This window comes from Pseudomonas sp. HMWF032, from assembly GCF_003060885.1.
GTDB lineage: Bacteria > Pseudomonadota > Gammaproteobacteria > Pseudomonadales > Pseudomonadaceae > Aquipseudomonas.
This window is the reverse complement of the sequence record NZ_QAIG01000005.1, coordinates 787,982-887,765: the sequence shown is the minus strand read 5'-3', so window position 1 is coordinate 887,765 and position 99,784 is coordinate 787,982. Positions and strand designations below refer to the sequence as shown.

102 protein-coding genes, 1 other RNA gene and 3 pseudogenes are annotated in these 99,784 nt (G+C 60.3%); 55 read left to right on the top strand and 51 right to left on the bottom strand.

Annotated elements, in window-relative coordinates; all coding sequences use genetic code 11:
- From DBR00_RS20945 to DBR00_RS06875, 9 genes and pseudogenes are all read left to right on the top strand, one after another.
- A pseudogene (locus DBR00_RS20945) lies at nucleotides 1-341 on the top strand (hypothetical protein); the annotation flags it as partial.
- Nucleotides 342-350: 9 nt separating this feature from the next.
- A complete protein-coding gene (locus DBR00_RS06905) occupies nucleotides 351-974 on the top strand; it encodes a lysis protein (protein ID WP_108486153.1) in 624 nt (207 codons plus the stop codon).
- Complete coding sequence (locus tag DBR00_RS06900) at nucleotides 974-1,309, top strand: DUF2730 family protein (RefSeq protein ID WP_108486154.1); 336 nt, start codon at nucleotides 974-976, stop codon at nucleotides 1,307-1,309. The genes DBR00_RS06905 and DBR00_RS06900 overlap by 1 nt, the downstream gene beginning before the upstream one ends.
- 7 nt (nucleotides 1,310-1,316) lie before the next feature.
- Entirely contained in the window at nucleotides 1,317-1,613 is a 297-nt protein-coding gene (locus tag DBR00_RS06895) for a hypothetical protein (RefSeq protein ID WP_108486155.1), read from the top strand.
- A 3-nt stretch (nucleotides 1,614-1,616) separates the two neighbouring features.
- The gene (locus DBR00_RS06890) at nucleotides 1,617-2,165 is read left to right on the top strand and encodes a phage protein Gp27 family protein (RefSeq protein ID WP_108486156.1); all 549 of its coding nucleotides are present in this window, start codon (nucleotides 1,617-1,619) and stop codon (nucleotides 2,163-2,165) included.
- Nucleotides 2,165-2,326 (top strand): hypothetical protein, encoded by a 162-nt coding sequence (locus tag DBR00_RS20650; protein WP_158271551.1) that lies wholly within the window; start codon nucleotides 2,165-2,167, stop codon nucleotides 2,324-2,326. The genes DBR00_RS06890 and DBR00_RS20650 overlap by 1 nt, the downstream gene beginning before the upstream one ends.
- Entirely contained in the window at nucleotides 2,326-4,002 is a 1,677-nt protein-coding gene (locus DBR00_RS06885; protein ID WP_108486157.1) for a hypothetical protein, read from the top strand. The genes DBR00_RS20650 and DBR00_RS06885 overlap by 1 nt, the downstream gene beginning before the upstream one ends.
- Complete coding sequence (locus tag DBR00_RS06880; protein WP_108486158.1) at nucleotides 3,996-5,567, top strand: DUF935 domain-containing protein; 1,572 nt, start codon at nucleotides 3,996-3,998, stop codon at nucleotides 5,565-5,567. Before DBR00_RS06885 ends, DBR00_RS06880 begins: the two co-directional genes overlap by 7 nt.
- Entirely contained in the window at nucleotides 5,557-6,807 is a 1,251-nt protein-coding gene (locus tag DBR00_RS06875) for a PBECR2 nuclease fold domain-containing protein (RefSeq protein ID WP_108486159.1), read from the top strand. Before DBR00_RS06880 ends, DBR00_RS06875 begins: the two co-directional genes overlap by 11 nt.
- On the opposite strand, the gene DBR00_RS06870 is transcribed toward DBR00_RS06875, so the two are convergent.
- Entirely contained in the window at nucleotides 6,804-7,130 is a 327-nt protein-coding gene (locus DBR00_RS06870) for a hypothetical protein (protein ID WP_146180673.1), read from the bottom strand. The two genes, DBR00_RS06875 and DBR00_RS06870, sit on opposite strands and share 4 nt — an antisense overlap.
- A gap of 127 nt (nucleotides 7,131-7,257) precedes the next feature.
- Between DBR00_RS06870 and DBR00_RS06865 the strand changes: the two genes are divergently transcribed.
- The 21 genes from DBR00_RS06865 (at nucleotide 7,258) to DBR00_RS06770 (ending at nucleotide 25,911) form a co-directional block, all read left to right on the top strand.
- Nucleotides 7,258-7,827 carry a phage virion morphogenesis protein gene (locus tag DBR00_RS06865; protein ID WP_108486161.1) on the top strand — a complete coding sequence of 190 codons (570 nt, stop codon included), beginning with the start codon at nucleotides 7,258-7,260 and terminating at the stop codon, nucleotides 7,825-7,827.
- 211 nt (nucleotides 7,828-8,038) lie between these two features.
- Nucleotides 8,039-9,142 (top strand): phage protease, encoded by a 1,104-nt coding sequence (locus DBR00_RS06860; RefSeq protein ID WP_108486162.1) that lies wholly within the window; start codon nucleotides 8,039-8,041, stop codon nucleotides 9,140-9,142.
- A 3-nt stretch (nucleotides 9,143-9,145) separates the two neighbouring features.
- Entirely contained in the window at nucleotides 9,146-9,553 is a 408-nt protein-coding gene (locus tag DBR00_RS06855) for a hypothetical protein (protein ID WP_108486163.1), read from the top strand.
- Between the two features lie 14 nt (nucleotides 9,554-9,567).
- A complete protein-coding gene (locus DBR00_RS06850; protein WP_108486164.1) occupies nucleotides 9,568-10,455 on the top strand; it encodes a Mu-like prophage major head subunit gpT family protein in 888 nt (295 codons plus the stop codon).
- A 9-nt stretch (nucleotides 10,456-10,464) separates the two neighbouring features.
- Nucleotides 10,465-11,256, top strand: coding sequence for an HI1506-related protein (locus DBR00_RS20645; protein WP_158271550.1), 792 nt, complete (start codon nucleotides 10,465-10,467; stop codon nucleotides 11,254-11,256).
- 3 nt (nucleotides 11,257-11,259) lie between these two features.
- Nucleotides 11,260-11,775, top strand: a complete 516-nt coding sequence (locus tag DBR00_RS06840) for a gp436 family protein (RefSeq protein ID WP_108486165.1) — start codon at nucleotides 11,260-11,262, stop codon at nucleotides 11,773-11,775.
- Nucleotides 11,775-12,215: a hypothetical protein gene (locus DBR00_RS06835; RefSeq protein WP_108486166.1), complete on the top strand. Its 441-nt coding sequence runs from the start codon at nucleotides 11,775-11,777 to the stop codon at nucleotides 12,213-12,215. Before DBR00_RS06840 ends, DBR00_RS06835 begins: the two co-directional genes overlap by 1 nt.
- Nucleotides 12,212-12,400, top strand: coding sequence for a hypothetical protein (locus DBR00_RS06830; protein ID WP_108486167.1), 189 nt, complete (start codon nucleotides 12,212-12,214; stop codon nucleotides 12,398-12,400). The genes DBR00_RS06835 and DBR00_RS06830 overlap by 4 nt, the downstream gene beginning before the upstream one ends.
- 8 nt (nucleotides 12,401-12,408) lie before the next feature.
- Nucleotides 12,409-13,185 carry a hypothetical protein gene (locus DBR00_RS06825; protein ID WP_108486168.1) on the top strand — a complete coding sequence of 259 codons (777 nt, stop codon included), beginning with the start codon at nucleotides 12,409-12,411 and terminating at the stop codon, nucleotides 13,183-13,185.
- The gene (locus DBR00_RS20640; RefSeq protein WP_158271549.1) at nucleotides 13,186-13,698 is read left to right on the top strand and encodes a DUF6631 family protein; all 513 of its coding nucleotides are present in this window, start codon (nucleotides 13,186-13,188) and stop codon (nucleotides 13,696-13,698) included.
- A 209-nt stretch (nucleotides 13,699-13,907) separates the two neighbouring features.
- Complete coding sequence (locus tag DBR00_RS20720) at nucleotides 13,908-14,081, top strand: hypothetical protein (RefSeq protein WP_177479923.1); 174 nt, start codon at nucleotides 13,908-13,910, stop codon at nucleotides 14,079-14,081.
- A gap of 117 nt (nucleotides 14,082-14,198) precedes the next feature.
- Nucleotides 14,199-14,405, top strand: coding sequence for a Com family DNA-binding transcriptional regulator (locus tag DBR00_RS06815; protein ID WP_108486170.1), 207 nt, complete (start codon nucleotides 14,199-14,201; stop codon nucleotides 14,403-14,405).
- Nucleotides 14,375-15,169: a DNA adenine methylase gene (locus DBR00_RS06810; RefSeq protein WP_108486171.1), complete on the top strand. Its 795-nt coding sequence runs from the start codon at nucleotides 14,375-14,377 to the stop codon at nucleotides 15,167-15,169. The genes DBR00_RS06815 and DBR00_RS06810 overlap by 31 nt, the downstream gene beginning before the upstream one ends.
- 80 nt (nucleotides 15,170-15,249) lie before the next feature.
- A complete protein-coding gene (locus DBR00_RS06805) occupies nucleotides 15,250-18,630 on the top strand; it encodes a phage tail length tape measure family protein (protein ID WP_108486172.1) in 3,381 nt (1,126 codons plus the stop codon).
- A 2-nt stretch (nucleotides 18,631-18,632) separates the two neighbouring features.
- The gene (locus DBR00_RS06800; RefSeq protein ID WP_256582941.1) at nucleotides 18,633-19,772 is read left to right on the top strand and encodes a hypothetical protein; all 1,140 of its coding nucleotides are present in this window, start codon (nucleotides 18,633-18,635) and stop codon (nucleotides 19,770-19,772) included.
- Entirely contained in the window at nucleotides 19,772-20,635 is an 864-nt protein-coding gene (locus tag DBR00_RS06795) for a hypothetical protein (protein WP_108486173.1), read from the top strand. The genes DBR00_RS06800 and DBR00_RS06795 overlap by 1 nt, the downstream gene beginning before the upstream one ends.
- Nucleotides 20,635-22,338 (top strand): hypothetical protein, encoded by a 1,704-nt coding sequence (locus DBR00_RS06790; RefSeq protein ID WP_108486174.1) that lies wholly within the window; start codon nucleotides 20,635-20,637, stop codon nucleotides 22,336-22,338. The genes DBR00_RS06795 and DBR00_RS06790 overlap by 1 nt, the downstream gene beginning before the upstream one ends.
- Complete coding sequence (locus tag DBR00_RS06785; RefSeq protein ID WP_108486175.1) at nucleotides 22,328-23,149, top strand: phage BR0599 family protein; 822 nt, start codon at nucleotides 22,328-22,330, stop codon at nucleotides 23,147-23,149. The genes DBR00_RS06790 and DBR00_RS06785 overlap by 11 nt, the downstream gene beginning before the upstream one ends.
- A complete protein-coding gene (locus DBR00_RS20715; RefSeq protein WP_177479921.1) occupies nucleotides 23,149-23,556 on the top strand; it encodes a hypothetical protein in 408 nt (135 codons plus the stop codon). Before DBR00_RS06785 ends, DBR00_RS20715 begins: the two co-directional genes overlap by 1 nt.
- Nucleotides 23,541-23,765 carry a hypothetical protein gene (locus tag DBR00_RS06775; protein WP_108486176.1) on the top strand — a complete coding sequence of 75 codons (225 nt, stop codon included), beginning with the start codon at nucleotides 23,541-23,543 and terminating at the stop codon, nucleotides 23,763-23,765. Before DBR00_RS20715 ends, DBR00_RS06775 begins: the two co-directional genes overlap by 16 nt.
- The gene (locus tag DBR00_RS06770) at nucleotides 23,755-25,911 is read left to right on the top strand and encodes a phage tail protein (RefSeq protein ID WP_108486177.1); all 2,157 of its coding nucleotides are present in this window, start codon (nucleotides 23,755-23,757) and stop codon (nucleotides 25,909-25,911) included. Before DBR00_RS06775 ends, DBR00_RS06770 begins: the two co-directional genes overlap by 11 nt.
- Before the next feature lie 364 nt (nucleotides 25,912-26,275).
- Here DBR00_RS06770 and DBR00_RS06760 read toward each other — a convergent pair whose 3' ends face one another.
- The 5 genes from DBR00_RS06760 to DBR00_RS06740 form a co-directional block, all read right to left on the bottom strand.
- The gene (locus DBR00_RS06760) at nucleotides 26,276-26,503 is read right to left on the bottom strand and encodes a hypothetical protein (protein ID WP_108486179.1); all 228 of its coding nucleotides are present in this window, start codon (nucleotides 26,501-26,503) and stop codon (nucleotides 26,276-26,278) included.
- Nucleotides 26,504-27,063: 560 nt separating this feature from the next.
- Nucleotides 27,064-28,707 carry a chaperonin GroEL gene (groL, locus tag DBR00_RS06755; RefSeq protein WP_108486180.1) on the bottom strand — a complete coding sequence of 548 codons (1,644 nt, stop codon included), beginning with the start codon at nucleotides 28,705-28,707 and terminating at the stop codon, nucleotides 27,064-27,066.
- A gap of 59 nt (nucleotides 28,708-28,766) precedes the next feature.
- Nucleotides 28,767-29,060, bottom strand: a complete 294-nt coding sequence (locus DBR00_RS06750; RefSeq protein ID WP_108486181.1) for a co-chaperone GroES — start codon at nucleotides 29,058-29,060, stop codon at nucleotides 28,767-28,769.
- Between the two features lie 224 nt (nucleotides 29,061-29,284).
- Entirely contained in the window at nucleotides 29,285-29,734 is a 450-nt protein-coding gene (locus DBR00_RS06745; RefSeq protein WP_108486182.1) for an FxsA family protein, read from the bottom strand.
- A gap of 64 nt (nucleotides 29,735-29,798) precedes the next feature.
- Complete coding sequence (locus tag DBR00_RS06740; protein ID WP_108486183.1) at nucleotides 29,799-30,530, bottom strand: HugZ family protein; 732 nt, start codon at nucleotides 30,528-30,530, stop codon at nucleotides 29,799-29,801.
- A 94-nt stretch (nucleotides 30,531-30,624) separates the two neighbouring features.
- On the opposite strand from DBR00_RS06740, the gene DBR00_RS06735 reads away from it, so the two are divergent.
- Nucleotides 30,625-31,383 (top strand): SDR family oxidoreductase, encoded by a 759-nt coding sequence (locus DBR00_RS06735; RefSeq protein ID WP_108538029.1) that lies wholly within the window; start codon nucleotides 30,625-30,627, stop codon nucleotides 31,381-31,383.
- A 66-nt stretch (nucleotides 31,384-31,449) separates the two neighbouring features.
- On the opposite strand, the gene DBR00_RS06730 is transcribed toward DBR00_RS06735, so the two are convergent.
- Nucleotides 31,450-32,454, bottom strand: coding sequence for a DUF481 domain-containing protein (locus tag DBR00_RS06730; RefSeq protein WP_108486200.1), 1,005 nt, complete (start codon nucleotides 32,452-32,454; stop codon nucleotides 31,450-31,452).
- 116 nt (nucleotides 32,455-32,570) lie between these two features.
- Nucleotides 32,571-33,569 carry a DUF481 domain-containing protein gene (locus DBR00_RS06725; protein WP_108486201.1) on the bottom strand — a complete coding sequence of 333 codons (999 nt, stop codon included), beginning with the start codon at nucleotides 33,567-33,569 and terminating at the stop codon, nucleotides 32,571-32,573.
- On the opposite strand from DBR00_RS06725, the gene DBR00_RS06720 reads away from it, so the two are divergent.
- Nucleotides 33,568-33,960 carry an MGMT family protein gene (locus DBR00_RS06720; RefSeq protein WP_108486202.1) on the top strand — a complete coding sequence of 131 codons (393 nt, stop codon included), beginning with the start codon at nucleotides 33,568-33,570 and terminating at the stop codon, nucleotides 33,958-33,960. The two genes, DBR00_RS06725 and DBR00_RS06720, sit on opposite strands and share 2 nt — an antisense overlap.
- Nucleotides 33,961-34,093: 133 nt before the next feature.
- On the top strand, nucleotides 34,094-35,638 hold the full coding sequence (locus tag DBR00_RS06715) for an AmpG family muropeptide MFS transporter (RefSeq protein WP_108486203.1): 1,545 nt from the start codon (nucleotides 34,094-34,096) through the stop codon (nucleotides 35,636-35,638).
- Between the two features lie 37 nt (nucleotides 35,639-35,675).
- Here DBR00_RS06715 and DBR00_RS06710 read toward each other — a convergent pair whose 3' ends face one another.
- Together DBR00_RS06710 and DBR00_RS06705 are read right to left on the bottom strand one after the other, a co-directional pair.
- Complete coding sequence (locus DBR00_RS06710; RefSeq protein ID WP_108486204.1) at nucleotides 35,676-36,506, bottom strand: mechanosensitive ion channel family protein; 831 nt, start codon at nucleotides 36,504-36,506, stop codon at nucleotides 35,676-35,678.
- Nucleotides 36,507-36,604: 98 nt separating this feature from the next.
- Complete coding sequence (locus tag DBR00_RS06705; RefSeq protein WP_108486205.1) at nucleotides 36,605-37,084, bottom strand: YajQ family cyclic di-GMP-binding protein; 480 nt, start codon at nucleotides 37,082-37,084, stop codon at nucleotides 36,605-36,607.
- 138 nt (nucleotides 37,085-37,222) lie between these two features.
- Between DBR00_RS06705 and DBR00_RS06700 the strand changes: the two are divergent.
- The 4 genes and pseudogenes from DBR00_RS06700 to DBR00_RS06685 all read left to right on the top strand — a co-directional run.
- A pseudogene (locus DBR00_RS06700) lies at nucleotides 37,223-38,102 on the top strand (response regulator); the annotation flags it as partial.
- A 110-nt stretch (nucleotides 38,103-38,212) separates the two neighbouring features.
- Nucleotides 38,213-39,121 carry a putative 2-dehydropantoate 2-reductase gene (locus DBR00_RS06695; RefSeq protein ID WP_108486207.1) on the top strand — a complete coding sequence of 303 codons (909 nt, stop codon included), beginning with the start codon at nucleotides 38,213-38,215 and terminating at the stop codon, nucleotides 39,119-39,121.
- A gap of 83 nt (nucleotides 39,122-39,204) precedes the next feature.
- Complete coding sequence (locus DBR00_RS06690; protein WP_108486208.1) at nucleotides 39,205-41,223, top strand: ATP-binding protein; 2,019 nt, start codon at nucleotides 39,205-39,207, stop codon at nucleotides 41,221-41,223.
- 2 nt (nucleotides 41,224-41,225) lie between these two features.
- The gene (locus tag DBR00_RS06685; protein WP_108486209.1) at nucleotides 41,226-41,810 is read left to right on the top strand and encodes a cob(I)yrinic acid a,c-diamide adenosyltransferase; all 585 of its coding nucleotides are present in this window, start codon (nucleotides 41,226-41,228) and stop codon (nucleotides 41,808-41,810) included.
- A 74-nt stretch (nucleotides 41,811-41,884) separates the two neighbouring features.
- Here DBR00_RS06685 and DBR00_RS06680 read toward each other — a convergent pair whose 3' ends face one another.
- From DBR00_RS06680 to DBR00_RS06655, 6 genes are all read right to left on the bottom strand, one after another.
- A complete protein-coding gene (locus DBR00_RS06680; protein WP_108486210.1) occupies nucleotides 41,885-42,778 on the bottom strand; it encodes an RluA family pseudouridine synthase in 894 nt (297 codons plus the stop codon).
- 34 nt (nucleotides 42,779-42,812) lie between these two features.
- Nucleotides 42,813-43,754 (bottom strand): Nudix family hydrolase, encoded by a 942-nt coding sequence (locus DBR00_RS06675; RefSeq protein WP_108486211.1) that lies wholly within the window; start codon nucleotides 43,752-43,754, stop codon nucleotides 42,813-42,815.
- Nucleotides 43,751-44,383, bottom strand: coding sequence for a glutathione S-transferase family protein (locus DBR00_RS06670; protein ID WP_108486212.1), 633 nt, complete (start codon nucleotides 44,381-44,383; stop codon nucleotides 43,751-43,753). Before DBR00_RS06670 ends, DBR00_RS06675 begins: the two co-directional genes overlap by 4 nt.
- A 125-nt stretch (nucleotides 44,384-44,508) precedes the next feature.
- Nucleotides 44,509-45,726, bottom strand: a complete 1,218-nt coding sequence (gene argJ / locus DBR00_RS06665; RefSeq protein WP_108486213.1) for a bifunctional glutamate N-acetyltransferase/amino-acid acetyltransferase ArgJ — start codon at nucleotides 45,724-45,726, stop codon at nucleotides 44,509-44,511.
- A 140-nt stretch (nucleotides 45,727-45,866) separates the two neighbouring features.
- Nucleotides 45,867-48,599 carry a preprotein translocase subunit SecA gene (gene secA, locus DBR00_RS06660; RefSeq protein WP_108486214.1) on the bottom strand — a complete coding sequence of 911 codons (2,733 nt, stop codon included), beginning with the start codon at nucleotides 48,597-48,599 and terminating at the stop codon, nucleotides 45,867-45,869.
- Nucleotides 48,600-48,717: 118 nt separating this feature from the next.
- Complete coding sequence (locus DBR00_RS06655; protein WP_108538028.1) at nucleotides 48,718-49,644, bottom strand: M23 family metallopeptidase; 927 nt, start codon at nucleotides 49,642-49,644, stop codon at nucleotides 48,718-48,720.
- A gap of 81 nt (nucleotides 49,645-49,725) precedes the next feature.
- Between DBR00_RS06655 and DBR00_RS06650 the strand changes: the two genes are divergently transcribed.
- Entirely contained in the window at nucleotides 49,726-50,181 is a 456-nt protein-coding gene (locus DBR00_RS06650) for a DUF721 domain-containing protein (RefSeq protein ID WP_108488768.1), read from the top strand.
- Between the two features lie 81 nt (nucleotides 50,182-50,262).
- Here DBR00_RS06650 and lpxC read toward each other — a convergent pair whose 3' ends face one another.
- From lpxC to rsmI, 18 genes are all read right to left on the bottom strand, one after another.
- Nucleotides 50,263-51,174, bottom strand: coding sequence for a UDP-3-O-acyl-N-acetylglucosamine deacetylase (gene lpxC, locus DBR00_RS06645; RefSeq protein ID WP_108488769.1), 912 nt, complete (start codon nucleotides 51,172-51,174; stop codon nucleotides 50,263-50,265).
- Nucleotides 51,175-51,286: 112 nt separating this feature from the next.
- Nucleotides 51,287-52,474, bottom strand: coding sequence for a cell division protein FtsZ (gene ftsZ, locus DBR00_RS06640; RefSeq protein WP_108488770.1), 1,188 nt, complete (start codon nucleotides 52,472-52,474; stop codon nucleotides 51,287-51,289).
- 45 nt (nucleotides 52,475-52,519) lie between these two features.
- Entirely contained in the window at nucleotides 52,520-53,767 is a 1,248-nt protein-coding gene (gene ftsA, locus DBR00_RS06635) for a cell division protein FtsA (RefSeq protein WP_090251236.1), read from the bottom strand.
- Between the two features lie 20 nt (nucleotides 53,768-53,787).
- A complete protein-coding gene (locus tag DBR00_RS06630) occupies nucleotides 53,788-54,663 on the bottom strand; it encodes a cell division protein FtsQ/DivIB (RefSeq protein WP_108488771.1) in 876 nt (291 codons plus the stop codon).
- A gap of 3 nt (nucleotides 54,664-54,666) precedes the next feature.
- On the bottom strand, nucleotides 54,667-55,617 hold the full coding sequence (locus DBR00_RS06625; RefSeq protein WP_108488772.1) for a D-alanine--D-alanine ligase: 951 nt from the start codon (nucleotides 55,615-55,617) through the stop codon (nucleotides 54,667-54,669).
- A complete protein-coding gene (gene murC, locus DBR00_RS06620) occupies nucleotides 55,614-57,023 on the bottom strand; it encodes a UDP-N-acetylmuramate--L-alanine ligase (protein WP_218276610.1) in 1,410 nt (469 codons plus the stop codon). The genes DBR00_RS06625 and murC overlap by 4 nt, the downstream gene beginning before the upstream one ends.
- A 34-nt stretch (nucleotides 57,024-57,057) precedes the next feature.
- Complete coding sequence (murG, locus tag DBR00_RS06615; RefSeq protein WP_108488774.1) at nucleotides 57,058-58,128, bottom strand: undecaprenyldiphospho-muramoylpentapeptide beta-N-acetylglucosaminyltransferase; 1,071 nt, start codon at nucleotides 58,126-58,128, stop codon at nucleotides 57,058-57,060.
- Nucleotides 58,118-59,344: a putative lipid II flippase FtsW gene (gene ftsW, locus DBR00_RS06610; RefSeq protein ID WP_108538049.1), complete on the bottom strand. Its 1,227-nt coding sequence runs from the start codon at nucleotides 59,342-59,344 to the stop codon at nucleotides 58,118-58,120. The genes murG and ftsW overlap by 11 nt, the downstream gene beginning before the upstream one ends.
- Nucleotides 59,344-60,690, bottom strand: a complete 1,347-nt coding sequence (gene murD, locus DBR00_RS06605) for a UDP-N-acetylmuramoyl-L-alanine--D-glutamate ligase (RefSeq protein WP_108489638.1) — start codon at nucleotides 60,688-60,690, stop codon at nucleotides 59,344-59,346. The genes ftsW and murD overlap by 1 nt, the downstream gene beginning before the upstream one ends.
- A gap of 7 nt (nucleotides 60,691-60,697) precedes the next feature.
- On the bottom strand, nucleotides 60,698-61,780 hold the full coding sequence (mraY, locus tag DBR00_RS06600; RefSeq protein ID WP_108489637.1) for a phospho-N-acetylmuramoyl-pentapeptide-transferase: 1,083 nt from the start codon (nucleotides 61,778-61,780) through the stop codon (nucleotides 60,698-60,700).
- A complete protein-coding gene (murF, locus tag DBR00_RS06595) occupies nucleotides 61,780-63,150 on the bottom strand; it encodes a UDP-N-acetylmuramoyl-tripeptide--D-alanyl-D-alanine ligase (protein WP_108489636.1) in 1,371 nt (456 codons plus the stop codon). The genes mraY and murF overlap by 1 nt, the downstream gene beginning before the upstream one ends.
- Nucleotides 63,143-64,606 (bottom strand): UDP-N-acetylmuramoyl-L-alanyl-D-glutamate--2,6-diaminopimelate ligase, encoded by a 1,464-nt coding sequence (locus DBR00_RS06590; RefSeq protein ID WP_108489635.1) that lies wholly within the window; start codon nucleotides 64,604-64,606, stop codon nucleotides 63,143-63,145. The genes murF and DBR00_RS06590 overlap by 8 nt, the downstream gene beginning before the upstream one ends.
- Entirely contained in the window at nucleotides 64,606-66,345 is a 1,740-nt protein-coding gene (locus DBR00_RS06585; protein ID WP_371920621.1) for a peptidoglycan D,D-transpeptidase FtsI family protein, read from the bottom strand. The genes DBR00_RS06590 and DBR00_RS06585 overlap by 1 nt, the downstream gene beginning before the upstream one ends.
- The gene (gene ftsL, locus DBR00_RS06580) at nucleotides 66,342-66,635 is read right to left on the bottom strand and encodes a cell division protein FtsL (RefSeq protein ID WP_108489633.1); all 294 of its coding nucleotides are present in this window, start codon (nucleotides 66,633-66,635) and stop codon (nucleotides 66,342-66,344) included. The genes DBR00_RS06585 and ftsL overlap by 4 nt, the downstream gene beginning before the upstream one ends.
- Nucleotides 66,632-67,573 carry a 16S rRNA (cytosine(1402)-N(4))-methyltransferase RsmH gene (gene rsmH / locus DBR00_RS06575; protein WP_177479919.1) on the bottom strand — a complete coding sequence of 314 codons (942 nt, stop codon included), beginning with the start codon at nucleotides 67,571-67,573 and terminating at the stop codon, nucleotides 66,632-66,634. The genes ftsL and rsmH overlap by 4 nt, the downstream gene beginning before the upstream one ends.
- Before the next feature lie 2 nt (nucleotides 67,574-67,575).
- Complete coding sequence (mraZ, locus tag DBR00_RS06570; RefSeq protein WP_108489631.1) at nucleotides 67,576-68,031, bottom strand: division/cell wall cluster transcriptional repressor MraZ; 456 nt, start codon at nucleotides 68,029-68,031, stop codon at nucleotides 67,576-67,578.
- 309 nt (nucleotides 68,032-68,340) lie between these two features.
- Nucleotides 68,341-68,699: RNase P RNA component class A (gene rnpB, locus DBR00_RS06565), an RNA gene on the bottom strand.
- A gap of 41 nt (nucleotides 68,700-68,740) precedes the next feature.
- Nucleotides 68,741-69,589 carry a 16S rRNA (cytidine(1402)-2'-O)-methyltransferase gene (gene rsmI, locus DBR00_RS06560; RefSeq protein ID WP_177479956.1) on the bottom strand — a complete coding sequence of 283 codons (849 nt, stop codon included), beginning with the start codon at nucleotides 69,587-69,589 and terminating at the stop codon, nucleotides 68,741-68,743.
- Nucleotides 69,590-69,738: 149 nt separating this feature from the next.
- Between rsmI and DBR00_RS06555 the strand changes: the two genes are divergently transcribed.
- Genes DBR00_RS06555 through DBR00_RS06540 form a run of 4 tightly spaced genes read left to right on the top strand, consistent with a single transcriptional unit; the run spans nucleotide 69,739 to nucleotide 73,075 of the window.
- The gene (locus tag DBR00_RS06555) at nucleotides 69,739-71,550 is read left to right on the top strand and encodes a penicillin-binding protein activator (protein WP_108486150.1); all 1,812 of its coding nucleotides are present in this window, start codon (nucleotides 69,739-69,741) and stop codon (nucleotides 71,548-71,550) included.
- On the top strand, nucleotides 71,547-71,921 hold the full coding sequence (locus DBR00_RS06550) for a YraN family protein (protein WP_177479917.1): 375 nt from the start codon (nucleotides 71,547-71,549) through the stop codon (nucleotides 71,919-71,921). The genes DBR00_RS06555 and DBR00_RS06550 overlap by 4 nt, the downstream gene beginning before the upstream one ends.
- Nucleotides 71,922-71,951: 30 nt before the next feature.
- On the top strand, nucleotides 71,952-72,545 hold the full coding sequence (locus DBR00_RS06545; RefSeq protein WP_090249136.1) for a phosphoheptose isomerase: 594 nt from the start codon (nucleotides 71,952-71,954) through the stop codon (nucleotides 72,543-72,545).
- Nucleotides 72,542-73,075 carry a BON domain-containing protein gene (locus DBR00_RS06540; RefSeq protein ID WP_108486149.1) on the top strand — a complete coding sequence of 178 codons (534 nt, stop codon included), beginning with the start codon at nucleotides 72,542-72,544 and terminating at the stop codon, nucleotides 73,073-73,075. Before DBR00_RS06545 ends, DBR00_RS06540 begins: the two co-directional genes overlap by 4 nt.
- A gap of 67 nt (nucleotides 73,076-73,142) precedes the next feature.
- Here the strand turns inward: DBR00_RS06540 and DBR00_RS06535 are convergent, their stop codons facing one another.
- The 7 genes from DBR00_RS06535 to rplM form a co-directional block, all read right to left on the bottom strand.
- A complete protein-coding gene (locus tag DBR00_RS06535; RefSeq protein WP_108486148.1) occupies nucleotides 73,143-73,556 on the bottom strand; it encodes a ClpXP protease specificity-enhancing factor in 414 nt (137 codons plus the stop codon).
- Nucleotides 73,557-73,571: 15 nt separating this feature from the next.
- On the bottom strand, nucleotides 73,572-74,189 hold the full coding sequence (locus tag DBR00_RS06530; protein WP_108486147.1) for a glutathione S-transferase N-terminal domain-containing protein: 618 nt from the start codon (nucleotides 74,187-74,189) through the stop codon (nucleotides 73,572-73,574).
- Nucleotides 74,190-74,278: 89 nt separating this feature from the next.
- The gene (locus DBR00_RS06525; protein WP_108486146.1) at nucleotides 74,279-75,061 is read right to left on the bottom strand and encodes a cytochrome c1; all 783 of its coding nucleotides are present in this window, start codon (nucleotides 75,059-75,061) and stop codon (nucleotides 74,279-74,281) included.
- Nucleotides 75,061-76,272, bottom strand: coding sequence for a cytochrome bc complex cytochrome b subunit (locus DBR00_RS06520; RefSeq protein WP_108538027.1), 1,212 nt, complete (start codon nucleotides 76,270-76,272; stop codon nucleotides 75,061-75,063). Before DBR00_RS06520 ends, DBR00_RS06525 begins: the two co-directional genes overlap by 1 nt.
- Entirely contained in the window at nucleotides 76,272-76,865 is a 594-nt protein-coding gene (gene petA / locus DBR00_RS06515; RefSeq protein WP_090249148.1) for a ubiquinol-cytochrome c reductase iron-sulfur subunit, read from the bottom strand. The genes DBR00_RS06520 and petA overlap by 1 nt, the downstream gene beginning before the upstream one ends.
- A gap of 256 nt (nucleotides 76,866-77,121) precedes the next feature.
- Nucleotides 77,122-77,514: a 30S ribosomal protein S9 gene (gene rpsI / locus DBR00_RS06510; RefSeq protein WP_108489408.1), complete on the bottom strand. Its 393-nt coding sequence runs from the start codon at nucleotides 77,512-77,514 to the stop codon at nucleotides 77,122-77,124.
- A gap of 14 nt (nucleotides 77,515-77,528) precedes the next feature.
- Nucleotides 77,529-77,957, bottom strand: coding sequence for a 50S ribosomal protein L13 (gene rplM, locus DBR00_RS06505; protein WP_090382254.1), 429 nt, complete (start codon nucleotides 77,955-77,957; stop codon nucleotides 77,529-77,531).
- 250 nt (nucleotides 77,958-78,207) lie between these two features.
- Here rplM and DBR00_RS06500 point away from each other — a divergent pair, with 250 nt between their 5' ends.
- Complete coding sequence (locus DBR00_RS06500) at nucleotides 78,208-79,245, top strand: NADP(H)-dependent aldo-keto reductase (protein WP_108489409.1); 1,038 nt, start codon at nucleotides 78,208-78,210, stop codon at nucleotides 79,243-79,245.
- A gap of 58 nt (nucleotides 79,246-79,303) precedes the next feature.
- Here DBR00_RS06500 and DBR00_RS06495 read toward each other — a convergent pair whose 3' ends face one another.
- Nucleotides 79,304-80,440, bottom strand: a complete 1,137-nt coding sequence (locus DBR00_RS06495; RefSeq protein ID WP_108489410.1) for an acyl-CoA dehydrogenase family protein — start codon at nucleotides 80,438-80,440, stop codon at nucleotides 79,304-79,306.
- 240 nt (nucleotides 80,441-80,680) lie between these two features.
- On the opposite strand from DBR00_RS06495, the gene DBR00_RS06490 reads away from it, so the two are divergent.
- Complete coding sequence (locus DBR00_RS06490) at nucleotides 80,681-81,586, top strand: GlxA family transcriptional regulator (RefSeq protein ID WP_177479953.1); 906 nt, start codon at nucleotides 80,681-80,683, stop codon at nucleotides 81,584-81,586.
- 135 nt (nucleotides 81,587-81,721) lie between these two features.
- Nucleotides 81,722-82,687 carry a hypothetical protein gene (locus tag DBR00_RS06485; protein ID WP_108489412.1) on the top strand — a complete coding sequence of 322 codons (966 nt, stop codon included), beginning with the start codon at nucleotides 81,722-81,724 and terminating at the stop codon, nucleotides 82,685-82,687.
- Nucleotides 82,688-82,776: 89 nt separating this feature from the next.
- On the opposite strand, the pseudogene DBR00_RS20940 reads toward DBR00_RS06485, so the two are convergent.
- From DBR00_RS20940 to DBR00_RS06470, 3 genes and pseudogenes are all read right to left on the bottom strand, one after another.
- Nucleotides 82,777-82,926, bottom strand: a pseudogene (locus DBR00_RS20940) (DUF6435 family protein); the annotation flags it as partial.
- 105 nt (nucleotides 82,927-83,031) lie between these two features.
- Nucleotides 83,032-83,658: a PolC-type DNA polymerase III gene (locus DBR00_RS06475; protein WP_108489413.1), complete on the bottom strand. Its 627-nt coding sequence runs from the start codon at nucleotides 83,656-83,658 to the stop codon at nucleotides 83,032-83,034.
- Between the two features lie 3 nt (nucleotides 83,659-83,661).
- Nucleotides 83,662-84,141 carry an NYN domain-containing protein gene (locus DBR00_RS06470; protein ID WP_108489414.1) on the bottom strand — a complete coding sequence of 160 codons (480 nt, stop codon included), beginning with the start codon at nucleotides 84,139-84,141 and terminating at the stop codon, nucleotides 83,662-83,664.
- A 206-nt stretch (nucleotides 84,142-84,347) separates the two neighbouring features.
- Here DBR00_RS06470 and DBR00_RS06465 point away from each other — a divergent pair, with 206 nt between their 5' ends.
- Both DBR00_RS06465 and DBR00_RS06460 read left to right on the top strand, forming a co-directional pair.
- Nucleotides 84,348-85,010: a YciC family protein gene (locus DBR00_RS06465; protein ID WP_108489415.1), complete on the top strand. Its 663-nt coding sequence runs from the start codon at nucleotides 84,348-84,350 to the stop codon at nucleotides 85,008-85,010.
- 29 nt (nucleotides 85,011-85,039) lie between these two features.
- On the top strand, nucleotides 85,040-85,474 hold the full coding sequence (locus DBR00_RS06460; RefSeq protein WP_108489416.1) for a VOC family protein: 435 nt from the start codon (nucleotides 85,040-85,042) through the stop codon (nucleotides 85,472-85,474).
- A 14-nt stretch (nucleotides 85,475-85,488) separates the two neighbouring features.
- On the opposite strand, the gene DBR00_RS06455 is transcribed toward DBR00_RS06460, so the two are convergent.
- Both DBR00_RS06455 and DBR00_RS06450 read right to left on the bottom strand, forming a co-directional pair.
- Nucleotides 85,489-86,232, bottom strand: a complete 744-nt coding sequence (locus tag DBR00_RS06455; RefSeq protein WP_108489417.1) for an ABC transporter substrate-binding protein — start codon at nucleotides 86,230-86,232, stop codon at nucleotides 85,489-85,491.
- The gene (locus DBR00_RS06450; protein WP_108489418.1) at nucleotides 86,232-87,077 is read right to left on the bottom strand and encodes an SDR family oxidoreductase; all 846 of its coding nucleotides are present in this window, start codon (nucleotides 87,075-87,077) and stop codon (nucleotides 86,232-86,234) included. Before DBR00_RS06450 ends, DBR00_RS06455 begins: the two co-directional genes overlap by 1 nt.
- Nucleotides 87,078-87,586: 509 nt before the next feature.
- Between DBR00_RS06450 and DBR00_RS06445 the strand changes: the two genes are divergently transcribed.
- Nucleotides 87,587-88,330 (top strand): ABC transporter substrate-binding protein, encoded by a 744-nt coding sequence (locus DBR00_RS06445; protein WP_108489419.1) that lies wholly within the window; start codon nucleotides 87,587-87,589, stop codon nucleotides 88,328-88,330.
- 3 nt (nucleotides 88,331-88,333) lie between these two features.
- On the opposite strand, the gene hrpB is transcribed toward DBR00_RS06445, so the two are convergent.
- The gene (hrpB, locus tag DBR00_RS06440) at nucleotides 88,334-90,880 is read right to left on the bottom strand and encodes an ATP-dependent helicase HrpB (RefSeq protein ID WP_108489420.1); all 2,547 of its coding nucleotides are present in this window, start codon (nucleotides 90,878-90,880) and stop codon (nucleotides 88,334-88,336) included.
- A 167-nt stretch (nucleotides 90,881-91,047) separates the two neighbouring features.
- Here hrpB and DBR00_RS06435 point away from each other — a divergent pair, with 167 nt between their 5' ends.
- The 6 genes from DBR00_RS06435 to DBR00_RS06410 all read left to right on the top strand — a co-directional run bounded on the left by DBR00_RS06435 (nucleotide 91,048) and on the right by DBR00_RS06410 (nucleotide 94,808).
- Nucleotides 91,048-91,467, top strand: a complete 420-nt coding sequence (locus DBR00_RS06435; protein ID WP_108489421.1) for a polyribonucleotide nucleotidyltransferase — start codon at nucleotides 91,048-91,050, stop codon at nucleotides 91,465-91,467.
- 296 nt (nucleotides 91,468-91,763) lie between these two features.
- Nucleotides 91,764-92,642 carry a cation diffusion facilitator family transporter gene (locus tag DBR00_RS06430; RefSeq protein ID WP_108489429.1) on the top strand — a complete coding sequence of 293 codons (879 nt, stop codon included), beginning with the start codon at nucleotides 91,764-91,766 and terminating at the stop codon, nucleotides 92,640-92,642.
- Nucleotides 92,643-92,711: 69 nt separating this feature from the next.
- Nucleotides 92,712-93,134, top strand: coding sequence for an MAPEG family protein (locus DBR00_RS06425; RefSeq protein WP_108489422.1), 423 nt, complete (start codon nucleotides 92,712-92,714; stop codon nucleotides 93,132-93,134).
- Between the two features lie 330 nt (nucleotides 93,135-93,464).
- Nucleotides 93,465-93,944 (top strand): Lrp/AsnC family transcriptional regulator, encoded by a 480-nt coding sequence (locus tag DBR00_RS06420; RefSeq protein WP_108489430.1) that lies wholly within the window; start codon nucleotides 93,465-93,467, stop codon nucleotides 93,942-93,944.
- Nucleotides 93,945-94,083: 139 nt separating this feature from the next.
- Nucleotides 94,084-94,302, top strand: a complete 219-nt coding sequence (locus DBR00_RS06415; RefSeq protein ID WP_108489423.1) for a DUF2788 domain-containing protein — start codon at nucleotides 94,084-94,086, stop codon at nucleotides 94,300-94,302.
- 113 nt (nucleotides 94,303-94,415) lie between these two features.
- Nucleotides 94,416-94,808, top strand: a complete 393-nt coding sequence (locus tag DBR00_RS06410) for a globin domain-containing protein (RefSeq protein ID WP_108489424.1) — start codon at nucleotides 94,416-94,418, stop codon at nucleotides 94,806-94,808.
- A 79-nt stretch (nucleotides 94,809-94,887) separates the two neighbouring features.
- Here the strand turns inward: DBR00_RS06410 and DBR00_RS06405 are convergent, their stop codons facing one another.
- Entirely contained in the window at nucleotides 94,888-95,457 is a 570-nt protein-coding gene (locus DBR00_RS06405; protein WP_177479951.1) for a pseudouridine synthase, read from the bottom strand.
- Between the two features lie 204 nt (nucleotides 95,458-95,661).
- On the opposite strand from DBR00_RS06405, the gene DBR00_RS06400 reads away from it, so the two are divergent.
- The gene (locus DBR00_RS06400; RefSeq protein WP_108489426.1) at nucleotides 95,662-96,696 is read left to right on the top strand and encodes an NAD(P)-dependent alcohol dehydrogenase; all 1,035 of its coding nucleotides are present in this window, start codon (nucleotides 95,662-95,664) and stop codon (nucleotides 96,694-96,696) included.
- Between the two features lie 49 nt (nucleotides 96,697-96,745).
- On the opposite strand, the gene DBR00_RS06395 is transcribed toward DBR00_RS06400, so the two are convergent.
- Nucleotides 96,746-98,410, bottom strand: a complete 1,665-nt coding sequence (locus tag DBR00_RS06395) for an amidohydrolase (protein WP_108489427.1) — start codon at nucleotides 98,408-98,410, stop codon at nucleotides 96,746-96,748.
- Nucleotides 98,411-98,653: 243 nt separating this feature from the next.
- Nucleotides 98,654-99,778 (bottom strand): agmatine/peptidylarginine deiminase, encoded by a 1,125-nt coding sequence (locus DBR00_RS06390; RefSeq protein WP_108489428.1) that lies wholly within the window; start codon nucleotides 99,776-99,778, stop codon nucleotides 98,654-98,656.
- Between the last annotated feature and the right edge of the window lie 6 nt (nucleotides 99,779-99,784).

The window sequence follows — 99,784 nt, the reverse complement described above, 5'->3', positions numbered from 1 at the left end:
GGTTGGCATCGGCTAAGGGGGCCGATCAGCTGGCCTGGTTCGGTCATGTCGAGCGGCACAACGCCGGCCGCTCGGCCAGCAACTTTCGTGAGAACCGCCACTATCCACGCGCCATTCTGCTGCGCTGGGAGCCGATGTATGCGGCTGCTGGCTGGGGCCCTGGCGTGTGTGCCGATAGGTATAGCCGCCATGAAAATTCCGACACTGTTTCTGCTCGTCACGTTGACCAGCAGTTCGCCTGCCGCCTGCTCCCGGAACTGGCTGGCTGCCGCCGAACTGTTCGCATCGCCACCGCCACGCGAGCGCATAGCTCCGCCATTGCCACGCAAGTTAAAGCGTAGGGGGCGGCGATGAGAAAGCTCATTGGCTGGTTGATCGAGCACTGGTACCTGGCCTTGGTCGCCCTGTTTGCCTTGGCGATGTGGGTGCATGGCCAAAACATGTACGACCTAGGCCATGGAAAAGCCAAGGCCGAAGGCAATGAAGCCTTAGCGACCTTACGCCTGGAGTACCAGACCCTACGTGCCGATGCCGCCGAGGCAAATCTGCTGGTGTACCGGCAGCAGGTGGAGCGCGCCAACCAGGCCGAACAACTGTTCCTGGACGCCCAGGGCAAGATCGGCCACCTGCAGAAACAACTCACTCAGGAGCGGATTTCCCATGTCTCGACTCAGTACACACCTACGCGGGGCGGCGCTGCCGTGCCTGCTCCTCGCTTCGTTGTCACTTGTGGCTGGCTGCGCGACTTCAACGCAGCGCTTGGAGCCCATGCCCCAGCTCCAGGAGCCTGCCGAGCTGACCCCTTATCTCAAGAAGCGGCCTGGCCCGCCCCCGGCTCTGACGCCGAACTACTGGAAAGTGGCGTTGCCGCGACTGACATCCTGGCCCATGCGCGTGACTACGGCGCTTGGGCGCTCTCCAACCTGGCGCAGCTGAATGCACTGCTGGATCTGCATGACAAGGAAGAACGCTGATGGATTTTGACTACCTACTGCGCGTTGGCCAGTTCGTGTTCACCGTAGTAGTTGGCGCGTACTCAATAAGTACGGCACGCAAGGCCAGCTCGAAGGAAGAGGCCGATCAGCTGACTGCCCGTTTGAATGGGCAAGACAACCGCATCCTGGTTCTTGAGCAGCAGATGAAGCACTTGCCCACCAGCGAGCAGCTAACAGAACTGTCCAGCGAGCTGGCCGAGGTGGCCGGCGACATGAAAGGCATCAAGGCCGAGATCGCGGGGGTAACCAAAGCGCTCGACCCTTTGGCCCGCGCCGTTGAGCGCATGAACGAATACCTGTTGAACAACAAGTGAGGCTGCGATGAGCACTCAATACGCTGACTTTCTGCGCCAAGATCAACGCCTGGTGATGCTGCGCATCCTCTCGGAGCTGCCGCAGTACCGCTCCAACTCCTCGGTGATCGCCAACCTGCTGGGTCAGTTTGGGCACCACCCGAGCCGCGACCAGGTGAAGGGCGACCTGGCCTGGCTCGGCGAGCAGGGCCTGTTGTCGATTGACGACATTGGCTCCGTCCTGGTCGTGACCCTGACCGAGCGTGGCGAGGACGTGGCTGCGGGACGTTCTTCCGTGCCAGGCGTCAGCAAGCCGAGGGCCTGACCAATGGCCCGAAAGTCGAGTATCGACAAGCTGCAGCCGGATGTGCGGTCGCACATCGAGCGCGCGCTGCGTGAGAACCGGCTCACCCTGGATGAGCTGATCGACGAGCTGCAGGAGCGTTTCCCGTCTGCGGATAAGCCCAGCCGTTCAGCGATCGGTCGCTACAAAGTCAGCTTCGACGAGATGGCCAAGCGTCTGCGCGAGCAGCAAGCCATGGCCAGTTTGCTGGTCGAGGAGCTGGGCGAGAACCCCAACGACAGGGCTGGCGCGCTGATGGTGCAGTCCATCCAGACCCTGACCACGCATGCTGCCCTGGGTGCCCAGATCGACGATGAGACCACGATCGATGACGTGCGCAAGTTGGCGCGCGCCGCTAAGGACGTGTTGTCGGCCAGTAAAGCCAGCCGTGAGGAGCGCAAGGCGATCGAGCGTGAAGCCCGCGAGGCGCTGCTGGCCGAGCAGGAGCAGCGCTTGGAGGACATGCGCGGCAGCGACGGTATGAGCGAGCAGCTCGAAAACCGCATTCGCGGCATTCTGCTGGGGAAAGCCTGATGAACGAAGTCCTGAAGAAGTACTGCATCTCGATGCCCCGGCGCACCGGTCGCCATACGCTGGCCTGGCGCCTGGCTCACCTGCGCAAAGATCCAGACGCCCTGGTGGCGGCCCTCGAAAACCTGGCTGATCGTCAAGCCGCGCAGCGAGGCCGCTGCTGATGGCCATGCAAGCCACCACCGCTAACCTAGGCAAGGGCCTTACCGCCACCAGCGCGCCGCGCAAGATCGATCTCGCCGAAGAGATGGAGCTGCTCGGCGTCGACGTGCCCCAAGAGATCGCCGACGCCCAGCCGGCCAATGAGCCAGTGTTCCTGCCGTACCAGCGTCGTTGGTTCGAGGACGAAAGCCAGATCATGATCGGCGAGAAGTCGCGCCGAACGGGTATCACCTGGGCTGAGGCTGGCCGCAATGTGGTCAACGCGGCTAAGCCGCGCCGCCGTGGCGGTTGCAACACCTTCTACGTGGGTAGCAAACAGGAGATGGCGCTGGAGTACATCGCCGCCTGCGCGCTGTTCGCCAAAGCCTTCAATGAGATGGCCGAGGCCGACGTCTACGAGCAGACCTTCTGGGACGACGGCAAGAAGGAAGAGATCCTCACCTACATGATCCGCTTCCCGAAAACGGGGCGGAAGATCCAGGCGCTGAGTAGCCGGCCGAGTAACCTGCGCGGCCTGCAGGGCGACGTGGTGATCGACGAAGCAGCATTCCATGAATCCCTGGAAGAGCTGCTCAAGGCCGCCCTGGCGCTGACCATGTGGGGCAACAAGGTGCGCCTGATCAGCACCCATAACAGTGTCGACAACCCCTTCAATACCTACATCCAGGACGCCCGCGAAGGCCGTAAGGACTACAGCATCCACCGCATCACCCTGGACAGCGCGATCGCCGAGGGTCTGTATAAACGCATCTGCTACGTCACCGGCCAGACTTGGTCGCCAGAGGCCGAGAAGGCCTGGCGTGATGGTTTGTACAAGAACGCCCCCAACATCGAATCGGCCGAGGAAGAGTACGGGTGCGTGCCGAAGAAGAGCGGTGGTGCCTACCTGAGCCGCGTGCTGATCGAGGCGGCGATGGTGGCCGACCGTTCGATCCGCATCTACCGCTACGAGGCACCGGAAGGCTTCGAGGAGTGGACGCCGGAGATGCGCGAGGTCGAGGTACGTGCCTGGTGCGAAGAGAATCTGCAGCCTGAGCTGGCCCGCCTGAGCGACCGCAACCGCCACACCTTCGGTGAAGACTTTGCCCGCCGTGGCGATCTCACCGTGTTCACCCCGCTGCAGATCGATCCGCTGCTGCGCAAGCGCGTGCCGTTCCAGGTGGAGCTGCGCAACCTCACCTATGAGGCGCAGCGGCAGATCATGTTCTACATCTGCGATCGCCTACCGCGCCTGACTGGCCTGGCGTTCGACGCTACTGGTAACGGCGGCTACCTGGCCGAACAGGCGGCGCTGAAGTACGGCAGCACCATGGTCGACCAGGTGGCGCTGTCGCTGGCCTGGTACGCCGAGTGGATGCCAAAACTCAAGGGTGAGTTCGAGGCCTTCAACCTGCAGATCCCGCGTCACCAGACGACGCTTGATGACCTGCTCTCGATCAAGGTCGAGAAAGGCGTGCCGGTGATCGACAAGGGCCGCACCAAGGATCTGGAGAGCAGCAGCTCGAAGGCAAAGCGTCACGGTGACTCGGCGATCTCCCTGGCCATGGCCGTACGGGCCAGCTTTATGCAGGGCGGCATCATCGAGGCGACCATGCTGCCTCGCCATAGTCGAGGCTTCGACAACGTGGCCAGCGACGACAACGACATTGAAATACCGGAGCATTCCACATCATGGTGACCACTTCCCGCATCCTGGGCCCTGACGGCCACCCGATCCGCCTGGCCGAGATCCGCGAGCCGCAAACTGCCCACATCACCAGCCTGCACCACGAAGTGGGCAACCACCCCTCGCGTGGCCTGACGCCAAGCCGCTTGGCAGGCATCCTCGACCAGGCCGAACAGGGTGACGTGATTGCCCAGTACGAGCTGTTCGAGGACATCGAGGAGAAGGATGGCCACGTGTTCGCCGAGATGGACAAGCGTCGCCGCGCGGTATCCCAGTTGGACTGGCAGATCGTCCCGCCGGACAAACCCACAGCCAAAGAGAAAGCCGCCACCGAGGCACTGCAGGCACTGATGGCTGGCCTGGATGATTTCGAGTTGATGTTGTTCGACGTCACCGATGCCATTGGCAAAGGCTTTGCCTGCCTGGAGTTCGATGGCTGGCACCGGGTAGATGGCGACTGGTTGCCCAAGGGCATCGATCACCGGCCGCAAACGTGGTTCCAACTCAAGCGCGGTCAGCGACAGGAGATCCGCCTGCGTGGGGCCTCGGGTGGCGAGGCGCTGCAGCCTTACGGCTGGATCACCCACATTCACAAGGCTAAAAGCGGGTACCTGGAGCGTTCGGCCCTGTTCCGCGTATTGGTGTGGCCGTACTTGTTCAAGAACTACAGCGTGGGCGACCTGGCTGAGTTCCTGGAGATCTACGGCATCCCCATGCGCGTGGGCAAATACCCAGGCGGTGCCACCGAGAAAGAGAAACTGACCTTGCTGCGCGCCTTGGCCCAGCTCGGCCACAGCGCGGCAGGCATTATCCCGATCGGCATGGAGATGGATTTCCTAAACGCTGCAGAGGGCGACCCGGCAGCGTTCAAGCTGATGATCGACTGGTGCGAGCGTACCCAGTCCAAGGCCATCCTGGGTGGCACGCTCACCAGCGGTACCGGCGACGGCACCAACACCAACGCCCTGGGCAACGTACACAACGAGGTGCGCCTTGACCTGCGCGACTCCGACGCCAAGCAGCTGGCCGCCACCATCAGCCGCGACCTGATCTACCCGATCGCGGTGCTCAACGGCCTGGCCGACAGCTGGAAGCGCTGCCCGCGTCTGGTGTTCCAAACCCAAGAACCAGAGGATCTCAAGGCCTACGCTGAGTCTCTGCCTGCCCTGGTCAAAATGGGGTTCAAGATCCCGCGGCAGTGGGCCCAGGAGAACCTGGCCATTCCTGAACCGGCCGAGGGCGAGGAGATCCTGCAGGCTGCTGCACCCGCCGCACTGCCGGCACCTGTACCTGCCGAGCCGCCTGCAGGTGTTGCGGTGGCCACCGCGCAGAAGCCTGCCACAACTGCAGCTGATCGCCTGGACGATGACTTGCAGCCGATCACGGGCCAGTGGATCGCACGCATTCGCCAACTGGTGGAAGGTGCCGAAAGCCTGGAGCAGATCCGCGATGGCCTGGCCGAGCTGCTACCGGACATGAGCATCGAACAGTACGCCGACGCCATGGCCCAGGCGCTGGCTGCTGCTGCCCTGCAGGGCCGTTACGAGATCCTGCAGGAGGCCGCCAATGGCCGTTAGCGCCACGTCGCTGCCGTTCCGCGAGCAGAATGAGTTCCTGCGTCGGAAACTCAACCTGCCCACCAATGGCTGGACGGACGTATACGGCCGCGAACACGACTACGCCTTCACCGTGGCCGGTGCCAACCGCGATGACCTGGTGGCTGACTTCCACCAGGCTGTGCAGCGCGCCATCGAGGGCGGTACCACGCTTGAGCAGTTTCGCCAGGACTTCGACCGCATCGTGGCCAAGTACGGTTGGAGCTACAACGGCGGGCGCAACTGGCGCTCGCGGGTGATCTATGAGACCAACCTGCGCAGCAGCTACATGGCAGGCCGCTATGAGCAGCTGATGGCTGTGCGCGAAGAGCGCCCCTACTGGCAGTACCTGCACAGTGACGCTGTGGAGTTCCCCCGCGAGGAGCATGAGGCCTGGAATGGCATGGTGCTGCGTTGGGATGACCCGTGGTGGCAGTACCACTTTCCGATCAACGCCTGGGGTTGCCAGTGCGGCGTGCGTGCGCTGAGTTATGACGACCTGGTGCGTATGGGCAAAACCGGCCCGGATACCGCCCCGGCCATCGTGTGGGAGACGCGTACCATCGGCCAGCGCAGCCCGCAGGGGCCGCGCACGGTTCAGGTGCCGCTGGGTATTGATCCAGGGTTTGAGCACATTCCCGGCCAGGCCAGGCTCGTCAGTGCGGTGCCCATGCCACGGGTGAGCGAAGAGCTGATACCAGCGGCAGCCCCTGGCTTACCTAACCGACCAGCAACGGATCAGTTGCCGCCACCTCGCACATACCCGACAGAACGAGTACTCCCGGACAACCTGACCGACATCGCCTATGTGCAGCGCTACCTGGATGAGTTCGGCGCAACACTGGAAACACCGGCAGTGGTCCGCGATGTGATCGGTGAGCGCTTGGTGGTGGGCAAAGAGCTTTTCATTGAGCGCAAAACGGGCGAGCTGAAGGCCAACAAACGCGGACGAGGCAAGTGGCTACTGATGCTGGCTGATGCGTTGAAGAACCCCGACGAGATTTGGGTACGCATGGAATGGCTGGGCGCGCTGAAGAAGTCCGTGATACGCCGCCGCTACCTGGCACGCTTTGCAGTAGAGGGCGAAGTGGCCCCGGCCGTGGCGGTGTTTGAGGTAGGCGCAGATGGTGCAGTGGGTGTAACTACATTCCCGCCGGCGGACGGCGGGTATGTTGAGGGGTTGAGGCAGGGGGTGCGGCTTTATCGGTCCGAGCGCCGTTAGTGGTCATCACCGTAATAGGCCAATTTATCCTGATCGATTTCTGCAATAACTTTGCTGTGAGTAGTACGCACACGATCGTAGCCTGGGTTGCCAGGCTCAAGGGTGAAAGTTCTGCCGTCCTTGAGTGCCAGCTGGAACGTTTCTCCATCGGTTTCTGTGACCTGTGCCCAGAGGTTGCCAGAAGCCTCAACGATAGCGTCTGGCCTTTGGAACTGAGCAATGGCCTGATCTGCGGTTTCGCTTGGCACTATGTAGTGCTCAGTGTTTTTTAATGTTTTGACTGCTATTTCAGAGCATCTGACTTTTGGAAATCTCTTTGCCACAGCTTTCTCCTCTGGATTGGCAATGAAAAACCCGGCGCTGCCACACCGGGTTCACCGCAAACGTAGGATTGGAGGCCCTGGCAGAGGCTGCTCGCTTGATCGGTTGAATTCAGTATAGGAGCATCGTATGGCCGGGGCCACTTTGGAGTTTGACGGCACAGGCGCACTGGCCATCATCAACGAGGCCGTAGCCGCCGTTGCTGACCCGAAGCCTATGCTGCGCGATATCGGCGAGTACTTGCTGCTGGCTCATGACCGGCGCTTCGCCAGCCAGAGTTCACCGGATGGCACACCGTGGCAGGCTCTGTCACCGGCTTACCTCAAACGCAAACGCAAGAACCGCGACAAGATCCTGGTGCTCGATGGCTTCCTGAAGAACACCCTGCGTTACCAGGTAAGCGACAACGAGCTGCTGTTCGGTACCAACCGCATCTACGGCGCTATGCACCATTTTGGCGGCAGCATCGATATCGCCGGCCGCAGCCAACAAGCGTATTTCCGCCAGGACGGTAAATCAGGCGAGGTAGGCAACCTGTTCGTCAGCAAGCGCAAAAGCAATTTCTCGCAGTGGGTCACCATCGGCGCATACACCATCCAGATTCCTGCACGCCCCTGGTTGGGTACCAGTGACGATGACAACTACGCCATCGCCGGCATCGCAACGCGGTACCTGATGCCGAAATTGGCCGGAGCCTGAAAACAGCCCTGTGAGGCGTTTTAAGCGCCTCAGGCGCGGCCCTTGTACCCATACAACCCCGTTCGCCGCGCAAATCGCGTTTATAAACACGTTTAGCGCCCTTGCCAGAACATGGGCAGGCGTGGTTTCGTAGAAAAGCTCCAACTTCCCCTCAAGGCGATTTTCGGTTTACCGAAAAGAACAGCGCCATCTGCCGCCCCAATCTGGCGGCATGAAAACTAAACACCTCCCCCTCGCCGTAGCACTCGCCGCCTGCAGTTACTCGCTGGGTTCGGTTGCTGACGACAACACCATCTGGCTGCAGGTGACCCCGGCGGGCCACTTCACGCCGGCAGACGGTCGTGAGATCAAGGTGCCCAGCTGGCACATCAACCAGGCCGTCGCCAGCAAGGTGATCGAGCGCTTCCACGCGACCAAGAACAAGCGCGTGATCGACTACGAACACCAGACTCTGCGCAAAGAAGAGAATGGCCAGCCGGCACCCGCAGCTGGCTGGTACACCGACCTGCAGTGGCGCGAAGGCGAAGGCCTGTTTGCCCAGGTGCAACTCACCGCCCGCGCCGCGAATTACATCGCCGAGGGCGAGTACCAATATTTCAGCCCCGTATTCCTTTATCACCCGACCACCGGCGACGTCCTGGACGTGCAGATGGGCGCGCTCACCAATGCCCCGGCAATCGACGGCATGCAGGAACTCAGCCTGCGTGCTGCGGCGTCGTTCGGCTGTTTCGATGACTCCTCAGAGGAAAACCCCGTGAACCAATTGCTGCTGGCGCTGATCGCCGCCCTCGGCCTTGCCGAGAACACCACCGAGGAGCAGGCAGTTGCCGCGCTCTCCGCCCACACCGCCAATCTGCGCAAAGCCCTGGGCCTGGATGACAAGGCTAATGGCGATGCGCTGATCGCTGCCTGCACCGGTTTAAAAGCCAAGGCAGCCATCAACGTGGATACATCGCAGTTTGTGCCGTTGTCGGTTGTCGATGGCATGAAGGCCGAACTGGTAGCGCTGACCGCACGCCTGGGCGAGCGCGACGAGAGAGACTTGGAAGAGCAGATCACCGGTGCTCTGGAGGACGGCCGCCTGCACACCACCATGGAAGCCTGGGCCCGCGACCTGGGCAAAAGTAACCGCGCTGCCCTGACTGCCTACCTGAATACCGCAGCGCCCATTGCGGCACTGGCGCGCAGCCAGACCCAGGGCAAAGCGCCGGTTGCCGACGAGAAAACCGGACTCACCGAGAACGAGCTGGCTGTGTGCTCGCGCTTGGGCCTGACCCACGAACAGTTCAAGGCCGCCAAGGTCGAGGAGCAATAAGCCATGCCCGCGCTCACCAAAGACCGCAACACTGTGCGCCGTGATGGCGTGCAGAACTCCGACCCAGTCGCCGCCGCAACACGGATTTTTGCAGGCTCTCTGGTTTGCCTGAATGCTGCCGGTAACGCCGTACCGGGCAGCACCGCCACCACGCTCAAAGCGCGCGGTGTTGCCCAGGAGCACGTAGACAACCGCGACGGTGCTATCGGTGACCAGCGCGTCGAGACGCGCCGAGGTGTGTTCCCTTTTGCTAACAGCACCTCAACCGACGAAATCACCCGTGCCGATATCGGTGCCAGTGCCTACATCGTCGACGACCAGACGGTCGCCAAGACCTCTGCCACCAGCACCCGCTCGATTGCCGGCGTTATCCGCGATGTGGATAGCGCGGGCGTCTGGATCGAGATCTAAAGGAGCGACACCAGATGATCATTAATCAGCAAAGCCTGCGGGATCTTTTTACCGGTTACAGAACTGCGTTCCAGAATGCGTTTGCCGGTGTGACCCCGGACTTCAACCCATTCGTCCTGGACGTGCCATCCACCACCAGCCAAGAAACCTACCCCTGGCTGGGAAGCACCACCTCGTTTCGTGAGTGGCTGGGCGACCGCGTTATCCAGAACCTGAAACTGCACGACTACACCATCAAAAACCGCACCTTCGAGAACACCGTGGGTGTGGCACGCGAGACCATCGAAGACGACACCTTTGGTGTATTCGGCCCGATGATGGCGCAGCTCGGCCAGGACGCAGCCAATCACCCGGCACTACTTGTGTACGAGATGCTAGCTGCAGGTTTTAGCCGGGTTTGTTACGACGGCCAGTTCTTCTTCGATACCGACCACCCGGTGGTCAACGAAGCCGGTGCGGAAGTCAGCGTGAGTAACTTCCAGGGCGGCTCGGGGGCTGCCTGGTACCTGATGGACACCAGCCGCGTGATGAAGCCGCTGATCCTGCAGCGTCGTAAAAACTACAACTTCATTTCGCTCGACAAGGAAGGCGACCACAACGTGGCCATGCGAAAGGAGTTCATCTATGGCACGGATGCGCGCCTGAACGTCGGCTATGGTCTGTGGCAGTTGGCGTATGCCTCCAAGCAGGAGCTGACTGCTGACAATTTCAACGCCGCGTTTGCGGCCATGCAGGGCATGAGCGGCGACAAGGGCAAAAAGCTGGGCATCAAACCGACCATGCTGGTGGTGCCGGCGACACTGCGCGCCAAAGCGCTGCAAATTATCAACGCCGAGCAGATCAACGGCACCACCAACATCAACCGCAACGCTGTGGAAGTGCTCGTCACTCCGTGGCTGTAAGGGGGTTGCATGTCTCGTAAATCCGGCACCACCGCACCCAAAGTGCGGGCCCCGCGCGCAGAAAAGGCAGCTCCTGCAGCTGCCCCTGCTACCGCCGAACAGCTGGGCCACCAGCCGGCGGACATTACCGATAACGCGGCACCGATTGCGACTGCGCCGCCTGCCCAAAATGCACAACCCGTGAGCGAAGCAACACCCGGCCTGGAGGCCGGTGCTAAGGGGCAGGATGCCCCGATTGTTTTGATTGTCGGTGACCTGCCAGCAGCTCAGTACATCGAGGCGCTGAAAGCAGGCGGCATTGATGTGCTACCGCTCGCAAATCTGGAAGAGGCGCAGCTGCGTCAGCTCGGCCAGTTCCTGGTTATCGGGCAGTACGACGTTTTGCCGCCTGAGCAACTCGTTTTGCAGATCGAGCAGCATGCCGGCATCGAGCCGCTGCCGTATCCGCCTGGTGTTTCGGGTGTTGATGATCCGCTCTCGGTTGCGTTGAGTGAATTGCAGTCAGGCACTGCGGCTTTGGCTGGTGGCGGTTCAGAGGCGCAGTCAGATGCAACGCCTGCAGGTGGCAATGCCACTGATGCTTTCGATAATTCGGCGCTGGACGACGACGGCGATATCGAAGGCCTCTGGATTGTGGCGATTCCCGAACAGGGCTTTCGCCGCTGTGGCTACCGCTTCACCCGTGAGGGCTTCGGTATTGCGCTGGATGCCCTGACGGTCGAACAGATCGAGCAGCTGGAGAACGAGCCCAACCTCAAGGTTGAGCGCGGGATCTTCGGCGGCCTGGTCGAGGTGCAATAAGCCATGCAGTACATCACCCCCGACGACCTGGCCGAACGCCCAGGTGCACGCGAGCTGGCCCAAGTGGCCACGAAAGAAGGTGCGCGCCAGGTGGCCACTGAGCTGATGGAGGCCACCCTGCGCGGTGGTGACCGCAGCACTTGGCCTACCGACCAGGTCGTCGTGGCGGATGATGCCCTGCAACGTATTCAGGATGCCGTCACCGAGGCTGAAAGCATCATTGACGGTTCACTCGCCAAACGCAGCTACCCGCTGCCACTTAGCCCGGTACCGCGCTTGGTCACCGGCTGGACGCGCGACATCGCGCGCTACCTGCTGCACAAGGATCGCGGCGGCAAAGAAGACACCGACCCTGTGGTGCGCAACTACAAGGATGCACTGAAGTTCCTGGCGATGATCGTTAAAGGCGAGTTCAGCCTGGGCGCTGAAGACCCCATCACCAGCAACCCGGACCAACTCGACGTGCGCTTTGAGTCGTCATCGAGCGTATTCGATCGCACCAGTCGGCGGGCTTTCTGATGAGTTTCGCGCCCTTGGACACCTCGCTGATCGAGCAGCGCCTGCGCGAACAGGTGAGTGACTTTGAGGAGGTCAATGGTGCTGCCGCGTACCACACGCTGAAGGGCCTGAAGGATTTCCGTACCGGCACCTGCTACGTGGTGCTGGCCGCCGAGAGCAACCCGGCCGCCGATGGTGGCCAGCCGCGCCGCAAGTCCGCCGCCTCGGCTGTGTTTGGGGTGGTGATTTGCACCAGGAACTACCGCGACCCGCACGCGGAGGCCGCGAAGGATGAGGCCACTATTTTTGCCGGCAAGGCGAGAGAAGCCTTGATCGGTTGGACGCCAGGCAGCTGGTCGCCCTGCATTTGGCTCAAGGGCCAGGTGCTCGACAGTGATCAAGACCGCGTGCTCTGGATCGACGTTTACCACACCACCCACGTACTAGGGGGCACCCCGTGAGCAAGCAACCAGAACCCGCCAAAATCGAGCTGTTCAAGGTCAAGTTGGCCAAGCCACACACGCACCAGGACGAGCTTAAGGCCGTGGGTGACACCATTTCCGTCACTGCCCCGGAGCGCGACTTCTTGCTCGCCCAGGGCGTGATCAAACCTGAAACCGATTCTGCCGCCACCGCTGCACAGTGAGGTGACCCATGTCTGAGACTGATAAATACTTCTACGGCCAAGGTAAGTTTGAACTGGCCGAAATACTGTCTGGCGGCGCGCTGGGCCCTTATGTCTGGGTCGGAGATGTGTCTGAGTTGAGCGGCACCATGTCGCAAACTGCCATCAACCACCGCGAGTCCTACAGTGGCAAGAAGGCCAAGGTGCGCGAGTTCTTCACTGAACTGGGTATGGATTGGTCTGCGACCTTGCACAAGATCGATGCTGACAACATCGCTAAATTCAGCCTGGGCACCTTGACCGCGCAGGTTGCCGGTACTGTAACCGGCGAGGCATTCCCAACCGGCCTGGTGGCTGGTGATGTGATTCAACTGGCGAAAACCAATGTCAGCAGCTTGGTGCTCACTGACAGCGTCACACCGACCCCGTTTACCTTGGTGCGCGGAACCCATTACGAATACGACGTGTTTGGTGATGTTGAACTTCTGACCCTGCCAACCACCCCTGCGCCAACCCAGCCTCTGAAGGCTGCTTACTCGCATGGCGCAACGCGTCAGGCGGCGCTGCTCAACGGCACTCGTAAGAACTATGCGATGCGTTACAAGGGCGTCAACCTGGCGGAGAACGATGCGCCGGTGCTGCTGGAGATCTACAAGGTTTCGCCGGGCCTGTTGCAGACCCTCGCGATGATCACCTCTGGCAACCAGCTGGCCGGCGCGCCGGTGACTTTCACCTCGCTGCTCGACACCAGCAAGCCCGCCAACGGCGCGTTGGGGCAGTACGGTCGCTATGTGGAGTTCAGCTAAGTGGCCGTCAAGAAGTCACGCAAGGGCGTGATCACTGCGCCCGAGCCGGCAGCGGCCGAAGGTGCCAACGATCTGCAGCTGCTGCACCCCAACCTGGTGGCCACCCTAAATGGCCGCGAGGTGACGGTGCGCGAGTATGGCTTCGTCGAGGGGCTGCGGCTGCAACCGTTGTTGCAGCCGTTCCTGGATGACTTATACGAGCTGATCAAGGCGGACACCTTGCCGCCGGTAGATCAGATCGTCGGGCTTATTGGTCGGCATAAAGATGCAGTGTTGGAAGCGCTCGCCGTCTCGGCCGACATCGAGCTGGCTGAGTTGCAGGCACTCAAGAGCCAATACGAAGGCCGCACGCTGCTGATGAAGTGGTGGACGGCCAACGGCCCTTTCTTCTATCGCTGCGTCCTCGACCGAATACTGGCCGAGCGCCAGGTAGCCGATCTTCGCGCTGGAGCGACGTCTACGGCACGCTCATCCGAGCCGGCTACGGTGACCCTGAGCGAATCGGCAAGCTGACGCAGCGCCAAATTCTGCTGTTGTATGAAACCGAGCAGCGCCTCAGGCGTAAGGATCGCGCCGAGGCGTTGATAGATATGAACCAGGCGTTTGCCGGCGGTGATGCTGCTGAGAAACACCTGAAGCAACTGACCAAGTAGGAGGTTTCGATGGGATCTGATCCAGCACGACGCCGCCGGTAATAGACACTCACTGGGTAGGAAGAAACCATGAATCGAGCCATCACAGAACTGCGGCGCACCGCCGAGATCGCCGAACACAACCTGCCTTTCAGTGAGCAGGCTGGTGACGTTGCCCAGGCAGAGTTGCAGCGCGCCACTTCTGCCGAATGTCGCCAGGCCATCGAGCAGCTGCAGGAAGAGATAACCGCCAAGGCGGATTGATAGAAGAAGGGCTCCTGGATCTGGTGCGCTAACACCAGACCCAGGTGCCGAACAGGCAACACCTTGCCAGCCCAGCCAAGGCCCTCCGCTCACGCGTGAGCCGGGCGAGCCTAGCAGATGGTAAAGGTGTTGCCGAGAGTGAAAGACTTACGTTGTGGCGGTTGTAGCCGCTTGCTGGCCAAGGTTGGCCGGTTCGATATTTTGCAGATCAAGTGCCCGCGTTGCCGGGCCATCAATAATCTGAGGGCCGAGAGCCTCCGTATAGCGCCATCGAACGATGGCCAGGAGTCTTTGTGCACGCCCAACCCATCATCCCCTGGATAGGCGGTAAACGCCGCCTAGCCGACCGCATTTTCCCTTTGTTCCCACGCCATAGCTGCTACGTCGAACCGTTCGCGGGTGGCGCTGCCTTGTACTTTCTGCGCGCGGTACCGGCCGAGGTAGAGGTGCTCAACGATATCAACGGCGACCTGGTCAACCTGTACCGGGTCGTGCAGCACCACCTGGAGGAGTTCGTCCGCCAGTTCAAGTGGGCGTTGAGCAGTCGGCAGGTGTTCAAGTGGCTCCAGGAAACAAGGCCAGAAACACTCACCGACATCCAGCGAGCAGCCAGATTTTACTACCTGCAGCAGAGCGCCTTTGGCGGTCGAGTGGATGGCCAGAGCTATGGAACAGCCACCACCCAGCCGCCTGGCCTCAACTTGTTGCGTATAGAAGAGGCGCTCTCTGCCGCGCACCTGCGCCTGAGCAATACCTATATCGAGCATCTGACCTGGCAGGATTGCATCCGCCGCTATGATCGTCCCCACACCCTGTTCTACTGCGACCCGCCGTACTGGCAGACCGAGGGATATGGGGTGCCGTTCGGTTTTGAGCAGTACGAGGAAATGGCGGAACTGATCGGCCGGATCAAGGGCAAGGCGATCATCAGCCTGAACGACCACCCAGATATCCGCCGGGTGTTCGGTCGTTACCACATCGAGAGCACCGACATTACCTACACCGTAGGTGGCGGAAAAGGCAGCGAGGCGCGGGAAGTGTTGATCTTTAGCTGGGATATCGCAGCCGAGCCGGCCGGACTGTTCTAGTAGTTTTTCGGTAAGCCGAAAAGAGCGCAACGCGCGCGCGGGAGAACATTCCGACATCCCTACCAGCTGGATGCCGGCCGATGAATAACCGCGGTGATATTGAGTTTGCTCTGCGCCTGCGCACTGACCTTGAACAAGGTCAGCGCGAGCTGCAGGGCCTTGCTCAGTCCGTTGAAAACGTCGGCACTGCCACCGCAACGTCATCTGTAGGTTTAAACCACCTGGGCGAGACCGCTGAACAAGCGGCTGCGCGCATTCGCGCAGTCGTCGAGGCCAGCCTGCAGCAGCAAGCTGCAGCCAATGGCATGGCCGACAGCATCCAGCGCAGCGCCACTGCTACCCAGGAGGCCAATGGTGCCTGGCAACAGAACGCCGCTGCCCAAACCGATGCCATCAACTCCTACCACAACGCAGAACGCGCAGCCGGGCTGAAGGCGCAGGCCGATTTGAAAGCTGCGGAGGCAGCCAAGGTGGCCGCTGCCTCGGTGGAGAAAGAGTCCCAGGAACTGCAGCAGCTGCTGGGCAAGATCGATCCGGTGATCCGCAAGCTGGATGAACTGGACGATATGGAGCAGCAGCTGCGCCGGGCGCGCAACTCTGGCCAGCTCGACCTGGAAATCTTCGACACCTTCAACGCCAAGCTCCAGGAGCAGCGTGTTCGTCTTGGCGGTACGAACGATGCCATGCGCGCCGGTGCTATCACTGCAGGGCAGTACCAGCAGGCGATGCGCCAACTGCCCATGCAGATCACCGACATCACCACCAGCCTGGCCAGCGGCATGCCGATCTGGCTGGTTGCTATCCAGCAAGGTGGGCAGATCAAGGACAGTTTCGGTGGCATCGGCAATGCTGCGCGGGCTCTGGTATCAACACTCAACCCGCTAACACTCGCTATCGCGGCGTCCACTGTCGCCCTAGGTGCCACTGCCCTGGCTTATTACCAGGGCAGTCAGGAGGCGGCTGATTTCCGCGAGCAGCTCATTTTGTCCGGTAATGCTGCTGGTACCAGCAGCGACCAACTGATGAGCATGGCGGCATCGATGGATCTGGTGCGCGGTACGCAGCGTCGAGCCGCAGCTGCTCTCGCCGAGGTGGCGGGTAGCGGGAAAATTGCCAGTGAACAAATCATGCTGGTGGCTTCTGCTGCGGTGGCGATGCAAGACGCTACAGGTCGAGCTGTATCTGAAACCGTTGCCGAGTTCGTGAAAATTGCCAACGACCCGGTCAAGGCAGTCGCCGAGCTAAACCGCGAATACAACTTCCTCAGCGCAGCGGTGTACGAGCAGATCGCTGCCCTGGCTGAACAGGGTGATGAAACCGAAGCGGCGCGGCTAGCCATGGAAGAGCTGGCCCAGACCATGGAAAGCCGCGCGACTCAGATCGAGGGCAACCTTGGGCTGCTTGAAAGCGCCTGGAAGCGCATCAAAGGCGCTGCAGCCGAAGCCTGGGATGAGATGGTCGGTGTAGGGCGTGAGCAGACACTTGAGGAACAACTAGCGGCCTTAGATCGCCGAAGCATTACTGATGTTGATGCCGGCAGCGTCGCCGCAAATGCTGTGATTCTTGGTCCACTGGGTGCTGCCAAGGAAGTGTGGGATCAACTCTCACCGGTTATTCAAGGTGCAACTGAGGAAGGTGCCAAGCAGCTTGATCAAGATCGGACTCGGTTGCAGCTTGCCATTCAGCAGCGCGATACCGAAGCGGCCTGGCAGGGAGAGATGCGTCGAATCAACCAGGATTCGATCGAAGCGCAGCAGGCAATTACAAAAGTCCGTGAACAGGGCCTCTCCAAGGTCGAGCAGAAAGAACGGGCGATCGCCGAATACCGGGCCAACGTTGAAAAGATTCGCAGTGCGAACCCTGACTCCGCCCTGATCAGCGATGCGCAGATCGACAAAGACATTGCCGCCATTGAAAAGCGTTATTCCGAGCGGCAACGCAAAGCCCCCGTCGATCGCGAAGCGCGTGCCCAGGAAAACTATCTGGCGCAGTTGGAGCGCCAGGCCTCGACGCTGAACATGACCGCTGCTGAGGTGCGCCAGTACGAGCTGGCTGAAAAGGGCCTGACCGGTGCAATGCTCGATCGCGCCCAGGCTGCCTTGGTGCTGCTCGATGCCGAGGAGCAACAACGCCAGGCTGTAGCCAATGCCAGAATCAACTCTGGGTTGGAGGCTGAGTTTCTGCGTGCTGCCGGGCGAGAAACCGATGCGGCACTGTTGGAGATCCGCAGCAAGTTCGAAGGCATGCGTACTGAGTTCGAGAAGGCTGGCAACGACGCAGGCCTGGCGTGGCTCGATAAGCTGATTCCGGTTGCCGAGGCCAAGGTGCGCCTCGACGACCTGCAGCGCGAGATGGAACGTATCCTGGCCGAGCGGCAGCGCCAGGAACAATCGGTCAATGTGCAGCAGGATGCTGGGCTTTTTACCGAGCTGCAGGCGCGCGAGCGCATCCTGGATATTCACCGCCAGACTTACGCCCAGCTCGAACAGATCCGGCCGGTACTGGCTGACCTTGCCAAACAACCAGGTGTAGTTGGTGAGGCCGCTGCCCAAGCCCTCGCTGCACTGGATGTTCAGGCCCAGCAGCTGCAGGCCACAACCACGCTCCTGCAGGAGACCCTGCGCAATGGGCTTGCTTCGGGGTTTACCGAAGCACTTACCGGCCTGGCCAACGGCACGATGACCCTGCGTGAGGCGGTATCGGCACTGGGGCAAAGTGTGCTGGATGCTATGACCCAGATGGCCGCCGAGAACCTGGCGCAATCGCTGACCAGCGGTGTTATGGGTATGTTCGGCGCAGACGGTGGTCAGGCAGATATGGCCAGCGGTGCAGCAGCTGTAACAGGCTCTGCTGCAGCGCTATCCACCGCTGGCGGCTCCCTGTTAACGGGGGCTGCCGCTATCCAGGCCGCAGCTACAACCTTGGCAGCTGCCAACGGTATGTCCGGTGCCAGTTCGGTGGCGGGTGCCGCAACTAGTGGCGCGGCGAACAGCAGCTGGCTCAGCTCGGCGGCATCCTGGGCCGGGTCATTCTTCGCAGAGGGTGGCCATGTGCGCGGCCCCGGCACCACAACCAGCGACAGCATCCCGGCCTGGCTGTCGGACTATGAGTTCGTCACCCGTGCTGCGGTGGTCACCCAACCAGGTGCACTGACATTCCTGAATGACTTCAACGCGCGTGGCATGGCCGCGCTCAATGATTGGTCGTACCGAGTACGCCATAACACCGGTGGCCTGGCCGGCGTGCCGGCACCTGCGTTGCCTGCACCTGGTATGCCAGGCGGCCGACTGGCAGAGCCTGCCGCCTCGATGAGCGCCACGCTGAAAAACAGCCAGACCTTCAACCTGATCGACAGCCCCGAACGCATCGCCGACGTGCTGAACAGCCCAGCAGGTGATCAGGCGTTCACCGTGATGCTGTCACGCGATCCGGCCAAATTTCGCACCATCCTGGGACTCTAGTCATGCCTCACAAGATCGGCTTTGTCGATAACAGCAACGGGCAGTGGGCCCACTACAACATGCTCGCGCAACTGCGGCACTTCTGCGGTGGCTTCGGTGATCTCGGCACAATTACCCGATCCGGTACCGGCAACGGGACGATCACTGCCATTGAAGCCTCGCCGGCGGCGATCACCGAGACCTGGACGCTGACCTGCACCGTGGCTGCAGCCAATGGCGGCACGTTCTCGGTTGTTGGTTCGGTCTCCGGGGCAAAGGCCAATGCTGTGGTGGGTACGCCCTACGACAACGGGTTGATCAAGTTCCTGATCAGCGACGGCAGTACCGACTTCGCTGTGGGTGCTGTGATCGGCATCCCCGTCACTCAGGGTGCGGCCAGTGCTGCGAATGCCGCATGGCAGGTGCTGCGCTACGACACTGTGGCGGTCAATCGTGAACTGATATTCAAGGGCAAAGGCTATACAGGCGACGAGGAGATATTCGTCGGCTTCCGCACATACCAGGATGCTGGTGCCGACTACTACAACCTCGTAGCCGCTGTGTTCACGGGCTACGTGCCGGGCAATACGTTCGATAACCAACCGGGTGCTCGGTTATCTGGGGTTCCTGCCCACAACCAGCGAATCGACTACTGGCTCACCCTCAACGGGCAGCGTATTACCGGCGCGATGAAGGTTGGCACCCCGGTTTTTGAGTCGTTTTACGTAGGCAAATGCCTGCCCTATGGCCGACCTAGCCAGTACCCGTATCCGGTAGTTTGCGGCGGTATGTTAAGCGGTGCGCCCGCAACCCGCTTCAGCGATACAACTCATTCCATGGCTTACAAGGGCAACCGGGCCAACTTGGGTTTAAGAACCAATGACGGTTGGACTCAGCCTCTGACTTACCCATGGGTTAACACCTACATTGCGAGTTCCTTTCAGAACATGCGCGATACGGCCGGCGTGTATCACTTGCTGCCTGTGGAGATGTTCCAAAGCAATTTGAACCTTTGGGGAGCACTAGACGGCGTGTTCTACATCACCGGTTTCAACAATGCCGTCGAGAACACTCTGGTCATCGGTGGCCACACCTACGTTGTGATCCAGGACGTATGGCGAACCGGACATACGGACTATTTCGCGCTGAGGATGGACAACTAATGGCTTACTACAGCGGAGCAGCAAACGACATGGCCGCGCTGCGCAGCGCCTTGATCGGTGCTTGCGTTGCGGAGGGCTGGACGCTGACTGGAGATATCCTGTCGAAAGGCACGATGTTCTGTCGAACCGTCATCTTTAACGGCTCTCTTCAGATTACGGGCGGTACGGGGATCGGGGCTGGAAGTACCTTAGCCGGTGCCTCAAGCAGAAGTTGCCATGTCCTTGGCACTGGCAACCTAGCTGTTACTTGGCCTGCGGCATATGAGATTTTTGTATTCCCGACAGAGGTGTTCCTGGTTGTACGGTTCAGCGTTGATCGCTACCAGTGGTGTGCCTTTGGCCAATCAGACATCGCTCTGCCAGGGACGGGGATGTGGTTTGCGGCTACGGCTGGAATGCAGGCCTCGACCGGTATCGCGCTGACCGTTACTTCATCAAGCACAGTCCATCCTTCAGGGCTTCCATTCTGGGCCGCCTACAACTCTGACGGTCCAGACAATTGCAGAATCCACCATGGTTTCGACGGTGCTGGCTGGTCGTCAGGCTCTGATCTCATTGGGATTTCATACAATGCGTCAGAACTGATTTCGTTGCTTCCCAACACATGGAACAGCGAGGCAGTGCTGCTGCCAATACGAGCTTTTATTACCCGTCCAAGCTCCAAGCTCTCACTCGCTTTAGAGCTAATCAATGCCCGATTCACCCGCGTCGATAATCACGAGCCCGGAGAGGTCATTACCTTTGGATCTGAGCGCTGGAAGATCTTCCCCGGCTACAGAAAGGACGTGGTTAACCGGAATGGCGGTACCAACATCCAGCATTCCGGTACGTTCGGTTGGGCCGTGCGTTATGAGGGGCCGTAGTGGCAGTCCTAAATGGGGTGATCGCCAGGCCCACACTCGCGGCGGAGGTTAACCCTTATCTGACCGTGGCCCATGATCAGTTCGCGTGGGTGCCGCTGCCATTTGTCACAGTGGGGCACGTGTTCGTTAAAGGCCAAGCGCTAACAACTCATTGGCCTGTTAGCTCTATGGAGCTAGAGGTTCCAGGTACGGCGCGTGGCGCGTTTCTCGACGACTACTATCACCGCATTCACATCAGCCCTCAGCGCCTCGATCTCGGCAACGTCGTTTCAATCCAGACAACCCCTGTTCGGCTTTGGAACGCTCACCTCGAACCGCGCACACTCGCATCGATTGAGGGTACCGACGAGGGCATTCTGGTTGCTGGCCAGCCCGTACCGCCGATGGTATTCCCAGCACTGAAGGAACTGACCTGGAACGTCAGCGTTACGCCTGAAGGCCAGCCGGTGCTCGACACCACCGTTGCGTGGATCTTCGATAATGCTGAATCACCTGGTGTACGCATTACAGCCAACCGCATCATCGCTTGGTCATTCGTGCCCGACTGGGCCGATGGCGTGATCGAGCGGCTGGCCTGGGCGACAGACATTCTGTCTAGCGAGTCCATGGTCGAGCTGCGCCGGAAATTGCGTCTGGCTCCTCGTCGTGAGCTGGAGGCGGCGATGTACGTCGAGGGGCGCGAGCGGCAACTGCTCGACCTGATGCTCTTTGGCTGGGGCGCACGCGTTTGGGCGCTGCCGCTGTGGCACGAAATCCAGCTGCTTTCCACACCGGTACCAGTTGGGGCGCTATCGGTTATCTGCAGCACCCAGTACCTGGACTTCCGGGATGGAGGGCTCGCGATGCTGCGTGGCGAGAGTGCCTTCAACAGCGAGACAGTTGAGATTGATGTCGTCACTGCCGGCGGGCTGCTGCTTAAACGTGCTACCCAGCAGGCTTGGCCTGCAGGTAGCCGTATTTACCCGGTACGCCCGGCGCGGCTGACCCAGGCACCAGTGCTGCAACGGCTGACTGATCAGGCGATCGCTGCAGACGTGACGTTTATGATCACCGACGCTTGCGACTGGCCCGCCGTGATGCCTGCCACCTTATATAGAGGGCGCCCTGTGCTGGAGGCTCGGCCGGATGAAAGTGAGGATCTCACCAGTTCTTATGAGCGCCTGCTACTAACACTGGACGGTGGTTTCTCAACCCCACTGACAACGGATACCGCAAACCGGACCATGCCGGTTCAGGCGCACCGTTGGATTGATATGGGGCGTGCCGCACGTGCTGCGTACCGCTCGATGCTTTATGCACTGGCTGGCAGACAAGTGCCTCTTTGGGTGCCAACCCATGCAGATGACCTCCAGCTTGTCGCCACGGTGTCCGCACTGAGCACTGTCCTCGATGTCGCCTACGTGGGCTACACCCGGTTTGGTCAAAGCAAAACTGGCCGGCGCGATATCCGTATCGAGTTATTCAACGGCACTGCATTGCATCGACGCATCACTGGCAGCATCGAGCTGGATCAGCACACAGAACGATTGGCGATCGATAGCGCCCTCGGTGTTCTGGTCGAGCCAGGTGATGTGATGCGCATCAGTTGGTTGGCGCTCTGCCGTGGAAATAGCGATGCCGTCGAGATTCATCACCAAACCGATAGCGAGGGTGTTGCCAGCAGCTCGCTGACTTTCAGAGGGGTACGTGACGATGAGTTTTAACAGTCGCGAGCACTCACTCGCCGCCGGTGCACCGATCCGCCTTTATGAGTTCAAGCGCGGAGTGCTGCGCTGGCTGTACAACAGCTCAGACCGCGATATCACTCACAACACCCAGATTTTTCGCAGTCAGGTGGGTGGAATCACTGACGATGGTATCCGCCAGACCGGCCAGGCCAGTGCCGACTCTCTCAGCATTACCGCGCCGGCATCACTTGAAGTGGCGCAGCTTTATCGAGGGGTACCGCCGAGCAACACCATCGACCTGGTCATTTACGACATGCACCACGGCGAGCCTGAGGTATTGGTGAGCTGGTTCGGCGAAATTGCCTCGGTGAATTGGCCCAAGCTGGATCGCTGTACGGTCAAGGCTGTTCCTTTTGATGCATCGCTTGAGCAGCCTGGCCTGCGCATGACCTGGCAGCGCGGTTGCCCGCACGCGATCTATACGCCGCCCTGCGGTGTGGACCGCAATGCATTCAAGGTCGCCGCTGTTGTGCAGAGCATGAGCGGCGTGGCGATCAACAGCGGGACATTCGCTGGGTTCCCCGATGGCTGGTTTTCAGGTGGGTACATCGAATGGCCGATCGGGGCCGGTGAGTTCGATCGGCGCGGTATTGCTGCTCACACCGGCCAGGTACTGACGCTGCTCAGCGGTACCTCGCGTATCGTCCTGGGGCAGAGCATCACGGCCTACCCAGGCTGCGGGCAGGTTGGTTCAATCTGCAATAGCAAGTTCAACAACCTACCCAACTACGGCGGCTACATGCATTTAAGCGGCCGTTCGCCATTTGACGGCAACATGGTGTTCTGATGAATCCATTCCCCATCATCATGATGATCGTCAGTACGGCGATTAACTATGCGAACCGCCCCAAGATCCAGCCGCCAAAGCCTGCCGCATTCGAGCAATTTGAATTTCCTGTGGCCGAGGAAGGCACGCGGCAGTACGTAATTTTCGGTGACGTCTGGATCAAGGACTGGATCGTGCTGAGTTACGGCAATTTCCGCACCTCGAAGATCCAGACCAAGGGCGGCAAGTCTGGCATCGGCGGCTGGGTGCCAGGCATTCTGCCGGGTACCACCAACCCGATTGAGGCTTGGTTTTCGCCATCCGAGAAACTGGGGCTTGGGCTTTCCCAGTACGACCCATTCCAGCCTGAAGAACCCAACAACAATCTACCAGCACTCCTGGACGGTGACACATGGATCGGCAACTGACCGTGCGCGCCTGGCCGCGCCACTTACATGCGCTGCGTCTTTGCTGTGGTGGTGCCAGACCGTTGGCCGCCGCATTGGGCCTTGATTACAACGAGTTCGTCTTCAACGGCATCGATGTCGCTGAGCTGCGCGCGAGTGGCAATGCATTTGCGATCGCTTTGGCCGAACAGGCCGAGCGTGAGCACCAGGAGCAATTAGATGAGCGCTGATAAGAAGCCCATAACCAAGGGGCATCGCTATTTCTTTGGCATCCACATGGGGATTGGCCGCTGGATCGACGTGCTCAAAGAAATTCGCGTAGGCGGCCGCACTGCATGGAGTGGCGCAAAGTCAGGGCAGGCGCGCTGGAAGATCACCGCTGCAACCTTGTTCGGTGGCGATGATGGCGAGGGCGGTATTCACGGCACCATCGACATGATGACTGGTGCTGCGGGCCAGCCTGTCAATCGGCGGTTGGCTGGCATGCTGGGCGGCCTGGTACCAGCGTTTCGTGGGGCATGCACGCTGTTCTATGACGGGCTGGTGACCAGCATGTCGCCCTATCCGAAACCCTGGGAAGTTCGCGTAGCGCGGACTAGCGGTGGGTGGGATGGCAGCACCTGGTACCCGGAGAAGGTGACGATCGCCCTTGGGTCGATCCAGGCAATGAACCCCGCTCACATTCTTTATGAAGCCATAACCAACCGTGACTGGGGGCGAGGTAAAGATCGATCGCTGATTGATGATGCGCAGTGGCGCAGTGCAGCCGATGCATTGTTTGCTGAAGGGTTCGGCTTGTGTCTGGCTTGGAAACAGCAGGACAAGATCTCGTCCTTTATGCAGTCGATCCTGGATCACATCGGGGCGGCCGTCGTGCTCAACCGCCGCACTGCCAAGTTGCAGCTGTTTCTGATCCGCGATAACTACGTGGTAGCTGATCTGCCGTTGTTCGATGAAGACAGCGGGCTGCTGAGCATTGAGGACGACGAGAACGCAGCGTCGGCACCAGCCGCAAATGAAATCATTGTGACCTTCACCAACCCGGTGGCATACGGCGCAAAGCAGCAGGTGCGTGTGCAGAACACGGCAGCTATCGTGTCAGCCGGTGGGGCGATCACGGAAACGATTGATTACCTGCACCTTCCTACAGCCTCGCTGGCGCTGCGCGTGGCACAACGGGTGCTCCGGGAAAAGGGCGTTTCAAAGCGGCTTAAAGTAACCCTGGATCGACGTGCCAGCGGTTTGCAACCAGGTACTCCTTTCCGTATTCGCAGCACGCGGCGTGGCATTGCCGAGATGGTGCTGCGGGCAGGTAAGGTTGAGGACGGCACACTGGCTTCAGGCTCAATCACCGTTACGGCCATGCAGGATGCGTTCGGCCTGCCAGCCACGTCCTTTGTCGAAGTACAGCCACCTGAGTGGGTACCGCCTACTACCGCACCGCTTCCGGCAGCGGTGCGCAAGCCATTCGAGTTGTCATACCGAGACCTGGTGGTTGGCCTGTCTGCGGTTGATCTCGCTGCACTGCACCCGACTGCATGCGCCTTCGGCATCATGATCCGCAGGCCGACCAATGCTTCTATCAACTATGTGCTGCTGACCAAAGCCGGTGGCATTGACTACAACGCCGCCGGCAGCGGCGACTTCTGCCCATCGGCACAGATCATCAGCGCCATCGGCCACTTGGATACCGCCGTTCAGTTCACCTTTGTGACCGATATCGCCGGCTTCACGCCGGGCCAAGTCGGTGTGATTGATAACGAGACCGTACAGCTGGTCAGCGTGGATTGGATGACCGGCAATGCAGTGATCAAGCGGGGCTGTGGTGACACAGTCCCTGTACCCCATGCGGCCGGGGCAAGGATTTGGTTCTACGCCGACAGATCTGCCGTCGATCCCGCTGAGTACGCCGTTGGCGTTACCGTATCGGCAAAGGTTTTGCCATTCAGCTCCGGGGGCTGGCTGGACGCGGCCTTGGCCCCAGTCGATACGTTGTTGATGGCCCAGCGCCAATACCGGCCATATCCTCCCGGCAAACTGAAGATCGGTGGCGTTGCATATCCAGCGTCGGTGGAAGGTGATGTGGTGCTGACCTGGACCCACCGTGATCGCGTCCTGCAGGCTGACCAGGTTGTCGATACCACCCAAGCCAACATCGGCCCCGAGGCAGGCACGACATACAGCGCGCGCTTGCTTCGGGCAGATACCAACGCAGTGCTGGTAAGCCAAACAGCCCTTACAGGCACGACAACGACACTGACGACGACATACGTCGGCGCAGTGATCGTCGAGCTGTGGTCAGTGAGAGGTGGGTTGGATAGCTACCAGCGACACAGATGGACGATCGCGCATACGGTCCCACCAGTTGGGCCTTGAGGGGAGTTATTCGGTGGAATGAATGGCGCTATAGTCGAGGCTCAATTCTCTGATAAGGATGAACCCACTATGGGAAACCCTGTTGATAGCACTACAAAAATCGGCTGGAAGGCAGAGCGAGATATGCTGCCAGAGGCGTCAGAACTAGAGTTTCTGCGCTGGTTCTACCTCAACGCGGATGATGTAACTCGTAGCGCGTTGGTAGCTGAGTTTTACCAAACGCAGCAGAAGTCCCTTCCACAGAACCTCCGCTAGCCATCTCCGTTTATGAAATTCCTTTGCCGTATGGCTAAAGCAGCCATACGGCATTTATCGCGCGTCAGGCCACAATTTTTCGCGCCGCGCTACACCCCCCGCAAAGCGCCTAGCCTTGCGAACGCACACCCTGGGACAGGCTGAACATAAACAGCAGCAAATCCTGATCCGGGCGGACCACCTCGGCCGCTCGCGCCTGAGGTGGCAATGGGCAATAACCCAATTGCTCGTTCAGGGTGATGACCTGGGGGCTGGCTTCCTGCCAGGCCGCCGCCGCGAGCGAGGCCACGCTGAGCGCGGTGGCCAGAAACAAACCTCGTGCGATTTCTAGCTTCATCACTGCAACCTCTTGATAGCGCTGCCAAACGCTTTGTTCTCACCCTAGATCATGGACAACCGCTACGACGCTCTATGCGACCGACGGTCATATTCACGCCCCCTTCAGGATCGTCCTGATCCACTCACATAGTGCTCGACAGCCAGACTTCGAACCTACCCAGACGCGTTGGTTCAATACTGAGCCTAACCAAGGATTGGCCAGGTACAGCGGTAACAACCCTGGGGTCACTTTATTGCCCAGTTGCATCAGCAACAGACAGGCTAGAAGCAATGGTTTTGAAGCGACCAACCACCGGTATCTCGACCACTACCAGCGCGCAAGCCGCACGGTAGAGCACATCCAGGTGAGGTCAAAATGAGCAGCAACAATGCTGAATAGCAGCACGGTGCCAATTGACAGGCTCCAGTCCGGGAGCACGCGCCATACAAAGCAATTGGCGTACCGCTTTGCCGAGGGGACTGTTTATAGCCGAGAAAAATGAAAACCCCGTGACAGGCACGGGGTTTTCTTTACAGCGTACAGCCCATCTAGCGATGGGCTGTGAGAGCTGGGCTGGCTTACATCATGCCGCCCATGCCACCCATGCCACCCATGTCTGGCATACCGCCAGCAGCTGGTTTGTCTTCAGCCACTTCAGCGATCATCGCTTCGGTGGTGATCATCAGGCTGGCGATGGAGGCAGCAGCCTGCAGCGCAGTACGGGTCACTTTGGCCGGGTCGAGAATACCCATCTCGATCATGTCGCCGTAGGTGTCGGTGGCGGCGTTGAAGCCGTAGTTGCCCGAACCCTGCTTGACCTTGTCGACTACAACGCTTGGCTCGCCGCCAGCGTTGGCCACGATCTGACGCAGCGGTGCTTCAACCGCACGACGCAGCAGCGCGATACCCACGTCCTGATCGGCGTTGTCGCCTTTCAGTTCGCTGATGGCTTGCAGCGAACGCACCAGCGCCACACCACCGCCAGGTACCACGCCTTCTTCAACGGCTGCACGGGTGGCGTGCAGGGCGTCTTCAACGCGGGCTTTCTTCTCTTTCATTTCCACTTCGGTGCCAGCACCGACCTTGATCACGGCAACACCGCCAGCCAGTTTGGCCAGACGCTCTTGCAGCTTCTCTTTGTCGTAGTCGGAGGTGGTGTCTTCAACCTGCTTGCGGATCTGCGCAACGCGAGCCTCAATATCAACCTGCGCGCCAGCGCCGTCGATAACGGTGGTGTTTTCCTTGCTCAGGATCACACGCTTGGCGTTACCCAGGTGCTCCAGGGTCGCGCTCTCCAGGCTCAGGCCTACTTCTTCGGAGATCACGGTACCGCCAGTCAGGATGGCGATGTCCTGCAGCATGGCCTTGCGACGGTCGCCGAAGCCCGGTGCCTTGACGGCAGCGACTTTAACGATGCCACGCATATTGTTCACAACCAGCGTCGCCAGGGCTTCGCCTTCAACGTCTTCCGCGACGATCAGCAGCGGACGGCCGGACTTGGCAACAGCTTCCAGAACCGGCAGCAGTTCACGGATGTTGGAGATCTTCTTGTCAACCAGCAGGATCAGCGGGCCGTCGAGTTCGGCGACCATGGTGTCCGGCTTATTGATGAAGTACGGCGACAGGTAGCCACGGTCGAACTGCATGCCTTCAACAACCGACAGTTCGTTTTCCAGGCCAGAGCCTTCTTCAACGGTGATCACGCCTTCTTTGCCGACTTTTTCCATGGCTTCAGCAATGATGTCGCCGATGGAGTTGTCAGAGTTGGCGGAAATGGTGCCAACCTGGGCAATCGCCTTGGTGTCCGCACAAGGCTTGGACAGGGCTTTGATTTCTTTGACGATGGCGATGGTCGCCTTGTCGATGCCGCGCTTGAGGTCCATCGGGTTCATGCCGGCAGCGACGGCTTTCAGGCCTTCGTTGACGATGGCTTGAGCCAGAACGGTGGCGGTGGTAGTGCCGTCACCGGCGTCGTCGTTAGCACGGGAGGCAACGTCCTTGACCAGCTGCGCACCCATGTTCTCAAAGCGATCTTTCAGCTCGATCTCTTTTGCAACGGAAACACCGTCTTTGGTGATCAGCGGAGCACCGTAGCTCTTCTCGATCACCACGTTGCGGCCTTTCGGGCCGAGGGTCGCTTTTACCGCGTCAGCCAGAACGTTGACACCGGTGAGCATTTTCTTGCGGGCGGAATCGCCGAATTTAACTTCTTTAGCAGCCATGATGGTTATTCCTTGATTCGTTCAGATAGAGCGGAATTCGTAGCGACAGAGCGCTGAAATCAACCTTCAACGACAGCGAGGATTTCGCTCTCGCTCATTACCAGCAGGTCTTCACCGTCAACCTTGATGGTGTTGCTGCCGGAGTAAGGGCCAAACACCACTTTGTCACCGACTTTAACGGCCAGAGCACGCACTTCACCGCTGTCCAGCACGCGGCCGGTGCCTACCGCCACGATCTCGCCCTGATTCGGCTTCTCGGCAGCGGAACCTGGCAGCACGATGCCGCCTGCGGTTTTCTTTTCTTCTTCGCTGCGACGGATTACGACGCGGTCATGCAGAGGACGAAGCTTCATTGTCGATCTCTCCCTATAGGTGGTTTTTCGGCCGGTGCAGTCACCGGCGGGTTAGCAAAGTCCGGCGGGGCCGGTAGCGCTGCGCCAGGCGTAGCGCTGAAGTCTGATCTGTCTGAATGACAGAAAACCTTGCGGTGTCCGCTACATAAGGGCGTAAAAGGGGATTTCAAGGGTGGCGGATGATTATTTTTGCGATCAATGCCGCCCAAATGAGGCCTGCAGGGTCAGTCACGGCGTTCGTATTCGCCTTCCAGCACATTGGGGCGAACTTGCCCGGAGCGCGCGGCCTGGTCGTCGAAAAAGGCGCGCTGGCGCATGGCCTGCTCGGCGGCCCGCAGGCGCACCTTGTTGACCAGCAGGCGACGGGTGAAGGGAATCAGGCAGAGCACGCCGAAGATGTCGCTGATAAAGCCCGGCAGCAACAACAGACCACCGCCGACGGCGATCAGCAGGCCTTCAAGCATCTCCTGCTCAGGCAGCTCACCGCGCGCCAGCTTTTCCCGTGCCCGCCAGGCCGTGGCAACGCCAGCTACGCGCAGCAAAACGCTGCCGAGAATGGCCGTACCGATGACCAGCAACAGGGTTGGCAGCACGCCGATAGCGCTCCCGACCTGAATCAGCAGGGCCAGTTCGATGATCGGAAACAGCAAAAAAAGAAATAGAAAAGCACGCATCACAGGGGTCCTAAACGGAAGATCAGCTTCCAGTAAGAGGGAAGTATGGGGTGTCAGGCTGAATTCAAGCTGAAGCCTGACCGTCGGTCGGCCAGGTTTCAGCGCGGGCCAGCGCCACCAAGGCTTGGCGCACCGCCAGCGGACTGTTACAGGATGTTGGAAAGGCCAGCCAATACAGGCTCTGGCCGATGCGCAGGTGGAAACCTTCGCTGTCCAGCCCCACCAGCTCAGCCGGCACGTGGGCAGGCAAACCGGCCAGTTCGACATAGTGAGCGATGGCCTTGGCATGATCACTGTTCATATGCTCGGCCATGCTGATTTCACTGTCGCCAGCAAAGGGATTGGCCAACGCCACCTGCTCCAGCCAGTGAATGGCACCAAAACCACCGATATAGCGCCAGCGCACCGGCTCCAGCCGCCAGAAATCAAAATCATGGGCCTGGTGATAGCCACGCGAATCCGGGAAATAGCGGTAATAGCGCTGCGCGGCCGCCGCAATCTGCCCCTCGTCATCCAATTGTCGCGCTTGCGCGAGCAAAGTAAGACGGCCGACCGCCTGTACATCTTCCGCACCGCGCTCGCCCACCAACAGCGAGCATTTACCGTCCTGCTTGAGGTTATGGGTGTGCTGAGCGATGCGACTGATCAAAATCAGCGGATAACCGTCAGCATCCAGGCAATAGGGCACCACTGATCCGAAAGGGAAACCCGGCATGGCCTTGGAATGGGTGCTGAGCACGCCCCGGTATTCCTTGAGCAGCAATTCTCGGGCATGCTTGCCGGCTTTCACGCTCACCTTATGACTCCTTGCATAGAATCCGTCACAAACGGACAGGCGCCTAGATTACCGCGCCGACAAGGCTCCACGACACCATTTGAGGGGAATCGCAATGCAACTTACAGACAAGGTCATCATTATCACCGGCGGCTGCCAAGGGCTTGGCCGCGCCATGGCCGAATACCTGGCAGGAAAAGGTGCCAAGCTGGCACTGGTCGACCTGAACCAGGAAAAACTCGACGAAGCTGTCGCGGCCTGTAAGGCGCTGGGCGTGGAAGCGCGCGCCTACCTGTGCAACGTCGCCAATGAAGAACAAGTGATCCAGACCGTGGCCCAGGTTGCCGAGGACTTCGGCGCCATCAATGGCCTGGTCAACAACGCCGGCATCCTGCGTGACGGCCTGACCATCAAAGTCAAGGACGGCGAAATCACCAAGCTGAGCCTGGCCCAGTGGCAGTCAGTGATCGACGTCAACCTCACCGGCGTGTTCCTCTGCACCCGTGAAGTGGCCGCGAAGATGATCGAACTGAAGAACGAAGGCGCGATCATCAACATCTCCTCCATCTCCCGCGCCGGCAATATCGGCCAAGCCAACTATTCCGCCGCCAAGGCCGGTGTGGCAGCCGACACCGTGGTCTGGGCCAAAGAACTGGCGCGTTACGGCATCCGCGTGGCGGGCGTAGCACCGGGCTTTATCGAAACCGAAATGGTTGCCAGCATGAAACCGGAAGCGCTGGAACGCATGACCTCGGTCATCCCGCTGCGCCGCATGGGCAAACCCGCCGAGATCGCTCACTCGGTGGCTTACATTCTGGAAAACGACTACTACACCGGTCGTGTTCTGGAACTGGACGGCGGCCTGCGCCTCTGATCGCAAGATCGGCAGCTACAAACAAAAAGCCCCGCAAACGCGGGGCTTTTTTATGCGACTAAGACCTTACCAACCCACGCCAAAACCCAGGCTGTAGCGGGTTTCGTCCAACTCACCTTCCGAGCCGCTGACCAGGTCTTTCTCGGCCTTCATATTCAGCGAGGCCCAGTCGGTCAGCTTGTAGCGCAGGCCCACAGCGGCATCCAGGGTGTAGTCAGCGGCGTTGGCCAGCGGCTTACCCACTTCGCCATCGCTGAACAGTTCGACACTCTTACCGACCAGATAACGGTTGTAATCCCACTTCATGCTGACGGCATAGAAGTTGTCGTTCTCGCCATTGGCATATTCGTAGTCAGTGCGGTTAAGCAGGCCGGCCACGGAGAAGGCGCCCAGCTCGTTATCCCAGAACTGGTAACCCGGACCGCTACCCACGGTACGCTGGCGACGCAGGTCCTCCAAGTGATCACGTTTGTACTCCAGCCTACCTTGCCAGAACCAGTGTTCGGTCAGGAAACGGTCCAGCGCGTACTCAGCACTCCAGTTATTGGTCGTTTCTACATCGTTCTGGAACTCGCGGTTGTACTCGGCCTTGCCATTGTGCCGCCACAGACCATGACGAGCCTGGGTTTTCAGGCTGACGTCATAGTCGTCGGTATCACGCTCGGCGCGCTTGTAATCCAGCGAGGCATCCACATTACCTTTCCAGATGAAATCCTCGACCAGCGGCTTGGGCTTGAGGATCTGTTGAATACTGGCCAGCTCAATGGTTTTCGGCGCCTCACCATTGGCCAGCGTGACCTTGCCAGGTTCGGCAGGCTGCAAGGACTTGGCGCGCTCGCCGTGTACCGCGCTCTCCTTGACCAACAGTTCCTGATCACTTTCCAGCGTGGCGATCTTGCGCCAGTCCAGCGCAATGGCACCGCCGTAATCCGTTTCCAGCAGCAATTTGCCACCGTCGTAGAACTTGATCTTGCCGCTCAGGCGGTCACCATTCTTCAGCCAAACGGTATCGGCCAACGCCGAGGTTGTCGCGGCACTCAGGGCCAGGCACAGCAGGGTTCTGGAAAACATACGAAAAGGAATCTGTCTCGGGTTTGCGAAAGGTCGCGCATTATCCGTATGCACACCGCAAGAGCAAGCACTGACCGACAGAAGCCCCACGTGTTCAGCTTAGAACCCCTGAGACGCTACCAACCGACCCCCACTCCGAGCAGATAACGTCGCTCGCTGGAGGTCTGACCCAAACCACGCGCCATATCCAACTCATACAACAGCGACAACCGCGCCCAGTCGTTGAGCCGATATCGCAGCCCCACCTCGCCATCGAGCACATAGTCCACCTGTTCAATCTCAGGCACCTGCAGCTCCGCATTGCTGTACAGCTCTAGCCGAGTACCCCAGAGCAAGCGCTTGTAATCCCACTCCAGCGAATAGGTATTGAAATCCAGCTCGCCCAGACTGCTGCGCATCTGCGTGCGGTTGAACTGGGTAATCATGTCAAAACGTCCCAGTTCGTTATCCCAAAAGCGATAACCGGGACCTGCACCGAAGGTGCGCTGACGCGAAAACAAGGCAAACTCATCCTCGTCATGCTCCACACCGACCCGCCAGAACCATTGGTCCGTCAGAAAACGGTCAAGGTCATACTCCAGCTGCCAGTTGTCCGCAGTCTTCACATCATTCTTGACCTTGCGCTCCAACTCGCTGCTGAGCACATGCCGCCAACGGCCATGCTCAACGCGAGTATTACCTTTGAGCTTCCATTCGTCGGTCTCGCTGTCATCACGCTTCATGTCCAGCTTGGCGTCCAGGTTGCCCTCCCAAACCCGGTCACGCAGCAACGGACGCGGCGGTATAAGACGATTGATGCTGGCCAGGGGAATGGTCTGGGTGCTGGCATTAACCATACGCACCATGCCTTTGCCGGCGGCTTCCAATTGTTTGCTCTGCTCGCTGTCGAAACCCTCACGCCTGACCAGCAAGGGTTTCTCCGAGCGCAGGGTGTCGATATCCTTCCAGGCAATCAGCACCTGTCCGGCGTACTTGGTTTTCAACGCCAGCTTGCCGCCATCCAGAAGAATGATCTCCCCCGTCAGCCGATCACCATTATTCAGCCATACCGTATCCGCCCAGGCGGGCGTACACAGCAGAGTAATCAACAAGCACAACAGGGAACGTAGCAACATGATGGAAGCGCCAGACAGCCAGCCAGAACAGGGAGCGAAGCATGCCGCGTCAGCCCGTCCGACAGCAAGCCACGACGCACGGCGTGGCGCACTGTATAACGTGCTGGCCCAAGTGCCGGCCGGCAGTGTGGTGAGCTATGGCCAGTTGGCGACTTATGCCGGCCTGGGGCGTGCGGCGCGCTGGGTCGCACGCACGCTCAGTCAGTTGCCCGAGGGCAGTACACTGCCCTGGCACCGCGTGATTGCGGCGAACGGGCGCATCAGCCTGCCCGCAGGCAGCCCCGGCGGCACCGAGCAGCGCATCCGGCTGCGTGACGAAGGCGTGCAAATCCACAACGACAGGGTGGATATGCCGCGCTATGGCTGGCGCCCAACGGAGCACAGCAAGTAGGGGCTGTTACCGTTTTATCGCGACCGCGCCGGAGCCTGGCGAGATTTTTAGCGGCAACGCGGCTTGCGCTAAAACGGTAACAGCCCCTAGAGTGCGCCCTTTAATAGGTCAAACTCAGGCTGATACCCCTTCAATGCCCCGTAAAAGCTGGCGCGACGCCATTGCTGCCTACTCCAGCCCCTCCACATTGGTGCTGTTGCTTCTAGGGTTCGCCGCTGGCCTGCCTTATATGCTGGTGTTCTCCACCCTATCTGTCTGGTTGCGCGAAGCCGGTGTCGCGCGAGAAACCATTGGTTTCGCCAGCCTGATCGGCTTGGCCTATGCCTTTAAATGGGTCTGGTCACCCCTTCTCGACCAGTGGCGCCTGCCACTGCTCGGCAAGCTGGGTCGCCGCCGCTCCTGGCTGGTGCTATCGCAACTGCTGATCGCTATTGGTCTTGCCGGCATGGCCCTGTGCGACCCGCAAACCCACCTGACCTGGCTGATTTCCCTGGCCGTATTGGTGGCGTTTGCCTCTGCGACTCAGGACATCGCTGTCGATGCCTACCGCCTGGAAATCGTTGACGACACCCGACAGGCCGCCCTTGCCGCCAGCTACATGGCGGGTTACCGCGTCGCCGCCCTGCTGGCAACCGCGGGTGCCCTGTATTTCGCCGAAGGATTTGGCTCAACCGCCTTGCTCTACCAGCATGCCGCATGGGCTGGCACCTACCTGCTGTTTGCCTTGCTGATGCTGCCAGGCCTGCTCACCAGCCTGTGGATGCGCGAACCCGATGTACCATTGCGCACCCAACTGGCTGCCGCGCGCTACGGCTTCAGCCACCAGATCGTGTCCGTACTGGTATTGATCGTCTTGCTGGTTTCCGTACCAGCCATGTTCACCCAGTTCTACAACACCGACTTTGCCAGCCTCATCAATGGTGAAGCGACTCTGCTCAACCTGCTGCTGGAGGATCGCGCCTTTTTGCGCGCCCTGCTGTACACCATCCTGACGGCGCTGTGCCTGTCGTCCATGGGTCGCCGCGGTCTGGCGCCGGTGCTCACGCCTGTCAACGATTTCATTGTGCGTTACCGCTGGCAGGCCTTTCTGCTGCTGGGGCTGATCGCCACCTACCGCATGTCAGACACGGTAATGGGCGTGATGGCCAACGTGTTCTACATCGATCAGGGCTTTACCAAGGACCAGATCGCCAGCGTCAGCAAACTCTTCGGCCTGGTCATGACCTTGGTTGGTGCAGGTATCGGCGGCTTGCTGATCGTGCGTTTTGGCATTTTGCCCATTCTGTTCATCGGCGGTGCGGCGTCTGCCGCCACCAACCTGCTGTTCCTCATGCTCGCTGGCATGGGGCCTGATGTGCAGATGCTGATTCTGACCATCTCTGCCGATAACTTCAGTGCCGGGCTGGCCACAGCCGCCTTCGTTGCCTACCTGTCGAGCCTGACCAACCTCAAGTTCTCCGCCACCCAATACGCCCTGCTCAGCTCAATCATGCTGCTGCTACCGCGACTGATCGGTGGATACTCTGGCGTGATGGTGGAGAAGCTCGGTTACGCTGAATTCTTCCTGGCCACAGCCCTGCTTGGCGTACCGACACTGATCCTGATCCTGTTGCAGTGGCGACGAGAACGCACCCAGCCTGTCCCGCCGGAGCCACTCAGCTCGGCCGAACAGGCATAAAAAAGCCCCGCCTGAGCGGGGCTTTTTACCAGGCGGTTCAACCCGCCTGCTGCACCAGATGCACCACCCGTTGCGGGAACGGAATACCAATACCCGCCTCGGTTAAGCGCTCCTTGGCCAACTCGGTAAACGTAAACGTCACCGGCCAGAAATCCGCAGTGGCGACCCAGACACGCAACGACAGGTTGATGGCACTCTCACCCAGCCCGGTCACCAGCACCACTGGCTCGGGATCACGCTGCACCCGCGGGTCGGCGGCAATCGTCAAGAGAACCTCACGGGCCTGCTTGATATCACTGGCGTAGTCGATGCCCAGGTTGATATCCACGCGACGGAACGCTTCGCGGGAGTAGTTGGTGATGTGGCCGTTTGACAGACTGCCGTTGGGTACGATCACGACCTTGTTGTCCGCCGTTTTCAGCGTGGTATGGAAAATCTGGATGCTGTCGACGCTTCCCGCCACGCCCTGTGCCTCAATCCAGTCCCCGGCACGGAACGGCCGGAACAGCATGATCAGCACGCCTCCGGCAAAGTTAGCCAGACTGCCCTGCAGCGCCAGACCAATCGCCAGGCCTGCCGCACCGATCATGGCGATAAACGAGGTGGTTTCAACCCCCACCATCGACGCCACACTGATCATCAGCAAGACTTTGAGGACGATACTGACCAAGCTGCCGATAAAGCTGCCGAGGGCGCGATCTACCTGACGCAGAGACAGCAAACGGCCAATGCTGGTGGTCAGCTTACCGACCAGCCACCAACCGATCAGAAAAGTAATCAGCGCCAGCGCAAGCTTACCGCTGTACTCCAGTACCACAGGCAGCCAGGCCTCCGACACCTTGGCCAATTGCTCGACATTCATTTCCATGGGTGCTCCTTTTTCCTCAGCTTTAAAGGCAACCGCCATGGCAAGCCATGACGGTCAGACGCATCGAGCCGTGTGCGACGCCATGTGGCGACAAGGGTTTAATCGCGGAAGTTGTTGAACTGCAGCGGCATGCCGAATTCCTTGGCGCGCAGCGAGGCGATTGCTTCTTGCAGATCATCGCGCTTCTTGCCAGTAATACGCACCTGCTCACCCTGGATAGCAGCCTGGACCTTGAGCTTGCTGTCTTTGATATGAGCGACGATCTTCTTCGCCAGCTCTTTCTCGATGCCCTCGCGCAGAATCACCTCCTGCTTGACGCTCTTGCCCGACGCATAGGCGTCCTTGAACTCCAGACATTGCACATCGATCTTGCGCTTGACCAGCGCCAGCTTGAGAATCTCGATCAGCTGTTCTAACTGAAAATCCGCATCGGCCGTCAGGTTGACAGTCAGCTCTTTCAGCTCAAAGCTACCTTTACCACGCAGGTCATAGCGACGTTCCAGCTCTTTGATGGCGTTATCGATGGCGTTGGTAACTTCATGTTTGTCCAGCTCGGACACCACGTCGAACGAAGGCATGGGTTTGCTCCAGATAGACGGCGCGCCCTGCATCACGAATGGGACACGCCTGGCTTGACGATAAAAAAACCCGGCCATTATATAGCGGGAGCAACAAACACTGCCCGGCGAAGTCGCGGGTCCTTGTGATTTACCCTAGCGAGCCTGCACATGCCGAACCCCCACCTGAGCATTTTGGTCGTCGATGACGCCAAGTTCTCCAGCGCCATGATCGGGCGCGTCCTGACCCAGGCGGGCTATCAGGATCTGCGTTTTGCCAGCAGCGCCGCCGAAGCCATCAGCCTGCTGGAGCAGCGCCCGGCCAGTGTGCTGCTCGCCGACTGGCTGATGCCGGAGATGAACGGCCTGGAGCTGACCGTGAAAGTACGCCAGTTCGACGAAATGGCTCATCACTACACCTACGTCATCCTGCTCACCGGCAAGGAAGGCGAAAACGTCTTGGGTGAAGCCTTCGACAGCGGTGTCGATGACTTCATCAGCAAGGCCGCGATGAACGAACAACTGGTGCCGCGCATCTTCGCCGCCGATCGCCTGTGCAACACCCTGCAACGCCTGTTGCAGGAAAACCGCCTGCTCACCGAAAACATCGCCAGCCTGGAAAAGCGCAACCTGATCGATCCGCTCACCGGCCTGGGCAACAACCGCTACCTGCACCAGAAGATGCTCGACAGCCTGCGCCAGGTTGAATCCCGTGGCGGCGCGCTCTGCTACCTGCTGATTGGCCTACAGGACATGCATGAGCTGCACCAGCGGCATGGCGATGCCTTCTACAACGAACTGCTGACCGGCGTGGCCCGGCGCCTGCAACAACTGGTGCGGCCGCTGGATGTTCTGGTACGCCTGGATGAGTGCCACTTCGGCCTGATTACCTTGCTGGCCGATCTGCATGAGTGCTCACCCAGCAGCTTCAAACGCCTGCATGAAGGCATCAACCTCAAGGCCTTCAAGACCAGCGAAGGCTTTATCAGCCTCAAGGCCGGTATCAGCCTGGTGGGGCTTGATGCAAAAGGCCTCCCCATCACCCCGGACCAGATTACCGACCACGCAACCCGGATACTGCCCGAATCACACAGCACCGGACTGGTGACCGCGTTGCGCCTGTCCTTGCCACAATAAGCCTCGCTCAGCATGTGGCATATCCTCGGCGCCGGCAGCCTCGGCACCTTATGGGCGACGCGTCTGGCGCGAGCCGGCCTGCCGGTGCAGCTGATCCTGCGCGACTCGACGCGACTGCATGGCTATCAACAGGCCGGCGGGCTGACCCTGATAGAGCAGGGCCAGCCACAGCATTACCCCATCGCCGCGCAAACACCCGATCACCGCCAGCCGATCCAGCGCCTGCTGCTCGCCTGCAAGGCCTACGACGCCGCACCTGCGGTGGCCCAACTGGCCCATCGCCTGGTTCCTAGTGCCGATATCCTTCTGCTGCAGAATGGCTTGGGCAGCCAGGACGAAGTGGCCCGCGCAGCCCCCCAGGCACGCTGCATCTTTGCCTCAAGCACCGAAGGCGCCTTTCGCCAGGCCGACTTTCAAGTGGTGTTCGCCGGCCACGGCCACACCTGGATTGGCGACCCACTGAACATGCAACCACCCGACTGGCTGGCAGACCTGCACCAGGCCGGAATAGCCCATGACTGGAGCCTGGACATCCTTAGCCGACTGTGGCGCAAGCTGGCCTTGAACTGCGCGATCAACCCGCTGACCGTCTTGCACGACTGCCGCAATGGTCAACTGCGTGAGCACCCCGCTCAACTCGCCTGCCTCACCGACGAGCTGGTCGAACTGTTGCAACGCTGCGGCCAGAGCAACGCCGCCGAAGGCTTGTATGACGACGTGCTACGGGTGATCCAGGCCACGGCCATGAACTACTCCTCCATGCATCAGGATGCCAGCCAGGGTCGGCGCACGGAAATCGCCTACCTGCTGGGCTATGCCTGCCAGGCCGCACAACGCCATCAACTGCCCCTGCCGCACCTGCAAGCCCTGCACGCCCAGTTACTGAACCACCTCACTGCACGTGGACTACCCTGCCACTGAGGCGGCTGATGTTTCCTGGCTTGCGCACGCACCTCATCAGCCCCTAACCTGCCTCTACGTCCAACTTCACGACATGCATAACCATGCCCCTGCGCCAGCGTCTTGAGAATCTTCCGGTAGGCCGCAAACTGCTGGTCGCCCTGCTGGCCTTGCTGGCCGCCGTCATGCTGGTGGCCAACCTGGCCTTTATCAGCGCGGCCTACTGGATATCCCAGGAAAGCGTGGCCCCGCAGGCCTTGCACACCCTCGGGCGATTGATTGCCAGCCCGCCCCTCAGCACCCAAGCATTGAGCTCACACGACGCAGCCGAAGCACTGCTCAAACGCCTGGATGACTACGCCCCTCTGCGTGCGGCTGTGATCTATGACAGCCGAGGCCGCAGCCTGGCGCAGTTACAACGCGGTGAAAAACTAAACCTGCCGCCGCGCATCGAGGAAGTAGAAACCTGGCGCCACAGCGAGTTTCGAATCAACCAGCTGGTCGAACTGCCACAGCCATCCGGCCACTCTGGCCACTTGTTGCTGGTTGCGTCAAGCGAATTGCCTGGGGTCTTCTACACCGGCACCTTGACCGCCAGCGGGGTGATTCTGGCGTTCAGCGTGCTGCTCTGGCTGCTGGTTTCACGCCAGATAAGGCGCCTGATTACCCGTCCCATCCGCCGCCTGGAAGAACTGTCACGCCAAGTCACCCATGAAGAGAACTATGCCCTGCGCGCTCGCCGTGGCAACCGCGACGAGATCGGCAGCCTGGCTGATGCCTTTAACACCATGCTGATTCGTATTGAAGCCCGCGAACAGCAACTCAAGCGTGCCCGTGACGACGCCCAGGAAGCGTTCGACCAGGCGCAGCACCTGGCCGAGGAAACCCGCCACTCCAACCGCAAGCTGGAACTGGAGGTGCAGGTGCGCAGCAAGATCGAGAAAAAACTCACCGGCTTTCAGAAGTACCTCAACAGCATCATCGACTCCATGCCCTCGGCACTGATCGCTCTCGACGAGCAGCTCTATGTCACCCAGTGGAACCAGGAGGCCAGCAGCCTCTCGGGGACGCGCCTGGACGAAGCCCTTAACCAACCGATCTTTCTTGCCTTTCCACCGCTCAAGCCCTTCATCACACAGCTGCAGCGCGCCGTGGAAAAACACCATGTAGAAAAGATCGAACGCGTGACCTGGGGTAAACCCGAGCAACAACGCCACTTTGCCCTGACTTTTTACCCGCTGACGGGCAGCAGTGGGCGCGGCGTGGTCATCCGTATCGACGATATTACTCAGCGCCTGAATCTGGAAGATATGATGGTGCAATCGGAAAAAATGCTCTCGGTTGGCGGCCTTGCCGCGGGCATGGCACACGAAATCAACAACCCGCTGGGAGCGATCCTGCACAACGTACAGAACATTCGCCGGCGCCTGTCCCCCGAACTGGACAAGAACCGTGAGCAGGCCGAACAGGCTGGTATCAGCCTGCAAGCCATCGACCGCTACCTCAACGCTCGGGAAATTCCACGCTTGCTCGACGGCATTCAGCAGGCCGGCACCCGAGCAGCGAAAATCGTCAGCCACATGCTCAACTTCAGCCGCCGCAGCGATCGCCAGCTGGCCCCCTGCAACCTCCCAGCCTTGATTGATCAGGCAGTGGAAATTGCCAGCAACGACTTCGACCTGACCGAGAGTTTCGACTTCAAGAGCCTGACCATTGAGCGTGACTTTGCCGAGAACCTGCCCACGGTACCGGCAACCGCCAACGAGTTGGAGCAGGTGCTGCTCAACCTGCTGAAGAACGCCGCGCAGGCCATCCATCAGCGCACCGAAAACCGCCAGCCCGGGCAGATCACCCTACGCGTACGCCAGGTAACACCCTGGGTGGAAATCCAGGTGGAGGACAACGGTGTCGGGATGTCCGAGCTGGTGCGCAAACGCATCTTCGAACCATTCTTCACCACCAAGGAGGTCGGTCAGGGCACCGGACTCGGCCTGTCGGTGTCCTACTTCATCATCACCAACAACCATAAAGGGCAGATGGAGGTGCAATCCAAGCCCGGTCAAGGCACCTGCTTCACCCTGCGCCTGCCACTGACTACCAGCCACCCCGACACAGGTCTCTAAACATGGGTTACCGCCTTTCAAAAATTTACACCCGCACCGGCGATGCCGGAGAAACCGGTCTGGCCGACGGCCGCCGCGTGACCAAGGATCATCCTCGGGTCGATGCCATGGGCGAAGTGGATACACTGAACAGCCATATCGGCCTGCTGCTGGCCGATATGACCGAGCACGTTGGCGCATGGCCGGGGCTGAGCGAGATCATCGAGGTGCTCGCACCCTGTCAGCACCGCCTGTTCGACCTCGGCGGAGAACTGGCGATGCCCGACTACCAGGCCCTGCAAGCCCCGGAAATTGAACGCCTGGAAGCCGCCATCGACCGCTGGAACGAAGAAGTCGGCCCGCTGGAGAATTTCATTCTGCCCGGCGGCTCACGCCTGATCGCTCAGGCTCACGTGTGCCGCAGCCTGGCACGTAGCGCCGAACGTCGCTGCCAACACCTGAATGCGCTGGAGCCGATTCGCGGCGTAGGCCTGGCCTACGTCAACCGACTGTCCGACCTGCTATTTGTTGCCGCACGGCTGATCGCCAAACGCCAGGGCATCGATGAAGTGCTCTGGCGGGCGGCTGCCAAAGAACCGCACAGCTAAGCGCGTAGTCGCGTAGTCGCGTAGTCGCGTAGTCGCGTAGGGTGGATGACACTGTGTTCATCCACCCTACGATTTCAGAGCAAACTCAGTTGGCTTTCGAATTCGCGCCGCTCACCGCTTAGCGGGTCGATAAAGCTCAGCCCCCTGGCCAGCAACTTGAGCGGTTTGCTGTAGTCATCCGGTGCATCTGGCGCGTCCGTGACCTCGGGATAGAACGGATCATTGAGGATCGGCGCGCCCAGCGCGGCCAGGTGCACCCGCAGTTGATGCTTCTTCCCGGTAACCGGGTACAGCCGGTACAACCAGTGCTCGCCCAGGCGCTGGGCGACTTCGATACGGGTTTCCGTATTCGCCTCACCGACCACTTCCTGCATGCGAAAGAACGGCTCAGCACCCTCCAGTCGCGTCGCCCGCAACAACGGAAAGTCCAACTGCGGCAAGGCCGCCGCCAGCGCCTCGTAGCACTTGTCCATCTGCCGCAAGCGAAACAACGCCTGGTACTGACCACGGCTGGCAGGGCTGGTAGAGAACAACACCAGCCCCGCGGTGTGCCGATCAATCCGGTGCAGCGGCACCAGGTCGGCATTGCCCAGGCGCTTGGCCAGCCGCGCCTGCAATGTCTGCTCGACGTATTCACCGGCGGGCATCACCGGCAGAAAATGCGGTTTGTCAGCCACCAGCAGGTGTTCATCGATATGCAACACGGTTTCTTCGAAAGGAATCGGCGTCTCCGCCGGCACCTCACGAAAGTAGTGCACTTTAAGCCCTTCGCGATAAGCCGATGTTATGCCGAGCGGCTGCCCCTGCGCGTCAAGCACCCGCCCTCGGACGATCCGCTCCTGCCACACCGCCGGGGTAATAGCCGGGAAATGCGCGCACAGGCACTCGAACACCGTCGCCCAGTTGCCACGCGGCAAATGCAGGGTGCTGGGGCGCATGTTGGACGGGGAACGGGCCTCAACAGACATCAACGCACTCAATCAGGCAGACACATAAACGGACTCACTCCGGCCAGAACGCGCGAATACCCGCCACGCCCTGGGCGCCGACCGCCCAGGCCCGCTCCACGTCGGCCGGGGTCACGCCGCCGAGCAGATAAGCCGGCTGGTTGAAGCCCTGCAGCAGCTCGGCAACCTGTGCCCAGCCCAGCGGCTGTGCTTCGGGGTGGGTCTGCGTGGCTTGCACCGGCGACAGGGTGATGAAATCCACGCCCATCTGTGTAGCCAACGCCAGCTCCTGCGCAGTGTGGCAGGAGGCCGCCAGCCAGCGCTGCAAGGGAAACGGCCGACCGCCAGCGCTCAAATCACGCAACTGCTGCGCCGTCAGGTGCCAGCCGGCAGCGGGAAAGTCGCCCAGCCACTCCAACGGCCCCTTGAGCATCAGCTGCGCCTTGCCCGCGCAGAGGCCGAGGGCATCCACGGCAATATCGCGATACTGCGCATCAAACATTGCCGGGGCACGCAGTTGCAGCAGGCGAATCCCGCTCTTCAGGGCAGTCTGGATGCCACGTAGCAACTCAGGTCCGCTCAGCCCTTCCGGGGTGATCAGATAATGCTCGGGCAAACGCGCGGCCGCGACAATCGGCCGGTTGGCGGCGGGAAACTCATAATCGCCCAACTGCCGCGGGCTGACCCAGGCCAGCGGCTGGCCTTCGACGCCGTGGGGTTCACCGGTAAACGCCGAGACCTCCCAGACATCCAGCAGCACCTGCTTATCCGGGTAATCGTGGCGCACCTGAATCAACGGCCGCGCGGCAGTGGGGCGAATGCCCAGCTCCTCGTCCAGCTCACGGGCCAGGGCGGTCTGCACCGCCTCGCTGGCCTCGACCTTGCCACCGGGAAACTCCCACAGGCCGCCCTGATGCTTATCTTCGGGCCGTTTGGCGAGCAGGATCTGCCCATCCACGCCACGAATCACCGCAGCGGCTACATGAATACGTTTCACGCCAGATGTTCCTCCTGGGCAGCTTGGTACCAGCGCTGAAACGCCGGCCATTGATAGATGGTGTCGACATAGGCGGCAGCCTCTGCCGGCAGCGCCACCTGATAACTGCGTAGACGCGCCGCCACCGGGGCAAAAAAGGCATCCGCCAGAGTTGGCTGACCAAACAGGAACCCGCCTTCCTGAGCAAAGCGCTGCCGGCACTCGGCCCACAGCACGCAGATGCGCTGGATATCGGCCACGGCATCGGCCGGTATCTCAGTCAGCGCCTGATTGCGTTTGAGGTCCATCGGCAGATGGCTGCGCAGCGCGGCAAAGCCGCTGTGCATCTCGGAGCAGGCACTGCGCGCCAGCGCGCGGGCAGCTCGCGCCTGAGGCCACAGCTGAGCAGCAGGGAAACACTCGGCCAGGTACTCGGCAATCGCCAGCGAATCCCAGATGGGCCCATCCTCACAGATCAACAGCGGCACCTTGCCGGTCGGCGAGTGCTGCAGAATCCGCGCGCGGGTATCAGGTCGGTTCAGGGTGATCAGCTGTTCGGTGTAGGCAGCGCCGGTCAGTTCAAGTGCCAGCGCCGCCCGCAGCGACCAGGACGAATAGGTTTTGTCGCCAATAACCAGAGTAAATGACATGGGCTGCGCTCGATGCAAGAAGGTCAATGACCTTAAAAGGCGACTGGCGCAATAGCAAATTCCCGTTGTGCATGGGGGCATGAACAACGGGAATGCGGGCCGTCAAACAGCTAGGGGGTGAAAGATCAGGTGCGGTATTCGGCGTTGATCTTCACGTACTCGTGGGACAGGTCGGTGGTCCAGATAGTCTCACTGCACGCGCCGCGACCCAGTTCGATGCGGATGCTGATTTCTTCCCGAGCCATGACCGCAGCGCCCTGCTCTTCGGTGTAGGTCGCCGCGCGGCAGCCACGGCTGGCGATGCACACATCACCCAGGAACACGTCGATCTTGCTCACATCCAGTTGCGCTACACCGGCGTAACCAACAGCGGCGAGAATGCGCCCCCAGTTCGGGTCGGAAGCAAACAACGCCGTTTTGATCAGCGGCGAATGGGCCACGGCATAGGCCACATCCAGGCATTCCTGATGCGTGCCACCGCCGTTGACCTGTACGGTAACGAACTTGGTTGCGCCCTCGCCGTCACGCACGATGGCCTGCGCCACTTCCATGAACACGTCGAACACCGCCTGCTTGAGCTTGGCGAACAGCTCGCCGTTGGCTTCGCTGATTTCCGGCAGCTTGGCCTGACCGGTGGCAATCAACATGCAGCAATCGTTGGTCGAGGTATCGCCATCGATGGTGATGCGGTTGAAGGATTTGTTCGCCGCGTCGCGCACCAGATCCTGCAGCACGCTACGCACCACCTTGGCGTCAGTGGCGATGTAACCCAACATGGTCGCCATGTTCGGGCGAATCATCCCAGCACCCTTGCTGATGCCGGTCACAGTAACCGTCACACCATCGTGCTGGAACTGGCGGCTGGCGCCCTTGGGCAGCGTGTCGGTGGTCATGATGCCGGTGGCAGCTTCAGCCCAGTGGTTTTCGTCCAAATCATCAAGCGCAGCTTGCAGGGCACCTTCGATCTTCTCAACCGGCAGCGGCTCGCCGATCACCCCGGTGGAGAACGGCAGTACCGCGCTGTCATCCACGCCGGTCAGTTTGGCCAGGGCCGCACAGGTGCGCGTGGCATTCTGCAGGCCCGGTTCGCCAGTGCCTGCGTTGGCATTACCGGTGTTGGTCAACAGGTAACGCACACTGCCCTGGACGCGCTTCTTGGCCAGAATCACGGGTGCGGCGCAGAATGCATTGAGGGTGAACACCCCGGCTACGGTGGAGCCTTCGGCACAGCGCATCACCACCACATCCTTGCGCCCCGGACGCTTGATGCCCGCCGAAGCGATGCCCAATTCGAAACCTGGAACCGGGTGCAGGGTAGACAACGGGCCAAGACCAACAGCCATAGCGAACGCTCCTTAAGGTGGTGATACGTCTGATTGCGATGGTAAAACGCCGCGAGCGGTCAGACCGTTCGCGGCGTTAATCAAGCGGGGTCATGCATCGCCAACGTCACTGTCGGCCCAACCCTCGATACACGGCAGGCCTAGCTGACCTGACCGTGGCAGTGCTTGTACTTCTTGCCGGAACCACAAGGGCACGGCTCGTTACGGCCGATCTTCGGCTCGGTACGTACGGGTGCGGTAGCCACCGCCAGATCACCCTCTTCCTCGCTGGCTTCCGGCAGCAGGGCCGAAGCTTCGGCGTGCTGGAACTGCATACGCTCAGCCAGCGCTTCGGCTTCGCGACGCAGACGGGCTTCTTCTTCGGCCGGGTCTTCGCGACGCACCTGCACATGCGACAGCACGCGGATGGTGTCGCGCTTGATCGACTCCAGCAGCTCCTGGAACAGGGTGAAGGACTCGCGCTTGTACTCCTGCTTGGGGTTCTTCTGCGCATAGCCACGCAGGTGGATACCGTGACGCAGGTGATCCATGGTCGACAGGTGGTCTTTCCACAGGTCGTCCAGCACGCGCAGCAGAATCTGCTTCTCGAAGGTGCGCAGGGCTTCGGCGCTGGCCTCGTTTTCCTTCTCGTTGTAAGCCTTGACCAATTCGTCGAGGATGCGTGCGCGCAGGGTTTCCTCGTACAGTTTGTCGTCTTCGTCGAGCCACTGCTGAACCGGCAGACGCAGGTTGAAGCCGCTGTAGAGGGCATCTTCCAGGCCAGCGATATCCCACTGCTCAGGCAGCGATTGCGGCGCAATGTGCTGATTAATGGTGCTGTCCAGTACTTCCTGACGGAAATCGGCGATGGTTTCGCCAATGTTATCGGCCGCCAGCAGCGTGTTGCGCATGTGGTAAATCACCTTGCGCTGCTCGTTGGCCACGTCATCGAATTCCAACAACTGCTTACGCATGTCGAAGTTGCGGCCTTCAACCTTACGCTGGGCCTTCTCGATGGCGTTGCTGACCATGCGGTGTTCGATGGCTTCACCGGACTGCATGCCCAGGGCCTTCATGAAGTTCTTCACCCGATCCGAGGCGAAGATGCGCATCAGGTTGTCTTCCAGCGACAGGTAGAAGCGGCTGGAACCCGGGTCACCCTGACGGCCAGCACGACCACGCAACTGGTTGTCGATACGGCGCGACTCGTGACGTTCGGAGGCAATCACGTGCAGACCACCAGCCTCAATCACCTGCTGATGACGCTTCTGCCAGTCGGCTTTGATCTGCGCGATCTGCTCAGGCGTGGCGTTTTCCAGGTTGGCCACTTCGACCTCCCAGTTACCGCCCAGCAGGATGTCAGTACCACGACCGGCCATGTTGGTGGCGATGGTCAGCGCACCCGGGCGACCGGCCTGGGCAATGATCTCGGCTTCCTTCTCATGGAACTTGGCGTTGAGCACCTTGTGCTCGATGCCTTCCTGATTGAGCAATTTGGACATGTGCTCGGAGGTTTCGATAGTAGCCGTACCGACCAGCACCGGACGGCCCTGGGCCATGCTTTCCTTGATATCGGTGACAATGGCGGCGTACTTCTCGTCCGCTGTCAGGTACACCAGGTCGTTAAAGTCCTTGCGCGCCAGAGCACGGTTGGTCGGGATGACGATCACCGCCAGACCGTAAATCTGATGGAACTCGAACGCTTCGGTATCCGCTGTACCGGTCATGCCGGACAGTTTGGTGTAGAGGCGGAAATAGTTCTGGAAGGTGGTCGAGGCCAGAGTCTGGCTCTCGGCCTGGATCGGCAGGCCTTCTTTGGCTTCGATGGCCTGGTGCAAACCCTCGGACAGACGACGACCCGGCATGGTACGGCCGGTATGCTCGTCAATCAGCAGCACTTGATTGTTCTGCACGATGTATTCGACGTTGCGGTGGAACAACTTGTGCGCACGCAAGCCCGAGTACACATGGGTCAGCAGGCCCAGGTTGTGCGCCGAGTAGAGGCTCTCGCCTTCGGCCAGCAAGCCGACTTCGGTGAGCATTTCTTCAACGTACTGGTGACCGGCTTCGTTCAACTCAACCTGACGGGATTTCTCGTCAACCTTGTAGTGACCTTCCTGAGTCACCACGCCCTCTTCTTCCTCAATGTGCAGCTTGAGGCGCGGGATCAGTTTGTTGATCTCGGTATAGAGGCGCGAGCTGTCTTCGGCCTGCCCGGAGATGATCAGCGGGGTACGCGCTTCGTCGATGAGAATGGAGTCAACTTCGTCGATTACGGCAAAATTCAGCTCGCGCTGGAATTTTTCTTCCAGGCTGAAGGCCATATTGTCGCGCAAGTAATCGAAACCGAATTCGTTGTTGGTGCCGTAGGTGATATCGGCCGCGTAGGCGGTGCGCTTCTCTTCCGGCGGCATGAACGGCGTGACAATGCCGACGCTCAGGCCCAGAAACTCATACAGTGGACGCATCCAGTTGGCGTCGCGGCGGGCCAGGTAGTCGTTGACCGTGACCACATGCACGCCTTTTCCGGACAGTGCATTGAGGTACACCGCCAGGGTCGCCACCAGGGTCTTACCCTCACCGGTACGCATCTCGGCGATCTTGCCTTCGTGCAAGGTCATGCCGCCGATCAGCTGCACGTCGAAGTGACGCATGCCCATCACCCGCTTGCCTGCTTCACGGGCTACGGCGAAGGCTTCGGCCAGCAGTTGATCAAGGGTTTCGCCTTTGGCCAGACGGGCTTTGAATTCCGCCGTCTTGGCACGCAATTGCTCATCGGACAAAGCAAGCATCTGCTCCTCGAAGGCATTGACGGCCTGCACCGCCTTGAGCATGCGTTTGACTTCACGCTCGTTCTTGCTTCCAAAGAGTTTTTTCAACAAAGGCGCAAACATATCGACAGGATCTTCCAGGCGTATGGATTGAGGGTGACTGAACAGCCACCCATGCAGCCGTTCATGGCTGCGTGCGAAGCGGGCATTCTACCCGGAAACGCGAATGAGGAAAGCTACGTTATTCGTCGTCGCTCACGCGAGCGATATAGCTGGCCGGATTGACCAGACGACCATCCTTGCTCACCTCAAAATGCACGTGATAACCACTGGCTCGGCCACTGCGCCCCACCCGGGCAATGGTTTGGCCGCGCTGCACCAGGTCACCAATCTGCACCAGATTGCTCTGATTGTGCGCATACAGCGTGGTGTAACCATCGGCATGACTGATTTCCACGGTATGCCCATAACCGGAGCGATTACCGGAAAAGCTCACCACCCCAGCGGCCACAGCCACCACATCACTGCCGGGCTTGGCGGCAAAATCGACGCCTTTGTGCTGGGTATTGCGCCCGGTCAGCGGATGTACACGACGGCCGAACGGTGAGGACATATACCCCTGACGCACCGGCATGCCGGACAGGTACTCGGCCTCATTCAACTGGCGCTCGCCAATCAGCTGCTCAAGCACTTCCAGCAGTTGCTCGCGGCTGTCCAGGCGCAGGCTGAGCTGATCCAGCTCGTCCATAAATGGCGGCGGCGCATAGGCCGCTTCGCCCAGCACATCCTCGGCACCGCCCTGCCCCACGCTGAGCGAGAAATCGAATTCGCTGGCGTCCAGATCCGCCAGTTCGGTGAGCCGCGCGCCCAAGGCATCCAGACGAGTCAGGCGAGCCTGCAACTCAGCCACGTGTACAGCGAAGGCGTCCAGTTGGCGCTGGGCATCGCGTCGCACCTCACCGACCTCGGCACGCTGCTGATCCAGCACCTGATTGAGCTGCGTATCGTCATGCACCGCTACAGTCGCCGGTGCCCACCAGGCCCCCACGGCAACCCCGCCGCCCAAGGCTGCAGCGAGCGACACGACGAACGCCAGTAGCAGCCAGCGCAAGTCCAGGCTAAGCGATCGCGCGGCACCGTGGTGCCGACTGAGTAAGATAATGTGCACGGCCTTCCCCTAGTGGTGAAGCGTCAGTCAGCAACAGCGATTCTGCTACCATGGCGGCTTCACTTTTTCAGGCGTCCTGCCATGACTTTTCGTCCTTTGCCGGCCAAAGCTCCCGCCGCGTTACTGCGCGAAGCGAAACCCCTGAAGGCGCTGTTCAATCAAGCGCAACGCATTGATCGCTTGCAGCACCTAGTGGAAAGCCAGCTGCAGCCGGCTGCTCGCGAACACTGCCATGTAGCGTCATGGCGCGAGGGTTGCCTGCTGCTGATCATCACTGATGGCCACTGGGCCACCCGCCTGCGCTATCAACAAAAACGCTTATTGAAACAACTGCAGGCACTTGAAGAGTTCGCGACCTTAACGAAGATTCTGTTCAAGGTGCAACCTCCGACTGCCGAAAGGCGTGCAGCGGGTCGCACAATCAACCTCTCCGACAGCGCCGCAGAAAACATCCAAGCGACCGCCGACAGCATCAGCGACCCCAAGCTACGCGCCGCCCTTGAGCGCCTCGCCAACCACCGCAAAAGCGATCAGTAGACGCTCAGACAAGCCAATACTCAGGTATAAAAAAAGGCCACCCGAGGGTGGCCTTTGAAAGTAAAAAAGGAGGGTGTTGCGTTACACGGCCGCAACCGGGCGCATGTAAGAGATTGGCGCCGTATTGGGGTCGTCAAAGGTGACGACTTCCCAAGAATCGGTCTGCTCGATCAAGGTCCGCAGCAAGCGATTGTTCAGCGCATGCCCCGATTTGAAGCCCTTGAACTCGCCAATCAGGCTGTTACCGAGCAAGTAGAGATCACCGATCGCGTCGAGAATCTTGTGTTTGACGAACTCATCCTCATACCGCAGGCCGTCTTCGTTCAACACGCGGAATTCGTCTACCACGATGGCGTTATCTACGCTGCCGCCGAGCGCCAGGTTCTGTGAACGCAGGAACTCGATATCACGCATAAAACCGAAGGTACGGGCGCGACTGACTTCCTTCACAAACGAGGTGCTGGAGAAATCAACGCTGGCCGACTGGGTGCGATTGCGGAAAACCGGGTGATCGAAATCGATCTCGAAGGTCACCTTGAAACCTTCGAAAGGCACGAAAGTGGCGCGCTTGTCGCCCTCTTCCACGGTCACTTCGCGAAGGATGCGGATGAACTTCTTGTGGGCTTCCTGCTCCTGCAGACCCGCCGATTGAATCAGGAATACAAAGGGACCCGCACTGCCATCCATGATCGGCACTTCGGATGCGGAGAGCTCGACGTAGGCGTTATCGATGCCCAGGCCAGCCATGGCCGAAAGCAGGTGCTCTACCGTATCCACCTTGACATCACCATTGACCAGCGTGGTCGACATGGTGGTTTCACCGACATTGCCTGCACGCGCGGGAATTTCCACGACAGGATCCAGGTCGGTACGACGGAACACGATACCGGTGTCCACGGGTGCCGGCTTCAGGGTCAGGTATACCTTTTCCCCGGAATGCAGGCCGACGCCAGTGGCGCGGATAATGTTCTTCAGGGTGCGTTGTCTGATCATGGCTTTGGCCGCTATAGCACTAGTTGCGAATAGTTTTCAACAATGGCCGGCGATGATAGCAGAACCGGCCTTTGCTGAACACCAATCACCCCAATACTCCTGATACATTTCATCAATCAGCCTGACGACGCAGAAACGCCGGGATGTCCAGATAATCCAGGTCATCCTGCGGGTTCAGCTTGGCCGCAGTAGCCGCACCGCCGTGGCTTTGACGCTGAACGGTCGGACGCTCGTAGTCCTTGTAATTGACGCTTTGCTCAGCACGCGCCGGGGCTGCAGCGTTACCGCCAGTGTTGGCAGAAACTTGCACAGTATTGTCGATAACCTTGACCGGTTTCTCGATACGCGCGCCCAGACCCGTGGCAACTACAGTCACGTGCAGCTCATCGCGCATATCCGGATCGATCACAGTGCCAACCTTGACGGTGGCGTGCTCGGAGGCGAACTGCTCGATGATGTTACCCACGTCGGAGTACTCACCCAGGGACAGGTCAGGACCGGCGGTGATGTTCACCAGGATGCCGCGTGCGCCTTGCAGGTTGACGTCTTCCAGCAACGGGTTGCGGATTGCCGCTTCGGTGGCTTCACGTGCACGGTTCGGACCGCTGGCGCAGCCAGTGCCCATCATCGCCATGCCCATTTCGCTCATCACGGTTTTCACGTCGGCGAAGTCGACGTTGATCATGCCCGGACGCTTGATGATGTCGGAGATACCGCGTACGGCACCGGCCAGCACATCGTCAGCCTTGGCGAAAGCCGACAGCAGGCTGGCGTCTTTGCCGAGGATGGTCAGCAATTTTTCGTTGGGGATGGTGATCAGCGAATCGACGCTTTCCGACAGCGCGCGAATACCTTCTTCAGCAATCAGCATGCGCTTCTTGCCTTCGAACGGGAACGGACGGGTCACCACCGCAACGGTGAGGATGCCCATTTCCTTGGCCACCTGAGCGATGACGGGCGCAGCACCGGTGCCGGTGCCGCCGCCCATACCGGTGGTGATAAAGACCATATCGGTGCCTTGCAGCACTTCAGCGATGCGCTCGCGGTCTTCCATGGCTGCTTGGCGGCCGACTTCCGGATTGGCGCCAGCGCCGAGACCTTTGGTCACCGCAGTGCCCAGTTGCAGCACGGTGCGCGCGCCGATGTTTTTCAGGGCTTGAGCATCGGTATTGGCGCAGATGAATTCCACACCTTCGATGTTGTTCTTCGCCATGTGGTTGACTGCGTTGCCGCCGCCACCGCCCACGCCGATCACCTTGATAACTGCACTTTGTGGAGCGCTGTCTACGAGTTCGAACATTTTCCCTCTCCTTTTTACTTTCTAGTTGTAACGCCTACTGCAAAATCAGAAGTTGCCCTGGACCCAGCGTTTCAGCCGTTCCAGCACAGGTTGTTTGGGTTCATCGCTGTAACTGCCAAGCGCAGACATGGAAATACCGTCGGCCTGCTTTTGCAGCCCGTACAGCAGCAGGCCTACGCCTGTGGAATAGATGGGGTTACGCACCACATCAGCCAATCCTTTGACACCCTGGGGCACGCCCAGACGCACCGGCATATGAAAAATTTCTTCGGCCAGCTCGACGGCGCCTTCCATCTTCGCGGTACCACCGGTGAGGACGATCCCGGCGGGGATCAGGTCCTCGTAGCCGCTGCGGCGCAGTTCCGCCTGAATCAGGGTGAACAGCTCGTCGTAGCGCGGCTCGACCACTTCGGCCAGGGACTGACGCGACAGGTCACGCGGCGGGCGATCACCGACGCTTGGCACCTTGATGGTTTCACCGGCTCCGGCCAGTTTGGCCAGCGCGCAGGCATAGCGAATCTTGATTTCTTCAGCGTACTGGGTCGGCGTACGCAGGGCCATGGCGATGTCGTTGGTCACCTGGTCACCGGCAATCGGGATCACCGCAGTGTGACGAATCGCACCTTCGGTGAAGATACAGATGTCAGTTGTTCCACCACCGATGTCCACCAGGCACACGCCCAGCTCTTTCTCGTCGTCGGTCAGCACTGCATAAGCGGAGGCCAGCTGCTCAAGAATGATGTCGTCGACTTCCAGGCCGCAACGGCGCACGCACTTCTCGATGTTCTGCGCGGCATTTACGGCACAGGTAACTACGTGCACCTTGGCTTCCAGGCGCACACCAGACATGCCCAGCGGCTCACGCACGCCTTCCTGGTTATCGATCACGTAGTCCTGCGGCAAGGTGTGCAGCACGCGCTGATCGGCAGGAATGGCCACGGCCTGAGCGGCGTCGAGTACGCGTTCTAGATCCGCCGGGCTGACTTCACGATCACGGATGGCGACGATGCCATGGCTATTGAGACTGCGTATATGGTTGCCAGCCACGCCGACGAAGGCCGAGTGGATACGGCAACCGGCCATCAGCTGGGCTTCCTCCACGGCGCGCTGGATCGACTGCACGGTAGATTCGATATTCACCACCACGCCCTTTTTCAGGCCGCGCGACGGATGGGTGCCGATGCCGACGATTTCCAGTTGGCCGTCTGCATTCACCTCACCTACCAACGCCACTACCTTGGAGGTGCCAATGTCGAGGCCGACGATCATCTTGCCGCTCTGCACGTTTGCCATGGCTCTTGTCTTCTCCTGATTCACTGCACGACAGCGGTGGGTGCCGCTGCAGGCGCTACCGGCTCACGCCACGCCACGGCCAGGCCGTTGGCATAGCGCAGATCGATACGCGCGATATTCGTTTGTTGCTCTTTCAAGGCCTTGTTGTAGATGGCCGAGAAGCGGCGCATTTTTTCCACCAAATGGTCACGCCCCAGCAGCAGCTCGATGCCCTGCCCGGTGGAGAGAAACCAGCTGCCGCGCTCACGCAACTCCAACCGCGCCACGGAAAATCCCATGGGCCGCAGCATCTGGCTGAGCACCTGGTATTGCTGCATCACCTGCTGCTGGGCACGGCGCGGACCGTACAGCTGCGGCAGGTGCTGATAATTGCTGACTTCCTGCGGGGCAAACGCTTCACCCTGATTGTTCAGCAGTGCCTCATCGCCCCAGCGGGCAATCGGTAGCTGCTCTTCCAAACGCACCACCAACTGATCCGGCCATACGCGACGCACTTGGGCGCTGGCAATCCACGGCATCAGTTCCAGTTCGCGACGCAGGCTGAGCAGGTCCACCTTGAAGAAGCTGGCACTGGCATAGGGCGCAATCCGCTGCTGCACGGCCTGCTGATTGACGTAGCTGAGGTCGCCCTCGACGCTGATTCGCGCAATCGGCTGATCGGCATAGGGCAGCGCGCGCAATGACAACTCGTATGTGCCATAGCCCAGACCGAGCAGCAACAGCGGCCAAGTCAGACGCTTCAGCCAACCGCCCATGCCCGTGAAGCGTGCCTTCGGCAGGTTCATCCGCAGGCTGATCGGCTCCTTGGCCACCAAACGGCTGGCGCCGCGCTGCGCAGGCTTACCGCGCACGGGGGCGCGGTTCGAACCTGGCTGGTGACGCAAGGTGGCCGTCATGACTTAACCTCGCGCCTCAAGGCTGTCGGCCAGAATCGCCAACACCAGTTGTTGAAAATCCAGACCGGCAGCACGCGCCGCCATCGGCACCAGGCTGTGGTCAGTCATGCCTGGCACGGTGTTGACTTCAAGCAGCCAGAACTTGCCGTCAGCGTCCTGCATCACGTCGGCGCGGGCCCAACCCTGGGTGCCGACCGCTTCACAGGCGCGCGCGGTGAGGTCTTTCAGCTCAGCCTCCTTCTCCGCCGAGAGGCCGCACGGGATGCGGTACTGCGTGTCATTGGCCAGGTACTTGGCGTCGTAGTCGTAGAAGCTGTGCGGCGTGCCCAGGGCAATCGGCGGCAGCACCTGACCGCGCAGCATGGCGATGGTGAATTCCGGACCGGCGATCATCTGCTCGACCAGCACCTGCGAGTCGTAGCGGCTGGCTTCTTTCCAGGCAGTAATCAGGGCATCGATATCGTTGACCTTGGCCATGCCAATGCTCGAGCCCTCATGGGCCGGTTTGACGAACAGCGGGAAACCCAGCTCAGCCGCCGCCGCATGGCAGTCGGCTTCGCTGGCCAGCGCCGCGTGGGCCGGCGTCGGCAGACCGAGGCTCAGCCAAACGCGCTTGGTGCGTAGCTTGTCCATGGCCAGGGCTGAAGCCAGGATGCCGCTGCCGGTGTAAGGAATCCCGGCACACTCAAGCAAGCCCTGCACCGAACCGTCTTCGCCGCCACGGCCATGCAACACGATAAAGGCGCGGTCGATTTTCTCGGCAGTCAGGCGCTGCAGCAGGTCATCGCCTGCGTCGATGCCGAATGCATCCACACCTGCAGCCAGCAGCGCTTGCAGCACGGCATTGCCGGACTTCAGCGAGACTTCACGCTCGGCACTTTTGCCACCGAACAGCACGGCCACACGCCCAAAGGCGCTGACCGGAAATTGTGATTGCAGACTGGCAGCACTCATTTCAACTTACCTTCGGTCGCTGCGAACAGCGGACTTTGCAACAGTTGCGGAGCCAGGCCGCCGATATCGCCGGCACCTTGGCAGAGAAGAATGTCGCCCGCGCGCAGCAGCGGCTTGACGATGGGCGCGAGGTCCACACCGCGCTCGATATAGATCGGGTCGAGATGGCCACGCTGACGGATGCTGTGGCACAGATTGCGGCTGTCAGCGCCTGGAATCGGCGCTTCACCGGCCGGGTAGACTTCCATCAGCAACAGCACCTGGGCATCACCGAGGACCTGCACGAAATCGTCATACAGGTCGCGGGTACGGCTAAAGCGGTGCGGCTGGTAAACCATCACCAAGCGGCGCTCCGGCCACCCACCACGCACAGCCTTGATCACCGCCGCGACTTCGCGTGGGTGATGGCCGTAATCATCGACCAGCATCACGCTGCCGCCGTCCACCGGCAGCTCGCCGTAGACCTGGAAGCGCCGACCGACGCCCTGGAACTGCGATAAGCCCTGGACGATGGCGTCATCGCTGATGCCTTCGTCGCTGGCGATGGCGATGGTGGCCAGGGCATTCAGCACGTTGTGGTTGCCCGGCATGTTCACCGACACATCCAACGGCTCGCGGCCATTGCGCAGCACGGTGAAAAACGTCTGCATGCCCTGCTGACGGACATTGATGGCACGCACATCAGCGTCTTCATCAAAGCCATAGGTCACGGTTGGACGCGCCACTTGCGGGAGAATCTCGCGCACGATCGGGTCATCCACACACATCACCGCCAGGCCGTAAAACGGCAGGTTGTGGAGGAACTCGATGAAGGTTTTCTTCAACTTGTTGAAGTCACCGCCATAGGTACTCATGTGGTCCATGTCGATATTGGTGACCACCGAGACCATCGGCTGCAGGTGCAGGAAGCTGGCGTCACTCTCATCGGCTTCGGCGATCAGGTAACGGCTGCTGCCCAGCTGGGCGTTGGTGCCGGCAGCATTCAGCCGGCCACCAATCACGAATGTCGGGTCCAGACCACCAGCAGCGAACACCGAGGCCAGCAGGCTGGTGGTGGTGGTCTTGCCATGGGTACCGGCCACGGCGATGCCATGACGGTAACGCATCAGCTCGGCGAGCATTTCGGCACGCGGCACCACCGGAATACGACGCTCAAGCGCCGTGGCGACTTCCGGGTTGCTGGTATTCACCGCGCTGGAGACCACCAGCACGTCGGCTTGCTCGGCGTTCTCGGCGCGGTGACCGATAAAGATCTGTGCGCCGAAGGTTTCCAGGCGCTCGGTCACAGCCGAGGCTTTCAGATCGGAGCCGGACACTTCATAACCGAGGTTGAGCAGCACTTCGGCGATACCGCACATGCCGGCACCACCGATCCCTACAAAGTGGATGCGGCGAATGCGGCGCATGCGGCGGATTTCCGAGCGTGCAGCGGCGGGAGACTTAGCCACGGGCCACCTCCAGGCAGATATCGACGACGGTGCAGGTTGCATCGGGCTTGGCCAGGCGACGAGCCGTCTGCGCCATGTGAGTGAGTTGTTCGGGGTGCATCAAAACCTCGGTCAGCTGCGCAGCCAGCTTGGCGGCGTCAGTGGAACGTTGTGGCAGCAGCACGGCAGCGCCGGCACTGGCCAGATAATCGGCATTGCGGGTCTGGTGATCGTCAATGGCATGCGGCAGCGGCAGCAGGAACGCTGGCAGGCCGGCGGCGGCCAGCTCGCTGACGGTCAGCGCGCCGGACCGGCACACCACCAGATCGGCCCAGGCATAGGCCCGCGCCATGTCCTTGATAAACGGTGCGACCTGCGCTTCGACGCCAACGGCGCGATAGCGTTCAGCGGTCACGCCATCATGTTGTTTACCGGCCTGATGAAACACCTCAGGGCGCAGCTCGGCGGCCACCAGCGCCAGGGCTTCGGGCAGCAATTTATTCAGCGGTTCGGCGCCCAGGCTGCCGCCCAGCACCAGCAAACGTGGCTGGCGGTTGCGCAGCGAATCACGCGGGGTTTCCAGGAACAGCTCTTCGCGCACCGGGTTGCCGGTGGTGCGGCGTTTGTCGCTATTGCCGAAAGTATTCGGGAAGGCTTCGCAGACGCGGCTGGCGAATGGCACCAGGCTGCGGTTGGCCGTACCGGCCACAGCGTTCTGCTCGTGGATGATCAGCGGCGCGCCGCTCAGGCGCGCGGCCAGGCCGCCAGGCCCCGTGACATAGCCGCCCATGCCCAACACGCACACCGGCTGCAGCTCGCGCATTACTTTGCGCGCCTGGAACAGCGCCTTGAGCAGCTGGAACGGCGCTTTCAGCAGCGACAGCTTGCCTTTGCCACGCAGACCCGTGACATCTATCAGGTGCAACGGCAGACCAGCCGCCGGCACCAGCTCATTCTCGATCCCGCGCGGCGTGCCCAACCAGTGCACGCTGTAACCGCGCGCCTTGAACTCACGGGCGCAGGCCAACGCCGGGAATACATGCCCGCCAGTGCCGCCAGCCATGATCAGTACATTACCGCGCATGGCGAACCTCCTCAGCAGGCTGGCCGTCGAAGAAATCGGCTTCGCTGAAATCGACATCCTCGCTGCCCAGTTGGGTGCGACGCTCCCATTCGATGCGCAGCAACAGCGCCAGGCTGACGCAGCAGATCACCAGCGAGCTGCCGCCGTAGCTGAGAAATGGCAGCGTCAGACCTTTGGTCGGCAGCAGGCCGATGTTCACCCCGATATTGATCAGTACCTGGCCAATCCACAGAAACGCCAGACCGTAGGCCACATAGGCCGAAAAAAACTGCTTAGCCTTCTCCGCCCATAGCCCTATATACAGGGCGCGCACGCTGACGAAGACAAACAGGGCAACGGTGATCAGTGCACCGACCATGCCCAGCTCTTCGGCCAGCACGGCAAACACGAAGTCGGTATGCGCTTCCGGCAGGTAGAACTGCTTCTGCACGCTGTTGCCCAGGCCGACGCCAAACCATTCACCCCGGCCGAAGGCAATCAGCGCCTGGCTCAACTGATAACCGGCGCCGTACTGGTCAGCCCAGGGGTCGACAAAGTTGGTCAGGCGCTCCAGGCGATAGGCCTGACTGGTCATCACTAACACGCCAAGGCCCAGTACGCAGGCCGCCAGCGGAATAAAGCGCAGCAGGTTGACCCCACCGAGGAACAGCATGGCGATGGCCGCGCCCACCAGTACCACGGTGGCGCCGAAGTCCGGCTCGGCCAACAGCAGCGCAGCAATCGGGCCCAGCACCAGCATCGGTTTGATAAAGCCGGTGAGCTTCTCGCGCACTTCTTCCTGACGACGCACCAGGTAGGCGGCGATAAACATCACGCTGAATAGCTTGGCCAGCTCGGACGGCTGCAGGTTGAAGATGCCAAAGCCGATCCAGCGCTTGGCCCCGTTAACCTCACGGCCAATACCCGGCAGCAACACCAGAATCAGCAGCAGCACAGCCACCAGCAGCAGCGTGCCACTGTAACGTTGCCACAGTGCCATCGGCACCAGCAGGGTTGTCAACGCAGCCCCGGTGCCAATGGCGAGATAAACCAGGTGACGAATCATGTGGTACAGCGGGTTGCCCGACTGCGCCGCCGCCACTTCCGAGGACGCCGAAGCAATCATCACCAGGCCTAACCCCAGCAGTGCCAGGCAGCCAGCCAGCAGCGGGAAATCAATGTCGATCCCACGACGGGTATGCAGCGGTGAAGGGGCGGCGAGCAGGCGGGCCAGCATCATTGCAAGCCCTCCACAGCCTGGGCGAACAGACGCCCGCGCTCTTCGAAATTTTTGAACATGTCCAGGCTGGCGCAGGCCGGTGACAGCAGCACGGCATCGCCCGCCTCAGCCAGCTCTGCAGCACGCTGCACAGCTTCTTCCAAGGTGTTGACCCGGATCAGCGGCGCGGCGGCGCCCAGCGCGTCAGCCAGCAGCTCGGCGTCGCGACCGAGCAGTACCACGGCGCGGCAGAACTTGCCGACTGGCGTTTTCAGCGCCGAAAAGTCCGCGCCCTTGCCATCACCACCGGCGATCAGCACCAGCTTGCCGCTGATATCCGCGCCCAGGCCTTCGATGGCTGCCAGGGCAGCGCCGACGTTGGTGGCTTTGGAGTCATCGTAGTAACTCACGGCTTTGCGCTCGCCAACCCACTGGCAGCGATGCGGCAGGCCAGCGAACTGCTTGAGGGTGGCCAACATCGGCTCGAACGGCAGGCCTACAGCATGGCCCAGTGCCAAAGCAGCCAGGGCGTTGGACTGGTTGTGCGCGCCGCGAATTTTCAGCTCACGCACCGGCAGCAACGCAGCGAACTGGTAGGCCAGAGATTTCTCGCCGTTTTCTTCCAGCAGGCCGAAACGCTTGAAGTCCGGCTTGCCCAAGCCGAAGTACCAGCACGGCAGTTGATCAGCCACCAACGGACGCGACAGCGCGTCATCGCGGTTCACCACCACCTGCCGTGCGCCACGGAAGATGCGGTGTTTGGCCAGGTGATAGGCCGGCAGATCGGCGTAGCGATCCATATGGTCTTCGCTGATATTCAGGCAGGTCGCCACTTCGGCGTTGAGCTGGTCAGTGGTTTCCAGCTGAAAGCTCGACAGCTCCATGACATACAGTTCGATGTCGTCACTGAGCAGATCCAGCGCTGGCGTACCGAGATTGCCCCCGACAGCGACCTTCTTGCCGGCCGCTGCGGCCATCTCACCGACCAGGGTGGTCACGGTGCTTTTGGCGTTGGAGCCGGTAATCGCCACGATCGGCGCCTGGGCATAGCGGGCGAACAGGTCGATATCACCCGACAGCTTGACTCCACGCGCCGCCGCTGCCTGCAGCGCCGGGGTGGCAATGGCCAGACCCGGGCTGACCAACAGCTCGTTGGCGCGGCAGAGGAATTCCACATCCAGTTCGCCACAACGCACTTCCACCTGCGGGAACTGCTCACGCAAGGTGGCGAGCTCCGGCGGGTTGGCACGGGTATCAACCACGGCAAACGGCAACCCCTGGCGGGCGAGGAAACGCACCAGGGACATGCCGCTTTTGCCGAGGCCGACAACGATGCGGAAGTGGTCAGACGCAATCAGGCTCATGCTTTCCTCAACGCAGCTTCAGGGTGGCAAGGCCGATCAGCACCAGAATCACGGTGATGATCCAGAAACGCACGATCACGCGCGGCTCGGGCCAGCCTTTCAGTTCAAAATGGTGATGGATCGGCGCCATGCGGAACACGCGCTTGCCGGTCAGTTTGAAGCTGGCGACCTGGATGATCACCGACAGGGTTTCCACCACGAAGATGCCGCCCATGATGAACAGCACCACTTCCTGACGGACGATCACCGCGATGGTGCCCAGGGCCGCGCCCAGGGCCAGGGCACCGACGTCGCCCATAAACACCTGCGCCGGGTAGGTGTTGAACCAGAGGAAGCCAAGACCAGCGCCGACCAGGGCGGCGCAGAACACGATCAGTTCACCTGCACCCGGCACGTAGGGAATAAACAGGTATTCGGCGAACTTCACGTTGCCCGACAGGTAGCAGAAAATCCCCAGCGCGCCGCCGACCATCACGGTAGGCAGAATGGCCAGGCCGTCGAGGCCGTCAGTGAGGTTGACAGCGTTGCTCGACCCGACGATCACGAAGTAGGTCAGGACCACGAAGCCCAGGCCCAGCTCCAGACCGAAATCCTTGATCATCGGCAGGATCAGGGTGGTTTCCACCGGGCTTTGCGCAGTCATATAAAGGAACAGGGCCGCCCCCAGACCGAACACCGACTGCCAGAAGTACTTCCAACGACTCGGCAGGCCCCGCGAGTTCTTTTCGATCACCTTGCGATAATCGTCGACCCAGCCAATGGCACCAAACAGCAGGGTGACGGCCAGCACGACCCACACATAGCGGTTGGACAGGTCAGCCCAGAGCAGGGTGCTGAAAGCAATGGCCGACAGAATCAGCGCCCCCCCCATGGTTGGCGTGCCCTTCTTCGACAGATGCGACTGTGGGCCGTCATTGCGCACCGCCTGGCCGATCTGGCGAATCTGCAAGGTGCGGATCATCCATGGACCGAGCCACAGCGACAAGGCCAGCGCCGTGAGCACGCCGAGAATGCCGCGCAGTGTCAGGTACTGGAACACTGCGAAACCCTTGTGGAACTGTTGCAGGTATTCCGCCAGCAGCAGCAGCATTAGTGAACCTCCCCAGACGTGCCACACAGTGCCGCCACGACGTTTTCCATCGCGGCGCTGCGTGAACCTTTAATAAGAACAGTGGTGTCGCCCTGCTCGCTCTGCAGCGCCGCAATCAGGCTGGCCTGGTCGGCAAAATGCCGGCCATCTGTGCCGAATTCTTCAATGGCAAACGCCATCAGCGGGCCAACGGCATACACCGCATCGACCTTACCCAGCGCATAGCTGCCGACCTGGCGATGGCCCTGCTCGGCCCACGCACCCAGCTCGCCAATGTCACCCAACACCAGCACGCGGCGGCCGGGGAAACCGGCGAGGATATCGATGGCGGCGCAGACCGAAGTCGGGTTGGCGTTGTAGCTGTCGTCGATCACGCGCAGGCCACTCGGTGCAATCTGCGCAACGGCGCGACCCTTGACCGGTTGCAGGTTTTCCAGGCCGGCCTTGATTGCCACAGGCGCAACCCCCAGCGCCAGAGCGGCAGCAGCCGCGGCCAGGGCGTTGGCCACATTGTGCTCACCAAGCAGATTGAGCTGGATGCGGGCCTGACCGCTGGCGCAATGCAGGGTAAACGCCGAGCAGCCACGAGCATCGCGGGCCAGCTCGCTGGCGTAAACGTCAGCCGCCGGATTAACCAGGGCGAAACTGCTGACGCGGCGACCTTTGGCGCGCTGCTGCCAGATGGTAAAGGCCCGGTCATCAAGGTTGAGCACGGCCACACCGCTGTCGCTCAAGCCTTCGAGTATCTCGCCCTTGGCTTCAACAATTTTCTCTGGGCCGCCAAACTCACCCACATGCGCAGTGCCGGCGTTATTCAGCACGGCCACCTGGGGCTTGGTCAGGCTGACGGTGTAAGCAATCTCGCCGACATGGTTGGCACCCAGTTCGATGACACCAGCGACATGCTCAGGCGCCAACTCCAGCAGGGTCAGCGGCGCACCAAGGTCGTTATTGAGGTTGCCACGGGTGGCCAGCACCAGACCTTGCAGGCCTTCGCGCAGGATGCTGGCGAGCATTTCCTTGACGGTGGTCTTGCCGCTGGAACCGGTGATGGCGACCACCGGCGCAGTGAACGCCTGACGATTCAGGGCGCCCAACTGCCCCAGGGCCACACGGGTATCGGCGACCAACAGTTGCGGCAGCGGCGCATCCGCCACTTCACGCTCAACCAGCGCCGCCACTGCACCTTTGCCGGCGACTTCAGCCAGGTAGTCGTGGCCATCAAAGCGCGGGCCGGCCAGGGCGACAAACAGCTGGCCTGGCTGAATGGCGCGGCTGTCGCTGCTGACGGCGCTGAACACCACATCGCCCCCGATCACTCGGGCGCTCAGTGGCCCCACCACTTCGCTCAACCGCAGCGCCTTAAGCATGCGCCACCTCCCATGCAGCCAACGCGTTGGCTGCTTCGACCAGATCGGAGAATGGCTGACGCACGCCGTTGATTTCCTGATAGTCCTCATGCCCCTTACCGGCCATCACCAGCACATCATCGGCAGACGCGCTGGCGATTAGCTGAGCAATCGCCTGACCACGGCCATGGACGAACTGCACGGCCTCAGGTGTGGCGAAACCGGCGCGAATGTCTTTGAAGATCTGTGCAGGGGCTTCGGTGCGTGGGTTGTCATCGGTGACCAGTACCGCATCAGCGAGGCGCTCGACCACCGCTGCCATCAGCGGGCGCTTACCGTTGTCACGGTCGCCACCACAGCCGAACAGGCACAGCAGGCGGCCTTTGACATGCGGGCGCAGGGCTTCGAGGACTTTTTCCAGCGCATCTGGCGTGTGCGCATAATCCACAACGACCAAAGGCAACTTGCCACCGCCCAGGCGCTGCATACGGCCAATAGGGCCCTGCAGCTGCGGCAGCACTTTGAGGATTTCATCCAGCGGGTAATCCAGGCCGAGCAGCGCACCAACCACCGCCAGCAGGTTGCTCAGGTTGAAGCGCCCGAGCAGCGAGCTGCGCAGGCTGCCTTCACCGCGCGGGGTGACCAGCGTGGCGCGCACACCCTGCTCGTCAAACTGCGCATCGCGGCAATACAGATAGGCGTCGGCGTCGATCAGGCTGTAGCTGATCAGCCGGGAGTCGTGCTCCGCAGCGGCCAGTTCACGACCAAAGGCATCATCCAGGTTGAGCACCCGGCAACGCAGGTCCGACCAGGCGAAGAGCGTGGCTTTCGCCTCGGCGTAGGCCTGCATAGAACCGTGATAGTCCAGGTGATCACGGGACAGGTTGGTCAGCACCGCCACATCAAACGCCAGGGCAGCCACACGTCCCTGATGCAGGCCGTGTGACGAGACTTCCATGGCCACGGCGCGAGCACCGGCGTTCTTCATGTCAGCCAGGGTGGCCTGCACGCCAATCGGGTCAGGTGTGGTATGACGGCCCTGCTCGAGCGCGCCGTAGAAACCATTGCCGAGGGTGCCGACGATACCGCAGCGCTCGCCAAGCAGGTCCAGCGCCTGGGCCAGCAATTGGCTGACGCTGGTCTTGCCGTTGGTGCCGGTAATACCGATCAGGTGCAGGCCACGGCTTGGCTCGCCATAGAAGCGCCCGGCAATCGCCGACAACTGACTGGCCAGACCTTTGAGCGCAACCAGCTCCGCACTGTGCGCGGTCATCACGGCAGCGCCCTCCACCTCGTAGGCTACAGCGGCCGCGCCGCGGGCAACGGCATCGGCAATGTGCACGCGACCATCTTGCTGGGTGCCCGGCACAGCCAGAAACAGGTCACCCGGACGCACCTTGCGGCTGTCCAGGGTCAATTCGCGAATCAGGGTTGAGCTGGCGGCTTCCGGCAACAGCTGATTAAGCGGCATGGGCATCAGATACGCCCTCCTTTAACGGGTGCAGCAGCGACGGTTTCGACCTTCACCGCATCAGGTGGCGGCAGATTATCCGGTGCAACGTTCATCAGCCGCAGCGCACCGGCCATGACCTTGCCAAACACCGGTGCAGAAACCAGGCCACCGTAGTAACCGCCTTCGCTTGGTTCATCGATCATGATCACAGCGGCAATACGCGGGTTGTCGATGGGTGCGACACCCGCGAAGAACGAGCGATAAGCCTTGTCGACATAGCCCTTGCTGCCGGTAGCGGCTTTACGCGCGGTGCCGCTCTTGCCGCCGACGTGGTAACCCGGCACCTTGGCCCGCGCACCGCCGCCGCCCGGCTCTTCAACCACGGCCTGAAGCATGCCAAGCACGGTTTTGGCGATCTGCTCATCAATCACTTGAGTCGAGACCGGCTGACGGTCCAGCCGCACCATCGACAGTTGAACGTTCTTGCCGTCGTTGGCCAGCACCGAGTAGGCATGCGCCAGCTGCACGGCTGTCACCGAAAGGCCGTAGCCGTACGCCAGGGTGGCGGTCTCGGCCTGTTTCCAGACCCGGTAGTTGGGCAGATTGCCAACGCGCTCACCGGGGAAGCTCAGACCCGTGTCCTGGCCCAAACCGACTTGCTGCATCACGGCGTAGATAGGCTCGGCACCAATATCGAACGCCACCTTGCTGATGCCGACGTTGCTCGATTTCATCAGAATCTGGGTCAGGTTAAGCACACCGCCACGCGACACGTCACGGATGGTGTAACGGCCGATACGCAGACTGCCGGGAGCAGTATCCACGGTCATTTCCGGCGTCCAGCGACCAGAGCCAAGGGCGGCGGCGATGGAAAACGGCTTAACGGTCGAGCCGGGCTCAAACACATCAATCATTGCCCGATTGCGCATGGCCGCCGGCTGCAGGTTGCGGCGATTATTCGGGTTGTAGGTCGGCTGGTTGACCATGGCCAGCACTTCGCCGGTCTGCACGTCGAGCAACACCAGGCTGCCGGCCTTGGCGCCGAACTCGGTGACGGCATTGCGCAGCTCGCGGTGCGCCAGGTATTGCAGGCGCAGGTCAATCGACAATGCCAAGGCCTTACCGGCCTTGGCATTCTGTGCCACCTGGACATCCTTGATCAGCCGCCCGCGCCGATCCTTGAGCACCTGACGCTTGCCTGGCACGCCGGCCAGCCAGTCCTCGAAGGCCAGTTCCATGCCCTCGCGGCCGCGGTCATCAATGTCGGTAAAGCCCACCACATGGGCAGCTACCTCACCAGCCGGATAAAAGCGGCGGAACTCTTCAATGCCATACACCCCTGGCACTTTCAGATCGAGAATGCGCTGCCCCTGCTCCGGCGTCAGCCCGCGCACCAGGTACATAAACTCGCGCTCGGCATTGGCCTGCAGCCGCACACTGAAGGCCTTGGGCTCCTGCCCCAGGGCAGCCGCCAGTGCATTCCACTTGGCCTGGCCACTCTGCAGTTCCTTGCCGTTAGCCCACAAGGTGATAACTGGGGTACTTACGGCCAAAGGTTCGCCATTGCGATCGGTGATCAGGCCGCGGTGCGCCGGAATCGGGATATGCCGAACGCTGCGCGCATCGCCATGGGCCTGCAGGAAGCGCTGATCGAACACTTGCAGGTCGACAATACGCCAGGCGATCGCGCCCACCATCAGGGCCAGCAGTAGCAGCACCAGACGGAACCGCCAAGGGTAGAGTGCGCCTTCAAGCCCCATCATGGCGCCACCATACGCACTTCGGCGGCATCCGGAATCCGCATGCTCAGGCGCTCAGTGGCGAGGGTTTCGATACGGTTGTGCGCCGTCCAGGTGCTTTGCTCGAGGATCAGCCGACCCCACTCAGCCTGCGCTTTGTCGCGCACGCTGAGCTCGGCATACAGCTCATTGAGCAGCTGGCGATTCCAGTGCGCGCTGTAGGAAACCCCTACGGCCGACACCAGCACAGCCAAGAACAGCAGCAGCATCAGCAGACTACCGCCGGGCAATGGCTTAGCGAACAGCGCGCTCATCGCACTTTCTCGGCAATGCGCATTACAGCGCTGCGCGAACGCGGATTGGCCGCAAGCTCAGCCTCGGAAGCAAACACCGGCTTGCCGATCAGTTTCAGGCGCGGCTCAAACGCTTTCGGGATGATCGGCAGATCACGCGGCAGCTTGTCCACCTCACCCTTGGCATGCTTGCGCATAAAGAGTTTGACGATGCGATCTTCCAGCGAATGGAAGCTGATCACCACCAGGCGACCGCCCACCTCAAGGTTTTCCAGAGCGGCGTCGAGGCCGCCTTCCAGATCACCCAATTCGTTGTTGATATAGATGCGCAGCCCCTGGAAGGCGCGAGTCGCCGGATTCTTGCCCTTTTCCCAGGCAGGATTGGCGACAGTCAACACCTGAGCAAGGTCGGCGGTGCGGGTAAACGGCTGCTCGGCGCGACGCAACACGACTGCACGGGCCATGCGTTTGGCGAAGCGTTCTTCGCCGTACTCCTTGAAAACCCGGGCGATTTCTTCTTCAGCGGCGCTGGCGATGAAGTCTGCCGCGCTGACACCGGCATCCGGGTTCATGCGCATATCCAGCGGACCGTCATTCATAAAACTGAAGCCGCGCTCGGCGTCATCCAGCTGCGGCGATGACACGCCCAGGTCCAACAGAATACCGCTGACTTTGCCTGCCAGAGCGCGCTGTACTAGTTCGTCACCCAGCTCGGCAAAGCTGCGCTGCACAACGACAAAGCGGCCGTCTTCGGCCGCCAGCGCATTCCCGGTCGCGATTGCCAGGGGATCTTTGTCAAACCCCAGCAAGCGACCGTCTGGCCCGAGCCCTTCCAGAATCAGCCGGCTATGCCCGCCACGTCCAAAGGTGCCATCCAGGTAGCAACCGTTCGCGCGCACAGCCAGCCCTTCGACAGCCTCGTCGAGTAGCACGGTGATATGGCGAAAGTTGCTGGTCATGGTCACAGGATCAAGTCACGTAGGTCGTCGGACAGAGCACCTGGTTGCTTGATCGCGGCCAGATCGGCATCGGCCACGGCATTCCAGGAATCTTCGTCCCACAGTTGAAATTTATTGAGTTGACCGACCAGCATCGCGCGCTTGTCCAGCTTGGCGTACTCACGCAGACGGGGCGGCACCAGGAAACGACCACTGGCATCCAGCTCAAGGTCAACAGCGTTGCCAATCAGCAAACGCTGCAGACGGCGGTTTTCTTCACGAAAAGAAGCGAGCTCGCGGAGCTTGGCTTCAATCAGCTCCCACTCGGACAACGGATAGACACACAGACAAGGATCAATGGCATCAATCGTGACAATGAGCTGACCGGCACAACGCGACACAAGCTCATCCCGATACCGACTTGGCATCGCGAGTCGCCCTTTGGCGTCGAGACTGATGGCGTTAGCTCCGCGAAACACGATCGCGTTTCCCCTTTTTATTAGCTATCCGTGCCTAAGAAACCCACTTTGTGCCACTTCTTACCACTCGCGCACACTATAGGAACGCACGCACCCCACCGTCAAGGCACGCTTGGCGGGAAAAATCCTTATAGAACGGCGATTTAGCAAACTTTCAGAGAGGCGAAACGGAGGAAAAACTCGAAGTTTCGGACACAAAAACAAGCCGATACAGCGAGCTGAACTTCAAAGTTAAAGTGATTTATTAAGAGTAAGATTTTTTCGGTATTAGAAAGGAAGCGAAGCAGTGAAGCGGATAAATGAGGAAGGGTGGAGAGTCGATCTGTAAGCCGGGTTCTGTCGAGGACAGTCATTCCTCTACGACGTACATCACTGCACGCCTTTAGCAACCTACCCGGTTCCAGCGCGGGCCACGCCAATGGAACCCTATTTGGTCTTGCTCCGAGTGGGGTTTGCCTAGCCACGAACTGTTACCAGTCGCGCGGTGCGCTCTTACCGCACCTTTTCACCCTTACCGGCACCGAAATGCTTAGGCGGTTATTTTCTGTGGCACTTTCCGTAGGCTCACGCCTCCCAGGCGTTACCTGGCACTCCGCCCTATGGAGCCCGGACTTTCCTCCCCCGCATTACGCAGAACGCAATACGGCAGCGACTGCCCGATCGACTCTCCGCGGGCAAGGTTAACGGCCCGCGCCCGATAGAACAAGGTTTAAACGTCTTTCTGCTGCTCCAGGGCAACCTGATAGAGCAAGTTCTTGCGCACTCCAGTGATCTCCGCCGCCAGCGCTGCCGCACGCTTCAGCGGCATTTCGGCCAACAGCAGATTCAACACACGCATCGCTTCAGCACTGACCGCCTCTTCACCTTCGGGCGCCTGCCAACCTGCCACCAACACCACACATTCACCGCGCTGTTGATTACTGTCGGCAGCCACCCAAGCGGCCAGTTCAGCCAACGGCATACCCTTGAGCGTCTCAAAGGTCTTGGTCAGCTCACGCGCCAACAAGGCCGGACGCTCATCGCCGAAAACTGCCTGCATATCCTGCAGACACTCGAGAATGCGGTGCGGCGCCTCATAGAAGATCAGCGTACGCGGTTCTTCCTTTACCTGCTCAAGACGTGCGCGACGCCCTGCCGCCTTGGCAGGCAGAAAACCCTCGAAGATAAAGCGATCCGAGGGCAAGCCCGCAGCAGACAGCGCAGCAATCAGCGCGCAGGCGCCCGGCACTGGAACCACCGCAACACCAGCAGCGCGCGCCTGGCGCACCAGGTGATAGCCCGGATCAGAAATCAGCGGAGTGCCGGCATCGGAGATCAACGCCACATCGTCACCCTCGAGCAACCGCGCAAGAAAGCGCCCACCCTGATCGCGCTCGTTGTGCTCATGACAGGCTGCCAGCGGGGTGCCGATGCCAAAGTGCTGCATCAGCCGTGCGGAATGACGAGTGTCTTCTGCGGCGATCAGAGCCACGCTGCGCAGGATAGTCAACGCCCGCGTGCTGATGTCATCTAGGTTGCCAATGGGCGTAGCCACCACATAAAGACGGCCCAAAGGCACATTTGCAGCAGCGGAAGTGGTCACAGCACAGGCCTCTCAAAATCAACAAAGCGCGCATTGTAGCCCGTTTCCAACCTTCGACATCGCGCCACCCGGCGGGCTTGGGTACAATTCAAGGCTCAATTTGATCAAGTATCAGGAACGCTTACATGATCGCCTGCCTGCGCCCCCTTTCCATCCTCTGCCTTGCTGGCTTGCTCGCCGCCTGCGCCAGCCAACCTTCATCGACCCTGGGCGAGCTGCCACGCACACCACAAGCCAGCATCGAACAACTGCTGCAGCAAGCGGCCGAGAGCCCCGTCGAGCAAGGCGCGGCACTGCGTTTGTCGGCGGCAGATCTGGCCTATAAACAGAAGGATTTAGCCCGCGCCAGCAGCATTCTGGAGCAGGTGCAACTGGAACACCTGAAGCCCGCTCAGCAGATCTACACCAGCACCCTGCGTGCCGAACTGGACATGAGCCGCAACAAACCCAAAGCCGCCCTGCGCGCCCTCAGCCACCCGAGCATGGAACGCCTCGGCGAGCTGCCGGTTGAACAGCAGGTACGCAGCCAGCTGGTACGCGCCAACGCCCTGCAAGCCACCGGGCAGACCCTGGCCGCAGCGCGCGAACGCGCCTATATCGCCCCACTGCTCAGTGGCGCCAGCGCTGCACACAACCTGGAAGCCATCTGGACCCTGGTTTCCAGCCTGCCACAAAGCGAACTGCAAGCCAGCGGTGATGCCGACCTCGACGGCTGGCTGGAGCTGGCCCGCGCCTCCAAGAGCGCCGGCACCCTGGAGCAGCAGCAAACCGCTATTGATGCCTGGGTTGCAGCCAACCCGCAGCACCCTGCCGCGCAACAACTGCCGCAGGCGCTGGTCGAGCTGAAAAAGCTCTCCAGCCAACCACTGACCGAGATCGCCCTGCTGCTGCCACAAGATGGCCAACTGGCCAGCGTGGCGCGTGCGTTGCGCGACGGCTTTCTGGCAGCCCACTACCAAGCACAGCAAGCCGGACAGAACCCTCCGAACATTCAGATTTTTGACAGCTCGCGCATAGGTTCCATGGACGCCTTCTACGCCCAGGCTAAGGCCGCCGGCGTACAACTGGTAATCGGCCCCCTGGAGAAAAACCTGGTCAGCCAACTGAGCAGCCGCGAACAACTGCCCATCACCACCCTCGCCCTGAACTACAGCGAAGGCAGCCAGGAAGGTCCGGCGCAACTGTTCCAGTTCGGCCTCGCTGCCGAGGACGAAGCCCGCGAAGTCGCCCGGCGCGCTTGGGCCGACGGCATGCGCCGCGCCGTAGCGCTGGTGCCCAACGGCGAATGGGGCGACCGCGTACTCGCCGCCTTCCGCCAGAGCTGGCAAGCCCAGGGCGGCACTCTGATTGCGGCCGAACATGTTGATCAGCCTGTCGAGCTGGCCCGGCAGATCGCCGACCTGTTCCAGCTGCGCGAAAGCGAGGCGCGCAGCAAGCGCCTGCAGAACACCCTGGGCACCTCGGTAGCCGCCGCTCCGTCACGCCGCCGTGATGTCGACTTTATTTTCCTCGCCGCCACTCCACAGCAGGCCCAGCAGATCAAACCGACCCTGGCCTTCCAGTACGCCGGCGATGTACCGGTGTATGCCACATCACACCTGTTTACCGGCACCTATAACCAGGCGCAGTACATCGACCTCAACGGCATCATGTTCTGTGAAACCCCCTGGCTGCTGAACGTCAACGACCCACTGCGCCAGCAAGCCAGTACGCAATGGCCGCAGGCCGGTGGCAGCCTCGGCCGCTTGTATGCCATGGGCGCAGACGCTTACCTCCTGGCACCGCGCCTGAACCAACTCAAAGCCTTGCCCGAGACTCGCCTGCAGGGCCTGTCCGGCAACCTGAGCCTGAACCCGCACCAGCGTATCGAGCGCCAGCTACCCTGGGCCGCGTTCCGCGATGGCCAGGTCCAGCCCCTGCCTGAAAGCATCAATTGAGCGAGCGTATTAGCACGCAACAACGCGGTGATGCTGCCGAAGCCCAGGCGCGGCAGCATCTCGAACAGCATGGCCTGCGTCTGCTGGCACAGAACTGGCGCTGCCGCCTTGGTGAGCTCGATCTGGTCATGCTCGACGCCGATACAGTAGTATTCGTAGAAGTTCGCTATCGGCGCTATAGCGCCTGGGGCGGCGCAGCAGAGAGCGTGGATGCACGCAAACGTGAGAAACTCAGCCGCGCCGCTCAGCACTTCCTGCAACAAGAATCACGCTGGGCCAAGTACCCATGCCGCTTTGATGTGATTGCCATAAACGCCGACAGCCAAGCCCCCGCGCAACTGGACTGGATTCAAAACGCCTTTGATACCTGAACAGAAGCCACACTGAAGGTTATATCTCCAATGGACATGCAAGCCCGTATTCGCCACCTGTTCCAAGCCAGCATTGAAACCAAGCAGCAGGCCATGGAAGTGCTCATCCCCTTTATCGAGCAAGGCAGCCAGGCCATGGTTCAGGCACTGCTCAGCGAGGGCAAGATTCTCTCCTGCGGTAATGGCGGCTCTGCCGGCGACGCCCAGCACTTCTCCTCCGAGCTGCTCAACCGCTTCGAGCGCGAGCGCCCCAGCTTGCCAGCCATCGCTCTAACCACCGATAGCTCGACCATCACCTCGATTGCCAACGATTACAGCTACAACGAGGTGTTCTCCAAGCAGATTCGCGCACTCGGCCAGCCGGGCGACGTGCTGCTGGCGATTTCCACCAGCGGTAACTCAGCCAACGTGATCCAGGCCATACAGGCCGCCCACGACCGCGAGATGACCGTGGTGGCTCTCACCGGCCGCGATGGCGGCGGCATGGCTTCACTGCTACTGCCGGAAGACGTGGAGATCCGCGTCCCCTCGAAAGTCACCGCACGCATTCAGGAAGTCCACCTGCTGGCCATCCACTGCCTGTGCGACCTGATCGACAGCCAACTGTTTGGGAGTGAAGAATGACCCGTTCACCGCTGATCCTTGCCGCCCTTGCGCTGGCACTCGCCCTGGCCGGCTGCGGCAACCGCAGCGTCGGCAACAAGATCGACGACCAGTTCATCCCTTCGGAAGTCAGTTCCAGCGTTGCCCGCGCGCACATCGATCTGACCAGCCCGACGTCGCATATTGTCGTCACCAGCTACAACGGTGTAGTTCTGCTCGCGGGCCAGACACCGCGCAACGACCTCAAGGGCATGGCCGAACAGGCCGCCCGCCGCGTCAACAACGTGAAGAAGGTGCACAACGAACTGCAGGTTCTGCAGCCCACTTCGCTGCTGGTGCGCAGCAATGACTCGTTGCTGACTAGCCGCATCAAGACCCAGATGCTAGCCGACAGCGCCGTGCCAGGCTCGCGCATCAAGGTGATCACTGAAAACGGTATCGTCTATATGCTCGGCCTGGTCTCGCAAGCCGAAGCCACGCACGCCACCAACCTGGTGCAAAGCGTATCCGGCGTACAGAAAGTGGTGAAGCTGTTCCAGTACACCAACTGATAGCACCAGCAAAACCGCCCGTGCGGCAACCATAAAAAAGGCGATCCTCGGATCGCCTTTTTTATGGTTACTTGACCACTTTCAGACTGGGCCTACCACTGGGGCGCGGCGGCTCATCATCCGGCGGACTTTGCTCATCCGGATCTTCGATTTCATCGCCATCAAGCATCGGCGACTCCGCATCAAACACCATGCCCTGACCATTCTCCCGCGCATAGATCGCCAGCACTGCAGCCGCAGGGATATATAGACTCTGCGGCACACCGGAAAAGCGCCCCTCAAAGCTCACCGCTTCGTTATCCATATGCAGATGACGCACAGCCGTGGGCGAAACATTAAGGACAATCTGTCCATCGTTGGCAAAGCCGGCGGGCACCTGAACACCGGGAAACTCAGCATTCACCAGCAGGTGCGGGGTGCAATCGTTGTCCACGATCCACTCATAGAGGGCACGCACCAGATAAGGACGGCTCGACTTCATGACAACCTCCTTGGGTTAACGCATGTCACGTTCAGCAGGTGACAAGCTGATCTGAAATGCCTCACGGGCAAACTGACGCTCCATGTAATCGAGCAACGGTTTGGCCGGCTTTGGCAACTCTATTCCCAGAATCGGCAAACGCCAAAGAATGGGCAGCAGGCAGCAGTCGACCAGGCTCAACTCGTCACTGAGAAAATACGGCTTATCAGCGAACAGCGGCGACACGCCAGTCAAACTCTCGCGCAACTCCTTGCGCGCCAAAGCACGGGCCGCCTCCTTGCTACGCGGATCAAGAATCAGGTCAACCTGAGCACACCAGTCACGCTGGATACGATGAATCAGCAGCCGGCTATTCGCACGCGCCACCGGATACACCGGCAACAACGGCGGATGCGGGTAACGCTCATCCAGATATTCCATCACCACCGTTGACTCATACAGCGCCAGATCACGATCCACCAGCGTTGGCAGGCTGGCGTAGGGATTAACCTCCAGCAGCTTGGCCGGGTAGCGATCCTTCTCGACACTGATGATTTCGGCGCTGACACCCTTCTCGGCGAGCACAATGCGTACGCGGTGGGAATAGTGGTCGGCGGGGTCGGAGTAACAGGCCAACCGATTGGTCACGCCCATGGCGATCCTCCTCGCTTATAAAGTTATGTGAAGCAGAAAGACCTGCGCGCCCAAAGGGGCGCGCAGGTCAACAGCGGAGATGCAAAGGATTAATGCACGTCCTTCCAATATTCGCGCTTGAGCAGATAGGCGAACACGAAGAAGAAGGCAAGATACAGCAGAACGTAGGTACCGATACGCTGACTTTGCAATTTGACCGGATTGGCCGAGTAGGCGAGGAAGGTCACCAGGTTCTGGATCTTTTCATCGAACTCTTCAGTGCTCAACTGGCCAGTCTTAGGCTCGATGGTCAGTTGATCACAGGCCTCGTGGGTGATCGGCGTGCCGGTCAGCGGATCGAACAGCTTCTTGCCATCCTCAACCACTTGAACCTGCTTGCAACCGATGTATTGACGGCCCTGCAGGGCCACCAACACGTTCGGCATGCCCACATTCGGGAACACCTTGTTGTTGGCACCCAGCGGACGCGCAGTGTCTTCATAGAAGGTGCGCAGGTAGGTGTACAACCAGTCGTTACCACGTACACGAGCGACCAGGGTCAGGTCAGGCGGCGCCGCGCCGAACCAGGCCTTGGCGTCTGCCGGCTTCATGCCGATTTTCATGTGCTCGCCAATCTTGGCGCCGTTGAAAACCAGGTTTTCCAGCATGACCTCATGCGGGATCCCCAAATCATTGGCGACGCGCTCATAGCGCTGGTATTGGGCCGAATGGCAACCCATGCAGTAGTTGGCGAAGGTACGAGCACCATCTTGCAGAGCCACCTTGTCTGCCAGATCGATATCAACCTTGTCCAGTGGATACTCAACACCACCAGCGGCAAAACCCAGGCCTGGCAGAAGCGCAATAATTAATGCTGCAAAATGCTTTTTCATCAGCCAGTCACCCTTTCCGGAACCGGTTTGGTCTTCTCGAGTTTGGTGTAGAACGGCATCAGGATGAAGTACGCGAAGTACAGGAAGGTACATACCTGCGACAACAGCGTACGGCCCGGCGTCGGAGCCAGCACACCCAACACGCCCAGAATCACGAAGGACACGCAGAAGATCAGCAGCCAGACCTTGCTCATCCAGCCCTTGTAACGCATCGACTTGACCGGACTACGATCCAGCCATGGCAGCACGAACAGCACTGCAATAGCCGCACCCATGGCAATAACACCCAGCAGCTTGTCTGGCACCGCACGCAGAATCGCGTAGAACGGGGTGAAGTACCAAACCGGCGCAATATGCGCGGGGGTCTTGAACGGGTTGGCCGCTTCGAAGTTCGGCTTCTCGAGGAAATAGCCACCCATTTCCGGGAAGAAGAAGATCACGAAGCAGAAGACAAACAGGAACACCACAACACCGACGATATCTTTAACGGTGTAGTACGGGTGGAAGGCGATGCCGTCGAGCGGAATGCCGTTTTCGCCCTTTTTCTTCTTGATGTCGACGCCGTCTGGGTTGTTTGAACCCACTTCGTGCAACGCCAGGATGTGTAACACCACCAAGCCGAGAATTACGATCGGCAGAGCCACAACGTGCAGGGCGAAGAAGCGGTTCAAGGTGATACCGGAAATCAGGTAGTCACCGCGAATCCACTGAGTCAGATCCGCACCGATCACCGGAATGGCACCGAACAGCGAGATGATTACCTGGGCACCCCAGTAGGACATCTGGCCCCACGGCAACAGGTAACCCATGAAGGCCTCAGCCATGAGCATCAGGTAGATCAGCATGCCGAAGATCCACACCAACTCACGCGGCTTCTGATAAGAGCCGTAAAGCAGACCGCGGAACATATGCAGGTAGACCACCACGAAGAACGCCGAAGCACCGGTGGAATGCATGTAGCGCAGAATCCAGCCGTACTCCACATCACGCATGATGTACTCGACCGAAGCAAACGCCTCTTCAGCCGACGGGTTATAGCTCATGGTCAGCCAGACACCGGTAACGATCTGGTTAACCAGAACCAACAATGCCAGGGAGCCGAAGAAGTAGAAGAAGTTGAAGTTCTTTGGCGCGTAATACTTGGAGAGATGGTCTTCCCACATTTTGGTCGCGGGAAAGCGCGCATCGACCCATTCCATGAATTTATTCATCATGCTTTCTCCTGATCCACACCGATGATGATTACATCATCCGACTCATACGTGTGCGGCGGTACAGGCAGATTCAAGGGTGCCGGCTGAGCCTTGTAGACACGCCCTGCGAGGTCGTAGCGCGAACCGTGGCATGGGCAGAAATAGCCACCAACCCAGTCTGCACCCAGATCCGCCGGGGCCACTTCCGGACGGAAGGATGGCGCACAACCCAGGTGAGTACACAGGCCTACCAGCAGCAAAACCTCTGGTTTGATTGAGCGGGTTTTCGGGTCGACATAGCTCGGTTGTTCCGATGCCTTGGAATCGAAGTCAGCCAACTGACCCTCGATTTTCACCAGATTACTGAGAATTTCCTCGGTACGGCGCACGATAAAAACCGGCTGCCCCCGCCACTCAGCAACCATCTGCTGGCCCGGCTCAATTTTGCTGACGTTCACCTTAACGGGTGCTCCGGCAGCTTTAGCCTTGGCGCTTGGGAACCAGGACCCCACGAACGGGACCGCGGCACCCACCGCTCCTGCAGCGCCCACCACAGAGGTGGCCGCTACCAGAAAGCGACGCCGGCCTGCATTCACGCCGTCATTGCTCATTCAGTCGTCTCCCATCAGCTTTATGGCCTGTTGGTCAGGCCTATACTAGGTAAAAATCGAGTCGCGCAAAAAATTTGCCAAATGGTAAAGAAAAGCCCCTTTACTGACAAGGTAATTACCCACGGACAACAGACTCAACCCCTTACAAATCAGGGCATCCGCGGATGCGGCATGATGCCGCACAAGCTTTCGACACCCATAAAAAAACGCCCAGCTCCGAATGGTGCTGGGCGTTTTTTTGAACGCAGGTAGCGAATTAACGCTTGGAGTACTGCGGACGCTTACGCGCTTTACGCAGACCAACCTTCTTACGCTCAACTTCACGTGCATCGCGAGTCACGAAACCTGCTTTACGCAGAGCCGGACGCAGAGCCTCGTCGTAGTCCATCAGAGCGCGAGTGATACCGTGGCGGATTGCGCCAGCTTGACCACTTACACCACCACCAACAACAGTAACGTAAACGTCGAATTTCTCGACCATCTCAACCAGCTCCAGCGGCTGACGAACTACCATGCGGGCAGTTTCGCGACCGAAGAAGGTATCGAGAGCACGATTGTTGATGGAGATTTTGCCAGTACCAGCACGCAGGAAAACGCGAGCGGTTGCAGTCTTGCGACGGCCAGTGCCGTAATTTTGAGTCGCCGACATAATGAACTATTCCGTTAAATCTTCAGTTCTTGGGGCTGCTGAGCGGTATGAGGGTGAGCAGCACCCGCATAGACTTTCAGCTTACGGTACATGTCGCGACCCAGCGGGTTCTTCGGCAGCATGCCTTTTACCGCAGTCTCGATCACGCGCTCAGGGGCTTTAGCGATCAGCTTTTCAAAGTTGATCGACTTGATGCCGCCCGGAAAACCGGAGTGGGAGTAGTACATCTTGTCAGTGGTTTTGGCACCAGTAACACGAATCTGCTCGGCATTGATGATGACGATATAGTCGCCAGTATCAACGTGCGGAGTGTATTCAGGCTTGTGCTTGCCACGCAGACGGCTTGCAACTTCGGTAGCCAGACGACCCAGGGTCTGACCTGCAGCGTCGACGACAAACCAGTCGCGCTTAACTGTTTCCGGTTTAGCAGTAAAAGTTTTCATTCTTTATAGCCTCAGGGGCCGCCCTGATAAATAAGACGGCGGATCTTACTGAATAGTGCGTACTTTGACAAGGTCAAAGGCAGCCGAAAACAGGCGCTATCGGGGGCTCGGGTCAGCGCGTCCGTAATACGGCAAGATTCTTCGGCAGGCGGCGCATCACTTCCACTGCAGAAAGAGGTGCGCAATTATGCAGATTGCGCGGAGAATTTCAACACGATTATGCCAACCCACTTTATTCAAGGAGCTTGCAATGGATTACCGTCAACTCGGCCGTACCGATCTCAAGGTCAGCAGCCTGTGCCTGGGCACCATGACCTGGGGCGAGCAGAACAGTGCCAGCGAGGGTTTCGCCCAGATCGAACGCGCCAAGGCTTACGGGGTGAATTTCATCGATACGGCGGAAATGTATCCAGTGCCCCCGCGTGCCGAGACCTACAGCAAGACCGAACAGATCATCGGTGACTACTTCCAACAACGCGGTGATCGTAATGACTGGGTGCTGGCCAGCAAGATCGCCGGCCCAGGTAATGGCATCAGCTACATCCGCGACGGCCAACTCAAACATAACCGTGCGCACATCGTTGCAGCGCTGGATGCCAGCCTCAAACGCCTGCAGACCGACTGGATCGACCTCTATCAGCTGCACTGGCCGGAACGCCCAACCAACTTCTTCGGCCAACTCGGCTATCGCCACCAGCACAGCGAATACACGCCTTTGGAGGAAACCCTCGAAGCCCTGGACGAGCAGGTCAAAGCCGGAAAAATTCGCCATATTGGCCTGTCCAATGAAACGCCGTGGGGCACCATGAAGTTCCTGCAGCTGGCAGAGCAACGCGGCTGGCCGCGCAGCGTATCGATTCAAAACCCCTACAACCTGCTTAACCGCAGCTTCGAAGTGGGCCTGGCGGAAATCGCCATCCGTGAACAATGCGGCCTTCTCGCCTACTCCCCCCTGGCCTTCGGCATGCTCAGCGGCAAGTACGCAGACGGCGCACGCCCAGCCAATGCACGGATCAGCCTGTTCAACCGCTTTGCTCGCTACACCAATCCGGAATCGGAAAGCGCTTGCGCACGTTACGTCGATCTAGCGCGCAAACATGGCCTGGATCCAGCGCAGATGGCCCTGGCCTTTGTTACCACACAACCCTTCGTCACCAGCAACATCATCGGCGCAACCAGCCTGGAGCAACTGGACTGCAACCTGGCCAGCAGCGAGCTGACACTGTCCGCCGAGGTAATGGCCTGCATCGAGGCGATCCACAAAGCCCAGCCCAACCCGGCACCCTGACCGATACCAGAGACATAAAAAAGCCCGGCGATTACCGGGCTTTTTACTCAACGCATGATCACAGCGAGCGGGCGATGATCTCTTTCATGATCTCGTTTGTGCCGGCGTAGATACGCTGCACCCGCGCATCAGCCCAGGCACGCGCCACCGGGTATTCCCACATATAGCCGTAGCCACCGTGCAACTGCACACACTCATCCAACACCTTGCACTGCAGGTCAGTCCCCCAGTACTTGAGCATCGCGGCGGTCGGCACATCCAGTTTCTTATTCAGGTGCAACTCCAGGCAGCGATCGACAAACACACGACCAACTTGAATCTCAGTGGCCATCTCCGCCAACTTGAAGCGGGTGTTCTGAAAGTCACCAATTGCCTTGCCGAAGGCCTTGCGCTCACGGGTGTATTCAAGCGTCCACTTGAGCGCCGCCTCGGCTGACGCCAGAGCCCCTACCCCGACAGTCAAACGCTCCTGCGGTAACTCCTGCATCAGGTAGGCGAAACCCATACCCGCTTGACCCAACAGATTTTCTTTGGGCACGCGCACATCCTGGAAGAACAGCTCGGAGGTGTCCTGAGCCTTCATACCGACCTTTTCCAGACGCTTGCCCTTGGAGAAACCCGGGGTATTGGCCTCGACCAGAAACAGGCTGGTGCCCTTGGCACCGGCTTTCGGATCGGTCTTGGCCACCACGATCACCAGATCAGCGAGGAATCCATTGGTGATAAAGGTCTTCGAGCCATTGATCACATACTCATCACCCTCCAACACGGCAGTGGTTTTCACGCCCTGGAGGTCGGAACCGGCACCGGGCTCAGTCATGGCGATGGCGGTGACCATCTCACCGGACACCAGTTTGGGCAGGTAATGCTGCTTCTGCGCTTCACTGCCGTAATGCAGGATATAGGGGGCGACGATGTCCGAATGCAGCGAGAAACCAATGCCGGTCAGCCCCAGGCGACCGACCTCCTCGATTACCACCGTGCTGTAGAGAAAATCCGCCGCCATGCCGCCATATTCTTCCGGTATATGCGAGCAGAGCATCCCCGCCTCCCCCGCCTTGCTCCACAGCGCGCGATCGATATGGCCATCCTTCTCCCACTGGTGGTGAAAAGGCACGGCTTCCTGCTCAAGGAACTTGCGCACGCTGTCGCGAAACTGTTCGTGTTCGGAGCTGAAAATCGTTCTGGGGATCATGGCAACACCTGCTTGATAGAGCGGTTTTAAAGTGGCCTCGACTTTAGCCAAGCAAACGCTTGGTCACACTGGACACAAGCGCCAAAAAATAAGACGATCCAGCCAGCTCATGACCACTTAGCCTTAATAAGAACAATATATATGCCGAATCCGTCACCAGCGCCGCTGCACCGCGTCAGCATTCTTGCCACCGAGGGCGTGTTTGCCTCGACCCTGATGCAGGCCAAAGACTTCTTCCACATGGCCAGCCTACGTTACGGCAAACAGCAGGGCCGCGGCCTGACACCGACCTTTGAAATCCACCTGGTCAGCCCGGATGGCAAGCCCGTGCGCAGTTTCAGTGATGTGCTGATCCCGGTCGACAGCGCGCTGGACGATGCTGACGTGATCATCCTGCCAGCCTTCTGGGATGATTTCGATGCACTGTGCCAGCGCCATCCGCAGGTGCTCAGCTGGCTCAAGCAACGCCACGCGGCGGGCACGGCCATCTGCGGAGAGGCTACCGGCGTGTTCTGGATGGCCCAGGCTGGCCTGCTCGATGGCAAGGAAGCTACCACCTACTGGCGTTTCTTCAGCGAGTTTGCCGAGCGTTTCCCCAAGGTGCTGCTCAATCAGGAAAAACACTTGTCGGATGCTGACAACCTTTACTGCGCCGGTGGCGTGACCTCAGCTTGCGACCTTTATATCTACCTGATCGAACGGTTCTGCGGCGCCAGCGTGGCCCAGGGCGTGGCCCGCGACATTCTTTATGAAGTGCAGCGTAACTACGCACCCGGTCGCATCGGCTTTGGCGGGCAGAAACTGCACCACGACATGACCATCCTGCAAATCCAGCAATGGCTGGAAGACCACTTCGCCGACAAGTTTCGCTTCGAAGATGTGGCCCGCGAACACGGCATGAGTATCCGCAACTTTATGCGCCGCTTCCAGACAGCCACCGGCGACAAGCCGCTGCACTACCTGCAGCGCCTGCGCATCGAAACCGCCAAGGGCCTGCTCAGCGCCACCCGCAAAAGCATCAAGACCATCAGCTACGAAGTCGGTTACGACGATGCCAGCTTCTTCGCGCGCCTGTTTCGTCAGCACACGGAACTGTCACCCAACCAGTACCGCCGCCAGTTCCAGCACAAGGACAGCCATGCTTAAGGCTGGCCATGAAAGGCATCGGACGCAGTGAAAACCCGCGCAACTCATCCTTGGATGGGTGGGACGCGGGAGGTAGCACTCTATGATCGGCGCATCCCTTGCGGGACTACCTACAACAACAATCAGGTCATCGCCATGCGCCGCACACTTATTGCCTTACTTGCCGCCTGCAGCTTCAGCGCAGTCGCCGCCGACAACTGGAAACCCTTTCCCTACGACCAAAGCGCCTACGACTATTCAGGCGACAAGCTGCGCCAAGCCTGGCCGCAACTGACCCGTGGTTTCGGTGCCAACTACCCCTTCCCCGACGCCGACTGGGTAGTGACCATGGCCACCACCCACCCGCAGGCCCTGGAGAAAACCGTACTGGCCAATACCGGGTTTACCGGCAAGCCGGAAGAAGCCGAGATCTACGCTGCCAAACTGCAGGACGTGTGGCGCCTGATGTTCCGTGGCGACTTCGCCGAGGCGAAGAAACAAGGCCTGGCCCTGGGGGTCGGCGGACAAATTCCAGCCATGTTCGCCCAGGTGGTCTACGCCATGTTCCTGGTCCCCGACCAAGCTGAGAAACATAAACTGCTGGAAGAAGTGATCAGCTACACCGACCAGGCCGGCGAGCTGGTACAGGCCGACACCGTGGCACAGTTCGGCCGCGTCTACGCCAAGGCACGCCTGGGCGAAGAGTTGTCGGTGCCTGTGGTGCTCAAGCGCGGCTACACCTCGCAGATCCCTGACGAACTCAAGGCTCTACTGGCCAAACAGCCCAACCAGCCTTTCGCTCTCGCCCTTTATGGCGGTTATGAAGCAGGGGTGATCCGCAAGGTCGGCAAGATGGTCGGCCGCATGACCTACGGCGTCAGCGCGGACAATATGGAGAAGTACTTCAGTCGCAGCTTCAAGGCCCAGGACAACCTGCCCATCGGCCACTACGAGTACGCTAACGCCCTGACCTACGTGTATGGCGACGACGAACAGGCCAAGGCTCTGCAGCACCTCAAGCGCGCCGTAGCGATCAAGCCAATCAACGCCATGGAAGCGTTAGAAGTGGCCCACGCGCAGAAAATGCTCGCCCAGTACGAGCAGAAGCTGGCGCAGAAGTAAGCACCACTGAAACGCAAAAAGGCTGCCTGATGGCAGCCTTTTTTGATTATCACATCGGCGAACCATTGCTTAGCCCGCTCCAGGGGCTCCAACTGCGTCCAAAACGCCTGCGCGTCTTCCGTCAGCATCGAATAGCTGCGGATATCACTGTTACGCTGCGCCTGCATCGCCTCTTCTAACTTGGCACTGTATTGCTTGCGTAGTTTCTTGGCGGGCTCGCGTTTAAACAAACCGAACATACTGTGTGCCTCTGTCGACACAGAGCCCTGAATAAGCGCCTGCCCGGCTTAATTCAGCTACGCGCCACACTTGAGGCGCAGTTGTAACGAGCCGCTAAAACACCGTCAGCCAAAGGCATGATCGCGGATTTTCTGCAGCGCCAGCGACATCTTCGCGGCCGGCACCCGCTGCAGGTTACACAGCAGCTCATGCGAGATATCGGCAATGCCGTGGCGCTCGCGCAGCAGCGCCACCATAAAGCAGGTCAGGTTGGCCGCCATCTCGGCATCGGCCAGCGCACGGTGTGCCTTGCCAGTATCAGGCAGGCCGATCCACTGATTGAGATTACCCAGCTTATGACTCGGCGCCATCGGTAACAGACGACGCGACAGCAACAAAGAACAGGCAAACGGCTGCACACGACGACGGCGAATCAGCGCCAGCTCAGCGTCCCAAAATTTCTGATCGAAACTGGCATTATGCGCCAGCAACGGACGGTCGCCGACAAACTCCACCACGTCCTGCATCACCTGCGCGGCAGGCGGTGCGGTGCGCAGCATGGCGTTGCTGATGCCGGTGAGTTGCTCGATAAACGGCGGTACCCAGGCGCCACTGTTCATCAGACTCTGGTAGCGCGCAACGATCTGCCCATCCTCGACGATTACCACACCGATTTCGGTGGCACGCGCCTGCTGGGCCGGTGACATACCGGTGGTTTCAAAGTCGAGTACAGCGATGGAATCCGTGAGCATCAATCAGTTTCTCAGCAGCAGCGCGCCATCGATCGGCACGTAGCGGCTGGCCGCACGCACCAGCGATTGCGCAGTCAGCCCCGGCACGCCATAGGCCACGGCCTCGACGCCATAACTGCCACGGATCTTGTCCAGCAGCAGGTCGAAGTCACCGTCGCCGGAGGCCAGCACCACTTCATCGACCCGCGGCGCTGCGTCCATGATGTCGATGGTGATGCCAACATCCCAATCGCCCTTGGCCGAGCCGTCGCTACGCTGAATGAAAGGTTTGAGCTTCACGGTAAAACCAAGGTTGCGCAGGATCTGCTGAAACTGCTGCTGCTTCTGGTCACCGCGATCAATGGCGTAGGCATAGGCTTCGACAATCTGCCCGTGCTGACTGATATCGGCCCACAGCGCGGCGTAATTGAAATGACAACCATAAGCCTGGCGCACGGTGTAATAGAGGTTCTGTACATCGGCGAATACGGCGATCTTCTTCACCGGTAATCCTCATCATGCGGCTGACGGGCAGAAAGCCCTCAGGTTAAAGTCTGTGCGCAGTATGCCAGCCAACCGTCATGAGCATGGCCAATCAGCGCAACAAATATGCCGACGTCCTTAGAACCAACGTTCTATTCGATTCATTTTTGGAGTGCCAACGCAGATCCGTTAACGTGCATAACTGAGTTCAACCTCGATAAGCCATCATGAATATGTTCTCTGCCCTGCGTGACTCTTGGTACTTCTTCAGCCACAACCTGTGGGCAATCACCCGCCTGTGTTTGCCGCTGATCGTGCTGGAGGGGATTTTTCTACAGCACGTCAGTGACCTAGCGCCCGCAGAGTCGGAAACAGCCTGGCGACTGCTGGCGGGACTGCTGTTCTACCCGCTGTACAGCGCTGCACTGATCCTGTTTCTCGATGCCCGCAGCAATGGCCTGCAGCCATCAGCGCGCGACCTCATCGCCGGTGGTTTACGCCTGTGGCCACAATTTGCCCTGCTCGCCGCCATCATGACCCTGAGCATCCTGCTGGGCGCGTCGCTGTTCGTTCTACCTGGGGTGTGGCTGATGGTGAAACTGGCTTTTGCCGAGTACCTGCTGGTACTGCGCGGCATGCCTCCGCTTAAAGCCCTGCAGGAGAGTTTCAGCATGAGTACAGGCTACTTCTGGCCCATGCTCGCCTGTATTTTGATCGTCATGTTGCCACTGTGGCTGCTCGATGGCTGGCTCCAGTCCAGTGCGGTATTCCACGAAGACGCCTTGGCCAATCTGGCGCTGGACTGCACAAGCCGTTATCTCCAACTATTCTCAAGCGTCGTACTGTTTCGTTTATTCATGCTGCGCAGTACCCAGCCAGACGTCGAGTGAGCGCCAGCAGCAATCAAGGAGGACGGTTTATGGCTGACGCCACCCCCAGTATCCTTTCGCACGTGTCCATCGGCACCAACCAGTTCGACAAGGCAACAGCCTTCTATGATCAGGTCCTCGCCACCCTCGGCTGCAAGCGTGTGCTCGCCCATCCCGGCGCAGTCGCCTATGGCCGCGAATACCCGGAGTTCTGGGTGCAGACACCGATCAACGGCAAACCGGCAAGCATCGGCAATGGCAGTCATTTCGGATTTGTCGCCCCGGACAAGGCCGCAGTGCATGATTTTTACCAGGCAGCACTGGAGGCCGGCGCCACTGATGAAGGCGCCCCAGGCCCGCGCGCAGAGTATGGTGAGCCTTACTACGGCTGTTTTGTGCGCGATCTGGATGGGCACAAAATTGAAGCCACCTTCTGGGATCTTGAACTGGTTTACGAGCTGTACATTGAACCGAACGAACACTGAGCGGTTGTCAGCACTCAGGGCTGACTCACCTGATAACGCAGGGCTGCCTTGCTGATCCAGCCTTCGGCCTGCAACTGCACCAGAGCCTGATTGATCTGCTGGTACTGGGCCTGCAAATTGCGCTGCCGTGAAAAGCCGATGTACAAATCGGTGCGAGCATCTGGCCGGAACCCGGCCTTAACAATTCGCCCCTGCCAGCGAGGGTCACGCAGTTCGTAATCAACTTGGCAATCGGTACCGATCAGCGCCTGCAGGCGACCACGGGCAAGCATTGCCAGTAGCTGCTCCTCGTTATTGACGGCAACCTTACGCAGCTGAGTATCCGAGTCAAAGGGCTCAAAGTAGACCGACTCCAGCACATGACCAATGGTCAGCGCAGCCAGCTGGATATAACTCTGCAAGGCCCTGGCTTGTGCCGGTGCAGCGTAGAAGCGCGGCGCGCAGGCGTAATAAGGCTGCGGCAGGTAGTGGATGTAGACCTCACGTTCCGGGGTCTTCGCCAGGCCGGTCATCAGGTCGGCCTTACCGTTTTCCAGTGCCGCAAGGCCGCGCGCCCAGGGCGCACGCTGAACATTGAAATGCAAGCCTGTGCGAAGGCTGAGCTGATTGAGCACATCAATATCCAGCCCCTGCAATGAACCATCGGCCGCCGGCATGCGAAAGGGCGGCCAGACATCCGTCATCACCAACAATGACGCCTGCTCGGCACGCACCGGCAGGCAGAGCCACAGCAGCACAGTAATACAGAGAGCACGCATCATAACAGGCCATTGCGCTGCGGTTTGAGGCCCGACAGACGCGGCAGAAGAACGCGTTCAAACACCCGCGGGAAAAAGCGCGCCAACACCCGCGCACGCCAGTCGACATTGGACAGCACCAGCAGCCGCCGACGCTTCAGCGCACCCTGATAGATCGCGTCTGCGACATCCTGCGGCGAGGCCACCTTGCCCATGGCAAGAGGCGGCTGAGCGGCCACCGAGCCGTCGCCTACCAGCGCGTTCTTGCGCAGGTCGGTTGCGGTAAAACCAGGACACACCAGCATCACATTGACGCCAGAACCCTTCAGCTCATACCGCAGCGTTTCAAACAACCCATGCAAAGCATGCTTGCTGGCGTTGTATGCGCTGCGGTAGAGCAGTGGCGCAAAACCGGAAAGGGAACTGAGCACAATCACCTGGCCACCGCGTGCAATCAAACTGGGCAATGCAGCCTTGGTGCAGTGCAATGCGCCAAAGTAGTTGACCGCCATGATGCGCTGATACACCGCCAGGTCGGTATCGGCAAAACTGCTGCGATGGGTAATCCCGGCATTATTGACCAGCACGTCAATGCCACCGAAACGCTCGACTGCCAGCGCCATCGCGCGAGCCACTGCATCCGCATCAGCCACATCGCAGAGCACGCCAAGTGCCTCAGCGTTGTGGTGATCGGCCAAGTGCTGCACCAAACTATCGAGCGCCTGCTGCTGCAGATCGAGAATCACCAGACGCGCGCCCGCCTGAGCCAGGCGCATGGCCAGAGCACGACCGATACCGGCACAGCCACCCGTGATTATCACCACTTTGCGATCGAAGACCTTACTGGCAAACACCTTGCGATACATAACCTGTCTCCGGCCCCATCACTGCCAACGTTGTTACTACAACCTGTTCCGGCTGACGTCGCAACAAGGCCGAGCCTGGATGTGCTGACAACCACAAATGCCGACGGGTATCCTTGCCTGGCGGGGGGCTGCGGGTGCATGGCGGCATAATGCGGTGCAAAAGACGGTGAGCCGACCAGCAGAGCAGACTTGCATACCCTCCACTGGCCTCGCCACATCGATCACAACTCTCATCGTCGGCATGCTCATTGAGCATAGTTCACGTGCTGCCGACTCCAGGCACATATCAACCTCGCCAGCAGCCAGATGAGCGCCCTTGCTGCGAAAGAGGGAAAGCCCGGCAGCCCCGGAATTATCGATCATCAGCCTGATGTCACCCACCGTCTGCCGGAACAAGCCTGAGCTTTGTGGCTAATACGCTGGACAAACCGGCCGGCGATTAGCATGCTCACCAATGTGACATTTTTATAACGAAAAGACGGCTAACAGCCGCAGTACGAACCTATTTCATGCCACAACTCATCTACCTCGCGCTAACTGCCATCTTCTATTGCAGTTCCAGCTTCGCCGCACCCGCCGACACACCAAAACCACTGGTGCAAGTGGGTTATTACGAGTTTGCGCCCTACTCCTATACCGATCGTTCGGGCCAACCCCAGGGCGCCATGCTGCAACTGAGCAAACGCCTGCTAGAGCATGCCGGCTATCGTGCAGAGCTGCGTTCCTATCCCAGCGCCCGCCTGTACAACGCCTTGCAGGATGGCAGCGTCCAGGTCTGGCCCGGCGCACCCGGCAAACCGGAGTTGCGCGAACACACTCTGGAAACCCGCGCACTGCTGGGTGAAATCATCCTCAATCTATACTTCCGCCAGGACACGCAAATGCCGCGCCTGCCTGAGGACCTCAAAGGTCGCGGGGTGATCATGATCAGCGGCTACACCTATTGGCACTCGATCAACCGCATGCTCGCCGATCCGCAACTGGGTATACGGCAACACCGCACGGGCACCCACACCGCGGCTCTGGAGATGCTGCAGCGTCGCAGAGGAGACTTTCTCCTGGATTATCAGGCCACCGTGGAACAGGCACGCCAACGCCTGGGCATGTCCGAATTGCCGTTTATCGAGCTGCAACGCATTCCGCTGAAACTGATCGTTTCCCGCCATACGCCAGGAGCCGAAGCGCTGCGTGATGCGCTGGATCGTGCCTATGCCGAGCTGCAAGCGGCGGACGAAGACCTGCGCCTGCCCTGAGACCTACTTGCGCGGTTTGGCTCGTGCAGTGGGTTCGGCGATCAGCGGATCATCCGGCCAGTAGTGTTTCGGGTAGCGCCCTTTTAAATCCTTCTTCACCTCGGCATAGGTGCTGCGCCAGAAGTTGGCCAGGTCTTGCGTGACCTGCACAGGCCGGCGCGCCGGTGACAGCAGGTGCAGTTTCACCACCTGCCGGCCGCCAGCAATACGCGGGGTATCCGCCAGGCCGAATAACTCCTGCAAACGCACCGCCAATACCGGTGGTTGCTCGCTGTAATCCAGACTGATGCGCGAACCGGATGGCACGCTCAGGCTGCGTGGTGCCAGCTCATCGAGGCGTTGCGGCAAAGGCCAGGGCAGTAGGTTGTACAAGATGCCGGACAGGTCCAGGTTGGCGAAGTGACTGAGCCGGGTGACGTTCTCCAGATAAGGTTGCAACCAGGTTTCCAGCGTCGCCAGCAAGGTGGCATCACTGACATCCGGCCATTCAGTGGCGTCCTTGCTGGCCAGATCCAGTGTGCGCAGCAACGCCACCCGCGCCTGCCATTGACGCAGTTCTGGCGTCCAGGGCAGCAGCGCCAAGCCCTTGCGCCGCACCAGGCCGAGCATGGCGCGGCTGCGCTGCTGCGCATCGAGCCCGGGAAGTGGCTCACGCGACAACACCAGCTCACCGACCTTGCGCTGCCGTTCGGCACGCAGAGCGCCTTCGCGCTCATCCCAGTCCAGCACCTCCAGTGTACTGACCTGTTCGGCCAGCACACCCTCGAACAGCTGCGGTTCCAGCTCGGCGGCCAGGTAAATGCGCTCCTCACGCTGGCCCTGGCGGCTGCCCAGGTCAGCCACTACCAACCAGCTGTGTTTCATCAGGCCATCGACTTCGGCAAACAGCGCCGCCCGGCCGTTGGCCAGACGGTATTCCGCCCCGCCGTCACGCCGCTGCTGGGCGATACGATCCGGGTAGGCAAACGCCAGTAACGCGCCCAGCCAGCGCGGATGCTCAGGATCACTGACAGCCTGCGGGCTGGGCCGGCGCTTGAGGTACCCCTGAAACTGCCGGGCCAGCTGCCGGGCCAGCTGCCGAGCGCGCTGCACGCCACTTTGCCCACCACGGCCTACCCGCGCATCACCCGCCAGCAAAGCCAGGCGGCTGTGCAGATCGGCACCCGCACCACGCAGGATGTCACGCTCGCCGAGTAAGGCCGCCAGATCGCAGGCCAATGGGCCAAGGCCTAACGCCTGACCACGCAGCAGCAGATGGGCGATACGCGGATGAGTCGGCAGTTCAGCCATGGCCTGACCGTGAGCGGTCAGTTTGCCTTGAGCATCCACCGCGCCCAGCCGCCCCAATAGCTCCAAAGCCTGGGCATAGGCGGCTGCCGGCGGCGGATCAAGCCAGACCAGCTCGACCGGCTGCACACCCCAGCGCACCAGCTGCAAGGCCAGGCTGGCGAGGTCGGCCTGGAGTATTTCCGCCGCGCCGTAAGCTGCCAATTGCTCATGCTGCGCCTGCGACCACAGCCGATAACAGACGCCCGGCTGCAAGCGCCCGGCCCGTCCGCTGCGCTGAGTGGCGGAGGCGCGGGAAATACGCTGGGTGTCCAGGCGGGTCATGCCGCTGTTCGGGTCAAAGCGCGGCACCCGTGCCAAACCGGCATCGATCACCACCCGCACGCCATCAATGGTCAGGCTGGTTTCGGCAATATTGGTGGCCAGCACTACTTTGCGCAGGCCCGGCGGTGCGGCTTCGATGGCGGCGCGCTGGGCGCTGAGATCCAGTTCGCCATGCAGCGGACAGAGCAGAATGTCGCGACGCCCCGCCAGGGACTCGGCCAACTGTTCATTGAGCCGGCGAATCTCTGCCTGGCCCGGAAGGAACACCAACAGGCTGCCCGGCTCATCGGCCAGCGCCTGCAGCACACACTGCAGCACCTTGGGTTCAAGCCATTCACCCGCCTGCCAGGGCGCACCCCAGCGAATATCCACCGGGAACATCCGCCCTTCGCTGCGCAGCACCGGCGCATCATCGAGCAGGCCCGCCAGCCGCTCGCCTTCCAGGGTCGCTGACATCAGCAGCACCTTCAGCGGCCGTTCATCGGAGTCCGCACCGCGAAACATCGCCCGGCCATTCAGGCACAGCGCCAGCGCCAGGTCAGCGTCCAAACTCCGTTCGTGGAATTCGTCAAAGATCACCAGACCGACGCCTTCCAGCGCCGGATCATCCTGCAGCCGCCGCGCCAGAATGCCTTCGGTGACCACTTCGATACGGGTGCGCGGGCCGACCTTGCTGTCCAGGCGGATGCGATAACCGACGGTTTCCCCCACCGCCTCGCCCAGCTCGCTGGCCAGGCGCTCGGCCGCAGCCCGCGCCGCCAGCCGCCGCGGCTCAAGCATGATGATGGTCTGCCCGGCCAGCCAGGGCTGGTCCAGCAGCGCCAGCGGCACGCGGGTGGTCTTGCCGGCACCGGGCGGCGCTTCCAGCACCGCTTCATCACGCAGGACAAGGGCCTGACACAGCGCAGGCAGCAGCACATCGATAGGCAGGGAATTCATGCAGGCTCCATTCAAGGCGCAGGATTATAACGGCGAACCTGTAGAGCATTGGCGTTGTCTGACCTGTTAGGCATGGCTGCGCGAAATAGCGCTGGCAGCGCCTGACGCAGCGGCATTGCAATACAGGCATTGGTATAGTTGCGCCATTTTTTACATGGAGATGTTCAATGCGCACCCAAACCCGCGTTATCGGTGGCCTTCTCGTCGCCACCCTGCTTACCCAACTGAGCGCCTGTGGCACCCTGTTCTTCCCGGAACGTCGTGGCCAGATCGAAGGCCGCATCGACCCGGTTGTGGCCGGTCTCAACGCCATCGGCATTCTGTTCTATGTGATTCCTGGGCTGATCGCCTTCGGCATCGACTTCGCCACCGGGGCGATCTACCTGCCTGGTGGTATGACTTCCCAGGTGGATCCACAGGATCTGCAAGATGTGGTGGATGCCAACGGTAAGATCGACCCGCTCAAGCTCAAGGCGCTGATCGAAGTGCAAACCGGCCACAGCCTGCCCCTGGATGACCCGCGCCTGATCCAGCACAGCGGCAGTGCGGAGCAGCTGGCAGCCTATGGTCTGCGCCCGGCAGCCTAGTAAACTGTGACAATCCGCTGCGCGTCGGCCCTGCTGCGTTAAAAACAGGCTCGGCAGGCCGCGTGCGGCTAATGCGCGTTAGCGCGACCCGAAGGGCGAGTGAAACGGGTAATACTCATGTACAACAGTACAGTCGCCCGCGACGCCGACCGTTCCTCGCCGGTTTTGACCAGCCGGAGGCTGTTACTACGTAGCGCCTTGCAGGGCTCTAGCTCGCAAGATCGGGAACAGGCTCCACCCTTTTACAGGCACCCTCTGGATAGCCCGTGAACATACAACCGCAACACGCCCGCCTGATGCGCCTGGCGACCTTCGCTGCGTTGGCGGCTGCGCTCACTCTGGCGCTGGCCAAAGCCATTGCCTGGTGGCTCAGCGGCTCGGTCAGCCTGCTCGCCGGGCTCACCGACTCGCTACTCGATGGCGCCGCCTCGCTGCTTAACCTGATCGCCGTGCACTACGCCCTGCGCCCGGCCGATGAGGATCATCGCTACGGTCACGGCAAGGCCGAAGCCCTGGCCGGCTTGGGTCAGGCGCTGTTTATCGGCGCCAGCGCGCTGCTGGTGGGTAGTCACGCCATCGACCGCTTGCTCAATCCCGAACCGATTGGCGCACCGGCCCTGGGTATTGCGGTGATGCTGCTGTCGCTGGCGGTGACCATCGCCCTGCTGCTGTTCCAGAGTCATGTGGTGAAGCTGACCGGTTCCACGGCGATTCGTGCCGACTCGCTGCACTACCGCTCTGACCTGCTGCTCAACAGCAGCATCCTCCTGGCATTGCTGCTGGCCAGTTACGGCTGGCCGCAACTGGACGCTATCTTCGGTATCGGCATTGCGCTGTACATCTTCTGGAGTGCCATCAGCATCGTCCGCGAGGCGGCGACCGTGCTGATGGATCAGGAACTCGATCCGCAGATCAGCACGCAGATGCACAGCCTGGCCTGCGCCGTACCCGGCGTGTTGGGCGTGCACGACTTGCGCACGCGCCTCTCCGGCACCCATTGGTTCGTGCAGTTGCATGTGGAGTTGCCGGGTGAACTGAGCCTGCAGGCTGCACATAGCCTCTGCGAGGCAGTAGAAGCGGCCATTCGCCGGGAGTTTCCTCGCGCCGAAGTACTGGTGCATGCCGACCCCATCAGCGTGGTGAAGCACAGGGCAACAGCACCAACGGACAGCTAGAGCAAATACTCTAAAAATCGTAGACTCCGTTCGCCCCACCCCACAACAACAAGATGAAGGAGCGACCCCATGACCCTGACCGCAACCGCGACCTCCCTGCTCGGCCTGGTGGCCTGGGCCCTGTTACTGATTGTGCTGCTGGTCAACCAGCGCGGCCTACTGGTGCTCAGCGGCAAGATGGCCGTCAATGCCTTCAACCCCGATGGCAGCAACACCCCCGGCAACTTTGGCCAACGCCTGGTCCGTGCCCACGCCAACTGCCTGGAAAACCTGCCACTACAAGCCGCACTGCTGCTTTACGCCATTGCCACTGCGCAAACCGCCATCACCGAACCGCTGGCCCTGCTGCTGCTTGGCGCGCGGCTGTTGCAAAGTTTGATGCACCTGATCAGTACCAGCCCGCTGTTTGTCTGGCTGCGCTTTGCTGCATTCTTCGTGCAACTGGCGATTATCACCTGGTGGTTGCTGCAATTCGCCGGCCTGGCGGGCTGATCAATCACCGGCAACAAAAAAGGGGAAGGCCTGCAGGCCTTCCCCTTTTTTGCGTGTCCGTCATTGTGGCGATGGTAACGCCTTTTCGTCGCCCGCCTGGTTGGGCAGTGCGAACCCGGGTGCCGTGACGATCCGGTGGGATCGGCGGCGACCGCTCACCTGATTGGGCGAGGCGGCTGGACGTGTCGTCCGGGCCTTGAAGTTGAGGTAAAGCTTACGCCTGGCAGCGCAGCGAAAGATTGCGAACATTGCTGATATAACCACCACTTGCGCAATTAATCACCACAAGCGCATGATTAACAGCAATCAGCAAACAAAAGCATGGCAAAGATGAACAGACTTGATCGCTACGACCTGAATATCCTCGCCGAATTGCAGCGCGATGCGACCCTGTCCAACCAGGACCTGGCCGAGCGCATCGGCCTGTCGCCCTCGCCCTGCTCGCGACGGGTTAAGCAGTTGCAGGATGATGGTTACATCCTCGGTCAGGTGGCCCTGCTTGATCGCAAGCAACTGGGCCTGACCCTCACCGCCTACGTACTGATCGGTATGGATCGACACACCCCGGAACGCTTCGAACATTTTCAGGAAGAAATTCGTAAATGCCCAGAAGTGCTCGAGTGCTGCCTGGTGACCGGGATGGATGCCGACTATCAGCTCAAAGTGGTGGTGCCAGATATGGATCATTACCAGAAGCTGCTGCTGGGCACCCTGACCCGCATCGAGGGGGTTTCCAGCGTGCGCTCCAGTTTCGTATTGCAGCAGATCCTTTCCACCACGCAGTTGCCCTTGCAGCACCTGCGCGGCTGATCGCCGCACCCTGAAGGTGGGCGACTGGCAGCATCGACCCTTGCGCGTATAATCGCGCCCCTCAGGCGAGTGTCACAGCACCCGCCCACGCACTGATCTTCGGCGCTCAGCCGAACACCCGCAGGTTTACGAGGCCCGAATGGAAACCGAACAGTTTGAATCCCTGATGATGTACGTCCTGGTGGGCGGGCTGATTCTGTTCATGTTCTTCATCATCTGGGACCTGGCCAAGAAGTCCAAAGCAGGCCGCCTTGGCACGGCAATTCTGTTCCTCACCCTGGGCCTGTGCCTGTTCGCTTTTCTGGCCAAGCCGATCATCACCTACATCATCGAAGCCGCTCGCGGCATTCACGGCTGACAAGACGTCGCGACTGGTCGCATAAACCGGTTTCGCCGCGCGTGCCTTGCCCGCTTGTCTAGCGGCCGCCCCCATTAGTCTGCGGCGTTCAGCCGCCCACCTCAGGAGTACTCATGTCCCCTGCCGATCTGGTGATGCAGAGCTATGGTCGCTGCTGCGCCAGCCCTGACTTCTTCGACAGCTTCTACCGTCACTTCCTCGCCAGTTCGCCGCAGGTACGGGAGAAGTTCACCCATACCGAGATGGGTGGACAGAAGCAGCTGCTGCGTCAGGGCATCCTCAATCTGGTGATGCATGCGCGCGGCATGCCCGATAGCAAACTGCGCGCCCTCGGCGAGTCCCATTCGCGTGCCAAGCTGGACATCCGCCCCGAGCTTTATGACCTGTGGCTCGAAGCCCTGCTGCTCACCATCGGTGAACATGACAAGCAGTGCACCGCTGAAATCCGCCAAGCCTGGCGCGAGGTACTGAACAAGGGTATTGCGATCATCAAGGCCGGTTATTGATCCACGTCATGCCGGCAAACGCCCTTGGGCGGTGCCGTCCTCGCCGGGCAACGTCATGGCGCTGCTGAGCCGGTGCGAATCAATCCAGGCGTGCCGGCACCTCACGCCACTGCCCCGGCTGCAAGCCACCCAGCGTGAACGGGCCGATGGCCACCCGCACCAGACGCAAGGTCGGTAAGCCAACGGCCGCCGTCATGCGCCGCACCTGACGGTTGCGCCCCTCGCGAATCACCAACTCCAGCCAGGCGGTGGGAATGCTTTTGCGAAAGCGCACCGGCGGGTGGCGATCCCATAGCAGCGGCTCATCCAGCAGGCGAGCGTCGGCGGGCAGGGTGGGCCCATCGTTCAACTGCACACCGTCGCGCAGTTGCTGCAATTGCCCTTCGCTCGGCTCACCTTCCACCTGCACCCAATAGGTTTTCGCCAGTTTGTGTTTGGGGTCGGCGATGCGCGCCTGCAGGCCGCCGTCGTTGGTCAGCAGCAATAACCCTTCGCTGTCGCGGTCCAGTCGTCCGGCCGGGTAAACGCCTGGCACATCGACAAAATCCTTGAGCGTGGCGCGGCCCTGCTCGTCATTGAACTGGGTCAGCACATCAAAGGGTTTGTTCAGCACCAGCAAGCGCGGCTCGGCAGGCGGCGCCTTGGCCACGCGACGCACGGCAGGTTTGCCGCTGTATGGGCGAGTGGACGCAGGACGAGGTGGGCGTGACATAGACAATCCAGCAAGCGGTGATGAGGCGGCCAGTGTAACCGAGGCCACGGTTGGACTATCAGCCCGAGTGATCCGCACTGCCTTGGCCGGTGTAGCGGGCTATGCTGGCAAGGTTGTGTTTCCCGTCCCGAGGCCATTGTTATGAGTTCGTCCGAATCCATCGTCGACACCTTTACCGGCTGGGCCGCCAAAGCCCCCGGCGCGCCCCTCGAACAGTTCAGTTATGACCCCGGCCCGCTGGGCGCCGAAGACGTTGAAGTGGCCGTGGAGTACTGCGGCATCTGCCACTCTGACCAGTCGATGATCGACAACGAATGGGGCAATGCACGCTACCCCTTTATCCCCGGTCATGAAGTGGTCGGCACCGTGGTACGTCTCGGCCCGCAAGCACGCGGCCTGAAGCTCGGCCAGCGCGTGGGCATCGGCTGGTACAAGGGCAGCTGCATGCATTGCAGCTCGTGCATGGAAGGCTCGCACCAACTCTGCGGCACAGTAAAACCGACGATTGTCGGCAGCAACGGTGGTTTCGCCGACCGCTTGCGCAGCCACTGGGCCTGGGCCGTGCCGCTGCCAGACGGTCTTGATCCAGCGCTGGTCGGCCCGCTGTTCTGCGCCGGTTCCACAGTGTTCAGCCCGCTGCTGGACTTTGACGTAAAGCCCACCGACAAGGTTGGCGTGGTTGGCATCGGCGGCCTCGGCCATCTGGCGCTGGGTTTCCTCAATGCTTGGGGCTGCGAGGTAACGGCCTTCACTTCGTCACTGAGCAAACAAGAAGAAGCCAAACGCCTGGGCGCACACAAGGTGGTGGCCTCGACTGACAGCGCGGCGCTGAAAGCGATTGCCGGCAGCTTGGATTTCCTCTTGGTCACCGCCAGCGCCGACCTGGACTGGAACGCCATGATCGGCACGTTGCGCGGCAAAGGCCGCCTGCACTTTGTCGGCATTGTGCCCAGCGCCATCCCGGTGCATGTGTTCAACCTGATCCCAAAACAGAAGAGCCTGTCCGGCTCGCCGGTTGGCTCGCCGAGCAACATGGCGACCATGCTGGAATTCTGCGCGCGGCATCAGATCGTGCCGCAGGTCGAACACTTCCCCATGAGCAAGGTCAACGAAGCCATCGACCACTTGCGCAGTGGCAAGGCGCGTTACCGGGTGGTGCTGGACGCCAGCTGCTGATGGTTGTTGTGCCCGCACCAGTGAGCAGTGCGGGCACAACGTTAGGCGATCAAAAATTCTTATGGCGATAGGTTTCCTCACCGCCCAGCAAGGTCCAAAGCACCTTGGCCTGACCAATCTGCTTAATCGGCAAGTCGAAGATGTTCTGATCAAGCACAACGAGATCGGCTTGTTTACCCACTTCCAGCGAGCCGGTGTCCTTTTCCTGGCGCAGGGTATAGGCCGCATCCAAGGTATAGGCCTTAACCGCCGCCTCCAGGCTAGGCAGGCTGCGCGGGCCTAAGCTCAGGGCGTTTTGCATGATGCCCAATGGCGAAACCGGGTTAACGTCCCAGTCAGAGCTAAGGGTTACCCGGGCACCGGCGTCATACAGCTCACGCATAGGCAGCATCGCGTAGGCGCGATCACCAATCATCGGCTCATTGCTCTTCAGGAACGAGGGCTGAAAATAGGGGCTGGGCTGGAAGTCTGCGATGACACCTTGTTGCTTAAAGCGCGGCACGTCACGGCGATCCACCAGTTCAACGTGGGTCAAGCGATGACGCCCGCCAGCCACCGCCGCCGCGAACGCATCCAGTCCATCACGAACAGCCTGATCACCAATGGCATGCACATGCATGTCAAAGCCGGCTTCACTCAGCTCGCGGGTATAGCGCGTCAAGCGCTCGGGCGTGAAGTAGTAAACACCTCGCGAGTCGACTCCGGGCAGGCTTTGCAGATAAGGCTGTTTCATGACCGCGGTGGTGTTATGGATCAGGCCGTCGACATAAAACTTGATCTGTGTGACCCGCAGCAGGCTCTCATCTGAGCCTTCGTCATACAGGGCTTTAAGCGCGTCCAGTTGCTCGTCGTCATCCAGTGTCGGGTAGGCCCAGAGCCCCAAGGTCGTGCGTGCAGTCAATTCGTCCTGATCAGCCGCGCGACGCCAGGCCTCCATATGCCCACGCCGCCAGAATACCCGGGCATCGGCAACCGAAGTGATGCCGTTTTTAGCCAGCTCATCCTGCCCGGCGAGCACCGCCTGATAGTAGACATCCGCTAACGCCCGCGAAGGCGGCAAGGCTTTATCCAGCGCCAGGTCTCCGGCATTGTCCAGCAAGAGGCCAGTGGCCCGCCCAGCCTCGTCACGCAGAATCACACCACCGGCAGGATTCTCGGTTTGGTCATTGATACCTGCCAGCTCCAGCGCCTTGGAGTTAAGCCAGTACGAATGCGACGTTTCTTCCATGATCGCCACCGGCCGTTCAGGAATGATGCTGTCCAGCAGCTCACGCGGGGTGTTCTCATCATCCAGCAGGCTGTGGATCGAAAACCCCCAGCCCAATAACCACTCGCCTGCGTCTTGTTCATTGCATGCCTGGATGTCCACAAGCCACTGCGCAACGTCGTCCTGCGGTGAAACCTGGCAGTCGCCCTGGGCTTCGGAGGAAGCATCCAGAACATGGGCATGGGTATCTTGAAATCCGGGCAACAGCAAACGACCCTGAATATCGACAACCTCGGTGTCGTCGTCGACATACTCGGCCACGTCATCGTCATCCCCGATAGCGAGGATACTGCCGTCATCATCGATCACCATCGCGCTGGCCCAGGGCTGCTGCGCATTGACGGTATAAATCTTGGCGTTGTGCAACAACAGGGTGGCGGATTCATCGGCCACGACCAGACTGCTGCCGAACAGCAGCACCAGCGCCAACGAGCGTGAACTGCGCATTAGAAATGCCCTCTTAGTACGTCCGCGCCAGCCTCATAGCGGACACGGGGTGGTTTCAGAAACCGTTGCCAGCAGCAACAGCCATAACGGTCGGTAAGGCTTTAAAAACATAGCGTGGCAACCATACGGCCGCGAAAAAATTCAGAATGGCTGGCTGAAAAAACAATGCGCATGGCGCAGCGGCACCCGTTCAACACCGTGCCATAAGGGGCTACGCAAAACCCCTTATGGCGCTAAACGCACCTAGACCGCCGGCATGTTTTTGCTCACGCAATGGATGCCACCGCCACCCGCAGCAAGCGGGTCGATATTCACTTGCACCACCGCGCGCCCCGGATACAGCCTGGTCAGCAGGTCCCTGGCGAATGTGTCAGCGGCGGTGTCACCGAACTGCGGCACGATCACCGCGCCATTGATCGGCAGGTAATTGATGTAGCCGGCCGCAAAATCCGGGTTGTTCTGGGTGTAGACGTTGCTGCGTTTCTTCAGGGGTGGCGGCAGGGTGTGTATCGCCAGCTTGTTGCCGTCTGCATCGGTGGCGTTCTTGAGTATCTCAAGGTGGGTGCGGGTAACCGCGTAGTCATAGGACTTAGGGTCATTGTCGAGGTTCGCGATCACCACCCCCCTGGAGGCGAAGCGTGCATAGAAATCGACATGAGCATCCGTGATGTCCTTGCCCTTGATGCCCGGCAACCAGATGATCTTGCGCAGCCCCAGGTTGGCCTTCAACTCGGCCTCGATCTGCGCCCGCGTCCAGCCCGGGTTGCGGTTGCTGTTAACCCAGCAGCTCTCGGTCATGATTGCCGTGCCGTGACCATCCACTTCGATGCCGCCACCCTCGCCTGTCAGCATGCTGGCGACATAGGTGGCCGACGTTTCGTAGCTCAATGCATCCGCCACCTGAGCATCGCTGGCGTGAGCTTGCTTGTTCCCCCAGCCATTGAAGTTGAAATCAACCAGGCCACGCCCGCCTTGACCATCCACCACGAAGGTGCCGCCGTAGTCGCGCACCCAGATATCGTTGAGCGGCATGGTGAGGAACTTGATATTGGTCGTGCCGCACTTGCGACGGGCGAGCGAAAGCTGATTTGCACGGCACAGCACCGTCACCGGCTGATAACGGGCAATGGTTCTGGCCAGCAACGCAATACAGTCATTGACCGGTGCCGCCCAATCCTCCCAGGTTGCCGCCGACGCGGCGAACGCAAGAAAGATGCGCTCTTGCAGCTCGTTTTCGTCGGGCATGTACCAGCTATTACCCAATGCCGCACGCACCTGCGGTGCACTCAGGCCTATACCCATGCTTGCTACGACACCCAAACCTGCAGCGGCTGTCAGTTGCTTGATGAAATCACGACGTGTAGACATTGTTCT

Bases quoted from the DNA above. Each gene is read 5' to 3' on its own strand.
- DBR00_RS06730 (WP_108486200.1), bottom strand. From the start codon at position 32,454: ATGTTTTCCAGAACCCTGCTGTGCCTGGCCCTGAGTGCCGCGACAACC.
- DBR00_RS06695 (WP_108486207.1), top strand. From the start codon at position 38,213: ATGTGGCATATCCTCGGCGCCGGCAGCCTCGGCACCTTATGGGCGACG.
- rpsI (WP_108489408.1), bottom strand. From the start codon at position 77,514: ATGTCGGCGACTCAAAATTACGGCACTGGCCGTCGCAAGACTGCAACC.
- DBR00_RS06455 (WP_108489417.1), bottom strand. From the start codon at position 86,232: ATGCGTGCTCTCTGTATTACTGTGCTGCTGTGGCTCTGCCTGCCGGTG.
- murC (WP_218276610.1), bottom strand. From the start codon at position 57,023: ATGCGCCGCATTCGCCGCATCCACTTTGTAGGGATCGGTGGTGCCGGC.
- DBR00_RS06825 (WP_108486168.1), top strand. From the start codon at position 12,409: ATGTCTGAGACTGATAAATACTTCTACGGCCAAGGTAAGTTTGAACTG.
- DBR00_RS06715 (WP_108486203.1), top strand. From the start codon at position 34,094: ATGCCCCGTAAAAGCTGGCGCGACGCCATTGCTGCCTACTCCAGCCCC.
- DBR00_RS06585 (WP_371920621.1), bottom strand. From the start codon at position 66,345: ATGATGGGGCTTGAAGGCGCACTCTACCCTTGGCGGTTCCGTCTGGTG.
- murG (WP_108488774.1), bottom strand. From the start codon at position 58,128: ATGCGCGGTAATGTACTGATCATGGCTGGCGGCACTGGCGGGCATGTA.
- lpxC (WP_108488769.1), bottom strand. From the start codon at position 51,174: ATGATCAGACAACGCACCCTGAAGAACATTATCCGCGCCACTGGCGTC.
- DBR00_RS06840 (WP_108486165.1), top strand. From the start codon at position 11,260: ATGCAGTACATCACCCCCGACGACCTGGCCGAACGCCCAGGTGCACGC.
- DBR00_RS06520 (WP_108538027.1), bottom strand. From the start codon at position 76,272: ATGAATAAATTCATGGAATGGGTCGATGCGCGCTTTCCCGCGACCAAA.
- DBR00_RS06860 (WP_108486162.1), top strand. From the start codon at position 8,039: ATGAAAACTAAACACCTCCCCCTCGCCGTAGCACTCGCCGCCTGCAGT.
- DBR00_RS06395 (WP_108489427.1), bottom strand. From the start codon at position 98,410: ATGCGCAGTTCACGCTCGTTGGCGCTGGTGCTGCTGTTCGGCAGCAGT.
- DBR00_RS06460 (WP_108489416.1), top strand. From the start codon at position 85,040: ATGGCTGACGCCACCCCCAGTATCCTTTCGCACGTGTCCATCGGCACC.
- DBR00_RS06400 (WP_108489426.1), top strand. From the start codon at position 95,662: ATGAGTTCGTCCGAATCCATCGTCGACACCTTTACCGGCTGGGCCGCC.
- ftsZ (WP_108488770.1), bottom strand. From the start codon at position 52,474: ATGTTCGAACTCGTAGACAGCGCTCCACAAAGTGCAGTTATCAAGGTG.
- DBR00_RS20715 (WP_177479921.1), top strand. From the start codon at position 23,149: ATGAATCCATTCCCCATCATCATGATGATCGTCAGTACGGCGATTAAC.
- DBR00_RS06785 (WP_108486175.1), top strand. From the start codon at position 22,328: ATGAGTTTTAACAGTCGCGAGCACTCACTCGCCGCCGGTGCACCGATC.
- DBR00_RS06530 (WP_108486147.1), bottom strand. From the start codon at position 74,189: ATGGGCGTGACCAATCGGTTGGCCTGTTACTCCGACCCCGCCGACCAC.
- DBR00_RS06650 (WP_108488768.1), top strand. From the start codon at position 49,726: ATGACTTTTCGTCCTTTGCCGGCCAAAGCTCCCGCCGCGTTACTGCGC.
- DBR00_RS06495 (WP_108489410.1), bottom strand. From the start codon at position 80,440: ATGATCCCCAGAACGATTTTCAGCTCCGAACACGAACAGTTTCGCGAC.
- DBR00_RS06850 (WP_108486164.1), top strand. From the start codon at position 9,568: ATGATCATTAATCAGCAAAGCCTGCGGGATCTTTTTACCGGTTACAGA.
- DBR00_RS06525 (WP_108486146.1), bottom strand. From the start codon at position 75,061: ATGAAAAAGCATTTTGCAGCATTAATTATTGCGCTTCTGCCAGGCCTG.
- DBR00_RS06835 (WP_108486166.1), top strand. From the start codon at position 11,775: ATGAGTTTCGCGCCCTTGGACACCTCGCTGATCGAGCAGCGCCTGCGC.
- DBR00_RS06710 (WP_108486204.1), bottom strand. From the start codon at position 36,506: ATGGAAATGAATGTCGAGCAATTGGCCAAGGTGTCGGAGGCCTGGCTG.
- groL (WP_108486180.1), bottom strand. From the start codon at position 28,707: ATGGCTGCTAAAGAAGTTAAATTCGGCGATTCCGCCCGCAAGAAAATG.
- DBR00_RS06770 (WP_108486177.1), top strand. From the start codon at position 23,755: ATGAGCGCTGATAAGAAGCCCATAACCAAGGGGCATCGCTATTTCTTT.
- DBR00_RS06490 (WP_177479953.1), top strand. From the start codon at position 80,681: ATGGCCAGCCTACGTTACGGCAAACAGCAGGGCCGCGGCCTGACACCG.
- murF (WP_108489636.1), bottom strand. From the start codon at position 63,150: ATGCTTAAGGCGCTGCGGTTGAGCGAAGTGGTGGGGCCACTGAGCGCC.
- secA (WP_108486214.1), bottom strand. From the start codon at position 48,599: ATGTTTGCGCCTTTGTTGAAAAAACTCTTTGGAAGCAAGAACGAGCGT.
- DBR00_RS06590 (WP_108489635.1), bottom strand. From the start codon at position 64,606: ATGCCCATGCCGCTTAATCAGCTGTTGCCGGAAGCCGCCAGCTCAACC.
- DBR00_RS06905 (WP_108486153.1), top strand. From the start codon at position 351: ATGAGAAAGCTCATTGGCTGGTTGATCGAGCACTGGTACCTGGCCTTG.
- DBR00_RS06390 (WP_108489428.1), bottom strand. From the start codon at position 99,778: ATGTCTACACGTCGTGATTTCATCAAGCAACTGACAGCCGCTGCAGGT.
- DBR00_RS06685 (WP_108486209.1), top strand. From the start codon at position 41,226: ATGGGTTACCGCCTTTCAAAAATTTACACCCGCACCGGCGATGCCGGA.
- argJ (WP_108486213.1), bottom strand. From the start codon at position 45,726: ATGGCTGTTGGTCTTGGCCCGTTGTCTACCCTGCACCCGGTTCCAGGT.
- DBR00_RS06485 (WP_108489412.1), top strand. From the start codon at position 81,722: ATGCGCCGCACACTTATTGCCTTACTTGCCGCCTGCAGCTTCAGCGCA.
- DBR00_RS06500 (WP_108489409.1), top strand. From the start codon at position 78,208: ATGGATTACCGTCAACTCGGCCGTACCGATCTCAAGGTCAGCAGCCTG.
- DBR00_RS06865 (WP_108486161.1), top strand. From the start codon at position 7,258: ATGGCCGGGGCCACTTTGGAGTTTGACGGCACAGGCGCACTGGCCATC.
- DBR00_RS06690 (WP_108486208.1), top strand. From the start codon at position 39,205: ATGCCCCTGCGCCAGCGTCTTGAGAATCTTCCGGTAGGCCGCAAACTG.
- DBR00_RS06805 (WP_108486172.1), top strand. From the start codon at position 15,250: ATGAATAACCGCGGTGATATTGAGTTTGCTCTGCGCCTGCGCACTGAC.
- DBR00_RS06625 (WP_108488772.1), bottom strand. From the start codon at position 55,617: ATGAGTGCTGCCAGTCTGCAATCACAATTTCCGGTCAGCGCCTTTGGG.
- DBR00_RS06800 (WP_256582941.1), top strand. From the start codon at position 18,633: ATGCCTCACAAGATCGGCTTTGTCGATAACAGCAACGGGCAGTGGGCC.
- ftsL (WP_108489633.1), bottom strand. From the start codon at position 66,635: ATGAGCGCGCTGTTCGCTAAGCCATTGCCCGGCGGTAGTCTGCTGATG.
- DBR00_RS20720 (WP_177479923.1), top strand. From the start codon at position 13,908: ATGAATCGAGCCATCACAGAACTGCGGCGCACCGCCGAGATCGCCGAA.
- DBR00_RS06545 (WP_090249136.1), top strand. From the start codon at position 71,952: ATGGACATGCAAGCCCGTATTCGCCACCTGTTCCAAGCCAGCATTGAA.
- rplM (WP_090382254.1), bottom strand. From the start codon at position 77,957: ATGAAAACTTTTACTGCTAAACCGGAAACAGTTAAGCGCGACTGGTTT.
- ftsW (WP_108538049.1), bottom strand. From the start codon at position 59,344: ATGCTGGCCCGCCTGCTCGCCGCCCCTTCACCGCTGCATACCCGTCGT.
- DBR00_RS06630 (WP_108488771.1), bottom strand. From the start codon at position 54,663: ATGACGGCCACCTTGCGTCACCAGCCAGGTTCGAACCGCGCCCCCGTG.
- DBR00_RS06720 (WP_108486202.1), top strand. From the start codon at position 33,568: ATGATGGAAGCGCCAGACAGCCAGCCAGAACAGGGAGCGAAGCATGCC.
- DBR00_RS20650 (WP_158271551.1), top strand. From the start codon at position 2,165: ATGAACGAAGTCCTGAAGAAGTACTGCATCTCGATGCCCCGGCGCACC.
- DBR00_RS06670 (WP_108486212.1), bottom strand. From the start codon at position 44,383: ATGTCATTTACTCTGGTTATTGGCGACAAAACCTATTCGTCCTGGTCG.
- rsmH (WP_177479919.1), bottom strand. From the start codon at position 67,573: ATGACCAGCAACTTTCGCCATATCACCGTGCTACTCGACGAGGCTGTC.
- DBR00_RS06875 (WP_108486159.1), top strand. From the start codon at position 5,557: ATGGCCGTTAGCGCCACGTCGCTGCCGTTCCGCGAGCAGAATGAGTTC.
- DBR00_RS06885 (WP_108486157.1), top strand. From the start codon at position 2,326: ATGGCCATGCAAGCCACCACCGCTAACCTAGGCAAGGGCCTTACCGCC.
- DBR00_RS06705 (WP_108486205.1), bottom strand. From the start codon at position 37,084: ATGCCTTCGTTCGACGTGGTGTCCGAGCTGGACAAACATGAAGTTACC.
- DBR00_RS06425 (WP_108489422.1), top strand. From the start codon at position 92,712: ATGACCCTGACCGCAACCGCGACCTCCCTGCTCGGCCTGGTGGCCTGG.
- DBR00_RS06745 (WP_108486182.1), bottom strand. From the start codon at position 29,734: ATGCGTGCTTTTCTATTTCTTTTTTTGCTGTTTCCGATCATCGAACTG.
- DBR00_RS06475 (WP_108489413.1), bottom strand. From the start codon at position 83,658: ATGCTCACGGATTCCATCGCTGTACTCGACTTTGAAACCACCGGTATG.
- DBR00_RS06775 (WP_108486176.1), top strand. From the start codon at position 23,541: ATGGATCGGCAACTGACCGTGCGCGCCTGGCCGCGCCACTTACATGCG.
- murD (WP_108489638.1), bottom strand. From the start codon at position 60,690: ATGAGCCTGATTGCGTCTGACCACTTCCGCATCGTTGTCGGCCTCGGC.
- DBR00_RS06880 (WP_108486158.1), top strand. From the start codon at position 3,996: ATGGTGACCACTTCCCGCATCCTGGGCCCTGACGGCCACCCGATCCGC.
- DBR00_RS06895 (WP_108486155.1), top strand. From the start codon at position 1,317: ATGAGCACTCAATACGCTGACTTTCTGCGCCAAGATCAACGCCTGGTG.
- DBR00_RS06890 (WP_108486156.1), top strand. From the start codon at position 1,617: ATGGCCCGAAAGTCGAGTATCGACAAGCTGCAGCCGGATGTGCGGTCG.
- DBR00_RS06555 (WP_108486150.1), top strand. From the start codon at position 69,739: ATGATCGCCTGCCTGCGCCCCCTTTCCATCCTCTGCCTTGCTGGCTTG.
- ftsA (WP_090251236.1), bottom strand. From the start codon at position 53,767: ATGGCAAACGTGCAGAGCGGCAAGATGATCGTCGGCCTCGACATTGGC.
- DBR00_RS06410 (WP_108489424.1), top strand. From the start codon at position 94,416: ATGTCCCCTGCCGATCTGGTGATGCAGAGCTATGGTCGCTGCTGCGCC.
- DBR00_RS06465 (WP_108489415.1), top strand. From the start codon at position 84,348: ATGAATATGTTCTCTGCCCTGCGTGACTCTTGGTACTTCTTCAGCCAC.
- DBR00_RS06435 (WP_108489421.1), top strand. From the start codon at position 91,048: ATGCGCACCCAAACCCGCGTTATCGGTGGCCTTCTCGTCGCCACCCTG.
- DBR00_RS06415 (WP_108489423.1), top strand. From the start codon at position 94,084: ATGGAAACCGAACAGTTTGAATCCCTGATGATGTACGTCCTGGTGGGC.
- DBR00_RS06540 (WP_108486149.1), top strand. From the start codon at position 72,542: ATGACCCGTTCACCGCTGATCCTTGCCGCCCTTGCGCTGGCACTCGCC.
- DBR00_RS06535 (WP_108486148.1), bottom strand. From the start codon at position 73,556: ATGAAGTCGAGCCGTCCTTATCTGGTGCGTGCCCTCTATGAGTGGATC.
- DBR00_RS06445 (WP_108489419.1), top strand. From the start codon at position 87,587: ATGCCACAACTCATCTACCTCGCGCTAACTGCCATCTTCTATTGCAGT.
- DBR00_RS20645 (WP_158271550.1), top strand. From the start codon at position 10,465: ATGTCTCGTAAATCCGGCACCACCGCACCCAAAGTGCGGGCCCCGCGC.
- DBR00_RS06430 (WP_108489429.1), top strand. From the start codon at position 91,764: ATGCGCCTGGCGACCTTCGCTGCGTTGGCGGCTGCGCTCACTCTGGCG.
- DBR00_RS06855 (WP_108486163.1), top strand. From the start codon at position 9,146: ATGCCCGCGCTCACCAAAGACCGCAACACTGTGCGCCGTGATGGCGTG.
- DBR00_RS06420 (WP_108489430.1), top strand. From the start codon at position 93,465: ATGAACAGACTTGATCGCTACGACCTGAATATCCTCGCCGAATTGCAG.
- DBR00_RS06750 (WP_108486181.1), bottom strand. From the start codon at position 29,060: ATGAAGCTTCGTCCTCTGCATGACCGCGTCGTAATCCGTCGCAGCGAA.
- DBR00_RS06900 (WP_108486154.1), top strand. From the start codon at position 974: ATGGATTTTGACTACCTACTGCGCGTTGGCCAGTTCGTGTTCACCGTA.
- DBR00_RS06760 (WP_108486179.1), bottom strand. From the start codon at position 26,503: ATGAAGCTAGAAATCGCACGAGGTTTGTTTCTGGCCACCGCGCTCAGC.
- DBR00_RS06680 (WP_108486210.1), bottom strand. From the start codon at position 42,778: ATGTCTGTTGAGGCCCGTTCCCCGTCCAACATGCGCCCCAGCACCCTG.
- DBR00_RS06725 (WP_108486201.1), bottom strand. From the start codon at position 33,569: ATGTTGCTACGTTCCCTGTTGTGCTTGTTGATTACTCTGCTGTGTACG.
- hrpB (WP_108489420.1), bottom strand. From the start codon at position 90,880: ATGAATTCCCTGCCTATCGATGTGCTGCTGCCTGCGCTGTGTCAGGCC.
- petA (WP_090249148.1), bottom strand. From the start codon at position 76,865: ATGAGCAATGACGGCGTGAATGCAGGCCGGCGTCGCTTTCTGGTAGCG.
- DBR00_RS06795 (WP_108486173.1), top strand. From the start codon at position 19,772: ATGGCTTACTACAGCGGAGCAGCAAACGACATGGCCGCGCTGCGCAGC.
- DBR00_RS06815 (WP_108486170.1), top strand. From the start codon at position 14,199: ATGGTAAAGGTGTTGCCGAGAGTGAAAGACTTACGTTGTGGCGGTTGT.
- mraY (WP_108489637.1), bottom strand. From the start codon at position 61,780: ATGCTGCTGCTGCTGGCGGAATACCTGCAACAGTTCCACAAGGGTTTC.
- DBR00_RS06450 (WP_108489418.1), bottom strand. From the start codon at position 87,077: ATGTATCGCAAGGTGTTTGCCAGTAAGGTCTTCGATCGCAAAGTGGTG.
- DBR00_RS06735 (WP_108538029.1), top strand. From the start codon at position 30,625: ATGCAACTTACAGACAAGGTCATCATTATCACCGGCGGCTGCCAAGGG.